The organism is Asticcacaulis sp. EMRT-3 (assembly GCF_030027245.1).
Taxonomy (GTDB): Bacteria; Pseudomonadota; Alphaproteobacteria; order Caulobacterales; family Caulobacteraceae; genus Asticcacaulis.
On sequence record NZ_JASERT010000001.1, the window covers coordinates 111,005 to 226,347 of the forward strand.

The 115,343-nt window shown below is 60.6% G+C and carries 99 protein-coding genes and 4 tRNA genes (2 of these 103 running past the window's edge); 42 read left to right on the forward strand and 61 right to left on the reverse strand.

All coding sequences use genetic code 11. The features are described 5' to 3' along the window. On the forward strand, window positions 1–379 hold the end of the coding sequence (locus tag QB905_RS00590; RefSeq protein WP_282972633.1) for a carboxylesterase family protein. 434 nt of this gene lie to the left of the window's left edge; only the last 379 of its 813 coding nucleotides appear in the window; its start codon lies beyond the left edge, outside the window; the stop codon is at window positions 377–379. On the opposite strand, the gene QB905_RS00595 is transcribed toward QB905_RS00590, so the two are convergent. Next, window positions 354–1,007, reverse strand: a complete 654-nt coding sequence (locus QB905_RS00595; RefSeq protein WP_282972634.1) for a DUF3885 domain-containing protein — start codon at window positions 1,005–1,007, stop codon at window positions 354–356. The two genes, QB905_RS00590 and QB905_RS00595, sit on opposite strands and share 26 nt — an antisense overlap. A gap of 5 nt (window positions 1,008–1,012) precedes the next feature. Next, window positions 1,013–2,344, reverse strand: a complete 1,332-nt coding sequence (locus tag QB905_RS00600; RefSeq protein WP_282972635.1) for an MFS transporter — start codon at window positions 2,342–2,344, stop codon at window positions 1,013–1,015. 89 nt (window positions 2,345–2,433) lie between these two features. On the opposite strand from QB905_RS00600, the gene QB905_RS00605 reads away from it, so the two are divergent. Further along, entirely contained in the window at window positions 2,434–3,714 is a 1,281-nt protein-coding gene (locus QB905_RS00605; RefSeq protein ID WP_282972636.1) for a Y-family DNA polymerase, read from the forward strand. A gap of 65 nt (window positions 3,715–3,779) precedes the next feature. Here the strand turns inward: QB905_RS00605 and infC are convergent, their stop codons facing one another. Then, a complete protein-coding gene (gene infC / locus QB905_RS00610) occupies window positions 3,780–4,301 on the reverse strand; it encodes a translation initiation factor IF-3 (RefSeq protein ID WP_282975541.1) in 522 nt (173 codons plus the stop codon). 239 nt (window positions 4,302–4,540) lie between these two features. Then, complete coding sequence (locus QB905_RS00615) at window positions 4,541–5,716, reverse strand: glycosyltransferase family 4 protein (RefSeq protein ID WP_282972637.1); 1,176 nt, start codon at window positions 5,714–5,716, stop codon at window positions 4,541–4,543. A 39-nt stretch (window positions 5,717–5,755) separates the two neighbouring features. Here QB905_RS00615 and QB905_RS00620 point away from each other — a divergent pair, with 39 nt between their 5' ends. Next, on the forward strand, window positions 5,756–6,505 hold the full coding sequence (locus tag QB905_RS00620) for an alpha/beta hydrolase (protein ID WP_282972638.1): 750 nt from the start codon (window positions 5,756–5,758) through the stop codon (window positions 6,503–6,505). A gap of 18 nt (window positions 6,506–6,523) precedes the next feature. On the opposite strand, the gene QB905_RS00625 is transcribed toward QB905_RS00620, so the two are convergent. From QB905_RS00625 to QB905_RS00645, 5 genes are all read right to left on the reverse strand, one after another. Next, on the reverse strand, window positions 6,524–8,116 hold the full coding sequence (locus QB905_RS00625) for a GMC family oxidoreductase (RefSeq protein WP_282972639.1): 1,593 nt from the start codon (window positions 8,114–8,116) through the stop codon (window positions 6,524–6,526). A 4-nt stretch (window positions 8,117–8,120) separates the two neighbouring features. Continuing rightward, window positions 8,121–8,924, reverse strand: coding sequence for an SDR family NAD(P)-dependent oxidoreductase (locus tag QB905_RS00630; protein WP_282972640.1), 804 nt, complete (start codon window positions 8,922–8,924; stop codon window positions 8,121–8,123). Window positions 8,925–9,018: 94 nt separating this feature from the next. Next, on the reverse strand, window positions 9,019–9,843 hold the full coding sequence (locus QB905_RS00635) for a flagellin (RefSeq protein ID WP_282972641.1): 825 nt from the start codon (window positions 9,841–9,843) through the stop codon (window positions 9,019–9,021). Window positions 9,844–9,927: 84 nt separating this feature from the next. Continuing rightward, window positions 9,928–10,749, reverse strand: coding sequence for a Rossmann-fold NAD(P)-binding domain-containing protein (locus tag QB905_RS00640; RefSeq protein WP_282972642.1), 822 nt, complete (start codon window positions 10,747–10,749; stop codon window positions 9,928–9,930). After that, window positions 10,746–11,012 carry a hypothetical protein gene (locus tag QB905_RS00645; RefSeq protein ID WP_282972643.1) on the reverse strand — a complete coding sequence of 89 codons (267 nt, stop codon included), beginning with the start codon at window positions 11,010–11,012 and terminating at the stop codon, window positions 10,746–10,748. The genes QB905_RS00640 and QB905_RS00645 overlap by 4 nt, the downstream gene beginning before the upstream one ends. Before the next feature lie 185 nt (window positions 11,013–11,197). Here QB905_RS00645 and clpB point away from each other — a divergent pair, with 185 nt between their 5' ends. Both clpB and QB905_RS00655 read left to right on the forward strand, forming a co-directional pair. Further along, window positions 11,198–13,777: an ATP-dependent chaperone ClpB gene (clpB, locus tag QB905_RS00650; protein ID WP_282972644.1), complete on the forward strand. Its 2,580-nt coding sequence runs from the start codon at window positions 11,198–11,200 to the stop codon at window positions 13,775–13,777. Window positions 13,778–14,015: 238 nt separating this feature from the next. Then, window positions 14,016–14,381 (forward strand): endonuclease domain-containing protein, encoded by a 366-nt coding sequence (locus tag QB905_RS00655; protein ID WP_282972645.1) that lies wholly within the window; start codon window positions 14,016–14,018, stop codon window positions 14,379–14,381. A gap of 55 nt (window positions 14,382–14,436) precedes the next feature. On the opposite strand, the gene QB905_RS00660 is transcribed toward QB905_RS00655, so the two are convergent. From QB905_RS00660 to rpmH, 12 genes are all read right to left on the reverse strand, one after another. Further along, window positions 14,437–15,387: an IS481 family transposase gene (locus tag QB905_RS00660; protein ID WP_282972646.1), complete on the reverse strand. Its 951-nt coding sequence runs from the start codon at window positions 15,385–15,387 to the stop codon at window positions 14,437–14,439. Window positions 15,388–15,444: 57 nt separating this feature from the next. Further along, window positions 15,445–16,425, reverse strand: coding sequence for a mechanosensitive ion channel family protein (locus QB905_RS00665; protein ID WP_282972647.1), 981 nt, complete (start codon window positions 16,423–16,425; stop codon window positions 15,445–15,447). A gap of 80 nt (window positions 16,426–16,505) precedes the next feature. Continuing rightward, window positions 16,506–16,580: transfer RNA gene (locus tag QB905_RS00670), tRNA-Glu, on the reverse strand. An 81-nt stretch (window positions 16,581–16,661) separates the two neighbouring features. Then, window positions 16,662–17,510: a 2,3,4,5-tetrahydropyridine-2,6-dicarboxylate N-succinyltransferase gene (gene dapD / locus QB905_RS00675; protein ID WP_282972648.1), complete on the reverse strand. Its 849-nt coding sequence runs from the start codon at window positions 17,508–17,510 to the stop codon at window positions 16,662–16,664. A gap of 68 nt (window positions 17,511–17,578) precedes the next feature. After that, window positions 17,579–18,421: a DUF2145 domain-containing protein gene (locus QB905_RS00680; RefSeq protein WP_282972649.1), complete on the reverse strand. Its 843-nt coding sequence runs from the start codon at window positions 18,419–18,421 to the stop codon at window positions 17,579–17,581. Continuing rightward, on the reverse strand, window positions 18,418–18,780 hold the full coding sequence (locus QB905_RS00685; protein ID WP_282972650.1) for a hypothetical protein: 363 nt from the start codon (window positions 18,778–18,780) through the stop codon (window positions 18,418–18,420). The genes QB905_RS00680 and QB905_RS00685 overlap by 4 nt, the downstream gene beginning before the upstream one ends. A gap of 77 nt (window positions 18,781–18,857) precedes the next feature. Beyond that, entirely contained in the window at window positions 18,858–19,517 is a 660-nt protein-coding gene (locus QB905_RS00690) for a pyrimidine 5'-nucleotidase (protein WP_282972651.1), read from the reverse strand. Between the two features lie 322 nt (window positions 19,518–19,839). Continuing rightward, window positions 19,840–20,775, reverse strand: a complete 936-nt coding sequence (argB, locus tag QB905_RS00695; RefSeq protein WP_282972652.1) for an acetylglutamate kinase — start codon at window positions 20,773–20,775, stop codon at window positions 19,840–19,842. 108 nt (window positions 20,776–20,883) lie between these two features. Then, the gene (gene yihA, locus QB905_RS00700; protein ID WP_282972653.1) at window positions 20,884–21,531 is read right to left on the reverse strand and encodes a ribosome biogenesis GTP-binding protein YihA/YsxC; all 648 of its coding nucleotides are present in this window, start codon (window positions 21,529–21,531) and stop codon (window positions 20,884–20,886) included. Next, window positions 21,528–23,381 (reverse strand): membrane protein insertase YidC, encoded by a 1,854-nt coding sequence (gene yidC, locus QB905_RS00705; RefSeq protein ID WP_282972654.1) that lies wholly within the window; start codon window positions 23,379–23,381, stop codon window positions 21,528–21,530. The genes yihA and yidC overlap by 4 nt, the downstream gene beginning before the upstream one ends. Further along, complete coding sequence (gene rnpA, locus QB905_RS00710) at window positions 23,378–23,809, reverse strand: ribonuclease P protein component (protein WP_461781791.1); 432 nt, start codon at window positions 23,807–23,809, stop codon at window positions 23,378–23,380. Before rnpA ends, yidC begins: the two co-directional genes overlap by 4 nt. Window positions 23,810–23,875: 66 nt before the next feature. Further along, entirely contained in the window at window positions 23,876–24,016 is a 141-nt protein-coding gene (gene rpmH / locus QB905_RS00715; RefSeq protein WP_018080783.1) for a 50S ribosomal protein L34, read from the reverse strand. 237 nt (window positions 24,017–24,253) lie between these two features. On the opposite strand from rpmH, the gene QB905_RS00720 reads away from it, so the two are divergent. Together QB905_RS00720 and QB905_RS00725 are read left to right on the forward strand one after the other, a co-directional pair. Further along, the gene (locus QB905_RS00720; RefSeq protein ID WP_282972656.1) at window positions 24,254–25,843 is read left to right on the forward strand and encodes a sensor histidine kinase; all 1,590 of its coding nucleotides are present in this window, start codon (window positions 24,254–24,256) and stop codon (window positions 25,841–25,843) included. Between the two features lie 7 nt (window positions 25,844–25,850). After that, window positions 25,851–26,384: a hypothetical protein gene (locus tag QB905_RS00725; RefSeq protein ID WP_282972657.1), complete on the forward strand. Its 534-nt coding sequence runs from the start codon at window positions 25,851–25,853 to the stop codon at window positions 26,382–26,384. 279 nt (window positions 26,385–26,663) lie between these two features. On the opposite strand, the gene QB905_RS00730 is transcribed toward QB905_RS00725, so the two are convergent. After that, complete coding sequence (locus tag QB905_RS00730) at window positions 26,664–28,442, reverse strand: gamma-glutamyltransferase family protein (RefSeq protein WP_282972658.1); 1,779 nt, start codon at window positions 28,440–28,442, stop codon at window positions 26,664–26,666. A 204-nt stretch (window positions 28,443–28,646) separates the two neighbouring features. Between QB905_RS00730 and QB905_RS00735 the strand changes: the two genes are divergently transcribed. Next, a tRNA-Arg gene (locus QB905_RS00735) sits at window positions 28,647–28,723 on the forward strand. Between the two features lie 456 nt (window positions 28,724–29,179). On the opposite strand, the gene QB905_RS00740 is transcribed toward QB905_RS00735, so the two are convergent. After that, window positions 29,180–29,255, reverse strand: a tRNA-Lys gene (locus QB905_RS00740). Window positions 29,256–29,398: 143 nt separating this feature from the next. On the opposite strand from QB905_RS00740, the gene QB905_RS00745 reads away from it, so the two are divergent. The 5 genes from QB905_RS00745 to QB905_RS00765 all read left to right on the forward strand — a co-directional run bounded on the left by QB905_RS00745 (window position 29,399) and on the right by QB905_RS00765 (window position 32,645). Then, window positions 29,399–29,752: an Hpt domain-containing protein gene (locus tag QB905_RS00745; RefSeq protein ID WP_282972659.1), complete on the forward strand. Its 354-nt coding sequence runs from the start codon at window positions 29,399–29,401 to the stop codon at window positions 29,750–29,752. Between the two features lie 93 nt (window positions 29,753–29,845). After that, on the forward strand, window positions 29,846–30,175 hold the full coding sequence (locus tag QB905_RS00750; protein WP_282972660.1) for a 2Fe-2S iron-sulfur cluster-binding protein: 330 nt from the start codon (window positions 29,846–29,848) through the stop codon (window positions 30,173–30,175). A gap of 118 nt (window positions 30,176–30,293) precedes the next feature. Next, the gene (locus tag QB905_RS00755) at window positions 30,294–31,292 is read left to right on the forward strand and encodes a phospholipase C/P1 nuclease family protein (RefSeq protein ID WP_282972661.1); all 999 of its coding nucleotides are present in this window, start codon (window positions 30,294–30,296) and stop codon (window positions 31,290–31,292) included. A 4-nt stretch (window positions 31,293–31,296) separates the two neighbouring features. After that, window positions 31,297–31,773 (forward strand): NUDIX domain-containing protein, encoded by a 477-nt coding sequence (locus QB905_RS00760; protein ID WP_282972662.1) that lies wholly within the window; start codon window positions 31,297–31,299, stop codon window positions 31,771–31,773. Further along, window positions 31,770–32,645: a LysR family transcriptional regulator gene (locus QB905_RS00765; protein ID WP_282972663.1), complete on the forward strand. Its 876-nt coding sequence runs from the start codon at window positions 31,770–31,772 to the stop codon at window positions 32,643–32,645. Before QB905_RS00760 ends, QB905_RS00765 begins: the two co-directional genes overlap by 4 nt. On the opposite strand, the gene QB905_RS00770 is transcribed toward QB905_RS00765, so the two are convergent. After that, window positions 32,617–33,141: a GNAT family N-acetyltransferase gene (locus tag QB905_RS00770; RefSeq protein WP_282972664.1), complete on the reverse strand. Its 525-nt coding sequence runs from the start codon at window positions 33,139–33,141 to the stop codon at window positions 32,617–32,619. The two genes, QB905_RS00765 and QB905_RS00770, sit on opposite strands and share 29 nt — an antisense overlap. A gap of 186 nt (window positions 33,142–33,327) precedes the next feature. Further along, window positions 33,328–34,182 carry an SDR family oxidoreductase gene (locus QB905_RS00775; protein ID WP_282972665.1) on the reverse strand — a complete coding sequence of 285 codons (855 nt, stop codon included), beginning with the start codon at window positions 34,180–34,182 and terminating at the stop codon, window positions 33,328–33,330. A gap of 100 nt (window positions 34,183–34,282) precedes the next feature. On the opposite strand from QB905_RS00775, the gene QB905_RS00780 reads away from it, so the two are divergent. After that, entirely contained in the window at window positions 34,283–34,708 is a 426-nt protein-coding gene (locus tag QB905_RS00780) for a winged helix-turn-helix transcriptional regulator (protein ID WP_282972666.1), read from the forward strand. Between the two features lie 99 nt (window positions 34,709–34,807). On the opposite strand, the gene QB905_RS00785 is transcribed toward QB905_RS00780, so the two are convergent. The 4 genes from QB905_RS00785 to dgoD all read right to left on the reverse strand — a co-directional run bounded on the left by QB905_RS00785 (window position 34,808) and on the right by dgoD (window position 38,630). Beyond that, window positions 34,808–35,464 carry a 2-dehydro-3-deoxy-6-phosphogalactonate aldolase gene (locus tag QB905_RS00785; RefSeq protein WP_282972667.1) on the reverse strand — a complete coding sequence of 219 codons (657 nt, stop codon included), beginning with the start codon at window positions 35,462–35,464 and terminating at the stop codon, window positions 34,808–34,810. Next, on the reverse strand, window positions 35,461–36,375 hold the full coding sequence (locus QB905_RS00790; RefSeq protein WP_282972668.1) for a 2-dehydro-3-deoxygalactonokinase: 915 nt from the start codon (window positions 36,373–36,375) through the stop codon (window positions 35,461–35,463). Before QB905_RS00790 ends, QB905_RS00785 begins: the two co-directional genes overlap by 4 nt. A 36-nt stretch (window positions 36,376–36,411) precedes the next feature. Then, window positions 36,412–37,311: an SMP-30/gluconolactonase/LRE family protein gene (locus QB905_RS00795; RefSeq protein WP_282972669.1), complete on the reverse strand. Its 900-nt coding sequence runs from the start codon at window positions 37,309–37,311 to the stop codon at window positions 36,412–36,414. A gap of 137 nt (window positions 37,312–37,448) precedes the next feature. Further along, the gene (gene dgoD / locus QB905_RS00800) at window positions 37,449–38,630 is read right to left on the reverse strand and encodes a galactonate dehydratase (protein ID WP_282972670.1); all 1,182 of its coding nucleotides are present in this window, start codon (window positions 38,628–38,630) and stop codon (window positions 37,449–37,451) included. Between the two features lie 211 nt (window positions 38,631–38,841). On the opposite strand from dgoD, the gene QB905_RS00805 reads away from it, so the two are divergent. The 4 genes from QB905_RS00805 (at window position 38,842) to surE (ending at window position 44,549) form a co-directional block, all read left to right on the forward strand. Beyond that, window positions 38,842–40,059, forward strand: a complete 1,218-nt coding sequence (locus tag QB905_RS00805; RefSeq protein WP_282972671.1) for an acetyl-CoA C-acetyltransferase — start codon at window positions 38,842–38,844, stop codon at window positions 40,057–40,059. 88 nt (window positions 40,060–40,147) lie between these two features. Beyond that, window positions 40,148–42,367, forward strand: a complete 2,220-nt coding sequence (locus QB905_RS00810; protein WP_282972672.1) for a 3-hydroxyacyl-CoA dehydrogenase NAD-binding domain-containing protein — start codon at window positions 40,148–40,150, stop codon at window positions 42,365–42,367. Between the two features lie 119 nt (window positions 42,368–42,486). Further along, window positions 42,487–43,665 (forward strand): cystathionine beta-lyase, encoded by a 1,179-nt coding sequence (gene metC / locus QB905_RS00815; RefSeq protein ID WP_282972673.1) that lies wholly within the window; start codon window positions 42,487–42,489, stop codon window positions 43,663–43,665. A gap of 95 nt (window positions 43,666–43,760) precedes the next feature. Beyond that, a complete protein-coding gene (gene surE, locus QB905_RS00820) occupies window positions 43,761–44,549 on the forward strand; it encodes a 5'/3'-nucleotidase SurE (RefSeq protein ID WP_282972674.1) in 789 nt (262 codons plus the stop codon). Between the two features lie 75 nt (window positions 44,550–44,624). On the opposite strand, the gene QB905_RS00825 is transcribed toward surE, so the two are convergent. The 3 genes from QB905_RS00825 to QB905_RS00835 all read right to left on the reverse strand — a co-directional run bounded on the left by QB905_RS00825 (window position 44,625) and on the right by QB905_RS00835 (window position 49,107). Next, entirely contained in the window at window positions 44,625–46,916 is a 2,292-nt protein-coding gene (locus QB905_RS00825) for a TonB-dependent receptor (RefSeq protein WP_282972675.1), read from the reverse strand. 288 nt (window positions 46,917–47,204) lie between these two features. After that, on the reverse strand, window positions 47,205–48,575 hold the full coding sequence (gene atzF, locus QB905_RS00830; protein WP_282972676.1) for an allophanate hydrolase: 1,371 nt from the start codon (window positions 48,573–48,575) through the stop codon (window positions 47,205–47,207). 46 nt (window positions 48,576–48,621) lie between these two features. Further along, the gene (locus QB905_RS00835) at window positions 48,622–49,107 is read right to left on the reverse strand and encodes a VOC family protein (protein WP_282972677.1); all 486 of its coding nucleotides are present in this window, start codon (window positions 49,105–49,107) and stop codon (window positions 48,622–48,624) included. 517 nt (window positions 49,108–49,624) lie between these two features. On the opposite strand from QB905_RS00835, the gene QB905_RS00840 reads away from it, so the two are divergent. Next, entirely contained in the window at window positions 49,625–50,893 is a 1,269-nt protein-coding gene (locus QB905_RS00840; RefSeq protein WP_282972678.1) for an MFS transporter, read from the forward strand. Next, window positions 50,893–52,290, forward strand: a complete 1,398-nt coding sequence (locus tag QB905_RS00845; protein WP_282972679.1) for an amidohydrolase family protein — start codon at window positions 50,893–50,895, stop codon at window positions 52,288–52,290. The genes QB905_RS00840 and QB905_RS00845 overlap by 1 nt, the downstream gene beginning before the upstream one ends. A gap of 84 nt (window positions 52,291–52,374) precedes the next feature. Here QB905_RS00845 and QB905_RS00850 read toward each other — a convergent pair whose 3' ends face one another. From QB905_RS00850 to QB905_RS00890, 9 genes are all read right to left on the reverse strand, one after another. Continuing rightward, complete coding sequence (locus QB905_RS00850) at window positions 52,375–53,418, reverse strand: zinc-binding dehydrogenase (protein WP_282972680.1); 1,044 nt, start codon at window positions 53,416–53,418, stop codon at window positions 52,375–52,377. Between the two features lie 57 nt (window positions 53,419–53,475). Then, complete coding sequence (locus QB905_RS00855; RefSeq protein WP_282972681.1) at window positions 53,476–53,964, reverse strand: VOC family protein; 489 nt, start codon at window positions 53,962–53,964, stop codon at window positions 53,476–53,478. 21 nt (window positions 53,965–53,985) lie between these two features. Then, on the reverse strand, window positions 53,986–54,801 hold the full coding sequence (locus QB905_RS00860; protein ID WP_282972682.1) for a DODA-type extradiol aromatic ring-opening family dioxygenase: 816 nt from the start codon (window positions 54,799–54,801) through the stop codon (window positions 53,986–53,988). A 92-nt stretch (window positions 54,802–54,893) separates the two neighbouring features. Next, window positions 54,894–55,880, reverse strand: coding sequence for a helix-turn-helix domain-containing protein (locus QB905_RS00865; RefSeq protein WP_282972683.1), 987 nt, complete (start codon window positions 55,878–55,880; stop codon window positions 54,894–54,896). An 8-nt stretch (window positions 55,881–55,888) separates the two neighbouring features. Then, entirely contained in the window at window positions 55,889–56,989 is a 1,101-nt protein-coding gene (locus QB905_RS00870) for an acetamidase/formamidase family protein (protein ID WP_282972684.1), read from the reverse strand. A 107-nt stretch (window positions 56,990–57,096) separates the two neighbouring features. Then, complete coding sequence (locus tag QB905_RS00875; protein WP_282972685.1) at window positions 57,097–58,281, reverse strand: aromatic ring-hydroxylating oxygenase subunit alpha; 1,185 nt, start codon at window positions 58,279–58,281, stop codon at window positions 57,097–57,099. A 175-nt stretch (window positions 58,282–58,456) separates the two neighbouring features. Further along, window positions 58,457–59,293, reverse strand: a complete 837-nt coding sequence (locus QB905_RS00880; protein ID WP_282972686.1) for an oxidoreductase — start codon at window positions 59,291–59,293, stop codon at window positions 58,457–58,459. A 108-nt stretch (window positions 59,294–59,401) separates the two neighbouring features. Then, window positions 59,402–60,328, reverse strand: coding sequence for a ribokinase (locus QB905_RS00885; RefSeq protein ID WP_282972687.1), 927 nt, complete (start codon window positions 60,326–60,328; stop codon window positions 59,402–59,404). 103 nt (window positions 60,329–60,431) lie between these two features. Then, window positions 60,432–62,780, reverse strand: a complete 2,349-nt coding sequence (locus QB905_RS00890; protein WP_282972688.1) for an acetamidase/formamidase family protein — start codon at window positions 62,778–62,780, stop codon at window positions 60,432–60,434. 482 nt (window positions 62,781–63,262) lie between these two features. Here QB905_RS00890 and QB905_RS00895 point away from each other — a divergent pair, with 482 nt between their 5' ends. The 3 genes from QB905_RS00895 to QB905_RS00905 all read left to right on the forward strand — a co-directional run bounded on the left by QB905_RS00895 (window position 63,263) and on the right by QB905_RS00905 (window position 66,520). After that, entirely contained in the window at window positions 63,263–64,228 is a 966-nt protein-coding gene (locus tag QB905_RS00895) for a PDR/VanB family oxidoreductase (RefSeq protein WP_282972689.1), read from the forward strand. A gap of 7 nt (window positions 64,229–64,235) precedes the next feature. Then, window positions 64,236–65,258 carry a bile acid:sodium symporter family protein gene (locus QB905_RS00900; RefSeq protein ID WP_282972690.1) on the forward strand — a complete coding sequence of 341 codons (1,023 nt, stop codon included), beginning with the start codon at window positions 64,236–64,238 and terminating at the stop codon, window positions 65,256–65,258. Window positions 65,259–65,383: 125 nt separating this feature from the next. After that, the gene (locus QB905_RS00905; RefSeq protein ID WP_282972691.1) at window positions 65,384–66,520 is read left to right on the forward strand and encodes a TauD/TfdA family dioxygenase; all 1,137 of its coding nucleotides are present in this window, start codon (window positions 65,384–65,386) and stop codon (window positions 66,518–66,520) included. A gap of 130 nt (window positions 66,521–66,650) precedes the next feature. Here the strand turns inward: QB905_RS00905 and QB905_RS00910 are convergent, their stop codons facing one another. The 3 genes from QB905_RS00910 to QB905_RS00920 all read right to left on the reverse strand — a co-directional run bounded on the left by QB905_RS00910 (window position 66,651) and on the right by QB905_RS00920 (window position 72,611). Then, entirely contained in the window at window positions 66,651–68,279 is a 1,629-nt protein-coding gene (locus tag QB905_RS00910) for a Na+/H+ antiporter (RefSeq protein WP_282972692.1), read from the reverse strand. A gap of 417 nt (window positions 68,280–68,696) precedes the next feature. Then, window positions 68,697–69,080, reverse strand: a complete 384-nt coding sequence (locus QB905_RS00915; RefSeq protein ID WP_282972693.1) for a hypothetical protein — start codon at window positions 69,078–69,080, stop codon at window positions 68,697–68,699. 204 nt (window positions 69,081–69,284) lie between these two features. After that, window positions 69,285–72,611 carry an EAL domain-containing protein gene (locus tag QB905_RS00920; RefSeq protein WP_282972694.1) on the reverse strand — a complete coding sequence of 1,109 codons (3,327 nt, stop codon included), beginning with the start codon at window positions 72,609–72,611 and terminating at the stop codon, window positions 69,285–69,287. A 234-nt stretch (window positions 72,612–72,845) separates the two neighbouring features. On the opposite strand from QB905_RS00920, the gene QB905_RS00925 reads away from it, so the two are divergent. From QB905_RS00925 to QB905_RS00935, 3 genes are read left to right on the forward strand one after another with little or no spacing between them, the layout of a single operon-like run. Beyond that, window positions 72,846–74,069, forward strand: coding sequence for a TadE/TadG family type IV pilus assembly protein (locus tag QB905_RS00925; RefSeq protein ID WP_282972695.1), 1,224 nt, complete (start codon window positions 72,846–72,848; stop codon window positions 74,067–74,069). Further along, entirely contained in the window at window positions 74,066–74,710 is a 645-nt protein-coding gene (locus QB905_RS00930; RefSeq protein ID WP_282972696.1) for a response regulator, read from the forward strand. The genes QB905_RS00925 and QB905_RS00930 overlap by 4 nt, the downstream gene beginning before the upstream one ends. A 3-nt stretch (window positions 74,711–74,713) precedes the next feature. Then, window positions 74,714–75,058 carry an ATP-dependent Clp protease proteolytic subunit gene (locus QB905_RS00935; protein ID WP_282972697.1) on the forward strand — a complete coding sequence of 115 codons (345 nt, stop codon included), beginning with the start codon at window positions 74,714–74,716 and terminating at the stop codon, window positions 75,056–75,058. Between the two features lie 232 nt (window positions 75,059–75,290). On the opposite strand, the gene QB905_RS00940 is transcribed toward QB905_RS00935, so the two are convergent. Beyond that, a tRNA-Arg gene (locus QB905_RS00940) sits at window positions 75,291–75,367 on the reverse strand. Between the two features lie 271 nt (window positions 75,368–75,638). On the opposite strand from QB905_RS00940, the gene QB905_RS00945 reads away from it, so the two are divergent. Beyond that, a complete protein-coding gene (locus tag QB905_RS00945; RefSeq protein ID WP_282972698.1) occupies window positions 75,639–78,599 on the forward strand; it encodes a helicase-related protein in 2,961 nt (986 codons plus the stop codon). Between the two features lie 17 nt (window positions 78,600–78,616). Here QB905_RS00945 and QB905_RS00950 read toward each other — a convergent pair whose 3' ends face one another. Both QB905_RS00950 and QB905_RS00955 read right to left on the reverse strand, forming a co-directional pair. Next, the gene (locus tag QB905_RS00950) at window positions 78,617–80,347 is read right to left on the reverse strand and encodes an SLC13 family permease (RefSeq protein ID WP_282972699.1); all 1,731 of its coding nucleotides are present in this window, start codon (window positions 80,345–80,347) and stop codon (window positions 78,617–78,619) included. A 201-nt stretch (window positions 80,348–80,548) separates the two neighbouring features. After that, the gene (locus QB905_RS00955) at window positions 80,549–81,034 is read right to left on the reverse strand and encodes a hypothetical protein (protein ID WP_282972700.1); all 486 of its coding nucleotides are present in this window, start codon (window positions 81,032–81,034) and stop codon (window positions 80,549–80,551) included. Window positions 81,035–81,674: 640 nt separating this feature from the next. On the opposite strand from QB905_RS00955, the gene cyoA reads away from it, so the two are divergent. From cyoA to cyoD, 4 genes are read left to right on the forward strand one after another with little or no spacing between them, the layout of a single operon-like run. After that, window positions 81,675–82,604 (forward strand): ubiquinol oxidase subunit II, encoded by a 930-nt coding sequence (gene cyoA, locus QB905_RS00960; RefSeq protein ID WP_461781756.1) that lies wholly within the window; start codon window positions 81,675–81,677, stop codon window positions 82,602–82,604. 8 nt (window positions 82,605–82,612) lie between these two features. Continuing rightward, window positions 82,613–84,613 carry a cytochrome o ubiquinol oxidase subunit I gene (gene cyoB, locus QB905_RS00965; RefSeq protein ID WP_282975543.1) on the forward strand — a complete coding sequence of 667 codons (2,001 nt, stop codon included), beginning with the start codon at window positions 82,613–82,615 and terminating at the stop codon, window positions 84,611–84,613. 2 nt (window positions 84,614–84,615) lie between these two features. Continuing rightward, the gene (gene cyoC, locus QB905_RS00970; protein ID WP_282972701.1) at window positions 84,616–85,236 is read left to right on the forward strand and encodes a cytochrome o ubiquinol oxidase subunit III; all 621 of its coding nucleotides are present in this window, start codon (window positions 84,616–84,618) and stop codon (window positions 85,234–85,236) included. Further along, the gene (gene cyoD, locus QB905_RS00975; RefSeq protein WP_282972702.1) at window positions 85,236–85,634 is read left to right on the forward strand and encodes a cytochrome o ubiquinol oxidase subunit IV; all 399 of its coding nucleotides are present in this window, start codon (window positions 85,236–85,238) and stop codon (window positions 85,632–85,634) included. The genes cyoC and cyoD overlap by 1 nt, the downstream gene beginning before the upstream one ends. Window positions 85,635–85,856: 222 nt before the next feature. On the opposite strand, the gene QB905_RS00980 is transcribed toward cyoD, so the two are convergent. Together QB905_RS00980 and kduD are read right to left on the reverse strand one after the other, a co-directional pair. Then, window positions 85,857–87,002 carry a class I SAM-dependent methyltransferase gene (locus tag QB905_RS00980; protein ID WP_282972703.1) on the reverse strand — a complete coding sequence of 382 codons (1,146 nt, stop codon included), beginning with the start codon at window positions 87,000–87,002 and terminating at the stop codon, window positions 85,857–85,859. Window positions 87,003–87,253: 251 nt separating this feature from the next. After that, entirely contained in the window at window positions 87,254–88,009 is a 756-nt protein-coding gene (gene kduD, locus QB905_RS00985) for a 2-dehydro-3-deoxy-D-gluconate 5-dehydrogenase KduD (RefSeq protein ID WP_282972704.1), read from the reverse strand. 481 nt (window positions 88,010–88,490) lie between these two features. Here kduD and QB905_RS00990 point away from each other — a divergent pair, with 481 nt between their 5' ends. The 8 genes from QB905_RS00990 (at window position 88,491) to QB905_RS01025 (ending at window position 99,806) form a co-directional block, all read left to right on the forward strand. Continuing rightward, window positions 88,491–91,604: a TonB-dependent receptor gene (locus QB905_RS00990; protein WP_282972705.1), complete on the forward strand. Its 3,114-nt coding sequence runs from the start codon at window positions 88,491–88,493 to the stop codon at window positions 91,602–91,604. 107 nt (window positions 91,605–91,711) lie between these two features. Continuing rightward, complete coding sequence (locus QB905_RS00995; protein WP_282972706.1) at window positions 91,712–92,980, forward strand: alginate lyase family protein; 1,269 nt, start codon at window positions 91,712–91,714, stop codon at window positions 92,978–92,980. Between the two features lie 2 nt (window positions 92,981–92,982). Next, window positions 92,983–94,899, forward strand: a complete 1,917-nt coding sequence (locus tag QB905_RS01000; protein WP_282972707.1) for a hypothetical protein — start codon at window positions 92,983–92,985, stop codon at window positions 94,897–94,899. A gap of 1 nt (window position 94,900) precedes the next feature. Next, window positions 94,901–96,088: a DUF4861 family protein gene (locus tag QB905_RS01005; RefSeq protein ID WP_282972708.1), complete on the forward strand. Its 1,188-nt coding sequence runs from the start codon at window positions 94,901–94,903 to the stop codon at window positions 96,086–96,088. A 152-nt stretch (window positions 96,089–96,240) separates the two neighbouring features. Further along, window positions 96,241–97,056, forward strand: coding sequence for an IclR family transcriptional regulator (locus tag QB905_RS01010; protein WP_282972709.1), 816 nt, complete (start codon window positions 96,241–96,243; stop codon window positions 97,054–97,056). Window positions 97,057–97,232: 176 nt separating this feature from the next. After that, complete coding sequence (locus QB905_RS01015; RefSeq protein WP_282972710.1) at window positions 97,233–97,733, forward strand: heme-binding protein; 501 nt, start codon at window positions 97,233–97,235, stop codon at window positions 97,731–97,733. A gap of 3 nt (window positions 97,734–97,736) precedes the next feature. Further along, window positions 97,737–98,570: a 5-dehydro-4-deoxy-D-glucuronate isomerase gene (kduI, locus tag QB905_RS01020; RefSeq protein ID WP_282972711.1), complete on the forward strand. Its 834-nt coding sequence runs from the start codon at window positions 97,737–97,739 to the stop codon at window positions 98,568–98,570. A gap of 108 nt (window positions 98,571–98,678) precedes the next feature. Then, complete coding sequence (locus tag QB905_RS01025) at window positions 98,679–99,806, forward strand: glycoside hydrolase family 88/105 protein (protein WP_282972712.1); 1,128 nt, start codon at window positions 98,679–98,681, stop codon at window positions 99,804–99,806. A 12-nt stretch (window positions 99,807–99,818) separates the two neighbouring features. Here the strand turns inward: QB905_RS01025 and QB905_RS01030 are convergent, their stop codons facing one another. Then, entirely contained in the window at window positions 99,819–100,829 is a 1,011-nt protein-coding gene (locus tag QB905_RS01030; protein WP_282972713.1) for a LacI family DNA-binding transcriptional regulator, read from the reverse strand. Window positions 100,830–101,048: 219 nt separating this feature from the next. Here QB905_RS01030 and QB905_RS01035 point away from each other — a divergent pair, with 219 nt between their 5' ends. Further along, window positions 101,049–101,345: an antibiotic biosynthesis monooxygenase family protein gene (locus QB905_RS01035; protein ID WP_282972714.1), complete on the forward strand. Its 297-nt coding sequence runs from the start codon at window positions 101,049–101,051 to the stop codon at window positions 101,343–101,345. A 1-nt stretch (window position 101,346) separates the two neighbouring features. Here QB905_RS01035 and paaC read toward each other — a convergent pair whose 3' ends face one another. The 4 genes from paaC to QB905_RS01055 form a co-directional block, all read right to left on the reverse strand. After that, a complete protein-coding gene (paaC, locus tag QB905_RS01040) occupies window positions 101,347–102,099 on the reverse strand; it encodes a 1,2-phenylacetyl-CoA epoxidase subunit PaaC (RefSeq protein ID WP_282972715.1) in 753 nt (250 codons plus the stop codon). A gap of 526 nt (window positions 102,100–102,625) precedes the next feature. Continuing rightward, entirely contained in the window at window positions 102,626–103,018 is a 393-nt protein-coding gene (locus QB905_RS01045) for a Rieske (2Fe-2S) protein (RefSeq protein ID WP_282972716.1), read from the reverse strand. Then, window positions 103,015–103,665 (reverse strand): maleylacetoacetate isomerase, encoded by a 651-nt coding sequence (gene maiA, locus QB905_RS01050; RefSeq protein WP_282972717.1) that lies wholly within the window; start codon window positions 103,663–103,665, stop codon window positions 103,015–103,017. The genes QB905_RS01045 and maiA overlap by 4 nt, the downstream gene beginning before the upstream one ends. A gap of 181 nt (window positions 103,666–103,846) precedes the next feature. After that, window positions 103,847–104,218: a hypothetical protein gene (locus QB905_RS01055; RefSeq protein ID WP_282972718.1), complete on the reverse strand. Its 372-nt coding sequence runs from the start codon at window positions 104,216–104,218 to the stop codon at window positions 103,847–103,849. 171 nt (window positions 104,219–104,389) lie between these two features. Here QB905_RS01055 and QB905_RS01060 point away from each other — a divergent pair, with 171 nt between their 5' ends. Beyond that, window positions 104,390–105,316, forward strand: a complete 927-nt coding sequence (locus QB905_RS01060) for a polysaccharide deacetylase family protein (protein ID WP_282972719.1) — start codon at window positions 104,390–104,392, stop codon at window positions 105,314–105,316. On the opposite strand, the gene QB905_RS01065 is transcribed toward QB905_RS01060, so the two are convergent. From QB905_RS01065 to QB905_RS01085, 5 genes are all read right to left on the reverse strand, one after another. After that, window positions 105,313–106,515, reverse strand: coding sequence for a DUF1501 domain-containing protein (locus tag QB905_RS01065; protein WP_282972720.1), 1,203 nt, complete (start codon window positions 106,513–106,515; stop codon window positions 105,313–105,315). The genes QB905_RS01060 and QB905_RS01065 overlap by 4 nt on opposite strands. Window position 106,516: 1 nt before the next feature. Beyond that, on the reverse strand, window positions 106,517–107,959 hold the full coding sequence (locus tag QB905_RS01070; RefSeq protein WP_282972721.1) for a DUF1800 domain-containing protein: 1,443 nt from the start codon (window positions 107,957–107,959) through the stop codon (window positions 106,517–106,519). A gap of 140 nt (window positions 107,960–108,099) precedes the next feature. Then, the gene (locus QB905_RS01075; protein WP_282972722.1) at window positions 108,100–109,674 is read right to left on the reverse strand and encodes a DHA2 family efflux MFS transporter permease subunit; all 1,575 of its coding nucleotides are present in this window, start codon (window positions 109,672–109,674) and stop codon (window positions 108,100–108,102) included. A 249-nt stretch (window positions 109,675–109,923) separates the two neighbouring features. Continuing rightward, on the reverse strand, window positions 109,924–111,117 hold the full coding sequence (locus QB905_RS01080; protein ID WP_282972723.1) for an HlyD family secretion protein: 1,194 nt from the start codon (window positions 111,115–111,117) through the stop codon (window positions 109,924–109,926). 52 nt (window positions 111,118–111,169) lie between these two features. Next, on the reverse strand, window positions 111,170–112,600 hold the full coding sequence (locus QB905_RS01085; RefSeq protein WP_282972724.1) for an efflux transporter outer membrane subunit: 1,431 nt from the start codon (window positions 112,598–112,600) through the stop codon (window positions 111,170–111,172). Window positions 112,601–112,790: 190 nt separating this feature from the next. Here QB905_RS01085 and QB905_RS01090 point away from each other — a divergent pair, with 190 nt between their 5' ends. Then, window positions 112,791–113,426 (forward strand): TetR/AcrR family transcriptional regulator, encoded by a 636-nt coding sequence (locus QB905_RS01090; protein ID WP_282972725.1) that lies wholly within the window; start codon window positions 112,791–112,793, stop codon window positions 113,424–113,426. On the opposite strand, the gene QB905_RS01095 is transcribed toward QB905_RS01090, so the two are convergent. Both QB905_RS01095 and cydD read right to left on the reverse strand, forming a co-directional pair. Next, on the reverse strand, window positions 113,414–115,003 hold the full coding sequence (locus QB905_RS01095) for an ATP-binding cassette domain-containing protein (protein WP_282972726.1): 1,590 nt from the start codon (window positions 115,001–115,003) through the stop codon (window positions 113,414–113,416). The genes QB905_RS01090 and QB905_RS01095 overlap by 13 nt on opposite strands. Then, window positions 115,000–115,343: the final stretch of a thiol reductant ABC exporter subunit CydD gene (cydD, locus tag QB905_RS01100; protein WP_282972727.1), read on the reverse strand. 1,297 nt of this gene lie beyond the right edge of the window; only the last 344 of its 1,641 coding nucleotides appear in the window; its start codon lies off the right edge, out of view; it ends in the stop codon at window positions 115,000–115,002. The genes QB905_RS01095 and cydD overlap by 4 nt, the downstream gene beginning before the upstream one ends.

Consider the following 115,343-nt stretch of genomic DNA (forward strand, 5'->3'; position numbering starts at 1 on the left):
GCAGGGGACGTGGGATTTCGCCATGCGCTATCCGCAGCACTTTGCCGCTATCGCGCCGGTTTCAGGCTATAGCGATGTCAACCAGCCCTGCCGCCTGAAGGGCGTGGCGGTCTGGGCTTTTCATGGGGCCGATGACGGTATCGTGCCGATCGGCAAGGAAAAAGCGGTGGTGGCAGCGGCGAAAGCCTGCGGCGTCGATATTCATTACACCATCTATCCCGGTGTCGGCCATTTCATCTGGGAACGCACCTATAATGACCCCGATCTCTATAGCTGGTTTCTTGAGCATCGCCGCCCGCTGTTTCGTCTGCCGGGCTTGACCCATCTGTCGGGTTTTGCGCGCCTGCACGAACTCAGGCGCGCCCCGTCAGGCGGTTGATGGCCTCCGCGCACGGTTTCGACACCTGGAATTTGACGCCCGCCATCTGTTTCGGGTTGAATTTGAGATAGCCGCGGTCGCTTTGCGCCAGCCAGCCGTAATAGCGCGACACCAGATCGATCAGGGCCTGCGGCGTCGGTTGCGACACATCGACCCCGCATTCATAGGCATGAAAAACGGCCCCGTCTGATTTGCGCACCCAGATGACATCCCAGATGTCCTGATGGTAGATGTGCAGCAACAGGCGGTTGAAGCTGTTGGCCCGCCAGCGCACATCGCCCGACCAGACCGTATAGTTGAGATGATCAGTGGTGGAATAGAATTCCCAGCCCGCCTGCATGGCATAGCGCTGCTTGATGCGGTTCATGCGCGTCCAGTGGGCCTTGTTCTGATTGGGCGATTGCGCCACCACCAGCCAGCACGGTTCGTCTTCGCCTAAGCTCGCCGTGCCCATCGTGTTGTAGCGCTCGATCAGCAGGCGCAGTTCGTCGCGTGAATGGGCAGCGGCACGGTCATCGGGCAACAGGTGAAAGCGCGTGGCGTTCCAGTGGGTGGCGTCACGCAGCAGATGGCCCAGCGGGAACAGGCCGGGGTGGAAACGATGCCAGGCGATCTGAAAAGCGTCCATATTTTTTACCGTTTTACCTTGCCGACCTGCAAGGCCAGCAACGCCGCCGGAATCGTCATGGCGGCATCGAGCCACAAGGGCGCTTCGGGGCCGAATTGCGAGAACAGGAACCCGGCCACCACGGGGCCGATAATGCGCGCCACGGCGCCGGTGGACATATTAAGGCCCAGCATGGCGCCCTGCCGGTCGGGCGAGGTGGCCAGCGAAATAATGGCGCAGATCGACGAAAAGATGACCGCCTGCCCTACCGTGCCCAGCATCAGCAGCGGCACGATCAGCCACGAGATATGGTTGAGGCTTTGCAGGATGAAGCTGAGGCCGAACACGAACAGTCCGCCGGCCAGCACCTTTGATTCGCCGTAACGTCGCACCAGCGGGCGCATGAAGACCATCTGCATCAGGGCGGCGGTGATGCCGATGAACAGGAAAACCGCGCCAATCTGGGTGGCGTGCCAGTTATAGCGCACCTCCACCCACAGGCCGAAGGTCGATTCCAGCCCGGCAAAGGCCATCATATAGCAAAGTGTGGCCAGGATGACGCGCACAATGGCGCGGCTTTTCAGCGCCTCCTGCGCCGTTTTGAGCATATTTTCCGGCGGTGCCGCCTGGGCTGTGCGCTGGCGGCTTTCCTTGACGTAGAGCATCACGCCCAGCGTGGCCACGGCCGACATGACGGCGGCGGCGAACAGGGGCAGGCGGAAGGCATTGTGGCCGAAATGCTCATGCGTCAGCAAGCCGCCGATCACCGGGCCGACGATAAAGCCCAGCGAAAAGGCCGCGCCGATCATGCTCATGCGTGAGGCGCGCTGTTCGGGCTTGGAAAAGTCCGACACATAGCCCTGAATCGTCGAGATATTGCCCGAAGCCAGCCCGCACAAAAAGCGCACGAAGATCGCCACCCAGATATTGGGTGAAAAGGCGAGGCCGCAATAGAACAGCACCGACAGGGCCGTCGTCACCAGCAGGATCGGCTTGCGGCCGATGCGGTCGGACAGCCTGCCGCAAAACGGCTCGGCGAAAAATTGCCCCAGGCTGTAGGCGGTGAACATCAAGGTCACCTGCCAGGCCTGCGCGTGCAGGCTCTGGGCGAAGAAGGGGATCAGCGGCACCACAATGCCGAAACCGACCAGATTGACGAAAACCACAGCGAACATCGCCGCCAGCGAGCCGTTTTCGTTCAGAAACTGACGCACCTGATGCAGCAGGCGGCCACGAAAAAAGGTGCGCTCGTTGCGGGTATCAAAGGGCGGGGCGGGAGGCTCTTCCGTTCGTGATGCTGTTTCCTTTGTGGAATCAGCATCTTGCGAAGACGCGGATGAGGGTTTCAACTTCGACATGCGCCGGTTTATAGCTGATTTGTGACGCGATGCGAACGTTTCTTTGCCGCAACTGCGCGCATGGCTTGACGGTGATAAATGTTCGCTTTATGTTCTCATTTATGACCCATGAAGCCGAGAATGGCGGCGGCCTGAAGTGGCTGTATCTCGATATGAACAGCTATTTCGCCAGTTGCGAACAGCAGGACGAGCCGCGTCTGCGGGGCCGTCCGGTCATTGTCGTGCCGGTGATGAGCGATCACACCTGCGCCATCGCCGCCAGCGCTGAGGCCAAGGCGCTGGGCGTCAAGACCGGCACCAGGGTGGGCGAGGCGAAAGAGCGCATACCCGGTCTGCTGATTCGTGAGGCGCGGCCTGACCGCTATGTGCAGTTTCATGACCGCATCCTGGCCGAGGTCGATCATGTGATTCCGGTCGAGAAGGTCTGCTCGATCGATGAGGTGGCCTGCCGTCTGATGGGGCCGCAGCGCCACGAAGCGGTGGCGCGCGCGCTGGGCCATCGCATCCAGCGCCGGATTCTCGAAAATGTCGGCCAGTGCCTGACCGCCTCGATTGGCATCGCGCCGTCGCGCCTGCTGGCCAAGACCGCCGCCGATATGAAAAAACCACTGGGTCTGACCGTTTTGCGCGCCGATACCCTGCCCGGAGCGCTGCTCGATCTGGAGATCGACGAATTCGCCGGTATTGGCGCGGCGATGAAGGGGCGGCTCAATCGGGCAGGCGTGTTCGATGTGCGCCAGCTCTGGGCCCTGTCGCCGTCGCGGATGCGCCATATCTGGGGCGGCATTATGGGCGAAAACTTCTGCTATGCCCTGCATGGCACCGATCCGCCGGACATCGAGACGCAGCGCTCATCGATCAGCCACAGCCACGTCCTGCCCGCCGAACTGCGCCCCGCGCCGCTGGCCCGCGCCGTGGCGCGCCGCCTGACCGCCAAGTGCGGCTCGCGCCTGCGCCGCATGGGCTATAAATGCACGGGCCTGCACCTCAGTGTGCGCGGGGCGGGCAGCGGGCGAGCGGCGGCGGAGGCGCGTTTTGAGCTGACCGCCGATAGTTTCGTCATGCTGCACGCCCTCGAAGGCCTTTGGATGCAGTGCGTGGGGACGCTGGGGGCGCAACCGCGTCTGCGCAAGATTTCTGTCACCTGCCTGGGGATGCGCCGCCTCGATGCGCCGCCTGATCTGTTCGGCTGGACCCCAGATGCGCATGAGGATGGCAGACGCATGAAACTGCTCAGCGCGCTCGACGGCCTCAATCAGCGCTTCGGCAAGGACGCCATCACCATCGGCCCGCGCACGAAGCTGCACGGTTTTGTCGGGGCCAAGATCGCCTTTAACCGCATCCCCGAACAGCCGGAATTCTGGGAGTAGGGCGCAGATATGCAAAAACCCTCCGAATTCGGAGGGTTCAGCAAATTTAACCAAATAGCAGGCGTTTATTTCGGTGCCAGGATCATGATCATCTGCTTGCCTTCCATGCGCGGCTCATATTCGACGCGGGTGGACGGCTCGAAATCGGTCTTGACCTTTTGCAGCAGCTTCATGCCCAGTTCGGGGTGGGCCATTTCGCGGCCCCGGAAGCGCAGCGTCACCTTGACCTTGTCGCCTTCTTCGAAGAAGCGCGTCATGGCCTTGGCCTTCACCTCATAATCGTGGATGTCGATATTGGGGCGAAGCTTGATTTCCTTGATCTCGACGACCTTCTGCTTCTTGCGTGCCTCGGCCTTTTTTTTCTGCTCCTGAAAGCGGAACTTGCCATAGTCGAGGATCTTGCACACAGGCGGATCAGCGGTGGGCGACACCTCCACCAGGTCCAGGCCAGCTTCCTCGGCGGCTTCGAGGGCGGAGGAAGTCGGCATAATGCCTTGCTTCTCACCGTTTTGATCGATCAAGAGGACGCGCGGAACCTTGATCTCATGGTTTGTACGGGGGCCGTCTTTGGGAGGCGGGGCTTGAATCGGGCGACGAATAGGTCGTTCTCCTGAGTGCTGTTATCGGGCTGTGCGAATGCGCCGGGATTATGACGATCCTTGGGCGCAGGATCAATCCCTTATCGGGCGAATAGGTTAAAATTTAAGGAAATGACGCTGCGGTGTGGTATTTCCGCGTATCCTTAGCAGAATGGGCTCGTCGCATCCGCGACGACGGGCGGTCGCCTTTGCCCGTAGCGATGGGTTTAAGTCATCGCTACGGGAGGTTACATAAGCAGGGATCGGTAAACATCAAGGGTGCGCGCGCACATGGTTTCCAGACTGAACAGCGCCTTGACGCGGGCACGTCCGGCTAAACCCATTTCAAAGCGCTGTTCAGGCGTCAGTGACATGGCCTCCCGCATGGCCTCGGCCCAGGCTTGCGCATCGCCGGGCCTGACCAGCCAGCCCGTTTCGCCGGGCACCACGGTTTCGACCGTCGCGCCGTGCGCAGCGGCCAGAGGCGGGCGCTGCATGGCCTGCGGTTCCACCGCCGTGCGCCCGAAGGCTTCCGGCTCCAGCGAGGGGGCGAGGGCGAAATGGCAGACCTGCCAGGCCGAGGGCATGTCGGCGCAATGGCCGACCAGCCGCACATGGGCCTCAAGGCCGTGGGCGGCGATGGCCGCGCGCAATTCCGCCGTATAGTCGCTGCGGCCCTGATCATCGCCGGCGATAAAAATGATGAAATCGTCACGTCCGAGCGTTCGCAATCGCGCCGCTGCCTCTATAATCAGGCCTTGCCCTTTCCAGCGCGTCAGGCGGGCGGCCAGCAGAAAGCGCGTACGCGTATCGGGCGTGGCGGCGTCGGCGGGCGGCAGGCCCCAGGCCTCTTCCAGCTTGAGGATGTTGCGCAGCACGAAGGCTTCGGGATCGAAGCGATGCAGATCGACGCCGCGCGGAATGCTGACCACGCGCTCTGGCGGCAAATTCGGGTAGGTTTTGAGGATATGGGCGCGCGTATAGTCCGAATTGGCGATGGTGATGTCGGCGCGCGTCATCTGGCTGTTGTACCAGCGTTTGAGGCTTGAATTGGCGTTATAAATGCCGTGATAGGTGGCGACCGACGCGATCTTTTCGGCGCGCGCCGCCGCAATCGCCGAGAGGGCTGGCGCGCGCGAACGAACGTGGACAAGGCTGACGTTTTCGCGGCGGATCAGGCGGCGCAAGGTACGGTAAATCCGCCATTGCACCCACAGATTCTTGCTGTGAACCGGCAGGTTGAAAACCTGTGTGCCGCCTTTTTCCAGCCGTTCCTGCAAGCGCCCGCCCCTGGTGGCCACCAGCGAGCGCCCGCCCGCCGCCAGAACCGCCTCGGCCACATCGACCACGGTCTGCTCGACGCCGCCCGTATCGAGTTCGGGGACGACCTGCAAAACGCAGCCGGTGAAAGAGGACGAAGGCATGGACTTGCGCAGACTCCAAAGCAATGGCAAGCAATGACCATGACCGATCTGTTAAATCAAGAGCCGCAATGGCTTGATGCGCCCAATGGCGACCGCATCGCCTATCGCCGCCTTAAGGGTGATGGCCCGCTTCTGCTCTGGCTTGGCGGTTTTCTGTCCGATATGCGGGGCTCGAAAATCGCGTATTTGAGTGAACAATGTCGCCGCGAAGGCCGCGCCTTTCTGTGCTTTGATTATTATGCCCACGGTGAGACGGGCGGCGATTTCGCAGCGGCCTCAGTGGGGCGCTGGCGCGATAATATGCTGGCCGTCGTCGATGCCCTGACCGAAGGGCCGGTGACGGCGATCGGTTCCAGCATGGGTGCGCACATGCTGTGTCTGCTGATGCAGGCGCGACCCGGCAAGGTGAAGGCGGCGGGTTTCGTGGCGCCTGCGCCCGATTTCGCCACCAAACTGATGCTGGCCGGGCTTAACCCCGAAGACCGCCGCCAATATGAGGTGTCGGGCGCGCACAGCCTGCCCGGCTATGACCGGCCCGTGGCGCTATCGCAGGCGTTTTTCGCCGATGCTGCGCAGCATGAGGTGCTGAATGCCTCCATCGCCTTTGATGGGCCGGTGCGTATCCTGCATGGCATGAAGGACGATGTGGTGCCGTGGCAGCATGGCGTGCGCCTGCTGGATAGCCTGACCACGCCCGATGTGCGTCTGGAGCTGATCAAGGACGGCGACCATCGCCTGTCGCGCACCAATGATCTGGAGCTATTGGGTCGGATGGCGCGCGAATTTTAGATCGCTTGACTTTATCCGCTAACCCATCCGTTCGATCAGGTGTTCGCCCACCCTCAGGGCATTGGCCACGGTCGTCAGGGTGGGGTTGACCGCCGAGGCCGACACGAAGAACGAGGTGTCGGTGACGTACAGATTATCCAGCTCATGCGCCTTGCAATTGACATCCAGCACGCTGGTGGAGGGATCGCGGCCAAAGCGGATCGTGCCGCACTGGTGCGCCGTGCCGTACAGCGGCAGCAGGGAATCGATCTGGAAATGCGGCTCGAAAATCGTGTGCTGGCGCAAGGAAAAGCCTTTCAGCCCCGCTTCCAGCCGCTTGGTCAGGCGCAGGTGCGATTCGAGATTATTGGCCGTGTAACTGAGCTTGATCTGGCCATCCTCGGTCAGGGTGATGCGGTTTTCCAGCTTGGGCAGGTCTTCGCTCATGGTGAGGAAGGCCACCATATGGCGCGCCAGGTCGTCGGCCAGGAAATCGGGCACCAGGGCGGGCGGGATCATGTCGGCGATCTGGCCTTCCAGAGTCGGGCCGTTCATATATTCGAGAAGCTGAATCTGACCCATCGGGTATGGATAGCTGCCGTCCGGCTCACCGAAATAGAAGTCGTTGACGGCGAACGTCTTGGGGAAGGTCGAATCGAACTTTTCGGCCAGAATCGAAATCACCGCCGAGGTGGTGTGGAACATATAGTTGCGCCCCACCAGACCCGAACCATTGGCCAGTCCGTTCGGATGGTGGTGGCTGACCGAGCGCAGCAGCACGGCGGCCGAATTGGCCGCCCCCGCCGCCAGCGCAAAGATGTCGCCCTTGAAGCTGGACAGCAGACCATCGGCGCCCTTGGTGACCACCGAAGTCACCGTCTTGCCGTCGCCTGAGGTTTCAAAATGCTGCACCAGATGACCGGTCAGGATGGTGACATTGGGCAGGTCGCGGATCGGATCCAGCACAATGGTGCGCGCGTCCGATTTGGCCTTGAGCAGGCAGGGAAAGCCGCCGCAGGTGGTGCAGCGGATACATTTCGAGCTTTGCGGATGGGCCTCGTCGCGGTTGATGCCCAGCGGCAGGGGCGAGGGATGCCAGCCCAGCCCCTCGAAATGCTTTTTCAGCTTGACCACGCCGGGATCATCGCTGATCGGCGGATAGGGATAGGGCGGATCGGAGGGCAGGTCATTCGGATCGATGTGGCGTTCGCCATGCACCAGCCACAGCTTTTCGGCCTTGGTGTACCAGGGTTCATAGTCGCTGTAGGACAAGGGCCATGCCGGTGACAGGCCATCGGCATGTTCCACCGCCTCGAAATCGCGCACCTTCATGCGCATCAGGGCCGCGCCATAAAAGGTGGTATTGCCGCCCTCCCAGTAATTGGTGTTGGGGGTGAAGGGCTTGTCCTTCTTGTCGAGCCACTGTTCCTTGGTGCGGTAGCGCTGGTCGATGAACACCGCCTTGGCGTCCCAGTTCTGCGGTTCGACCGGCAAGACCGGCCCGCGCTCAAGGATCAGGATTTTCTTGCCGGTGTGGGCCAGCGCATAGGCCAGCGTGCCGCCACCGGCACCGGAGCCGACGATGATAATGTCATAATGGGTGGTTTCGGCTTGCAGGGCGGCTTCAGGCAATCGTTTACTCCGGCATCTGGTATTTACGGGCGCCCCAGCGGATCAGGGGCGTGATAAGGAAATCGGGCAACAGCGTCATGGCGGCCACGGCGATCTGGTTGAGCAGACCGGTGATCACCACTTCGCGGCCTGCTTCATTGGCGTGGATGGCGGCCCTGACCACGGGCGTGACGTGCATCGACAGACGCGCAGGCTTTTTGCCCAGCACCTTCGTCATGCCATTGGCCTGCTGGAATTCCGAATCGGTGGTGCCGGGGCAAAGGGCGGTGACGTTTACACCGCGCGCCGCCACCTCGGCGGCTAATGAGCGCGAAAATTTCAGCATATAGGATTTGGCCGCCGGATAGAGGGTATGGCCCGCCGCCCCCGGTGAAAACGCCACCATCGACGACACATTGATGATGCGGCCCCAGCCCTGTTGCAGCATGTGCGGCAAAAGTTCGTGGGCCAGAAGCGTCGGCGCGGTGACGCACACTTCGAGAAAATCGACCTGGGCCTGCGCGGATGTGTGGCGAAACGTATGGGCCAGCGAATAACCGGCATTATTGACCAGACCGTTGATCGCCAGATGCCGGGCGCTGAGTTCGTGCAAAATCTGCTGCACCTGATCGCGCTGCGCAAGATCGGCGGCGAGACACGTCACCTGAACCTTGTGGCGGTCGATCAGATCGTGGGCCAGGTCTTCCAGCCGGTTGAGGCGGCGCGCCACCAGCACCAGATTGTGGCCCTGCTGCGCATACTGACGGGCGAACTCTTCGCCAAGCCCTGACGATGCGCCCGTGATCAGGAATGTGCGGGAAGCCAGCATGAAAACGCCTTGAGCGGTCAGGCCAAATCAGCCGACCCAAAACCAGCTTGCAGCCTAACCCTTTTTACCGTCACGGCAAGCCGCCAAATGGTGTTTACTGGAACAGTTTCAGCAGCCAGGCGCTCGACTGGTTGGTGATCGACAACACCTGAATCGCCAGTTGCTGTTTGACCTGCAGCGCTTGCAGATTGGCGCTTTCCCGGGCCATGTCGGCATCGACCAGATTGCCGATCGCACCGTTCAGCGTATCCTGCATCTGGCTGGTCAGGTTCTGCTGGGTGTCGAGCATTTTCGATCCCGTGCCAAGGTTCGACAGGGCCGACGATACATGCTGGATCGAGGCGTCGAGTGTGCCGAGCAGATTGGCCGCCGCGGTCGCCGAGGTCAGGGCCGCCGCCGCCGACAGGGTGATGATCGATCCGCCCAGCGACATATCTTGCGCATCTATGGTCAGGCGGCTGGTGCCATTGGCGCCTGCCAGGGCCGAAACCGAAGCGCGTGATCCATCGAGCAGGTTGATGCCGTTGAAATCGGCCGTGCGGATAGTCAGCTTGATCTGGTTGCGCAGGGCGATGAAGTCGGCATTCAGCGCCGTGCGGCTGGTGGTGTCTATCGAGGTGTCGCTGGCTTCCAGCGCCTTGGCGCGCAACTGGCTGAGCAGATCCGAAAGGGTGGAGCCCGCCGTCATGGCGACATCAATCGCCGATGAGGTGCGTGACAGCGAATCCTTGACGGCGTCGAGCGACGACACCTGACCGCGCTCATATTGCGCAATGGCCCAGGCTGACGGATCGTCCTTGGCACTGGCCACCTTCAGTCCGGTCGAGATACGGTTCTGCGTCACCGCCAACTGGGCGTTGATGGCGTTCAGATTTTGCAGCGCCACCATCGCGCTGAGATTGGTATTGATGGAATTCATTCCCGGATTACCAATGCCGTCTGTCGGCCTTCTGCCGCAGGTTGCAGAATAATACAGCGAAGCTAATGAAAGCTGAACAAAGTCTTAAATAAGGGAGATGAGGCCTTCACGGTAGGTCGGGTATTGGAGCCGCCAGCCCAGGACCGCCTTGGCGCGGGCATTGGCCACGCGCTTATTGTCGCGGTAAAAACGTTGCATCGGCCCGGACAGGGCGGGGTCGTCCCATATGATCTGTGGCGGCAGGGGCAGGCCGGTCAGGGCGGCGGCATAGTCCAGCACCACATCGCCAGGGGCCGGTTCGTCGTCGCACAAATTATAGATGCCGCCGGGTTCGGGGCGCTGCAAGCTGGCCAGCAGGGCCGTGGCGCAGTCGTCGTGATGCAGGCGTGAAAACACATGGCCGGGCTTGTGGATGCGCCGCGCCGTGCCCGCCCGCAGGCGCTCAATGACATTGCGTCCTGAGCCGTAAAGCCCCGGCAGGCGGAAGATGTGCGCGTCCTTCGATAGCCACTGGTCTTCAGCCAGCACCCGCCTTGCCCCTTCTTTTGAGGTCGGCAAACGGGCGAAATCTTCAAAGACCCAGCCGCCGTCACGGTCACCATAGACGCCGGTGGTGGACAGATAGCCGATCCACTGGCTGCCTGCGGCATGACCGATAGATGCAAAGGCCGGGCAGCCGTCATCATTCGGGGCGGGGGTGATCAGGATGGCGTCGGCCTTTATCGCTTCGGTGCGTAAGGCGGTTTCGTCAGCGGGATCGATGGCGCTGATCCCTGCGGCTTGCAGGGCGGCGCGCTTGTCGGATGTGCGCGCCGTGGCGCTGATGGCAAACCCTGCGGCGCGGGCCTGTTCAGCAAAGGCGGCCCCGATGAAGCCATAACCAAAAATGAGCGCCGAACGGCTCACTGAAGCTTGGCGTCCTCGGCGGAGGCCGAAGCGGCGGCGGCGCTGGCGGCGGCATCGGCCTTGGCGTCCTGCGCCTTCTGGATGGCTTCCTGGCGCTGACGGGCGTCGCGTTCGCGCACCATGCGGTAATAGTCGGGCATTTCAATCGCGTGGCCGAACGGGGCGGGTGAGCGCGCGCCGATCCCCTGCGGCCAGACGAGGCTGAACGCAATCAGAAGGAGCGCAATAAGGCCGGCGGCGGGGAAAAAGATTTTGGAATCCATACCGGCCCTTATAAGCATTTCAGATGCGCCGCGCCAGTCCCGATCCGCAACCGGGATGCGGATAGTTATTTTGTCGCGCGGCACTTGTGTTGTGGAAATGTCACATCATATCCCAGAGGTCGTCATCGTCGCTTATCCAAGGACGCTGACCTTGCCACATCCGCCTTCAAGGGGAACAGACCAAGATGAATATCGAAAAATATTCCGAAAAAACCCAAAAGCTTATCCAAAGCGCGCAGAGCTTCGCGCAAGGCGCAAACCACGCCTATGTCATGCCCGTCCATGTGCTGAAAGCGCTGGTCGATGATAAGGATTCGATCGCCACGCGGCTGATCAATCTGGCCGGTGGCCGCGCCGATGCCTTCGCGGCCTCGGTCAATCTGGCGCTTGGCAAGCTGCCGACCGTCACCGGCGGCGCGCAGATCTATATGCACAATGACACCGCTAAACTGTTCAATACCGCCGAGGCCGAGGCGCAAAGTGCAGGTGATGCCTTCGTCACCGCTGACCGACTGCTGCTGGCCGCGCTCGATTCGTCTGATGGCGCGGCGGCGCTGAAGGCGGCGGGCGTCACGCTCAAGCAGGTGCAGGCAGCGCAAGCCGAATTCCGCAAGGGCAAGCCCGCCGACTCCGCCACCGCCGAAAACGGCTTTGATGCGCTCAAAAAATACGCCCGCGACCTGACCGAGGCCGCCGCCGAAGGCAAGATCGATCCGGTCATTGGCCGCGACGAAGAAATCCGCCGCACGATTCAGGTGCTGGCGCGTCGCACCAAGAATAATCCCGTCCTGATCGGCGAACCGGGCGTCGGCAAGACCGCCATCGTCGAGGGTCTGGCCCAGCGCATCGTCAATGGCGACGTGCCCGAAAGCCTGAAGGACAAGAAGCTGTTTTCGCTCGATATGGGCAGCCTGATCGCCGGGGCCAAATACCGCGGCGAGTTCGAGGAGCGCCTGAAGGCTGTGCTCAACGAGGTGACGACCGCCGAGGGCCAGATCGTGCTGTTTATCGACGAAATGCACACCCTGGTCGGGGCAGGCAAGTCGGACGGCGCGATGGACGCTTCCAACCTGTTAAAGCCGGCTCTGGCGCGCGGCGAACTGCATTGCGTGGGTGCCACCACGCTCGATGAATACCGAAAGCACGTCGAAAAGGACGCGGCCCTGGCGCGGCGTTTCCAGCCGGTTTTCGTCAGCGAGCCGACGGTCGAGGACACGATCTCGATCCTGCGCGGCCTCAAGGAAAAGTACGAGGTTCACCACGGGGTGCGCATTTCCGATGGCGCTATAGTCTCGGCCGCCACCCTGTCCAACCGCTATATTCAGGATCGTTTCCTGCCCGACAAGGCCATTGACCTGATCGACGAGGCCGCGTCGCGCGTGCGCATGGCGGTCGATTCCAAGCCAGAAGAGCTGGATGAACTGGATCGCCGCATCGTCCAGCTTAAGATCGAGCGCGAAGCCCTGATGAAGGAAAGCGACGCCGGTTCGCGCACGCGGCTGGAACGCCTGACCGACGAACTGGAAGAGATTGAGAGCAAGTCGTTTGAACTGACGCAGCGCTGGAAGGCCGAGAAGGACAAGGTTGGTTCCGCCGCCCGCGCCCGCGAAGCGCTCGACCGCGCCCGTATCGAACTGGCCAATGTGCAGCGCGCCGGCGATCTGCAAAAGGCGTCGGAGATTCTGTACGGCATCATTCCCGGTCTGGAACGCCAGTTAGCGGCGGCGGAAACCGCCTCCACGGAGGCCGCTGCCCTGACGCCGGAAGTGGTCGATTCGGCGCAAATCGCCCAGGTCGTGTCGCGCTGGACCGGTATTCCGGTCGATAAGATGCTGGAAGGCGAGCGCGATAAGCTGCTGCGCATGGAGGACGAATTGCGCAAGCGCGTGGTCGGTCAGGACGAGGCGCTCGAAGCCGTGTCCGACGCCGTGCGCCGCGCCCGCGCCGGTCTGAAAGACCCAAACCGCCCGATTGGCTCGTTTCTGTTCTTAGGCCCCACGGGCGTCGGCAAGACCGAGCTGAACAAGGCTTTGGCCGAGTTCCTGTTCGACGACGAGACGGCGATCACCCGGCTCGATATGTCGGAATATATGGAAAAACACTCCGTTTCGCGCATGATCGGTGCGCCTCCGGGCTATGTCGGTTACGACGAGGGTGGGGCGCTGACCGAGGCCGTGCGACGCAGGCCCTATCAGGTGGTGCTGTTCGATGAGGTTGAAAAGGCGCACCCCGATGTCTTCAACATCCTGTTGCAGGTGCTGGATGATGGCCGTCTGACCGACGGGCAGGGCCGCGTGGTCGATTTTCGCAATACGCTGATCGTCATGACCTCCAATCTCGGTTCGGACATATTGGTCAATATGGAGCCGGGCACGGATGTTGAGGCGGTCAGGCCGCTGGTTCTGGCCGTGGTGCGCAAGCATTTCCGGCCGGAATTTCTCAACCGGATCGACGAGATCATCCTGTTCCAGCGGCTTGATCAGGCCCACATGCACGACATTGTGCGGATTCAGCTCAAAGGGCTGGAAAAGCTGCTGGCCGACCGTGAAATGACGTTGAGCATCGATGATGCGGCTTTGAACTTCCTGGCCGAAAAGGGCTATGACCCGGCCTATGGCGCGCGGCCTTTGAAGCGCGTGATCCAGAAGCTGCTGATCGACGGCATTGCCCGCGAAATCCTAGCGGGGCGCTTCGTCGATGGTGAGGTGATCCATGTCGGCTTCGACGGCGAAGGCTTAACCATCGGCAAGCCGACAGTGAACTAGAGCGGTCTGCATTCTGATTGAATCGGTCAAAGGCATGCAAACCGCTCTAGATTTTACGTTTTTCCGCATCTCGCATTCAATTTGTAAGTCAAATTAAACGCTCGTTGCTCTAGGGGCAAGCCCCAGCGCCTCTCCGGCAACGGAGGGGCGCTTTTACTATCCTCCCCTGATTTCAGGGGAGGGGAACCGCGAAGCGGTGGTGGGGTTAAAATCCGCTGAAATCGTGTTAAGCTCCGGAATGGTTCAGCAGCCGCAACTGTCTTTCGCGCGCAAATTACGTCGTGAAATGACCTATCCGGAAAGACTCATATGGGGACGCATCAAGGTGCGCCATCCAAATGGTCCCGTGTTCCGGCGGCAATACCCCTTTGATCGTTATGTTTTCGATTTTTATTGCGCGAAAATCAAACTCGTCATCGAAATCGATGGGTGGTGCCACAATATGGGAAATGCCCCACATCGTGACGAAGAAAGAGATCGGTTTCTCCGGCAGCATGGTTTTGAAATTATGCGTATTCCTGCGGCAGATGTGATCGCCGAACCAGAGGATGTAGCAGATGGAATTTTTCGATTGGCCATGGAAAGATTGCAGGCGCTGAAATAACCCCACCACCGCTACGCGGTCCCCCTCCCCTGAAATCAGGGGAGGATAGAAAGGTCTAGATGTTTAGTCCCGGCATTTGATGGGTTGGATTTAGTTTGAATTTATCCGGCTCGATTGTCCATTGTTTGACGACAAATTCGTAGGGTGTGAGGCCCTTGAGGGTTTTGAGTCGCTTGGCGAAATTATAGGCATTGATGAAGTCCGTCAGGTGCTGCCTGAACTGGTCGTGGCCGTCATAATGGTAGCGTTTGACGGTCGCTTCCTTGATGGTTCGGTTCATCCGCTCAACCTGGCCATTGGTCCACGGGTGTTTGATTTTTGTCAGCCTGTGGTCGATGTCGTGCTCGCGGCAGACACGGTCGAAGATATGCTCAAAGGCATGGATATGGCGTTCGTGATTGGTGAACTGGATGCCGTTGTCGGTGAGCACGGTATGTATGGCATACGGAAGGCTTGCGATCAGGTTACGCAGGAACTGTGCGGCAGCCATCTTGCCCGCCTTTTCATGCAGTTCGACGTAGGCGAACTTTGAGGTTCGGTCGATGGCCACAAAGAGATAGAGCTTGCCTTCGGCGGTTTGCACCTCGGCAATGTCGATATGGAAATAGCCTATCGGATAAGACTTGAACTTCTTCTTCGTCGGCTTGTCGCCTTCGATATCAGGTAGGCGGGATATACCGTGGCGATGCAGGCAGCGATGCAGGCTTGAGCGCGTCAGGTTGGGGATCGTGGCCTGCAAGGCATAAAGGCAATCATCCAGCGGCAAAAGCGTGTGCCGCCGGAAAGCGACGATGATCGCCTCCTCCTCTATCGTCAGAACGGTCGATTTAGGCGCTTTCGGACCGGTCGGCAGATCAGCAACAGCGGTCCGTTTCTTCCACTTGGCCACTGTCTTCGGGTTAATCCCATGCCGCTTGGCCAGAACCCTCACACTCTCTTGACTATCTTGTATTGCTCGACGGATTGCCTCTGTCGTTGTGGCGCTCCCGTGTAAAATCTGTCCCATAGCGAATCCCTCATCGATGGTGATAAAATCGTACCATCAAATGCCGGGACTAACCATCTAGACCTTCTTGAGTTCCGTTTCTTCTGGCGGCAGTTCGGTGTGCAGATCGCGGGCGGCGTCGTTGGTGGAGGGCAGGATGGCTTCCGGCTTTTTGGTCTGGCTGGATTTCAGGCCGAGGCTTTTCAGCGCATCCTCTTCGGTCAGGCCAAACAGGCTGCGCACATGCAGATCGCGTTGCGGGAACGGAATTTCGATCCCCTCGGCGCGCAGGGCGTCTTCGATAGCCCAGTTATAGGCCGCCATCAATGAGGCTGGACGGCGCACCGATTCCGGCGTTGGCCACACCACCAGTTCGAAATTGAGCGAATTATCGCCAAAGCCGGTCAGCCAGACCTGGGTGCGGCGCTGATCGGTGTCGGGCAGGGTGAAGGAGACGCCACGCGCCGCTTGCAGCACGCATTCGCGTACCTTAGCCTTATCGACGCCGTAAGCCACCCCGAATGGCACATGGATACGCCGTGTCGCGCCCTTAAACGTCCAGTTGATGACCTGATTTTCGATCAGGGCCGAATTGGGGATGACGATGCTCATGCCGTCATTGGTACGCAGCCGCGTGGCGCGCGGGCCGATCTCCATGATCTCGCCGCGTCGTGCTTCATCGATCTGGATGAAGTCGCCGATGTCGAGATGCGGGTCGAAGATGATCACCAGCCCCGACACGAACTCCTTGACGATGCCCTGCAAGCCCAGACCGACGCCGACGCCCAAGGCACCGGCAAAGACGGCCAGCGAGGTGATATTGATGCCGCTGACCGATAGGGCCAGCATGAAGCCGAGCAGGATCAGCCCGTAGGAAACCAGTTTTTCAAAGACATAGATGGAGGCCGAAACGGTTCTGGCCCGCGCCCTGGCGCGCTGGAACAGGTGCGAGGCCACACGCGCCCCCACAAAGGCCAGGGCAATGACGATCAGCCCCATCACGGCGCGTTCCGCCAGATGCGGCCAGTTGTAATCGTTCAGCATGGCAAGCAGGTTCATACCGCAAACCTAGCCCTCGAGGCAGGCAGGATGCAACCGCATGGCGGTTCACATTAATGGCAAGAGGGGAGGTATGGGGCTGGCAGTCCCTAGCGGAATCGAACCGCTCTTTTCAGAATGAAAATCTGACGTCCTAACCGATAGACGAAGGGACCATATGCAGCCTAAGGGCCGTTCCCGGCCCGGAGCGCGCTTTTGACCGAATGTGCGCTCCGGGTCAAGAGGTTGGCTGAAAATTAATCGCGTAAAAGGTCGTTAATGCCGGTTTTGGCGCGGGTCTGGGCATCCACCGTCTTGACGATGACGGCGCAATAGAGCGACGGCCCGCCCTTCGGATCGGGCAGGGAGCCCGGCACGACCACGCTGTAGGCGGGCACGCGGCCACGGAAGATTTCGCCCGTGGCGCGGTTGATGATCTTGGTCGAGGCCGACAGATAAACCCCCATCGACAGCACCGAACCCTGCTCGACGATCACGCCCTCGGCCACTTCCGAACGCGCGCCGATAAAGCAGTCGTCCTCGATAATGGTCGGGCTGGCCTGTAGCGGTTCCAGCACGCCGCCAATGCCGACGCCGCCCGACAGATGCACATTCTTGCCGATCTGGGCGCAGGAGCCGACGGTGGACCAGCCATCGACCATTGTGCCTTCATCGACATAGGCGCCGATATTGACGAAGGATGGCATCAGCACGACGTTTTTGGCGATATAGGCCCCGGCGCGCACAATGGCGCCCGGTACGGCGCGGAAACCGGCCTCGGTGAAGTCCTTGTCGTTCCAGCGGGCGAACTTGTTGGGCACCTTGTCCCAATAGGGTCCCAGCGGCGCCTGTTCAAACAGGCCGCGACCCGTGTGCATCAGGCTGTTGGGAGCCAGACGGAAGGACAGCAGGACGGCCTTTTTCAGCCAGTCATGCGTCACCCAAGTGCCATTCTTCTTTTCAGCCACGCGGAAGCGGCCATTATCGAGCAGGCCCAGCACCTTTTCGATAGCTTCGCGGTAGGGGCCGGTATAGGCGGGCGACAACGTATCGCGGGCCTCCCAGGCGGCGTCTATATCTTCCTTGAAGGCGGCGAGATCGGACATGGCGGACACTCTTTGCTGGCGTGGGGGTTCGCCGTTGCCATAGAAGCGCTGACGCCGCCGATCAAGTTTTAATTATCCTTCAGCACATAGGTCGTGGCGATCAGGTGGTTTTGCTGCATGAAGGCGGCGATGCTTTCATAGGTGGCCGTCTCGACCGGGCCGGGCTGATCGTCCATTTTGAGGCCGGGTTGGAACATAGGGCCGAAGGCGCGCACCAGCGGATTGGCGTGGATCACGGTCGGTTTGAACCAGGCGCGCAGATCGGCGCGAATCTGCGCCGGGTCATGCGTGTCCCAGGCGGCGGCGCTGACCACATCCAGCACAAATTCGGTGCAGTTCTGATAGCGCGCGTCGAACGGATTGGACACCAGCGAATAGGCGGGTACATGCAGGCGTTCATAGGCGGGCGAACCGATCAGGGCCAACAGGCGCGCCTGCATTTCCGACGAGGGGATGATCACCGCTACGTCATCGACCTGATTGGCCATCATGAAGTCGAGCGGATAATCCTGCGCCAGATACGACTGGTCAGCAGGCAGGGATGCGCCATCGCCTTCATAGAGATTATAGACCGCATACCCCTTATAGGCCTGGCCATCCGCACCCTTGATGTCGCTATAAACCCAGAAGGCGGCATGGGTATAGGCGATGCCTGCCGGTAGTTTGCTGCGCGCCCGACCGCTGCGGAAAACAATGGCGACGCGGGCGTCTTTGGCTGCCAGATCACGCTCCACCTGCTTGGCGAAGACGGCGGCTTCGGGGGCAGTAAAATGCACCTTGGGCGCTGCGCCACCCAAGGTCGATTCACCGCCGGAATCGGCGACCGGATGCGGCGTGCGAGCCACCGGTTCGGCGATGGCGGGCGTGGCCAGCAGCAGGGCCACCAGCACCATAGCCATTACGCGGATCACCGCTGTCCGTCCATGTCGCGGTGTGCGCGCTGCGCATCGCTCCGGTCATAGGGCACTTGCGGCGCGGGTTGGGCCGTCACCGTTTCCGACGAAATCTCCAGCGGACTATTGGCGGCGCGCCACACATCATCACCGGCACGGCGTATTGTGCGACCTGCGCTTTCGCTCACCGTGCCCACCGCCACGAAGGGCAGGGCCACGGCACCCGCCACTACCTTGACGCCTGCCTCGGACAGTTCGGCAGTGGAGACGGCCGAATCGCCGATAGCTTTGGAAACATTGCCGACACTATCCTGCGCGTGAGCGATAGTGGTCAGGCTGGCCGTGCAGATGACGGCGATCAGAAGTGATTTTAACATGACAGGAACCTCCATGAACCTCGTTCAATGAACATGGTTCATGTTATTGATTTCGTCAAGACTTATTTGAACTAAGTTCAAATATTTTTGGTATCCGCCAGAAAGGTCTTCAGGTCGGGGCTGCGGAAATCGACGAAAGCGTCTTCATTGCCGATGGCTTTCGGCCCGACCAGAATCGTCTTCATGCCCAGTTCAAAAGCGGGTTTGAGGTTTTTCGGGCTGTCCTCAAAGAAGGCGGCCTGGGTGGCCGTCACATCATGCGCCGCCATCATGCGCTCAAAGGTGACGAGGTTGGGTTTGGGGATGAACCGGGCGTGTTCGAGATGGAAAACCCCGTCAAACAGGCCGTCCATCTCCAGCTTGTCGAGAATGCGCGTGGCGTGGCGTTCGTCGCCATTGGTGAACACGACCTTGCGGCCCGGCAGATCGCCGATCAGGGCGTTCAGGGCCGGATCGGGGTGCAGTTTGTCGAGCGACACATCATGCACCTCGTTGAGAAAGGCGTAAGGATCGATGTTGTGATGAGCCATCAGTCCGGCCAAAGTCGTGCCGTGTTCGCTCAAATAACGCTTTTGCAGGGCGTGGGCTTCGGCGGGCGGCAGGCCGGTTTCGCGCGCTACAAAGGTGGTCATCTGGCCCTCGATCAGCGCCATCACCTCGGCCTCGGCGGGATAAAGCGTCTGGTCGAGATCGAAAATCCAGGTGCTGACGTGGGCGAGAGCTTCAGGCACTATCATGGCTTGTTTGTAGGGGCTCCTGCCGACGTAGAGAGAGAAAAGCTGATCCACAGATGCACACAGATATTCAAACCAACGGCACGCTACCGCTATCTGGGCTGAAAGAGCCTGCCTTAAAAGCGCTTCGCGCCAGTAAGCTATGGCTTGCTCAAACGATAGCGGTCGCGTGAAGCCGACAAAGATTATCTGTGTGCATCTGTGGATAAAATCTAGAGCAACGAGCGTTTAATTTGACTTACAAATTGAATGCGAGATGCGGAAAAACGTAAAATGTAGAGCGGGTTGCATGCCTTTGACCGATTCCATCAGAATGCAAACCGCTCTAGTCTGCCGTGATCAAGGTGCCCGCGCCGTGGGCGGTGAACAGTTCGACCAGCATGGCGTGCGGGCGGCGGCCATCGAGAATGACCACGGCCTCGACCCCCGCTTCGATAGCCATGATGGCGGTCTCCAGCTTGGGGATCATGCCGCCATTGGCCACGCCGGACTCGATCAGGCTGCGTGCCTCGGATATGCTCATCTGGCGGATCAGATTCTTGTTTTCATCGAGCACACCGGCAATATCGGTCAGCAGCAACATGCGCTTGGCATTGAGCTTGCCGGCCACGGCGCCCGCCACCGTATCGGCATTGATATTGTAGGTGTGGCCGTCTTCCGACACGCCAATGGGCGCGATCACCGGCACATAATCGTGGTTCGGATCGTCGATCAGGGTGCGGATCAGCTTGTCATCGACATGTTTGGGTTCGCCGACGAAACCGAGATCGACCACCTGCTCGATCATCGAATCAGGGTCTTTTTTGACGCGCGTCGCCTTTTCGACCGTGATCAGACCGGCGTCCTTGCCCGACAGACCAACGCCGCGCACATCGGCTTCACGTCCGGCCTGGGTGATCCAGTTGGCGATCTCCTTATTGACCGCGCCCGACAACACCATTTCGGCGATTTCCATGGTCGCGTCGTCGGTGACGCGCAGGCCGTCGATAAAAGTCGATTTCACCCCGGCGCGGCTGAGCATGGCCGAAATCTGCGGCCCGCCGCCATGCACCACCACCGGCGAAATGCCGAGCAGCTTCAGCAAAACGATGTCGGACGCGAACACCCTGGCCGTTTCGGCCTCGCCCATCGCATGGCCGCCATATTTGATCGTCACGATCTCGCGGTCATAGATCTGGATATAGGGCAGGGCCTCGGCCAGTTGTTTGGCGGTGGCCCAGCCCCGTTCTTCTGAGGAGTCGATTTCAGTCTGGATGATCATATGCGGCGTTCCGGAAACTATCGCCGCGCCTTACAGGATCAGGGGCGGCCTGTCATGTGTTTTTGCGTGAAGAGCAAGCGAAGCGCGTCGAGACGGAAGGTAGCTGCCTTACAATTCCACCGCGCAGGCCGTCATGATTTCGGCGCGCAGTTCGGGGATGCCAAGGCCCGTTTCCGCCGAGGTGGCCAGCACGACTGGGTGGGCCGCCGGACGCTTTTTAATCGCGCCTTGTGTGGCCTCGATCACCTGAGCCAGCTCGGCCGGCTTGATCTTGTCGGCCTTGGTCAGCACGATCTGATAGCTGACGGCGGCCTTGTCGAGCGCGTCCATCGGTTCGGTATCGACCGTTTTCAGCCCGTGGCGCGCATCGATCAGCAGATAGGCGCGCTTCAGTCCCGAACGGCCGCGCAAATAGTCGCGGCCCAGATTCTGGAACTTCTTGACCGTCACCTTGGATGCCTTGGCCCAGCCATAGCCGGGCAGATCGACCATGTGCAGGGCGTCATTGAGCAGGAAGAAGTTGAGTTCGCGCGTCCGCCCCGGTTCGTTGGAGGCGCGCGCCAGATGCTTCTGGTTGACCAAGGCGTTGATCAGCGACGACTTGCCGACATTCGAGCGTCCGGCAAAGGCCACTTCGGGCAGGTCGTCGGGCGGCAGTTGCGCCACCGCCGCCGCGCCCATGACGAAGGACACCGGGCGGGCGAACAAAACCCGCGCGGTCTCAAGCGTCTCTTCGCTGTACAGGGGGGCGGTCACGCCGCTTTTTTCTTCGTCAGCTTCGCCAGGGTGTCGTCGATGATATTCTCGACGCCTAAGCGACGCATGATCGTATATTGCTGCAACATGGTCAGGATGTTCGACCAGATCCAGTAGATGATCAGGCCCACCGCGACCTGCGCCATGAAGAAGGTCAGCATGAGCGGCATGAAGGCCATCATCTTCTTCTGCATCGGATCGACCCCGGCCATCGGCGTCATCTGCTGGCTCAGCCACATCGAGGCGCCATAGATGATGGCGATGATGCCGACATGCAGGGGGCCGGCCAGGAAGGTGCCGATCAGCGGCACATGGGCCGGATCGAAGGGCAGGAGGCCGAACAGATTGACGATGGAGGTGGTGTCGGGTGCGGACAGATCGTGAATCCAGCCAAAGAAAGGCGCGTGGCGCATGTCGATGGCCAGTTGCAGCACCTTATACAGCGACCAGAAGACCGGCAGTTGCAGCAGCATCGGCAGGCAGCCCGTCAGGCCAGCCATCGGATTGACCTTCTCTTCCTGATAGAGCTGCATGGTGGCTTCCTGCTGCTTCTGGGCGTCGTCAGGGAAGCGCTGCTTGATGGCGTCGAGCTTGGGTTTCAGATGCTGCTGGACGTGCTTCATCTTCATCATCGACACGTAGGAACGGTGCGCCAGCGGATAGAAGACGAGCTTGACCACCACGGTCAGCAGCAGGATGGCGATGCCGAAATTGCCGGTGAGCAGGTAGAATTTTTCGAGCAGCCAATAGACGGGATAGGTGATGATGAACAGGGTGCCCCAGTCGATGGCGAAATCGAAGCGCGGGATATGCAGGTTCTTCTGATAGGCCAGCAGTTCCTTGTTCAGCTTGGCCCCGGCAAAGACCTGCGAGGTCGTGGTCCAGCTCTTGCCGGGCGCAATCGTCACCGGCGCATCGACATAGCCCGCCGTATAGACCGGCTTGCCATCAATGATGTCGGCCTTGGTGGTGAAGGAGACGGCCTGATTTTGCGCCGGGATCACCGCCGCCATCCAGTATTTGTCGGTGATGGCGAACCAGCCGCCCACCGAAGGCTCCTTGGCCAGAAACTTGTCATTATTAGGCTTGGCCAGGGCCTTATATTTGAACGAGCGTGTGACGTAGCTGGTTTTGGTGCCATTCGTCTTCGAATAGGTGGCGATCGTGCCTTCATGCACATAGGGCGAATGGCCGGGGCCATTGAACTCCACATCATGACGCATCACCAGCGCATAGGCCGCCAGCGTGGCCGGGGTGGCAGCGCGGTTGGTCACCTGATCCTGTTCGGTGATCATATAGTTGGCGTCAATGCTGAGCGTGCGCGTGAATGTCAGGCCCGCGCCATTATCATAGGTCAGCACGACGGGATGGCCGACCGACAGGACCTGGCCCGAAGCCACGGTCCACAGCGTATTGGCGTCGGGCATACCGCTTAAGTTTTGCCCGTTGAAGCCCGACTGCACATAATAGGCGTGCGGTGCGCCCGCCGGGCTCAGCAGTTCCACCATCGGTGATTTCGGATCGACCGTATCATGATATTTGGCGAGGTAGAGATCATCGATCAAAGCGCCCTTCAGCGCGATCGAGCCTTTCAGCGAAGGCGTGTCGATCTGAACGCGCGGCGACTGGGCCAGCGCCTGTGCGCGCGTCAGGGCCGTGGCCTGCCCGGCCACCGGCAGACCGGCGGCGATAGCGCTGGCCGACAGCGACGAGGATGCCGCGGCGGCCTGTTCAGCGGCCATGTGCTTCTTCTGCTGTGGCCCCAGAATGAAGAACTGGTAAACCGCCAGCAGGATCATGCTGGCGATCAGGAAATAGATCATGTTCTTGTTGTCGTCGGTGTTGTTCATCGAACGGCTTTATCCTGGAGGCGGTCGGGAAGGGACGGGGACGCTGGGCCCGCCGGGTTTTTGGAACGGGCCGCGCCTTTGGCGTCGAGCCTTATCAGGGCGGCTTTAACATCGTCAAGTAAAGCCTGCCAGTCGCAATGACCGGTGGCAGCGCGCGCCACGAAAACATAGTCGTGACCGGGCTTGCCCATCTGCGGCAAAATCAGGCGGGCAGCCTCGCGCAGGCGGCGTTTGGCGCGGTTGCGCGCCACGGCATTGCCGATTTTTTTTGTGGCGGTGAAACCGGCTCGCATCTCTGTTGCGCTTTCGCGTAAGCGCGCCTGCACCACCACGCCGGGACGCGCCTGCCATAAGGCCTTGCTGGCAGCCACGAAATCGGCGCGAACCCGGATATGTGCAATTGTCGCCAAAGATGATCGCCCCAACAGCAAAAAGAGCCCCTATGCGAGATAGGGACTCTTTTTTGAATCACAAATGAGCCAAAGGCCCGGCCCTTAAGCGGTCAGGCGCTTGCGGCCCTTGGCGCGGCGGCGCGCAACGATCTTCTGGCCGTTCTTGGTGGCCATGCGCGTGCGATAACCGTGGCGGCGCTTGCGCACGAGACGGCTCGGCTGATAGGTGCGTTTCGTTCCCATGACAGGGGCTCCGATAGTGGCGGGCCGCGCGAAAACTGTCCGGCGACCGGGAATTGCGTAAACTTGAAGGCGGGTGATTAGTTCACACATCCGGCCTTGTCAATCACAAATGGCGATTTCCTGACCGGGCTTGCAAAGCTTTTGCGGCTTTCGGCCGTTTTCCGCGCCCTTTTCACAGGAAAACCTGCTATAGTACAGGCGCATAACCTCCATCACCGGCATACAGAGACTCTATAAGTGTTCGATCCGGGCAAGACATATCCAGACAAGACAACGGGGCCGGGCGGCCCCGCGCCGCGCCGTGGGCGACTCTATGAAGGCTTTTACGCCCGCCGCCTCAGGCGCACCCTCGGGCTTCTGGCCGGGGCCTCGATGGAATGGGGCGTCTCGGCCCTGACATTCGCGCGCAACTTCCTGTTCAGCCTGTCGGGCCAGTTGCTGATCCTCACCCTTGTTTTCGTGATGATCGTCGAGGTGATGATCATCATTCCGCGCCTCGCCGCCGATCAGGAAGACTGGCTGACCGACCGGGTGCGGTCGGCGGAAATCGCCTCACAGGCCGTTGATACGGCCCGCGCCAACAGCGTGTCGCGCGCCACCTCGTTCCAGCTTTTGCGCAGCGCAGGCGTGCTCTATCTGCGCCTGCAAAGCAATGACCGCTACTATATGCTCAATCCTCTGCCCAATCTCGACATTCCCGATCAGGTGCTGGACTTGCGCGATTCGCACAAAAACATGCGCCATGACCTCGCCTATATGTGGGCGCCCTGGCAAACCCTGATGGGCAAGCCCGACCGCCTGATCCATCTGGCGGCCCGCCCGCGCCTGCGTTCCGGTCAGGAAATCGAGATCGTGGTGCGCGCCGAGCCGCTCAAAACCTATCTGAAGTCGAGCCTGCTCGGTATGTTGCGCATGTCGATCAGTATTTCGCTGGCCGCCGGTATTCTGGTTTTCGCGGCGCTGTCGGCCTTTATCGTGCGGCCGATCCGCCGCCTGACCAAGAATATACAGGCCTTCAAAACCAATCCCGAAGATGCCTCGGCCGCGCCGCACCGTTCCAGCCGCCGCGATGAGATCGGCCAGATCGAACAGGAAATGGCCTCGATGCAGGAGCAGGTGCGTCAGGCCCTGCGCTCACGCGCCCGTCTGGCCGCCCTCGGTCAGGCCGTGTCCAAAATCAACCACGACCTGCGCAATATGCTGACCGCCGCCCAGATGGCGTCTGACCGGCTGGCTACGTCGGGCGACCCGACCGTGGCCAAGGCCCTGCCGCGTCTGGAGCGCGCGCTCGACCGCGCCCTGTCTCTGGCGCAGAACGTCCTGACCTACGGCAAGTCGGATGAACGGGCCCCGCATATCCAGATCGTGCGCCTGCGCGAACTGGCCGACGCTGCCGCCGAGGATGCGGGCTTAGGGCTTAGCGCGCAGGCGGGCGAAAGCGTGCGCTTTTCGACGCGCGTGCCGAAAGGCTTTTTCCTTGAGGCCGATCCCGAACAACTGCACCGGCTTCTGGTCAATCTGATGCGCAATGCCCGTCAGGCCATCGAATTGCAGCCCAATCGACGGTTGCGCGGTCGGGTCACGCTCACCGCCATCAAGACGGCGCAGGATGTGGTGCTGATCGTTGCCGATAATGGCCCCGGCATCCCCGAAAAGCTGCGTGAAAAGCTGTTCCAGCCCTTTACCTCGTCGAGTACGCCCGGCGGATCAGGCCTTGGCCTTGCCATTTCGCGCGAACTGGCCCAGTTGCATGATGGCGATGTCCGTCTTGTCCAGACCGGGCCTGAGGGCACCACCTTTGAAATACGCCTGCCGCTGAAAGGATAAGCCAGCCTTGGAATTTGGTGAACTGCTCCTGCTCGTCCGCGATAGCTATATCTCCCAGTTTGCCGCGTTTATCGACCAGCAAAACGCCAGCCATATCGGCGGCGCGCCAGAGGTGAAGTTCGAACTGTCGGAAGACAGCGAAATCTTCGGCCATATCTATTGCGCCGACTATGCCTCCGAAGAAGATGGCGGCCATGTCGTCGAGCTGGCGCCCGATGAGGAGATCAGCTTCGATCCGCTGGAGGTGTCGTTCGGCGCGATGGAGATCGCCGTTACGCGCCTGGCCTGGCACGACATGACCATATCCATCGGCCAGGGCGGCCATGTGGCCCCCGAAGCCCTGGCCCCGTGGTTCGAGACGTGGTTCGATCCCGACGAACAGCGCTTTGATCCCGATACGCGCTTTTCCGGCAATATCCACGCGCTGACGCTCGACCGCGACGGCCTCAATGTCGATTTCGGCACCGCCCCGATGGATGCCTTCGTCGAACTGATCGACCTGCTCGAAGAGCAGGGCTGCAAGGCCGTGGCGATTTCGTAGGCTTCAGTCACCTGAAAAGACGAAGTTTTTAACCACGAAAAGCACGAAAGACACAAAATCAGAGCAAGATGACCTGACCTGGAATTGCTTTCTTTCCCTCTCCCTGCGTAGCGGGGAGAGGACGGGCGCCAAGCGCAGCGAAGGCGACCGGGTGAGGGGCCTTCTTCAGAGCGCATCCCGAAAATATGACGCACTTTTGGCTGACGCCGGATCGCGTTCCGGCCTCCTTTTCGTGCCTTTCGTGCTTTTCGTGGCCTAAACTAACCTTGCTGTCCGACCTTACTTTCCCTTCAGCACCACGCCTTCGCGGTGCGGATCGGTGCCGCCGTCATAGCTGCCGTCCTTGCGAATGAAAAAGCCGTTGAGGCCCGATTCCTCGCCGGAAACCGCCGTCAGATGATAGCCCATCCTGGTCAGCCCATCCCAAACTGCCGGTTCCATGCGCGCCTTTTCGACGCGGATCATGTCGCCCTTGGCGATCACATTGGGCAGGTCGATGGCCTGCTGCATGGACAGGCCCCAATCGAGCACGCCGATCAGGGTCTTGAGATCGTAAGCGATGATGGAAAGCCCCCCCGGCGATCCGACCGCCGCCACCACATGGCCCTTCTGGTCGAACACGATGACAGGCGCCATCGACGAACGCGGATGCTTGCCCCCGGCCACCGCATTGGCGACCGGCTGGCCGTCCGGCAGTCTGGGGGTGAAGGAAAAGTCAGTGAGTTGGTTGTTGAGGAAGAAGCCGTCCACCATGCGCCCCGAACCGAACAGGCTTTCCACCGTCGTCGTCATGCTGACCACATTACCCCATGTGTCGCGGATCACATAATGGGTGGTGCCGCCCGGTTCGATGGTCGCGTCAGGCCCCGGCCTGGGCGCGAAAAACGGCAACTGGCCGGGCTGCGGTGTGGGTGAGGGCGTGCCGACCCTGACCGTGGCGGCGCGCGACATGGTGTAGTTGGAGTTGAGATAACCGTTGATCTGTTTGGCAAAGAGCGGCGTATCGCCTTCATAGCGGTCGCGGTCGGCATACATCAGGCGTTCGACCTCGATCAGGGCCGCCCAGCCGCGCGGATCATGCGCGCCATATTTAGCCAGCGGCAGGTTTTCGGCGATGCGCAGGCCCTGCAACAGGGCGGGCCCGCCCGAAGGTGTGTTATTGGCGCAGACAATATACTGATGATAGGGCACGCACAGGGGCTTGCCATGATAATCATCGGTTTGCACGTAAGGCCTGGCCGTGGTGGCGATCACCTTATAGTTGGCAATGTCGTCCGTGGTCATCGAACCGGGGATCGGTGCCTGATGCGTCTTGTTGACGATGTCCTGGGCGATCCGGCCATATCGCAGCGCGTCGGAACGCTGGGCGGCGATGGCCTTCAGGCTGTCGGCATAGTCGGGGTTTTTCTTGATGTCGCCGGTTTTCAACAGCCCGCCCTTGCCGTCGCTGAAATAGGCCAGCACATCGGGCGCATCGCGTTCGGGATAGGCCCCGTCTTCGGTATGCAGATCCCTGTCGATGCGCGGCGTGATGACGAAGCCGTTTTCAGCCTGCGCCTCCGCTGCGCCGAACAGCGTGTTCCAGGCCAGCTTGCCGTGATCCTTCTGCGCCTGATCGAGCATGAAGATCGCGCCCGGCACGCCCGTCGAACGCCCCGAAAGCACCGCCTCCTTGAAGGTCATCGGTGTCGTCGCGTCCTTCATGAACATATCAGGCTGCGCCGCTGCGGGGGCTACTTCGCGGCCATTATAATCGGTCAGCTCGCCGGTCTTGGCGTCATAATAGAGCATGAAGGCCCCGCCCGACAGGCTGGAACTTTGCGGCTCGATCAGGGCCAGCATGGCCTGCACCGCTACGGCGGCATCGGCAGCCGTGCCGCCGCGTTTCAGCACATCCATGCCCGCCTGCGCCGCCAGCGGTTCGGCCGCCACAATCAGGGGCCTGACCGGCCCCAGCATCACCCTGGCCTGAGCGCCCGCGCTGATCAGGGTCAGGGCAGCTATGGATACCGCTGCCAATTTTTTGAAGGGAGCACGAGTCAGGGGAAGACGGATCATGGGCGGCACTCCTGTAAAAAGGCACAAGTTGATGGGGAGATAGTTTTAGATGTGACTATTGAACCCGCCCTGACGCGATGATCAACAAAAAAGCCGTAAAAGCCGTGAAAAAGTGCAAATGCGGCCTTGCCTTTGCCAGACAGGTCAACTAAACGTCCCTGCCTCGCCGCCGGGTCTTCGGGTCTGTGGCGTTGAAACGGAAATGCACTCGTAGCTCAGCTGGATAGAGCATCAGACTACGAATCTGAGGGTCGGGCGTTCGAATCGCTCCGAGTGCACCATTTCAAAAGACTAAACAGCCTCCCTTCGGGGAGGTTTTTTATTGCCGCTTTCCTTGTAAGCACTTCAAGCAAAAGCGAAATTTCTGGAGTTTTGACGGAAAAGCAAAGAAGCCATCAACCGGGGCATCCGCACAGATGGAACTTCCCCTGAAGTAGGTGACGACTTGATCCGTCTGACCACGAAATCACCGCGTCTCTATTATGTGAACTGGTGGATTACTGGATAGATGGCAGGGATTTTATGATCCGCCTGTCTGATGAAGGGCGAGATTGGCTGGCAACGCACTGAGGTAAGCATTGAATATGCGATTCCCGCATATTCTGGTATTATGTTGCCGAAAATTTGGGGCATATAAACTGCTATTTTGGGGCAAATATTCTGAGATTTGGGGCAAAGCGTCAAAACGCTTGAAAAATCTCTCAATTAAATCAGCGCATTGCTGATTTAAGAGGAAATGGTGGGTGGGCACGGACTCGAACCGTGGACCCGCTGATTAAGAGTCAGCTGCTCTACCAACTGAGCTACACACCCAAACCATTTCGTGACCGGACGGGGTTGGTATGACCCGGCGGTGAGCGGCGGAACATAGCCATTTTCTTCTGGGTTTCAAGCGCAAAATCGGTTTAAGAGGTTTTTTTTGCCGCAGCGCATTTTCATCCATCAGGAGGCTCGTCTTGGCGCTCAGAGATTTGTCCGGTGCGGTCGATTTCGGCCACCTCGAAGCCTATACGCTCCATGATGCCGTGGTGATGGAGGAGGTGCTGCACCTGTTCCAGCATCAGTGCGAGCTGTGGTCGCCGATGCTCGATGTCAGCCACGAAGGCTGGCGCGACGCCGCCCACACGATCAAGGGCGCTTCGGCAGGCATTGGCGCGGGCGTGCTGGCCGCCGCCGCCGAGGCCGCCGAGCGCGGCGATGAGGCCGGGGCGCAGGGTCGCCTGGAGCGGGTGCGCGACGCTATGAACGCCGCGCTTATGGATGTCAGTGCCTATCTGCACGCCCTGCACTTGCGCGGTCTGAAGGGCTGAACGGCTCTTTTTTCTTGGCACAGACAGGCAGGCGCTTTAAACGCGGGCGCAGACTGCCTATTTCTCGTTCTGCCGAAACCTGTAGAAAGCCTCATGAGCGACACCGAACTGCATATCGTCTGCACCGACCGCGAAGGCGTGGTGCATAAGCTGCCCGCCCTCGAAGGCTGGCGCGTCATGGAAATCATCCGTGACAACGGCCTGCAGATCAAGGCCGAGTGTGGTGGTGCGCTGGAATGCGCCACCTGCCATGTCTATGTGGATCCCGCGTGGACCGATAAGCTGGTGCCAAAATCTGACGAGGAAGATGAGAAGCTCGACGAGGCGTTTCTGGTGAAGCGCACGTCGCGTCTGTCGTGCCAGATCCTGATGCGCGATGATCTCGACGGGCTGGAAGTGACCCTGGCACCTGAAACGGACTGAGTAAGGAAAGACTGCGTGCGTTAGGCTTATACCCAAGTTGGTTGCGTTAAAGTAAGAACCCCCACCACAGGGGGGGAGGTATGAGTGGGGTAATAAGCTGTCACGAATAGGAGTGCCTATGCGCAAAATGATGTTTCTGGGTATGATACTGGGCGGCATGGCGGTCAGCGGTGCAGCCTTGGCCTGGGGGGCTACCGGCCACCGCATGATCGGCGAGGAGGCTGTCCGTCTTCTGCCCTCCTATATGCCGGCTTTTCTGCGCACGGCGGGGGATGATGTTGGCGAATATGCCAATGAACCCGATCGCTGGCGCGGCGCGGGCGGTGTGCATTCTGAGCGCGATGCCCTGCACTTTATCAATATCGATGATGACGGCCTGACAGCGGCGGGGGTTACGATCGATCACCTGCCCGCCACACGCGAAGCCTATGCCGCCGCTGTGGTGGCGAAGGGCGGTGATCCCGATCAGGCCGGTTATCTGCCCTATGCCGAGGTGGACGCCTATCAGCAGGTGGTCAAGGATTTCGCCTATTGGCGCGTCCTGAGCCTGATGGAAACGCGCGAGCATGATGCGGTGAAAAAGGCCTGGTATCATGCCGATCGGCTGCGCCGTGAAGCGGTGATCGCCTATGATACGGGCCTGCTCGGCCACTATGTCGGCGACGCCACCCAGCCCATGCACCTGTCGATCCATTATAATGGCTGGGGGCCTTATCCCAACCCTCAAGGCTTTACCAAAGCCCATATTCATGTGCCGCTGGAAGCCGCCTATGTGGCGGCCAATATCGAAGCCTCCGATCTGAAAGCTTTCGAGCCCGATTATGTGCCCTGCACGGCACCGGTCATGACCTGTTTCACCACGCGCATGAAGGCCAGTTTTGCCGAGGTGGTGCCGCTCTATCAGCTTGAAAAGGATGGCGGCTTTGCGGACGGCGATCCGCGCGGCAAGGCCTTTATCGCCAAACAACTGGCTTTGGGGGCCACAAATCTGCGCGATGCGCTGATCGATGCCTGGCGCGACTCCAAAAATATGGGCGTCGGCTATCCGGCGGCCCCCTATGATGATTTCATCGCCGGCAAGGTAGATGATCCCTGGGTGGTGCTGCATGGAGTCTGATCGGATGAACCCAACTCTGCGGCAATTTGGCCAGAAACTGGCGGGCCATGATTATCAGCCGCGCAGCGCCGCCTACGGCCTTTTGACGCGCGGCGCTGGCGAGAATTTGCAGATCGCCTGCGTGCGCATCGGCTATCAGGATTTCAGCTATGACCTGCCGGGCGGGGCGGTTGATCCGGGCGAAACCCCGGAACAGGCAGTGGTGCGCGAATTCGGCGAGGAAACGGGTTTGCGGGTGAGCACGGGCCGTCAGGTGGGCGAACTGCTGAACTATTTTATCCATGAGAATGGCACGCCCTTCAATAATCACTGTCATTTCTATGAGATGAGCCTGCTGGGCGAAGCGCCTGAACTTCAGTGCGAGCCCGATCACGAACGGCTCTGGCTCTATCCATTGCAGCTTCTGGTCAGCCTCAAGCACGAGGCCTATGCCTGGGTGGGGACGCGCTGGCTGCGCGATCGGGCCATTTCAGTGACATGACCCTGGAACAGCTTCGCATCTTTGTCGCCGTGGCCGAACGCGAACATCTGACGCGCGCGTCTGAAGCGCTGAACCTCACCCAGTCGGCGGTCAGTTCGGCGGTGGCGCAGCTCGAAGCCGGTTTTGGCGTCCGGCTGTTTGACCGGATCGGGCGCGGCATCGTGCTGACCGAGGCGGGGCGTTTGTTTTTGCCGGAGGCGCGGGCGGTGCTGGCGCGGGCGCATGAGGCCGAGGCCGTGGTGCGCGATGTGGCCGGGGCCTTGCGCGGCAGTTTGCGTATCGCCGCCAGCCAGACGGTCGGCAATTTCTGGCTGCCCGAAAAACTGGCGCGCTTTTCGATCGCCTATCCGGGTTTGAGCCTGCATGTCGAGAACAGCAATACCGAACGCGCCGCCGCCGCCGTCCTGAGCCATGCCGCCGACATTGCGGTGGTGGAGGGGGCGGTCGATGAGCCACGCCTGTCGGTCACCGAATTGCCGGGCGACACCCTGCTGCTCGTCCTGCCCAATGGCTGGCCGCCGCCTGTTTCGGTGGATGACTGGGCCGCCTTGCGCTTTGTGGTGCGCGAGGCCGGTTCGGGCACGCGCCACAGGCTGGCCGATCATCTGGCCGGCATGGGGCTGCGGCTGGAGGCAGGAGGCCATATCGCCTTTGAGCTGCCCTCGAATGAGGCGGTGCGCGGCGCGGTTGAGGCCGGGGCGGGGGCGGCTTTGATTTCGGGGTTGGTGGCGCAGCGCGCCGTGCGCAGCGGTGAGGTGCAGGGCATCGACATCGGCTTGCCGCCACGCCCCTTCTATGCCCTGCGCCTGAAGGAACGCTCGGTCACCCGCGCCGACGCCGCCTTTATGGCTGTGCTGACCGGCGCAGGATGAACTCGTCATCCAGCGTCTTGCCGACGGAAAACTGGTAGTCGCCGACCTTTTCAAAGCCCACGGAGCGATACAGCGCCTGCGCCTTGTGGTTTTCGCTCCACACGCCGATCCACTGGGCGGCGCGGCCATAGCGCTGCGTTATCAGGTCGAGCGCCACGCCGAGCAGGCGGCGGCCCAGGCCACGTCCCTGAAAATCGGAATGGATATAGAGGCGTTTCAGCTCACCCTCGCGCGCCGGATCGGCTTCGGGGTGGGGCAGATTGACCGGCCCGCATTGCAGATAGGCGGCGGCGCGTCCGTCATCGTCGAACCCCATGCGCCAGTCCTGCGCCGGATCGGCGATGGCGGCGGCCAGTACGGGTTCGGCATAGGCCTGTTCGAGATAAAAGGCGAGATCGTCCGGCGGATACAGATAGCCGAACGTCTCGATGAACGAGTCCCTGCCCAGAGCGGCGAGCGCGGGAATATGCCGGGGTTCGACGGTGATGATGCGCATGGTTCTTGCGTTAGCGGATTGGTCTGGAGGGGGCAAGATTTGACCACGGAAAACACAGAAAGCACGGAAATGAGGTTCGGCGTAGCCAAAGAGCGACCGTTTGCGCGCAGCGCCTTGATCGTAAGGTTAAACGCAAAACGAGGCGCGAATTTCTATGTTTTCCGTGTTTTCCGTGGTTCAAATCCTTTACAGCGTTGCCTTGAGAAATTCACCCAGCGGACGCGGTTTTTTGCCGGTCAGGGTTTCGACATCGCCGGTTAGCACATCGAAGCCGCCCTCGCGCTGGGCGGTGTCGAACGAGACAAGCATCGGGATGATCGCGTCGGGCAGACCCGCGCCTTTCAGGCCCCCGGCCAGTTGCGCGTCCGTCACGTCGATGACGGAGAGCGGTTTGCCCGATGCGGCGCTGGCCAGGGCGGCGATTTCGTGCGTGGTGAAAAGCTCCGGCCCGGTCAGGGTGTAGGTCTTGTTGTCGGGGGCTTGCAGCAGGGCTGCGGCGGCGGCCTCAGCGCAATCAGCATGGGCAACATGGCTGATGCGGCCAGTACCTGAGGCGCTGTACCACTGGCCAGATTCGAGAGCGTGCGGCAGGCTCATCAGCAGGTTTTCCTGATACCAGGCATTGCGCAGGATGGTGTAGGGCAGGCCGCTGGCCTTGATCGCCTGTTCGGTGCCGAGGTGATCACCTGCAAAGATGACCGCCGAGGTTTCGGGATTGGGCATGGAGGTATAGATGAGGCCCTTCACGCCCGCGTCTTTGGCGGCCTGCACGGCGTTTTGATGCTGGCGGAGGCGCTGGCCCGAACCCAGCGAGTCGGTGGAGATGATCAGCACGCGGTCCACGCCCTTGAAAGCCTCGGCGAGGCTGGCCGGGTCGTCGAAATCTGCGCGGCGCGTCTGCGCGCCTTTCGCGGCCAGATCGGCCAGCTTGGCGGTGTCGCGTGAGGCGGCGATGACGGTATGGCCGCCCGCTTGCAGCAGCCGATCCGTAATCTGACGGCCCAGCTTGCCATTGGCACCGGTGATGAGCAATGTGGACATATTAGTCTCCTGTTGGTATATAGTCTCAAAATGAGATCGATGCTAAGATAGTCACATTTGGCCGTCTGTAAAGGCGGCAGATTTTTGGGAGATAGTTACTTTGAAGGAACCGATCACCTTCGCCATGAGCGAGGCGTTCAAGGACATGCTGGCGCAGGTGACCTGCGGTGAGCTGGATGCGTCAAACTGTCCGGTGCGCGATGTCATGGATCATATCAGCGGCAAGTGGACGAGTCTGCTATTGTTTGCCCTGGCGGCGCGCCCGCATCGTTTTGGCGAGCTGAAACGCGCCGTGCCCGATATTTCGCAGCGTATGCTGACCCAGTCCTTGCGTGATCTGCAACAGGACGGTCTGATCAGTCGGCATGTTTTTGCCACCGTTCCGCCCAGCGTCGAATACCGGCTCACCCCGTTAGGCGAAAGCCTGATGCCCGCTTTACTTGGACTGGTGACATGGGCCAATGCCCACCATGATCAGGTTCGTGCGGCGCGCGCGGCGTTCGGGCAGGTTGTGGAAGAGGTTTGAAGATTATCACCACGGAAAGCACAGACTTCATAATCGAGGCTAACTGTGGGCCAAGCCGGAGGATGTCCGTGCTTTCTGTGTTTTCCGTGGTTAAAAATATCACAGCGCCGGGTGCATGGCCTGCCAGGCCGCCACGAAAGCCTGCGCCTTTTTGTAAACCGCATCGGGCGTGTCGCCCGGTTTGAAAACGCCAGAACCGATGCCGAAACCGGCGGCTCCGGCCTCGACGAAGTCGCGCATATTGCCGGGCTCGACGCCGCCGACCGGAAACACCGGGATGGCGCGCGGCAGAACCGCCTTCATTGCCTTCAGACCCTTGGTGCCCGCCAGTTCAGCCGGGAAGAGCTTGATCGCGTCGGCGCCCGCATCAATGGCGCTGAACGCCTCGGTGGGGGTGAAGAAGGCCGGGAACGAGATCATGCCCAGACGCTTGGCGGCGCGGATGACATCGGGATTGGCATTGGGCGAGATGCAGATCTGCCCGCCCACCTTGGCCAGTCGCTCAACATCGGCGACCGTCAGCACCGTGCCCGCCCCGACAATGGCGCGGCTGCCCAGCGCATCGACCAATAATTTGATGCTGTCGAACGGATCGGGCGAATTGAGCGGCACCTCGATGATGCGGAAACCGGCGCGCACCAGCATTTCGCCGACGGCCAGAGCTTCGGACGGGCGCAGGCCGCGCAGAATGGCGATGAGGGGCAGGGTGGCAAGCGCCGATTGCCAGGCTTCCTGAGGCCAGCGTTGTTGGATCATAAAACGAGTTCCGCCTGTTGCGCGATGGTCCACAGGCCGCTGGCCGAGGCTTCGTCGCCGTCATGGATGACGACATCGCTGAAGCCGGTGTGATTGAGGGCGCGTTTGTAAAGTTTGGAGAGGGTGCCGTCGCCGATAATGCCGACCGGGCGGACGCCGTGGCGCAGGATTTCAACGCGCACTTCCGAGCCGATCAGCAGGCCCGACAGATAGGATGACAGGCTTTCCGGCTTGATATTGCCAAACAAACCTTCGGTGCGCACCGAAAAGATCAGTGACAGGAAGGACTTGTCGTTCATGGCGCGATCAACGCCCAGCTTGAAGGCGGCTTCGTCGTCGATGTCATCGGCCATCAGGTCGCCGAGGATCGAGTTGGATTTGAGCAGCGAGAACATTTCGCCGGTCATGTAGGAATTAAAGCCCTCGATGACGCCATTCTCCACCTTGGCCCATTTGGAATGGGTGCCGGGCAGGATGAAGACGCCTTCGCCCTTGGCACCAGCCAGGCCGAAAATCTGGGTTTCCTCGCCACGCATCACATTATGGATGTGGGTTTCGGGGTCTTCCGCCGACAGGCCGGGCACGATGCTGACCTTGAGCTTGTCAGACGGCGCCTTGACGATGCCGTCTGCGATGGCGGCAAGGCTGGCCGGGCAGGGCACATAGGGCGCCTGTTCCCAGCCCTGACGCGAGCCGACCATGCCCGACAGCAGGATCGGCAGGTCGGGGCGGGCGAAATCGCCCTTCATCACCGAATGCAGCGCTTCCTCGAAGCTGAGGACGCCGAGGTTTTTCAGGCCGATATTGGCGGCGTGGCGCTCGATGATCTCGCCATCGGTGCCGAAGAGAAACATGCGGAAATTGGTAGTGCCCCAGTCACAGGCGATCAGGGCGGGCGCGGCGTAGGTCATGGAATATGTCTGCTCGAATGTGAGGTCGCGCCGTAACTAGCCCTTAAACTTCATCGGTTCAAGGCCGGTATGTCCTTGAAGCCTATCAGAAGGTATTTCAAACAGTGTCCCGCCTTCACGGTCTTCGGGCAGATTTTCCGCCGCCGAGGTGACGAAGAGGCGATCAAGGTCGTTGCCGGCAAAGCAAAGTGAGGTGATTTGCCGGGCGGGCAGGTCGATATGGAAGTCTTCGGTAGCGTCTTCATGGAAGCGGGTGATGCGGCCGGGGGCCCCGTCTCCGCTCATCCAGTGCGCCACCCAGATGCCACCTTGCGCATCGGTGGTCATGCCGTCGGGGCCGCCCCAGTCTTCCGGGAAGGTCAGCCACAGGCGCTTATTAGCCAGTTCGCCGTCGATCACGTCAAACACGTAGATTTCCGACCTGCCTGTATCGGTGTGCCAGACCTTCTTGTGGTCGGCGGCAAAGGTCGGGCCATTGGCGATCTTGTACGGGCCATCGACCTCGCGGAACGACATATCGGTATCGAGGCGGTAAAATGCGCCGGAAACCTGCGTGATCGGCTTGTGCATCGAACCGGCCCAGATGCGGCCCAGATCGTCGGCCTTGGCGTCGTTCAGGCGGTTTTCCGGCTCGTGCGGATAGGGATTGGCGATGTGCCTGATCGAAAACGGCTCAAGCGTCACCTCGGCGAAACCGCTCATCAGACCGGCGATGAAGCCACCCCCAGGAAAGGCAGACATGTCGCGCTCGATCACCCAGGTGATGTGTTCGGGGAAATGCCAGGTCTTCGCGCGGCCATCGAGATAATAGGCGTGCAGATGGTTAGACAGAATATCGACCCAATAGACGCACTGGTCGCGCTTTGACCACAAGGGGCCTTCGCCGAGAATGGCGCCCGGCGGCGAACGGCGGAGAATGGCGTCGGTATTGGACATGGTTCGGATTTCCTCTGTTATTTTTTTCATCCTTCCCCGTTTACGGGGAAGGTGGCATTTGCGGCAGCAAATGACGGAAGGGGGATTCCGTCAAGCTTTACCGATGTGAGGCAATTAAAAACGGGAAGGATAGTCATTTACCATTCGCGGACATAGCCGTCAGGCCCGCGCCACGCCGGATTGCGCCAGGGCGGGCAGTCCTTCGCCATGTCGCGCACCTTGTCCTCGTCGATCTCGACACCAAGGCCGGGGCCTTCCAGCGCTGCCACATAGCCGTCCTTCACATCGAACACTTCCGGGTTCTTCATATAGGTCAGCAGGTCGTGGCCATTGGTGTTGTAATGGATGCCGAGCGACATTTCCTGAATGACGTGGTTAGGCGTTGAAATGCCGATCTGGAAGCAGGCCGCCATAGCCAGCGGCCCCAGCGGACAGTGCGGGGCAATGGCCACATCATAGGCTTCGGCCATAGCCGCGATGCGTCTGACCTCGGAAATGCCACCGGCGTGGCTGAGATCGGGCTGAACAATATCAACACAGGCGCGCTCGAAAAACGGCTTGAAATCCCAGCGCGAATAGAGGCGCTCACCCAGCGCCACCGGCGTGGTGGTGGCGGCGGCGAACTGGGCGATGGCCTCGATATGCTCGGACAGAAGCGGTTCTTCGATGAACAGGGGGCGTAAGGGTTCGAGCGCATGGGCGATCTGGCGGGCCATCGGCTTATGGATGCGGCCATGAAAATCGAGCCCGGCATCAAGGCCTAGATCGCGCACCGAGGTGAAGCGTTCGACCACGCCGTCGATCACCTTGGGCGAATCGAGCCAGCCCATATCTTCGGAGGCGTTCATCTTGACGGCCTTGAAGCCTTGTGCGAGGCGCGCTCTTCCGGCATCGACCACATCCGACGGGCGGTCGCCGCCGATCCAGGCATAGACCTGCACCCGGTCGCGTACCTTGCCGCCCAGAAGCTGCCACACGGGCACGCCGAGGCGGCGCGCCTTCAGATCCCACAGGGCCTGATCGAAGCCCGACAGGGCCGACATCAGCACCGGCCCGCCGCGATAAAAGCCGAGGCGGTAAAAGACCTGCCACATATCCTCGATACGGTCGGCGTCGTGGCCTATAAAGCGCTCGCGGATTTCGGCGAAGGCGGCCTGCGAGGCTTCGGTATGGCCTTCCAGCGAGGCCTCGCCCCAGCCAATTGCGCCGTCTTCCGTCTCGACGCGCACAAACAGCCAGCGCGGCGGCACGGCAAAGGTTTCGATGCGCGCGATCTTTGTGACGGCCAGCGTGCGGGTAGCGGTGGAAAGCGTGTCCATGATAAGGTTCCGTGAGGTTTCGAGTCGGCGTAATCGCTTCTCAGCCGAGGGTCAAGAATATTGTATGATAATTATAACGAATGAGATGAAAAATTCCGCCATACAGCGAGAATCTTTCCCGGTTATCTTGACGTTCGCGTAAACAAAGCGCATCTATGAGCCTTGCCAAGCCGACCAAGAAACGCACCCATCCCCAGGAGGATCGACCCTGATGCCCAGCCCTGAAAATTCCGCCTATATCTATGATCATGTCCGCTCTCCGCGCGGCAAGGGCAAGAAGGATGGCAGTCTGCATCCGATCACCTCGCTTGATCTGTCGCAGCAGGTTTTGCGCGCCTTGAAGGATCGCAACCAACTCGATACGTCTTTGGTCGATGATGTGATGTGGGGCTGCGTCACGCCGGTGGGCGAGCAGGGCGGCGACATCGCGCGCGCGGCGGTTCTGGCGGCGGGTTATGCCGAAACGACCGGCGGGGTGCAGCTCAATCGTTTTTGCGCATCGGGCCTCGAAGCCGTCAATATCGCCGCCGCCAAGGTGGTGTGCGGCGAGGCGACGATGGCGATTGGCGGCGGGGTGGAATGTATGAGCCGCGTGCCGATGGGTTCGGATGGCGGGGCCTGGGCCATTGATGTGGCGGCAGCCTTCCCGACCCATTTCGTGCCGCAGGGCGTATCGGCTGATATGATCGCCACCAAATGGGGTTTTTCGCGCGCCGATGTCGATGCCTATTCGGTGGAAAGCCACAAACGCGCCGCGCAATCCTGGGCCGAAGGGCGTTTCAACAAGGCCATTGTGCCGGTGAAGGATCAGATGGGCGTCATCGCCCTCGATCACGATGAAACCATCCGGCCCAACACCGATATGCAGACCCTGGGCGGCCTCAATCCGTCCTTTGCGGGGCTTGGCGACATGGCCTTCGATTCGGTCATCCAGCAACGCTATCCTGAGGTCGAGCGCGTCAACCACGTCCATACGCCGGGTAATTCGTCGTCGATTGTCGATGGTTCGGGCGCGGTGCTGGTGGGGTCGAAAGAGGCGGGTGTCATCACCGGTTTGAAGGCCAAGGCGCGCATCCTCGGCACGGCCTCGATTGGCTCTGAGCCGTCGATCATGCTGACCGGGCCGTCTTACGTCACCGAAAAGCTGCTGAAAAAGCTCGGCATGAGCGTGGCGGACATCGATATTTACGAACTGAACGAAGCCTTCGCCGCCGTGGTTTTGCGCTACATGCAGGTGCTCGATATTCCGCACGACAAGATCAATGTGTGCGGCGGGGCGATTGCGATGGGCCACCCGCTGGGAGCCACGGGCGCGATGATCCTCGGCACGCTGGTCGATGAACTGGAACGGTCGGGCAAATCGACCGGTCTTGCGGTCTTGTGCGTCGGCGGTGGCATGGCCACGGCCACGGTTATCGAACGCGTTTAAAGAGGGAGCAGAGCGGCATTTTAGCGAAAAGTGTGCCTCAGTGATCGTGCACTTTTCGCGCTAAAAATGCGCTCAAAGGAAAAAAGTCATGGATAATTTCAAAACCGAACTCGACGCCGATGGCATTCTGGTCTGCGCCTTCGATGTGCCCGGCAAGACGATGAACACCTTCACCAAGGGGGCGCTGGCTGATCTGGAAGCCATTGCCGAACGGGCGAAGACCGATGCCGCCGTCAAGGGCGTGATCCTGACCTCCGGCAAGAGCAACGGCTTTTGCGCCGGGGCCGATCTGGAAGAAATGATCGGTGGCGCATGGGAAGCTGAAACCGGCGGTGATGAACAGGCGCACCTGAAATCCGCTTTTGACGCCGCTTTCGAGATGAACCGCGTTTATCGCCTGCTGGAAACCTGCGGCAAGCCGGTGGTGGCGGCGCTCAATGGTCTGGCGCTGGGCGGCGGGCTGGAAGTGTCGCTGGCCTGTCATTATCGCGTCCTGTCCAATGGCCCCAAGGTGCAGGTCGGCCTGCCGGAAATCAAGATCGGCTTGTTCCCCGGCGGCGGCGGTTCGCAGCGCCTGACGCGACTGATCGGCGCGCAGGCCGCCCTGATGGCGATGAGCGAGGGCAAGTCGTTCAAGCCCGCCGAAGCCCTGGCTATGGGTATTGTCGATGCGGTGACCGACGACGACAAGGTGGTCGAAGCCGCCAAAACCTGGATCAAGACGAAAGCCGATCCGGTGGCGCGCTGGGATAAGAAGGATTACAAGATTCCCGGCGGCGGGCCTTATCATCCGGCGGGCGCGCAGGTCTTCATCATGGGCAATGCCCTGCTGCGTAAGCAATCTTACGGCAATTATCCGGCTGTGCTCAATCTGATGCACGCGGTTTATGAAGGGCTGCAACTGCCCTTCGATCAGGCGATCCGCGTCGAGAGCCGTTATTTCTGCAATACGCTGCAAACGCCGCAGGCCAAGGCCATGCTGCGCACCTTCTTCTTCTCGATGCAGGCCATCGGCAAGGGATCGGGCCGCCCCGCCGGCGTGGCGAAATCCGAGTTCAGCAAGGTGGCCGTGCTGGGCGCCGGCATGATGGGGGCGGGCATCGCCTATGTCAGCGCTATGGCGGGCATCCAGACCATCCTGATCGACCGCGATCAGGCCGCCGCCGACAAGGGCCGCGCCCATTGCGAAGACCTGCTCAAGAAAGCCGTGTCGCGCGGCAAGATGAGCCAGGACAAGGCCACGGGTATCCTCAGCCTGATCTCCGCCACGCCCGACTATACGGCCATCGAAGGCGCTGATCTGGTGGTCGAGGCCGTGTTTGAAAATACCGACCTCAAGGAACAGGTGACCAAGGCCGCCGAAGCGCCGCTCTATACGGGCGCAAAAGCCGAAACCGCCATTTTCGGCACCAATACCTCGACCATCCCGATTTCTCTGCTGGCCACGGCGTCATCCAAACCCGAAAACTATATCGGCATCCACTTCTTCTCGCCGGTCGATAAGATGATGCTGGTCGAGATTATTCGCGGCGAAAAGACCTCTGACGCCACCGTGGCCAAGGCCATCGATTTCGCACTGAAGATCAGAAAGACGCCGGTGGTGGTCAATGATTCGCGCTTCTTCTTCGCCAATCGCTGCTTCATCCCGTTCACCGCCGAAGGCATGATCATGTGGTCGGAGGGCGTGGCCCCGGCCCTGATCGACAATGCCGGGCGCATGACCGGTATGCCGCGCGGCCCGCTGGAAATGATGGACGATGTGGCGCTCGACCTGCTGACCAAGATCACCTCCGAAACCGCCAGGGCGATGGGCGATGCCTACCAGCCGATCCCCGGCGAAAAGGAGGTCGCCAAGATGGTGGCCGATGGACGCCTGGGTCGCAAGAACGGCAAGGGTTTCTATGATTATCCCGCCGACCGCAACACGCCCAAGCGCCTGTGGCAGGGTACGCTCGACGCCTTCCCGGTCAGCACGGCCGAGGCCGATCCGGCGCAGGTGGACGAACTGAAAAAGCGGCTGCTTTACGTACAGGCCGTGACGGCGGCGCGCTGCTTCGAAGAAGGCGTGATCACCGATCCGCGCGAAGCCGATGTCGGCTCGATCCTCGGCTGGGGCTTCGCGCCGTGGTCGGGCGGGATTATCTCGCTGATCGATTCGATTGGCGTGGCGAAGTTCGTTGCGGAACTTGACCGCATGACGGCGCTTTATGGCGAGCGCTTTGCCCCGCCGCAATTGCTGCGCGATATGGCAAAGGCGGGCGAAACCTTCTATGGCCGCTTCGACAAGGCGGACAAGAAGGCGGCGTAAGGCCGGGCCTTGGCTGGAAATCGTCCCCGCAGTTTGCGCTGCGGGGATTTTCCTTGCGCTGACAGGCGTTTCACGGTTGAACAGAAGCCTGATGCCGCCGCCTTTTTCGAGTGCCTGCCATGCCGAACCGCCCCAAAGACACCACCCGCCTGACCTCGGCCACCTATGGTCGCGCCAACAGCCGCCGCTCGGTCAATACGCCGGTTGAGCGCGGCTCGACCGTGCTGTTCGAGAGCGCGGACATGCTCTACAATGACGACATCAAGCCGACCTACGGCACGGACGGCCTATCGACCCAGACCGAACTGTGCCGGATGATCGCCGAACTGGAAGGGGCGCAGGAAAGCTTCCTCCTGCCGAGCGGGCTGGCGGCGCTCACCCTGCCGATCTTTGCCTTTTTGCAGGCGGGCGATGAGATTCTGGCGGTCAATAGCTGCTATGCCCCCGTGCGTCGCTTTCTGGATACGCAACTGAAACGCTATGGCGTCACGGCGCGCTATTATGATGCGGGTTTAAGCGCTGATGAGGTGCTGGCTCTGGCCACGCCCGCCACGAAAATGATCTATGTTGAAAGCCCCGGCTCGCTGACCTTCGATATTCAGGATATTCCGGCCATTGCTAGGGCGGCGAAGGCGCGTGGTATCCTGACCCTGTGCGACAACACCTATGGCGGCGGGCTGTTGTTCAAACCGCTGGCGCATGGCGTCGATCTGTCGATGCAGGCCCTGACCAAATATGTCGGCGGCCACTCCGATGTGCTGATCGGTTCGGTCAGCGTCAGCGATGCGAAGCTGGCCAAAACGCTTTATGCCGCCATCAAGGCCTGGGGCTTCTTCACCTCGGCGGACGAAAGCTATCTGGCCCTGCGGGGCTTACGCACCATGCCCCTGCGCATGAAGCAGAGCGGCGACAGCGCGTTGAAAGTGGCCAAATGGCTCGATGCCCGCCCCGAAGTGCTGCGCGTGGTCCATCCGGGGCTGGCCAGTCATCCGGGCCATGCCATTTTCACGCGCGATTTCAGCGCTGCCAACGGCCTGTTCATGGTGCTGTTCAAAGGTGATGGCGAGCGCCAGTCGCAGGCCTTTCTCGATAAGCTAAACCTGTTCGGGCTCGGCTTTTCGTGGGGTGGCTATGAATCGCTGGCCGTCTATTGCGAGCCGCAGATTAAGGGCCGCGCCCGGCTTTCCGATGCGCCCGATCCCTATCTCAGCGGCTCGGCCATCCGCTTTTATACCGGCCTCGAAGACGCTGATGACTTAATCAACGACATCGCGCAGGCCCTGACGGTCTTTGGCTGAACGCCTGCCTTGCCACGGCCATGCGCTTTTCCCAAAAGTGCGTTACACTGACGGGCATGAGCGTCTGAATCGCACAATCATTCAAAAAGGTCGTGATGCGTATCCTGCTTACCAATGACGATGGCTTTGATGCGCAGGGTCTGGCCTTACTGCACGACATAGCCCTGAGCCTTTCGGATGATGTCTGGATTTGCGCCCCGACCTATGAACAGTCGGGTGCAGGCCGGGGTGTCAGCCTGCATGATCCTGTCCGGGTCAAACAGGTTGCCGAAAAGCGCTTTTCCGTGTTCGGCACGCCCACAGACTGCGTGCAGATTGCAATCAATGCCTTGCTGCCGGCACCGCCCGATCTGGTGTTGTCGGGCGTCAACCGGGGCTTCAATCTGGCTCAGGATCTGACCCTGTCGGGCACGGTAGCGGGCGCCTTGCAGGGCATGACCCTTGGCGTGCCGTCGATTGCCCTGTCGCAATGCCTCGACTTTGAATCTGATGACGAGGCACAGTGGGACTGTGCCAGGGTGCATGGCGCGCCTGTCCTGTCGGCGCTTCTCGGCCTGGGCTGGCCTTCCGATGTGATTCTCAATATCAATTTTCCAGGCTGCCGGAGCGACGCCGTGACGGGTATTGAAATCACGAAGCAGGGGTTTCGTGACAATCACGCCATGCACGCCGTTAAATGTACCGATCCGCGTGGCAATGCCTTTTACTGGATGGGCTTTGACAAGCACAGCCAGACACTGGTCGATCATACCGATCTCAAAGCGATTGCTGAGGGCCGGATTTCCGTGACCCCGCTGCATCTCGACCTTACCCATCTTGAAACCATGCACGCCCTCAGGCAAAAACTGGGAGGGACGGTGCCTGTAAAGGTGAGGCCCGCCTGACTGACAAATGGCCAAAAAAAAGGGGCCACGCACCGCATGGCCCCGAAGTTTTTGCGAAAGCGAGACGCCTTATCATCAGTAATCGACGCTGACCGTGAAGATGACCTGTCTCGGCGGCGCATATTGCAGGCTCGTCAGGCCGGATTCGTAAGGTGAGGTAAACTTCGAGTTGACGGCCGCCTTGTTGAAAAGGTTGGTGGCCGTGATCGCAAACTTGTACGGCTTACCCGCGGGGGCGTAGGACAGGTCGAAATTCACCAGTTCATAGCCCTTGATCTTGTCGAGTGCAGGTTCGTTGAAGATACGCGCCCACTGGGGCCCCACACTGACAACGCCCAGGGTAGGCGTGATGCGGCCATAGGCGGTTTCAAAGTCGTAGGAGGCATTGAGCGCGCCGCTGGTCTTGGGCATGGCCGGGGGCGTTGCGCCTTCGATATTGACGGATTTGGCGATGATGTCGCTCCAGCAGGCCGGGCTGTAATAATAGGCGTAATAGGCGCAACTGGCGACGGTGGCATAGGCATTGTTGACGACGGTAGGGTACAGAACATAGGTCTGGCCGATCACCTTCCCGCTTTCGAAAGCGAGGTTGCCACCGATATGCAGATGCCTGTCGAGGCCCGTATAGCCGAACTCAAGCTCGACGCCGGTGATGTGGATCTTGGGGATATTGTTCATGCCCTGATCGAACGGAATCGGATCCGTCTCGATATATTGCATATTCTTGTAGATATAGGTGAAGGCAGAGAGGTTGAGGCTCAACGCCTTGTCGAAGAAGTAGTTTTTCGAACCCACCTCGTAGGAGGTGTTGGTTTCGGCCTTGAAATTGACCGGAACCAGAGCCGCCGCCGCATTGCCATTGACGCCGCCCGCCTTATAGCCGGTGGAGAGGCTGGCATAGAGCATATGCTCCGGCGTCAGGTTGTAATCGGCTTCGAGGCGACCGGTGGTGAGCTTGGTCGTGTCCTCGGCATGGAAGACCGGGTTATTGCCAAAGCTGGAGAAATTATGACTGGCATTGGTCTTGTGCTCGTAATTGTAGCGCAGGCCGCCGGTGATTTTGAGCTTATCCGTGATCGGGTAGGTGATCTGGAAGAAGGGGGCTGCGACGGTGCGCACCGATTTGGTCTGGTTGCCATAGGCCAGGTTGCCCGGTAATTCGGCGGTGGGCAGATCGGGATCGACATAGCTGGGCATGGCCTGGGTGATGTCTGTGCCCTGAAACTCCAGAACATAGTCATTGCTCGTCCGGCGCATGAGGAAGAGGCCCGCCGTCCACTGAATCTTTGAGCCGGGCACGGAGAAGAGGTCGAACTCCTGCGAATAGGCCTGTTCGTCATGATCCCACGACGGGACATATTCATAGGGCGAATATTGGTCGATGGTCGTGAAGGTGACGTTTTCGGCGACATGGCTCTTATAGGCGCGGTAGGCCGTGACCGAGGTGAAGTCGAAAAGCGGCGTTTCCCATTTGAGGTTCAGATGGTAAAATTCCATACCGAGATTGTTTTTCGGCCGGAAATCCTGGGTCAGGACATGCGCATCGGGATTGGTGTCTTCTGACCATTTCTGCGCCGCGCCATGATCGCGCTGGCGGGCATTTTCAGCGGTCAGGCTGGCGGAGAAATCATCGCTGGGCTTCCAGAGCAGGGTGGCCTTCAGATTCTGCGTGTGGGCATCGTCCAGCTTATAGGTCGGATCCTCAGTATTGGTGGTAAAGCCGTCATGATCGGTCTGCTGACCCGCCAGGCGCAGGGCAAAATGATCCGAGATGGGGATGTTGATACCAAGGCGCTCACGCTTATAATTGTAATTGCCGAGGCTGACATCGGCGGAAGCGGAAGACACGCCGATAACGGGTTGCTGCGACACCTCGATAATCGAGCCGCCGATCGAGCTGACGCCATACAGCGTTCCCTGCGGGCCGCGCAAGACTTCGATGTGATTGAGATCGAACAGGCCCTGACCGGCGGTTACGCTGTCGCCGACATAGACGCCATCTGTATAGACGGAGACGCCCGGCCCGGTCGAGCTGGTGTTTTCCGGGGTTGCCGAGCCGATGCCGCGAATGGTGGGCACGGTTTCGCGACCGGCGGTGCTGGTGATTTTCAGTCCGGGCACCATGCCGTTGAGGACGGTAATGTCGCTGCCGTTCGACTTATCTATCGTATCCGCACTGAGATAGGTGATCGCCAGAGGCGTCTTCTGAAGGTTGGTGGATCGGCGCGTGGCCGTGACCGTAACGGTGACGACATCTGCTGAAGACGCAGGCGCAGGCGATGGCGCGTCCGCAGCATAGGCGGCCCCTGCCGCAAAAGCACCCAGAACGGCCATCGATACCGTGCAGGCCATGCTGCGACGCAACACAGATTGACCCGAAAGGTGGCTTGGCCGCGCACATTCAATTTTCCGTATTGTAAGCCTCTTCATCACTAGACCCCATCACTCTCATTGCTATACGGCAAGATTTTCACCGTTGAGGCATGGATTATGCTGAGTATGCCGACAAATACTTGATTACAGGCGCTTGAAAACTAGATTTTAGAAGCTGTTCTATGGGATCGGCAATTTATGTTGCGTTGCGGCAACGGACGCAGACCGAAACGGCGGGGATCGTCTCTGGCTGAGATGGCTCACCGTCATGCCAAGCCGGCATTATGGCCGCAGATCTAAAGCTGGGGCCGGGAGATGAGGGCCTGCGGCCATATAGGCCTGCGCCGCCAGAAGCAGGGCGCGGTCGGTTCCGGCGGGGCCGATAAATGTCAGGCCGAAACCGGTGTGATCATCGCGCAGGCCAGCCGGTACGGCCAGGGCGGCCATGTCGAGCAAATTGACAAAATTGGTGTAGAGGCCAAGCTTGGAATTGAGGGCGACAGGATCAGCCCGCATGTCATCGATCCGGTAGATGGTCGGCGTGGTCGGCAGAACCAGCATGTCGATCTTCTCCCACATGGCATCCGTCTGGCGGCGCAGTTCGGCCAGCCTGTACATGGCCTTGAAGGCGTCACATGCCGAAATACCGAAACCCTTGCCGATGATTTCACGCACGACCGGATCGAAGGCGTCGGGATGCTGTGTGAGAAAGTCCACCAGCGCCGCCGTGCGTTCCGCCAGCCACGGGCCGTTATAAAGAAGAGCGGCGGCTTCATTGAGCGCCGTTATGTCGATCTCAACCAGCGTGGCACCGGCGCGGCGCAGGCGCTCCAGACCTTCTGCGTAAAGGCCGGGCGACTGTGCATCGCCGCACCATGATAATTGGTCGGGTTGTGCGACGCCTATACGCCGGAAAGGGCGGGGGCTGTCATCGAGACGGCGCGAATAGGGGTCATGGGCGTCATAGCCAGCGATGACGGCGTCAATATACAGGGCGTCGTCCGTCGTGTGGCTAAACAGGCTGATGCAGTCCAGTGTCCGGCAGGCGGGCACAAGGCCTCGGCTGCTCCAGCGTCCCCGGCTCGGCTTCAGCCCGATCAGATGATTGAAGGCCGCAGGCACCCGGCCGGAGCCCGCCGTATCCGTGCCAAGCGCAAAGGCGACAAGGCCCGCCGCCACCGCTACCGCCGATCCGCTGCTCGATCCGCCTGAGATAAAGGCGCGATTGAAAACGCAGGCGGGCGCGCCATAGGGGCTGCGCGTGCCATTAAGCCCGGTGGCGAACTGATCGAGATTGGTCTTGCCGACGCACAGAGCCCCGGCATCGAGAAGGCGCTGAACCACATAGGCGTTCGCTTGTGGGCGATAGGCGAAGTCGGGGCACGCCGCTGTCGTCTCCAGCCCCGCAACATCAATATTGTCCTTCACCGCGAAGGGCACACCGGCCAGGACCAGCGCTTCGCCCTTCGCCAGCCGTGCGTCAATCTGCTCGGCCTGCGCCATCAGGTCTTCGTCGGAAAAGCGCGAAATCCAGACAGCGGGCTGGACAGCGTCATACGCCTTGACCGCCAGCAGGGTGGAGCGCGCGATTGCCTGCGCCGTCGTCTCGCCGGTACGCACGGCGGCGGCGAGACGACAGGCATCAGGTTTCATGGCGGATGTCCGGTTCACGGGAGGCAGAAAAGGTCTGTCTTTTTAATTAGTCCGGCAGAACGCCCCAGCTACGCTTGGCTTCTTCGAGAACGCCCTGATCATGCGAAAATTCGATCGTATTGCCGTCGGGATCCTTCAGGAAGCAGATATAGCCGATTTCCTTCGGCATCTGGACGGGGCCATAAGCGAGGCAACCGGCTGCCCGGCCCTTTTCCGCCATTGTGTCGATATCTGCCCGGCTGGGCAGTTCGATACCCATGTGCGCAAATGGCCCCAAAGGCATGTGCGGTGACGGCGCAAACGGGTCATGGCCTTCGTAGAACTGACCGGCCACGAGGATAAACGGATTGTGTTTGGCCGTCTTGTCGCCCAGCCAGACATTCTTGCCGTCCACGTCTTCGTGGCGCGCCAGCACGGACAGGTGGGTGAAGGTTTCGTACCAGGCGATGGTGGCTTCGACGTCCTTGACCGCGATGGCCAGATGCGTCCAGGTGGGCCGTGTGGGGCCGACATTGTGAGTGGCATCGCTCATGTGGGTACGTCTCCATAGGATAGGATCAAGGGCTTCCGCCACCGGTAAGGGCGTGGATCTGATCACATCTATAACGCATACGAAGAGCCTGTCCTTGCTTCCATATGCACAAAAACTTGATTTACCCGGCCTCACGCATATTCAGGCCACAGGCAGATGTGAGGTTCATTTAGGGCGCTGAATAAAAAAATAAAATACATTAAAAACGTTCAGTTTTTTCCTGTTTGGCTGCCTTGATCAGGAACCGGATCATCGGTCTTCGCCCGTCGATTTGGTATGAGACGTCATCGAAAAGCGACTCGCCAAAAGCCGCCGCACAGTGTCCTCAAACCGGTGGCCGCGACCGTCTGCCCCCTGCAAGGTTGCCGCCCGGCGCACAATCTTTTGATTCAAAGCCGGTGCGGCCTGAGTTTGGCCGCGCGGTGCTTGACGTCCCACCTTTCAGCGTCTTTCCGTAGGTTGTGCATGTTCAAAGACGGTCGGGTATCGGCTGGTCTGAGATATGAAAGGGACCATCATGGCTGAAATGGAATCGTCGTCGCCGCTGCGCCGCTGGCTGGTGTTTGGAGCCATGAGTCTGGCCTTCTTCATCGTGACAGGCGGCACATTCTCATCGCTCGGCGTCTTGCTGCCGACGATGGTGCAAGAGCTGAAATGGAACTGGGCCGAGGCGGGACTGGGCTATACCCTGCTGGGGGCTTCCTGCGGGCTGGCCAGTCTTTTCCCGGCCTTCGCCATACGCACCCTGGGCGTGCGCGGCACACTGCTGATCGGCACCGTGATATTGGTGGCCGGATTTGCCTGTCTGGCGCTGGATCGCAGCGTCGCGCTGTTCTGGGTGGCGACCACGCTCATCGGCATAGGGTTCGCCTTTTTATCGGTCGTGCCCGGCACGCACATCCTGACCGATCTGTTTGGCAATCGCCCGGCCATTCTGGGCGTCTATTTCACCCTCGGCGCCCTGGGCGGCGTGGCCGGGCCGCAAATCTACCAACTGACCGACAGCCTGTTCCATGACTGGCGCGTGTACTGGTGGGCCTTTGCCGTGATGGGCGCGATTTCGGGCCTGCTGGCCGTCATGGCCGTGCCCGCTCACCAGATCCACCCGGAAGCGCAAAGCAACAATGCGCCGGTGACGCCCGTGGGGATCGTCAAGGGGCTGGGCGAATGGAATGTCAAACAGGCACTGGCGACACCGCAATTCTATCTCATCGTCGGCGGCTATACCTCCTTCCTGCTGGTCAATACCACGACGCACGGTTTTGCCGTGCAGCACCTCATCGAGCGCGGCGTCAGCCAGGTCAATGCCGGTCTTATGCTCAGCCTCGAAGCCTTTATCGGTGCTACGGTCACGCTGATCGGCGGCTTTATCGGCGAGAAGGTTTCGGCCAAAACCCTGATGATCATTTCGCTGGGCGCGGTGACCATCGGCACCTGGGGCCTGGCCGAGGCCACGAGCTGGAATTACATGATCCTGTATATTTTCGGCGTCGGCATTGGCTATGGCCTGTCCCTGTTGTCATCGACTTTGCTGTTGCTCAACTATTTCGGCAAAAAGGCCAATCTGGAGCTATTTTCGATCATGTGCATGTTGAGCACAACGGCGGCGCTGGGCCCGTTTTTCGGCGGCTGGATGCGCGATGTCACGGGCAGCTTTTATGGCCTTCTGGTCATCCATGCCGCCATCACCCTGTTCCTGTTCGTCTGCACCCTGTTTTTGCGCCGCCCCACCTTGATCGGCAGCGGCGGCTTCTCCGACGAAAAAGCTTTGAGTAAGGATGCGTAATGCAAACGCCTAAAATGAAAGCCGACCTGTTGATCAGCGGCGCAACCCTGATCACCATGAACGCCGGGCGTCAGGTGATCACGGATGGCGCACTGGCCATCACGGGCGACACGATTATCGCCGTCGGCAAGGACGCGCAACTGCGCAGCGAAATTGAGGCCACGCGCGTCATGGATGGGCGTCAGTTCGTTGTGACGCCGGGCTTTGTGGATGGTCACATCCATATGACTTGCGATCCGATCACCGGCGGATTCGCCCGTGGGCCGCGTTCGGTGGATCCGCGCGTGCGGATGTCGGACTGGGTTCTTCCCCTGTTCAAGAGCCAGACCCCGGCCGAAGAGGCGATCTCGGCCAGTCTGGCGGCGGTGAATATGCTGAAAGGCGGCACGACCCTGTTTATGGAGGCCGGTACGGTCATCCATTTCGACGAGGTCATGGAGGCGCTGGCCCGCACCGGATTGCGCGGACGGGTGGGGCGCTGGGTCGAAGGCAGGGCCTATAGTGACCAGCAGGATCAGGCGGCCCTGTCGCGCGCCGCGATCAGCCTGCTCGAAGATGAGATCGCCCGCTATCCCGATCAGGGCGCGGATACGCTTCTGGCGGGCTGGCCGGTGCTTGTCGGTCATTCCACCAATTCCGATGATGTCTGGCTGGCCGCCGCCCAGTTGGCCCAGAGCCATAATCTGCGCGTCTCGGCCCATATGAGCCCCAGCCAGGGTGATCCGAACTGGTTCCTCGGCAAATATGGCCGCCGCCCGATCGAGCATCTGTACGATCTGGGCGTGCTGAGCGAACGGATCTGCATCACCCATCTGGTCGAAATTGATGAGAGCGAGCTGGACTGTCTGGTGGAAACCGGCACCAACGGCATTCACTGTCCGTTTTCGTCCTTTCCGGGTGGGGTAGGCCTGTCGCAATCAGGGCTGTTCCCGGAAATGATGGCGCGCGGCATGACGGTCATGCTGGGCACGGACGGCAAGCCAGCCGATATTCTGAACGCGGCGCGCATGATGGCGGGCGTGTTCCGCGATGCCCGCCGCAATCCCTATCTCATTGATGACGGGGCGATCCTTGAACTGGCGACGCTGAACGGCGCCCGCGCGATGGGCATGGAGGGCTATCTGGGCTCTATCGAGGTTGGCAAGAAGGCCGATTTCCTGCTCCACGACACCCATACCGCGGCCTGGGGGCCGGTGTTTGATCCGGTTCTGCAACTGGCCCTGGGTGCATCGCAGGGACGGGTTCACAGTGCGTTTATCGACGGTGTTCAGGTTGTCGAAGATGGCCGCTGCACCCTCATTGATGAGGACAAAATCATCCATGATGCGCGTCAGGCCGGGCTGGAGCTTGTCGGGCGCACAGGATTGCAGATGCACACCGCATGGCCGATGATTTAGAGCGGTTTGCCGCCCTATGCGCACAAACAAAAGCGGCCGGATGGTGTCATCCGGCCGCTTTTCTGATGATGAGCGGGGGCCTGATTACAGGCGCACCACAATCTTGCCGAAGAAGTCGTTCGACTCCAGACGGGCTTCCGCCTTGTCCAGTTCGCCAAAGTCCCAGAGACTGTCCGTGACGATTTTCAACGTGCCGTCGCAATAGGCGGCGATCGCGTCACGCATTTCCTGCCGCGAATAGCCGCCGTGACCGATGATCGAGCGCCCGCCATGAAACAGGCTCGTATTGGTGATGGTGGACTGGTTGCCCGCCGTCGTACCCGACATGACGACGCGGCCATTTAGGCCCGTGGCACTGATGGCGGCTTGCAAAAATGGCCCGCCGACATGATCCCAGACCATATTGGCGCCTGCGCCGCCGGTAAAGGCCATCACGGTTTCAACCCAGTCCACGGCCTGCCGGTCAATGACAAGATCGGCCCCCAGCCTTCGGGCGGCCTCAACCTTGGCTGGCCCCGCCGCCATCGTGATGACCGTGCAGCCCATCGCTTTGGCGATCTGGATACCGGCAATCCCCAGCCCCGACCCCGCACCCGGAATAACCACCGTCTCACCGGGCTGAAGCCGACCCGCGCCGCGCAGGCCATGCCAGGCGGTCGCCGAGGCCGACGGCACGCAGGCCAGTTCTGTCAGCGTAATGTGCTGCGTATCGACAGGAATGCAGTTTTCGGCGGGCAGGGCGACATATTCCGCCATGCCGCCGGGTCGGCTTGCGCCGCAGATACGCGATTTTCGGCAATAGACCGACAGCCCGTTCAGGCAGCGGTCGCAGCGGCCACAGGTGACCAAAGGGTCGGCGACCACCATCTTGCCGATCAGGGCCTCACCCTGCGGGCTGGTCGCTTCGATCACTTCGCCGACAAAATCCATGCCTGCGATGTGCGGAAGCTGAAACCCGTCGAGCAGCGCCATGCCGCGCTGTATCACATCAAGGCGGTTGAGCGCGCAGGCAATCACCCTCAGCACCACCTCACCGGGCTGGGCGACGGGCCGGGGCACCTCCATCAGGCTGCGAACCTCAGGGCCGCCGAAGCGCGTTTGAACCCAGGCTTTCATGGTGGCGGCCATTTAAGGTCATCCTTATTGTGTATTAAAAAAACCGATTGTCCGGCACGGCCCGCGCACCTACTCGCGCGTATATTCGGGCGGCACGGGCTGGTCGCCCGTCTTGACCCAGAGCAGGATTTCATTGCCCCACGGGTCTTCAAACGCATGGTTGAAGCCGTTGAATTCCTTCCAGTAGTGATCGCGCCACAGGATGGTTGCGCCGCGCTCTTCGGCGGCTTTCAGGATACGCTCATGGGAATCGTCATCGCTGACCAGAATCCAGATGCGCGCCTTGCGGCCTGAACTGACCAGTTCGCGCGGCTCCACGCCTTCGGCAAGGGGGTGCGGGCGCGCATTTTTAGCGTCGAAGATACCGAGATGCAGGTTGCCGATCTGGCTTTGGCTGCCGTCCTTGTTCAGGAAGTTTTCCCCCGGCACCAGACGGTGATACATGCCTTCGGGGCGGCCTTCGTTTGTCCAGCCAAAAACCTCGGCATAGAATTTACCTGCGGCGGCGGTATCGTCCGAGGCCAGGTCAACGAAGATCAGGGTATTGGGATAGGTCATGCAAAGCTACTTTCTTAAAAATCAGCCGAACCGGAAGGCGGAGACGGTCGCCTTCATGACGACATCGCTGAAAATGCGCTGGCCCTGATCATCGCCCCCTGCACCCGCCGCCACCATCAGCGGCAGAAGATGTTCTTCGCGGGGGTGGGCATTGCGTGCCGCAGGGCCTTGCGCCCACCGGGTCAGGCGGTGGGCGGTGTCCTCGCCTTCAATCGCATCGGTCAGCCACTGATCGAAGGCGGCGGACGGGGCGATGGCCGCAGGCGTGCGGAAGGCGTGCATATTGTGATAGCTCATGCCCGAACCGATGATCAGCACGCCCTCATCACGAAGGGCTTGCAGGGCCTTGCCCGCCGCCAGATGTTCGGCAGGATCAAGGCCCGTTTTCAGCGACAGCGGCACCACGGGTATATCGGCGTCCGGGAAGGCCAGCAGGAAGGGGATGAAGACGCCATGATCAAAGCCGCGCGCCGTATCGGTGCGGGCAGGCAGGCCCGCCTGGGTGAGCAGTTCGACGATGCGGGCGGCCAGGGTGGCTGAGCCGGGCGCGGGATATTGCAGTTCATAAGTATGCTTCGGAAAGCCGGTATAGTCATAGATCATCGCCGGTTGCTCGACCGAAGCGACGGTAAATTCAGCTTCTTCCCAATGGCCGGAAATCACCACAATGGCCGTGGGGCGCGACGGCAGGGTGGCGGCCAGCCCCTTGAGCCAGGCGGCCATCTTATCCCAGGTATTGGCGGGTTCGCCCATCAGCGACCAGTCCATGAAAAAGCAAGGGCCGCCACCATGCGGAATGAACAGGGTGGGCTGGGGGGTGTCGCTTGCGGTGCTCATCGGGATCGTCCTTTCGGATGGGAAGACGGAAGTGTGGTACGCGGGTGGGGCCGGGGCGTCTTGTCTGTACGCGACGAGAAACTTGCGCAATCTCACCCGTCGGATGGCGGCTGAAAAGCGGACGCGGTGGCGGAGGTGTCGCCGCCCGCCTGCCGGTGTTCGCGCGGCGACAGGCCATATTGATCGCGGAATGACCGGGAAAAATGGGCGGCGTCATTAAAGCCCCAGCGAAATCCGATTTCGGAGATGGAAAGCTGGGCGTAGATCGGGCTGATCAGTTCGGCATGGCAGCGCGAGAGACGACGCAGCTTCAGATAGGCGCTGAAGGTCTGGCCGTTCTGCGTAAACAGCTTTTGCACATAGCGCGCCGATACGCCATGCTCGGCGGCGACCTGGGCCAGGGTCAGGTCTGGATCATGCAGCAGGGTTTCTATTTTTTGGCAGATGCGTTTGAGATGCGAGGCGCGCGCCCCGCTGGCACCACCTCTGGCCGCGATCCCGTCTTCGGCCAGACAGGCGACGAGAAATTCCATCATCGCCTGTTCGATGGGCCGGAACTGATCCTCCGACAGATCGCCCAGCAACCGGGCCGTCTCGACCAGCAGGCCGTGGAAAATGCATTCGATGCCGACACGTCCGCTCATCAGGCCCACACGCTGGCCGATGGGCACAATCAGCCTCTGGGCCGCGACAGGCGGAATCTTGACGATAAGGAGCTTGAAATCGCTGGTGAAGCGCAAGGTAGAGTCCACGCCGGTCGAGCCATAGATGATGGCGTGGGGGGCCACATCCCTGATCTCACCGCCGGTTTCCAGCGAAGCCTGGCCTTCGAGCGCCACCCCCAGCCATAGCGCCGTCGGCTGGGCGGCGGAGCGTCCGGCATAGACCTGCGGGCCGGAGGTAATGACGGCGAATTCGCAGCCCAAGGGAGTGGTGGCCACGGTGACGCGGCCATGCAGGACGGAGGCGGGCGGAATATCCGCCATCGGCATTCTGAGACGGTGCATGACATCCGCCCACGCTTCCCGCCGCGCGCCTTCGGGCAGGCTATCGACGGAAAACGTCCAGGGCGCGGTCATGGGAGGGATCAGCCCTTGTCGGCGGGGTCGGTGACAACCCCTTTTTGCGGAAACAGGTTCCGGTCGATGCGGACGTGAATGCCCTGCGTCGCGTCCACCACCTGGGTGACGCCGAAATCGGCTGCGACGCTCATCAGCGAATAGGCGTCATTGCGTGACAGGCCCTGATGTTCGGTCAGCAAGGTCAGCATATCGAGCGAAGCGTTTTTCATGGCCTGATTGAGATCGGGGTGAAAGCCGTGGACGATCCAGGTATTGGGGGTTTCGAGAAGCGGCGAGGGGAAGCTGAAATCCTTGCGCAGTATAATCTGAAACAGCACATTCAGCGAGGCCTCGATGGCCGTGCCGCTGATTTCGCCGTCACCTTGCGAGACGTGCGGGTCGCCGATCGAGAACAGGCCGCCCTTGACCTGAACCGGGTAATACATGGTGGCACCCGCACCGATGCGCCAGTTGTCGATATTGCCGCCATGCAGGCCGGGTGGAATGGTCGAGACGCGGCCATCAACGGCGGGCGCTACGCCAGCGGTGCCAAGGTGCGGGCGGGCCGGAACGCTGATCCCCGCAAGGGCTGGCATCCGGTCGCAGACGGGGCAGTGGGTGACGGTGCCGGGCACCAGATACTTGCCGGGAAACTCATAGGCATAGTGACCCGAAGCGGTGTTGGAATTGGGGTTTAGCTCATAGATGGTGACGCGCTCTTTCTGATCGAACTCGTCATAAAGATGACCCCAGTTGGCGGCGAGATTGGAGCCGTAATTAAAGCGCGGCGTCATCTGGAAATAGCGCACCTCCAGCATGTCGCCGGGTTCGGCACCCTCGACAAAGATCGGCCCGGTCATGATATGGACGCCGGGATTGCGGTCGGCTTCGGGCACTTCGGTAAAGATGCGCGTAATCTCTTCGTCCATCATCAGTTCGGGTGCGTCACCGGCATGGTGGGTGACGGCCTCGGCCATGATCATGTCGCCGCTTTTCACGGTGAGGGCGGGTTTGATCGACGGATCGAAATAGCCCCAGTGGATGGTTTCCGGCGTGGCGCGCAGCTTGTGAAAGGCTTGCGGTTCAAGGTCGGCGCGGTGTTCACCGTGGGTACAGATAAGGGCCATGCAAGATCTCTGGGAAATGGGCGACTGGGATATTTCGGGCGTAGGGGGGCTGTCATGGCCGGAAGGTTGCGGCCATGTCGGGCAGGGTGAGGCGGTTGAGAGGCGCGTTAGGCGGCGGGTTTTCGGGCAGCGACGCCGGAGGCCTGAGGGCCGCTCAGCGTATTCCAGGTGTCGCGGTAACGTTTGACGAGCCAGCGGTTGAACTGGATTTGCGCACCCTCCTGCCAGGAATAACGCCCGCGCGGCGCGAATTTCGAGCGCAAGCCCTTTTGCACCAGTTCATCGACGTGCATGTCCTGAGCGACGATGTGCATGGCGGCGGCCATATTCATCTCCATTTTGTGCGCGAAGGACGGATGTTTCGAAGCCCCCGGCGCCACCAGTATGCCGGTATCCTGATCAAGGCTTTCCGGGCCGGTGGGGCGCAGGATCAGGTAAATCACCATATCGCTCATCATCACCAGCGACAGCGTCGGCGGCACATTGGCGAAGGTCATCCGTCCGCGGTCGGCCTCATCAAGATCGGGAAAGATCGGCAGCAGGGCCTTCTGGGTGGCGTTGAAGCTGGCGTCGGGGTGGAGCGTGCCGTTGAAACGCAGGAAACCGGCATGGGCAGGGTCGGATTCGGGGAATTCAGCCAGTTCCGACGGCACAAAATCGTGCAGCGGGCCCTGATGCAGTTTCGAGGCGTGATAACCGTCATTATTGTTTTCGAACATCACCTTCCAGTTCCACGGAAAGCTGCCCTGCATCGGCTTGTCGCCCTCGGCCTCGGCCAGATTATAGTGGGCGATGGCGTCGGACACATGGCTCAGGCGCGGGGCCAGAGGTGCGGCTTCGGCGTCGAAATTGATAAAGATGAAACCCTGCCAGATCTCGACCTTGAAGGGCGTCAGGCCATGCTCTTCCTTGTTGAAATTGCAGGTCTTCTCCATAGCGGGCGCGCCGGTCAGCTTGCCATCCAGCGAATAGGCCCAGTGGTGATAAGGACAGACAAAACCGCGCGCCTTGCCTGAGCCCTCGGACACCAGCATGGCGCGGTGGGCGCACACAGACGACATCGCCCTGACCACGCCGTCGCGGTTGCGCGTCACCAGAATGGGTTCGCCGGCGATATGCGTATTGAAAAACTCGCCCGGCTCCCTGATCCACGATTCACGACCGACGCACAGCCATTCATGGTAGAAGAGGGCTTCCTTTTCAAATTCGTAAAAATCGGCGCTGGTATAGCATTCGGGCGGCAGGGTTTCGGCCTCGGCCAGATCGGTTTCCGAGCTGATGAGGGACGTCATGAACGGGGTATCGGGCAGCTTCAACATAGGCGAACAAACCTTGTGTTCAGGGTCTGAAGTGGCAGCGCCCGTCTGAAGGGATGCCATCTGTAGGTCATGTCTAGCGGAACGGATCGCTGGCGGTCTTGTGCCTGCGCGCACAACAAGTTGCTGAGAGCGCATGACGAGCCGCGCTCTATGAGGCGGCTTCGTCGATGGCGGTGGAGAGGATCAGATCCTTCCAGGCGTCCATTTCCGCCCGCTTATCGGCCAGCTCCGCTTCGGCATAGCCAAGGGCGTCGGCCCCCAGTAACAGGCCAAGCGGCGGATTGGGCGCGGAGGCGATGGTGATGATGGCCTGGGCCGCTTTTTTGGGATCGCCGCCTTCGTGACCGGCGTGATCGCGCAGGATGCGTTCGGCGGCATGGCCCGCGCCGTCATAGTCGGCGATCTTGGTGCGGGCGGTGGTCAGGCTGCCCTTGCTGAAATGGGTGCGAAAGCCGCCGGGCGCGACATTGATCACGCGGATGCCCAGTTCGCGAACCTCCTCGGCCAGGGTGCGGCCAAGCCCTTCCATGGCGTATTTGGTAGCGCCGTAAAAGCCGGAACCGGCCCAGGGGCGATAACCGCTGACCGAGGTGATATTGATGATGCAGCCTGCGCGGCGGGCGCGCATCGTGGGCAGAACCGCCTGAATCACATTGACCGCGCCAAACACATTGACCTCGAACACGGCCCTGAACTCTTCCGGCGTCGCCTCTTCGATGGCGCAGATCAGGCCGTAACCGGCATTATTGACCACGACATCGAGCTGGCCGAAAGCGGTCTCCGCCGCCGCTACTGCCGCCTTGACGCTGGCGACATCGGTAACATCGGCCATCAGGCCCATAGCGCGTCCGGGGGCCAGCGCTTCAAAGGCCTTAAGCGCTTCAGCCTGGCGTACCGTGCCCGCCACATGATGGCCCTGGGCGAGAAGCGTTTCTGCCAAAGCCCGGCCCAGACCGCTGCTTACCCCTGTGATCAACCAGTTCATTTTACCTCACCTATATGATGCCGCCGTGATGCGGATAGAGTTTATGTGAATAACGAACTGAAAAATAACGATTTCCATAAGTTCGCCGATGGTGTTGCCTGCTCCCTCTCAGCCGAGGGCGCGCAGGAAATCTGTAACCTCGTCAGTACTGGGCGCGGCATTGGCCGAGCGCCGTGACACGGAGATGGCGGCGGCGGCTGAGGCGCGGCGCATGGCGGCGGGCACCGGGCAGCCCGTCGCCAGTTCCCCCACCAGCGTGCCGTTGAAAATATCACCGGCACCGGTGGCATCGACGGCCTCGACCCTGAAGGTGGGTACGCGGATGAGCGTTCCGTCCATCAGGGTAGCGCTGCCATGAACGCCCAGCGTCACGACGGGTGTGGTTGCGCCCATGTCGTGCAGGCGGGTCAGCGCTGCGCTCAGCGACATATTGTCGGTGCCGGTGATGCCGGTGAGGGCCGCCAGTTCGATTTCGTTGGGCGTGACCACATCGGCGAGCGGCAGGAGGTCGGTGGCCCAGACCTGTGCCGGTGCGGGATTGAGAACGGTCAGGACGCCCGCCGCGCGGGCCGATTGCAGGCCTTTGCGAACCGTGGCCTCAGGCGTCTCCAGTTGCACCACGAAAGCGTCGGCACCGCGGATCAGCGCACCTGCGACATCGATGTCCTCCGGCGTCAGACAGGCATTGGCACCCGGCGAAACGACGATCATATTGTCGCCACTGGCGGCGACGAGGATATTGGCGATACCGGTGCCGGTGCCGGTTTCGCTGCGCACATGGCTGTCATCGACCCCCATGCTTTTCAGAAAGTCCCGCGCCTGACGGCCAAGATCGTCATCGCCGATGACGGCGATCATGTGGGCGGCATGGCCCTGACGGGCAATCGCCACGGCCTGATTCAGCCCCTTGCCGCCAATGACGAGGGCGCTGTCCGTGGCCATGATTGTCTCATTGGCCTGCGGCAGGGCCGCGACGCGCAGGATAAAATCGGCATTGACCGATCCGGCGACAACAATCCTGAGTTTTTTGCGCATACAGCTTCCCCGTGGGTTAGACCCTGATCGTTAGGCCCACCTTGCGGCCCGGTCTTGCCTCAGGGCGCACAGAGAGTTGCAGACACAAACCCTATCTGCACCACTAAGCCGTAAACAGCGCCTTGCGAATAATGGCGTGACAGCCCCAATTGCCGTTGACGACCTGGGTGATGCCAAAATCAACCCCGACCGATAATAAGGAAATCGCCTCATCCTCACTCAGGTCTTTCGAGGTCATCAGGAAGCGGCGCGCTTTGCGGAAGGCGTCGCGCATGGCCAGATCGACCGAGGATTTCTTGTAGATTTCGCTCTGGGCCTTATCGCCCAGTTCGCGCAGATAATTGGGCTGGCTAAAGCCCATGATGACCCACTCGTCCTTGGTTTCGATCAAAGGATAGTCGAGATCGTTCAAGGGATCGCGCAGGTTTTCCTTGGGGTGCAGGATGACCTGTATCATGGCCGTCATCGAACATTCGATGGCCGTGCCGCACAATTCCGAATCGCCCTGCGAGGCGTGAGGATCGCCAATCGATAACAGGCCGCCCGCCACATTGACCGGCAGAAAGATCGACGCGCCCGGCCCCAGCCGCCAGTTGTCCATATTGCCGCCGAAATTACCCGGCGGCACCGAATCGACCATGTCGTCCTGGGCCGGAGCCAGGGCCACCATGCCGAAGTGTGGCCGCACCGGAATCTCGACATTGCGCAGCACGTCGAAATTCTTTTCGATGCTCGTCTGATCAATCGGCACACCCGGATAGTCATAGCGGTGGTGGCAAATGCCGTAAGGGTCAGTCTGCGGCGTATAGCGGAAATTATAGACGGCGTGGGCGCAGGCGCGGCCCTGATTTGTCTCGACCTCATAAATGGTCACGACTTCGCGTGGCTTCGGCTCGGTCAGGAGGTCGTGATAGTGAAAGCCCCAATAGGCGGCCAGATTGCTGCCGAACGTCCGCCCCGCGAACCTGGCATTGCGGCTGGGGCGCGTATTGACCTCGATGAAGCGCACCTCGATGATGTCGCCCGGACGCGCGCCCGCCACCGCGATGGGGCCGGTGCAGATATGCACGCCGAAACCTTCACCGGCACCGCGCCCGACCGCCGAAGCGTCCATCGGGCCCGCGCCGCGCCGCTCGACGGCCTTGCCGCTGGCGTCCCAGCGATAAATGGCCTCCGCGCCGGGATCCCCCTCGATCATGCGTTCATAATCATCGCTGGCATGGTGGGTCAGGGTTTCGACCGTCACATAGTCGAACGACTGCACCTCCAGAACGGGCTTCAGATTCTTGTTGAGGTAGCCCCAGTGGACGGTGGCCGGTGTGGCGGGCAGGAAATGGTGGCGCACGCCGGCTGCTACGGCATAGCCGGCAAAAGCGCGGGTCGGCGCAAAACCGGGGTTTTCCTCTTCCTCAAGGATGGGGTCGTCGCTGGCCGGATGGTCCTCATCCTTGCTGGCCTTTTGCTCACGCACCACGTCGGGGCGGCCGCGATTAAAAATCTCGGCGATTTCGCGGTCGGTCGGCGGCGATTTGCGGTATTCGCGCGGCGATGTGCCATATTGTTCGCGGAAGGCGCGGCTGAAGGAGGCGGAGTCGTTAAAGCCCCACTGAAACAGAATGTCGGAGATCGATTTCTGGGCGTGGAGGGGGCTCAACAGATCCATGCGGCAGCGCTCCAGCCGCCGCAGCTTGACATAGTGGCCGAAGCTTTCGTCCTCGGTTTCAAACAGCTTTTGCAGGTAGCGCATGGAAATACCATGCTCCTTGGCGACCTGTTGCAGGTTGAGGTTCGGATCGCTCAGGCGCATTTCGATGGTTTGAAACACGCGCTGAAGCAACATGGCGCGCGCGCCCGCCGAGCCGCCCAGGGCCTTGACCGGTGCATTTTCCATCAGGGCGGTCAGGATGAATTCCGGCAGGCTCAGTTCGACCGGGCGAATCTGGTCAATCGTCAGGTCGTTAATCGTGTCGGCGACCGAACGCAGCATACCGGACATGACGCGGCCCGAACCGGCATGGCTGGAAATATGGGTGACGCCCGAAGGCAGAGGCGTATGGATGCGCAGCGACAGGATGGATTTCGGCACCTTGACGAACAGGAAGCGATTGTCGCGGCGAAAATCGAGGGCCGCCACAACGCTGCTTTCGCCGAAAATAATATCGCCTTCCTGAACGGCTTCCAGCAGGACGCCGGTGCCCGCCTGCAACTCGCCTTCCAGCAACTGAACCAGCCAGACAAAATCCGGCTGTTCACTCAGATCGATGGTGATTTTTTGCGGCGTGGCGGCGACACTGATGACATCCATCCCCTGTCCGCTCAGGAAGCTGGACAGTTCGCCATAGATGGTTTCCGAACCGACGGTTTCCAGTTTCAGGGATTTACGTTGCAGCGCAAAACGCCAGGCGTCCCAGCGTTGTTCCTTAGGATAGGCATTTGTCGTAAAACGTAACATAGGCACCTGATACGCGGAATTTTAAAAAAGATACTCAAAAAACAGTATGATAATGTGGATGGTGCGTGCGTACTTCAAGCGCTCAACCGCCACACATGCTGTTACCGATGAATCTATCTCTCTAAAATGGAAAATAGCGAATCAAATTTTATTCCGCGTCTGCACAGGCATTGTCACAACTATGCGTTGCGGCGAAAAAACGGCCACGGCAAACGCTGATTCTTGGGATATGCCAGCAGAACTTGCTGAAGAACTACCGTGGCCGACCTGAGGACAGGCATTGTCAGCTTATCCTTTGGCAGGGCGTGCGGTCTTGATTGCCTGCGCCCAACAATTTGGCAGCGGCGGGTGGCGGTTTAAAAAAAGATAAACTTGTCGCGCTGCGCACATAATATGGGTGCGAAATGACAAGTTCTGCTGGCGAGGCTTGGCTATAGTGGGCGAACAAACCTAAGTTCGGTCGTGTTGCGTAAGGATTGCGTATGACAGACAGCCCGTTACAGGTGCGCGTGCATCACCTCATGGACAGGTCGCCGGGAACGGCTGACGCGGTACGCATCCTCGATCTGCGTCCCGTGGCAGATACGGTTCTGCCGTCTTTCGAAGCGGGTGCCCATATCGACATCCATGCCGGGGCGGGGATCGTGCGGCAATATTCGCTGCTCAATGATCCGGCGGAAACGCATCGTTATGTCGTGGCGGTGGCGCTGGATGCGGAGAGCCGTGGCGGTTCCAGATGGATTCATGACTGGGTTGAGCCGGACGATCTTCTGACGATCAGCGCGCCGCGGTGTCATTTCCATCTGGTCGAAGACGCTGCGCATAGTGTTTTGATCGCGGGCGGCATTGGCATCACGCCGATCTGGGCGATGGCGCAGCGCCTGATGGCGCTTGGCCGTTCGTTCGAGCTGCATTATGGCGCGCGCCGGGCGGCCACAGCGCCCCTGCTCGACGATATGGTCTGCGCCTTGCAAGACAGCGGACGCTTTCACACCCGGTTTGAAGAGAGCGACGGGCGGCTGGATTTGAAAGGCATTTTGGCCGCAGCGCCAGCGGGCAGCCATGTCTATGCCTGCGGGCCCGCGGCCATGCTCGACGCCTATCTGGCCGCCAGCCAGGGCCTGCCTTCAGACTGCATCCACTATGAACGCTTCGCCGCCACGATTGAGGCGGCCTCTGAAGGTGGCTTTACAGTCGAACTGGCGCGGCGGCAAATGAAGATTGATGTCCAGTCCGGTCAGACCATTCTGGATGCGCTCAAAACAGCCGGGGTCAATGCGCCGCATTCCTGCGCCGAAGGGATTTGCGGGGCCTGTGAGACGGCCATTCTCAGCGGCGTGGCCGATCACCGCGACAGCGTTTTAAGCGACGCGGAAAAAGCCGCCGGAAAGACTATGATGATTTGCTGTTCGGGCGCAAAGACCCCCAACCTCGTTCTTGATCTGTGAGCCTGACATGTTTGCCAAACTGAATGCCGCCAGCACGACCCTGTTCAGGGTGGTGGACCCGTTTATTCTCCTCATGCTGACGATGGTGCTGGCCGCCAGTCTGCTGCCGGTGCGCGGCGAAGCGGCGACGGTGGCGGGCTGGATCACCAATGCCGCCATCATGCTGTTGTTCTTCCTGCATGGCGCGAAGCTGTCGCGGCAGGCCATTCTCAGAGGCTTTGGCAATCTGCGCCTGCACGGGCTGGTTCTGGCCACGACCTTTGTGGTGTTTCCGCTGATCGGACTGGCCATCAAGGGGCTGGCGAGTGGTTTTCTGGCCCCCACCATATTGAGCGGCATCGTATTTCTCTGTCTTCTGCCCTCGACCGTTCAGTCTTCCATCGCCTTCACAGCCATCGCGCGCGGCAATGTGGCGGCGGCGGTTTGCAGCGCATCTTTGTCAAACATATTGGGGATTTTCCTGACGCCGGTGCTGGTCGGCCTGTTGATGGGGCATACGGCTGGAATTTCCCTTGATTCGATTGGAAAAATCGCCGGACAACTGCTCTTGCCGTTCGTCGTGGGGCATCTGATGCGGCCCTGGCTGGAAGGCTTCATCACCCGGCACAAATCTCTGGTGGGCCGCGTTGATCGCACCTCGATCCTGCTGGTCGTCTATACCGCTTTCAGCGCCTCGGTCGTCGAAGGGCTGTGGCACAAGGTCAGCATGGGCGATCTGGCCATCGTTCTGGGGCTGTGCGGCCTGATTCTGGGCCTGGTGCTGGCCCTGACCTGGTGGGGCGCGAAGGCCCTGGGGTTCGCCTATGCCGAACGGGTGGTGATCCTGTTCTGCGGCTCGAAGAAAAGCCTCGCTTCCGGCGTCCCTATGGCAAGCACCCTGTTTCCTCCGGCGGTGCTGGGGCCGGTCATCCTGCCTCTGATGCTGTTCCATCAGGTGCAACTGATTGCCTGTGCTTTTATCGCGCGCAAGCTCCATGCCGATTATGACAAGCTGGCTATGCCGGCCAGGGCCGATGTGGCCGGGAAGTAAGCAGGGCCGGTGCGTCGGCCTGCCCGGCAGTCAGGCTCAGGGCGTTCGTCGATCAACAGATCATGCACATCCAGACAAGACCGCATGAGCGGCCTTTGTTAGTCTGATCAGGACAGTCAACCGTCATGCGTTTGGGCGCTGATGAAGAGAGAGTAAGTCTGATGAATGTGGTGGCTTCCCCTGTGCCTGCGGGCCTGACGCTCAGCGAAATAACGACGCAGGCGGCGTGGCGTGGCGATCAACTCGTCCAGTCGGATAGCTGGGTCTATCTTTTGTCTGACGCGCAGATTGCCGAACTGGAAGCGCTGGGAACACGTTTCGTGGAAGCCGATCCCGACCTGCGCTTTGTGCAAAAGGAAGACTACCCGCTTGTCGCCTGCGCCGAGGCTGTCAAAGCGTGGGGCCGGGATGTCGATTCCGGACGTGGCTTCGTGCTGGTGCGGGGCCTGCGCACCCACCTCTATTCCGACGCCCTGTCCGCCGCCATCTACTATATTCTTGGCATGCACATTGGCGACCCGATCCGCCAGAACGAGATGGGTGATCTGGTCGATTCGGTCTATGCCACCTCCGACAAGACGATGGATGACCCGACGGCCAAGTCGTCGAAGGTGCGTGACAATCTGGTCTATCACTCAGATTCGTCGGATATCGTGTCGCTGATGTGTCTGCGTCCTGCCAAATCCGGTGGCGCTTCGTGTCTGGTGTCCGGGGCCGAAATCTATAACGAAATCCTGCGTCGCCGCCCCGATCTGGCCCCCCTGCTGTTCGAGCCCTATCATTTTGACTGGAAGCGCCAGGATGCCAACGCACCCGCCAATACCTACACATCGCCGATCATCAATATGACCGACGGCGTGTTCAGCATGTATGCCGGTTCCCTATATATTCTGACCGCGCAGGACTATCCCGAAGTGCCCCGCCTGACTGAAGCGCAGATCGAGGTGCTGAAGCTTTTCGACGATATTGCCTATGAGCCGGGCATGGCGATCGAGATGGATTTCCGCCCCGGTGACATTCAGTGGCTGTCCAACTACGCCGCCCTGCACGCGCGCATCATCTATGAGGATTACCCCGAACCCCAGCGCCGCCGCCATCTGTTGCGCCTGTGGCTGAGCCGTCAGGGTGATCGTCCGGTTATTTCCGGTTTTGGCAAGAATGGCGTCGTTCAGGTGCGTGACAAGCCCCGTCCAGGCCAGACCGAAGACAATCTCGGCAATTTCCGTATATCGGTGGCCGCTGTGCCGCGCCTGATAAGCTGATCGCGGCTTAGGCAAATGCTAGAGCAACGAGCGTTTCATTTGACTTACAAATTGAATGCGAGATGCGGAAAAACGTAAAATATAGAGCGGGTTGCATGCCTTTGACCGATTCAATCAGAATGCAAACCACCTAGTTGAGCGTTTGCAGGCGCGTTTCCAGAAGATCCACGTCTTTTACAAGGCCACGCACCACATCATCGGGCAGATTGCCCGACCAGTCCTGCTGGAGATAGGCATTGCGTTCGGCGTGCAGAGCCGCCTCCCAGACTGCTTTTTCGACAGTCTCCAGATGGATGAGATGCTCACGAGAATGGCTGCTATTATGGGCGTTGAGCCGATCCGTATAGAAGCGGATCGCCCTGTCGCCAGCCTGGGCATAGATCTCAGCCTCATTGGCGCTTACGCCGCTACTGAGGGCTTCGATGGCCTGGATCGCGGCGCTGGCGGCCGTACGTTTCGCGTCCTCTATGCGTGCCTTCAGGCTCTCATCCTCGGGCTGAGGCAGGCCAGACAGAAGCCAGGGCAAAAGGATGGTCGCGGTCAACAGGGAGGTGATGATTACACCAGCCGCCAGAAAGATGACGAGATTGCGCACCGGAAAGGGATTGCCGTCATTCAGATACAGCGGAATGGTCAGGACACCGGCGAGCGTAAGCGCGCCGCGCACACCAGCGACCGAGGTGATGGCGATCAGACGCCAGTTACTGCGTAAGGCATGGGTTTCGGAACGGCCACGACGTGAAAAATTTATCTGGAACGACAGCCAGACCCAAAAGAAGCGCAGCGCCGCCAAAACAACATTGATCGCCAGGATGTAAAACAGCATCCAGATCGGATCATGATGACCGGTGACAACGACCACGTGTTCGGCACGCGCCGCGATGGATGGAAACTGTTCACCCAGCAGAACGAAAATGATGCCGTTGGTGGCAAAGGCGATCATATCCCAGACAGCGGCCCGCTGAATGCGGGTTTCAGGCAGGGCGGCGCCCTTCTGTTCGGCATAGCTCATGGTGATACCGGCGGCGACGGCCGCCAGAATACCCGAGCAATGCAGGTATTCGGCCAGCATATAGGCGCCAAATGGGATGAGCAGGCTCACCAGTATCTGCGAGCCGGGCTCATCCCCCAGATACCGGGTGAGCAGGTTCTTGATCTTGTTCGCCAGCCAGGCCACGGCGACACCGCACGCGATACCGGCCAGGGCCAGCCAAAGAAAGAGCAGGCCGGCATGGACGAGACTGAAGGTGCCGGTCAGGGCGACAGCGACGGCCAGACGCAGGCACACAAGACCGGACGCATCGTTCAGCAGGGATTCGCCCTCCAATATGTGCCTCAGCCGTTCAGGCATGGGTATGCGCGTGGTGATCGACGACAAGGCCACGGGATCTGTGGGTGACAGCACCGCCGCCAGCGCAAAAGCGATGGTCAGCGGCATTTCCGGGATCAGGAGATGGATAATCAGGCCGCCGCCCAGCACGGTGAAGACCACCAGTCCGACCGAGAGCTGTAAAATGGGCCGCCAGTCCCTGAACAGGCCGGTCTTGGGTATGCGCCAGCCCTCGAGAAACAGGAGCGGCGGCAAAAACAACAGAAAAAAGATGTCGGGCTCCAGATCAACCGTATGGCCCGTCACCCACACGATCAGGGCGCCAAGGCCGATCTGCACCAGGGGAATCGGTAATCGCGTTGCCCGCGCCAGCCAGGTGCTGATCACGATGGCCAGCAAGAAAGCCAGAGATAGAAGGATATTGTCCATCGCTGTGCGAGACTTTCAAAAAGGAAATCAGTTGATTGCGGCGCGTATCCACAAGGTTTTGCAGGAGCGGTTAGAGCGGTTTGCATTCTGATTGAATCGGTCAAAGGAATGCAAACCGCTCTACATTTTACATTTTTCCGCATCTCGCATTCAATTTGTAAGTCAAATTAAACGCTCGTTGCTCTAGAGCGGTTTGCATTCTGATTGAATCGGTCAAAGGCATGCAACCCGCTCTACATTTTACGTTTTTCCGCATCTCGCATTCAATTTGTAAGTCAAATTAAACGCTCGTTGCTCTAGAGCCTCTCTTCGCCGAAATTATGACAGGGCCCATCCTATGGGCGCAGGGCACGGTAGATTCAGAGATCAATCTGCTCCTTCATTGCCCACGCATCATCTCTTGAGACACAGAGAAGATCAACCCGCCTTGATCCGCCGTTGCGCGACCTCCGCCGTATCTTCAGGGCGGGTGTTGAAGGCAATGGCGGCAGTCGGCGCACCCTGATGTACAGCATTCACAACGGATTCGAACAGTAACAAACTCTTCGGTGGCAACCTCAGGCCTCCGCCTATGATCACGCAGTCATAGGTCGTCGTGGCGAGTTGTGCGGTCAACATCGCCATTCCGGCATCGTCGGGTGAGATCATGCAAATGTCACCTTGCCAGCCCTTTTCCGCGATTCTCGTGGCCGCAAGGTCGATCCCGGCCTGAATTTTTTCGGCATTGAAGCCCGGCGGAAGCGCGGGATCGGAAAAATCGACAGTTTCAGGCTTTTGGCCGACAAACAGTACCTTGGTCATCGTGAGTGTCCTTTATTGGGGTATCGAAGCCGCGGCAAACGCCCAAACCATAAGTGTAGCTTGAGACCCGCCTAGTTTAAGCATCTTGCTCCTACTTTGCCCCATCCTTTGATCAGCTTGGTAGGAGACAATCGAAATCTCAACGACCGCTTTCGGGCGCGGTAGCTGTACGATTCGACAATGACCGCATTGGGCGCAACGCCGTCATTCAGCAGGGAGCCGGTCTAACAATGATCCGCTTATTAAATCAGTAAAAGCGCTTGCGGGCATGGGCCTGCCAAACAGGTAGCCCTGCAGCGCGTGCACGCCGCAGGCTTTCAGGTAGCGGTGCTGGCTTTCCGTCTCTATGCCCTCGGCCACGACCGTCATTCCGAAGGCCCGGCCGATGCCGGTGACGGCTTGAATGATCGCCAGAGCTTCCAGCGCCGAATGGCGTTCGCCGTCCAGTGCCGCCACGAATTCGCGGTCAATCTTGATCTTATCGAAGGCGAAGCGATGCAGCGAGGTAAGCGACGAATAGCCCACACCGAAATCATCAAGCGCCAGCTTCAGACCCAGCCCATGCAAATCCTTGAAGAGTTCGCGGATGCGCTCGGGTTCACCCATGAAAGCGGTCTCCGTGACTTCCAACACCAGTCTGGCCGGATCAAAGCCCGTTTCCGTCAGGGTCTTGCGCACCTGTTCTGTGAAGTCGACCTGACCAAGCTCCTTAGCGGACACATTGACTGCCACCGGAATATCCGACCATTGGCGGGCGTCCTGCATGACCCGGCGACGGGCGAAGGTGCCGATTCGGTAGACGAGATCGGTCTTTTCGGCCAGCGTAATGAAAATATCCGGTCCGACAGGAGGCAGCGCCCCACGGTTCCAGCGCATCAGGGCTTCCGCGGAGACGATTTTCGTGCCAGTGCGGTCAAAGATCGGCTGATACCACATTTCGAGCTTACCCGCATCGAGGTCTGCTTCCAGCGCCGCCAGCATCTCTTTTTCGGGGTCACTGGCAAGGGTTGCCGAGGGCGTTTCCAGCGCCTGTCCCAGAAGTTCGTCAAGCTCCGCAAGCGTGCGCTGCAACCGCGCCTCCAGAAGCGTGATTTCGTCGATGCCGACCCACCTGGCGTCGCTGCGGATCGCCCTTTCAATATCATCGGCTAGAGCGGCCACCGCCTTTGCGCCCAGATTGAGGCTCATCGATTTCAGCGCGTGGGCGGCCATGGCGGTCCGTTCGCCATCACCTTCGCGGTGAGCGTTGCGCAACTGATCGAGGGCAACAGGCCCGTGTTGCTTATAAAGCCCGATGACGCGCTGGACGAAGGCGCCGCGATCCTTGTTCAGCCCGTCGATCATGGGACGGATCAGCGTCATGTCGAACAGTTCGTCGATATCGCCGATGACCGGCATAACAGAGGAATCATCGGCCTCCAGCCTGTTGGCCTCACGCAGGCTTGCGGGCAGATGGGCGTGCAGAATACGTTCGAGATCGGCCAGCCGAAAGGGCTTGTGCAGCACATCATCCATACCGGCCTCGCGCCAGGCCTCGGCGGCAGGGCCGACGACATGGGCGGTCAGCGCAACCACTGGCAGACGCGCCTTTGCGTTTGTGCGCTCGTTGTCGCGCAGCTCGCTCGTGGCGGCAAAGCCGTCCAGCACGGGCATGGAGCCGTCCATCAGCACGAGATCGAAGACCGAGGCCTCGATCAGATCGAGCGCTTCGCGGCCATCACGAGCGGTTCGCGCGGCAATGCCAAAGCGCGAGAGGGCTTCCAGGGCCACTTCGCGGTTGACCTCTCCATCATCGACCACCAGCACGCGCGCCTGAGGGTAGCTTGTGACCACGCCCGCATGCGAACCGGCAGAAGGCGCTGTTAAAGCGTCTCCGCTGGCGGCGCGTTTCAGCAACTGGTCAAGCTCGCCATGACGGATGGGGCGGATCAGCACGGCGGAGATATCGCCCTGCGCCAGCAGGTGCTCGGGCGTCTGGTCATCAGCCTCGGCGATCAGCACGATCTGGCCGGTCTGGACCTCCTGAGGCATCGTATCGGTGAAGATCAGATCGGCCTCGCCTTCGGTCAGTATCATATCGGCGGCCTGCAAACGTCGTGTCAGGGCTTCGCGCAACAGGGCGCCTGACAGGTGCAGGCGGGCGCGCAAGTGGCAAGGTGGCGGCGCGGCGGCGGCGGTGCCCGGCGTCATGGGCAGACGGACGTGAAAAACCGTGCCCTTGCCCTGCTCGCTGGTCACGGCAATGGCCCCGCCCATGGCGTCCACCAGCCGTTTGGCGATCGACAGACCCAGACCCGTGCCGCCAAAGCGCCGTGTCGTGGTCTGGTCTTCCTGGGTGAAGGCCGAAAAGATCGATGTCAGCTTGTCAGCAGCAATGCCAATGCCCGTATCAGCCACTGTGAGCCGCCAGAAACCCGCCTTGCGATCCGGCGCTGCCTGCACCAGCACATGACCGCTTTCGGTAAATTTCAGCGCATTGGAGACAAGATTGGAGATAATCTGACCGAGGCGAACGGGGTCGGCGGGCACGGTGGCGGGCGCGGCGTTGTCGATAAATGCCACCAGTTCGAGGCCCTTGGCGCGGGCGCGCGCCGCAAACAGGGTGACGACATCATCGATCAGATCGGGCAAGGCGACCGCACAGGTCTCGATCTCCAGCTTACCGGCTTCAATCTTGGAAAAATCGAGAATGTCATTGATCACGGCCAGAAGATTCCGGCCTGAGCGGGCAATCGTGTCGGCAAAGCGCCGCGCCCGCGCGGGCAGGGATTCGGCGGCCAGCAGTTCGGCCATGACCATCACGCCATTCATCGGTGTGCGGATTTCGTGACTCATCGTGGCGAGAAACTCAGACTTGGCGGCGTTGGCGCGCATCGCTTCGTCACGCGCCGCCATAAAATCACGCGTGCGGGCCGCGACCTCGCTTTCCAGCCCCATCATGTGGGCCTCAAGCCGTGCATCGCGCGTCTGGATGGCGTCGAGCATCGCATTAAAGCCTGTAACCAGCCGCCCAACCTCATCGTCGCTATGCCGGATCACGCGTCTTGAATAATTATGATCGGCGGTGATGGCATCCACCGACATCGCCAGCTCGGCCAGAGGCCTGGTCAGGGCGCGCTGCATATTACGGGCGATCATCAGGGCAATGACCAGAGCCGCGGTCGCCATTGCGAACACACCGCCAAGCGCCGTCAACAGATCGCGGATAAAGCCCGTCGATCTGTGTACCACCACGACCTCACCGATGCGATGGTCGGCCGCCAGAACGGGCGCGCGCACCTCAATGCTGCGGGTCATGATCAGCGCCATCAGACCTGGCGGACCATGATCGGCATCGGCGATGACATCGCTTTTCAGCCGCGCCCCCGCCCCGGTTTCTGAGAGCAGGGCGCCAGAAGCGTCCTCGATGCGGGCATAGACAATCCCCGGTGTGCGGCGAACAGCGCGCAGCGCCGTGAAGGCGTCATGTGGATCGTGCGCTGCAACCGCATCGGACGCCGACGAGGCCAACACATCGGCCGCCGTCTTCATAACGGTCCAGCGCGCCTGTGCCTGCCTATCTGCCTCGTGAAAACACAACAACCCTGCCACCGGTAAGGTTGACATAAGTACGCTGCCAAGAACAAGGCGCGTCAGGCGTTGCTGAATTGAGGTTTTGAGCAAAGACAAATGAAAATAATCATTGTGTTAGATTGATACCTCCAAGCCTAATTAGGAAATATTAAAATATTGCAGTCATGGTAGCTCAAAAAGAGTTTGAAGCGCATGACGTATCGGGAGACATTTTTCAGGGCGACGCGAGGTAATGTCACGACCATCGTGGCCTTAGCCGCTATACCTCTGTTGATGGGCGCGATGGCAGCGCTGGAATTTACCGACATGTCCAATGCTCACGCGCGCTTGCAAGCGGCGGTGGACGAAGGCGCCCTGTCGGGGGCGGGGCAACTGGCCGTGGCTACGACGACATCGGGCGACAGCGCGGTTCTCGACAATGCTCAGACCGTGGCGCAACAGACTTTGGCTAGCCAGAATACATCCGATACGGCAAGCTTTACGGCTAGTATTGGCGGGAATCGTTCGAGTGTCACGGTGGATGGATATACGCTTTACAAACCCATTACGGGTATTCTAGGCGTGCAACCCCGCCGGATAGCGGCCACGGCAACGGCTGAAACCATGCAGCGCACGCCGCTTTGTGTTCTGCAAACCGATAGTTCGGGCGGAATTGACATCAAACAGACCGGCCAGATTCGCGCCTCCGGCTGCGCCGTTCATGCCAATGCCGATATCCATGTAGCTGATGGCGGTTTGATCAAGGCCGATCAGGTTCAGGCGGTCGGTAGTATTTCGGGTTCGGTCGATCCGCAAGGGCAGCAGGGCGCATTGCGGATTGATGATCCTTTTGCCAGTTTGGATCTGAGCCTTGCCAAAAAACAATGCCAGCTCGGAGGCGGATTGCTGCCCATTCATCTGGGCTCAGGCACCATGGATCTGCCGCCTGGGCTGCATTGTCTGCCAATTACAGTGCTGGGCAACGGTACCCTGCATCTGGAACCCGGCGATCATTACTTCTTCGCGCCGCTTATCATGTCTGGCAATTCAATCCTGGAAGGTGATGATGTCGATCTGATTTTCGGCGGCGTCAATGTTTTCAATTTTTCCCAGAATGCCACGGTCGAACTCAGTGCGCGGCGTTCCGGGCCGTTTGCCGGATTTCTGATCGCCACCTCACGCGATAATCATGGCGTTTTCACCATTGCTTCGGGTCATGTCAGCAAGCTGCTCGGCACCATCTATATTCCGAATTCGCAGCTTGTGGTCGATACAGGTGGCAATGTGGCTCAGGACTCGTCGTGGAGCGTCATCGTCGCCAAGGATATTGCCCTGAGGCAAAACCCGGTTCTGGTCATTAACAGCAACTATGTGGGCTCAGGCGTGCCGGTACCTGCCGGTGTGGGCCCGTCCAAAATGCCGGTTTTATCACGATGAACGGTTCGCACTTCGTCGATATGGATTCGGCGCGCATTCTTGTCGCGGACGATGATCCGATCCTGCGCGAATTCGCCGCCACTCATCTGGCGACATCAGATGTCGAGGTCGAACTGGCCGAGGACGGCGAGGCGGCCTGGCAAAGGCTAATGCAGGGCGGGATCGACATTGCGCTGGTCGATCTGGAAATGCCGCGCCTGGATGGGTTTGGCCTGATCGAACGGGTGCGCTGGCAAGAGAGCTTGAAACACCTGCCGCTCGTCGTGGTCACGGGCCGCGAGGACATGACCGCCATCGACCGGGCTTTCGCGCTGGGGGCCACATCCTTTGTGGTCAAGCCGCTAAACTGGCGGCTATTGCTGCACGAACTGGCCTATGTGCTGCGGTCCTCGCGTGCCGAGGCTGATGTGCGCGCAGACCTCGAAAAAGCAAGGCGCGCCTGCGATCTGAAGGATCGCGTTCTGCGGCTTTCGCGTCAGAAAATCATGACGCCGCTCACCACGATTATTGATGCTGCTGAAGCTATTGAAAAGGCTACTGACAATCCCGCCATCCGCATGGGCCTGACCACCATAGCCGATGCGACCGTCAGGCTTACGCAGGTGCATAACGATATGGCCGAGGCCGAGAAATTTCTCTAGCTTTTGAGGCCGCGGACAGATTACGGATACGAAAATATTTCATCCGGCATCAATAGCATTGGCTTCCCCGGCGGCATGGTGACGAGCGGCTTCGTGATACATTACACCATGCGATTTGTCCGCGCTCAACTACATACACTATGCATGGGGACTGCGCGCTCGGTGGGATCGTTCCTGTTGATGGCGGGCGTGGCGTCGCTGTCACAATACCAGCATCATCACCCATCAATCGCGGGCGACTTCCAGGCCCAGGACATGCTCATCCCCACACCGAGGTACGAGCTTTTTCCGCTAAGCCATCAAGCCTGTCGCATGTCTGGTTTCGGGCTGGTTTTAATTGAAACGTAACCACAACGACTCCATTTCCGCAATGGGCCTAAGCAGTCGGCAATCGATTAAATGGCTCTCACATCGCCTTCAAAATACGGGTTCAGCGAATCAATATCTTCGCGTTTTGGAGCAGTCAGCATAGCCAAAATGCAAATTATAGATTGTGAAATATTTCCCAATCTACTTCCGATAGCGCAATGTGCGCGTCTTAACGCTAAAATCTGCGTGTCTTAATGCTAACGCACACGGATGGCGACCCCTGAGGGACTCGAACCCCCGACCTCTGCTTTAGGAAAGCCTTGCTCTATCCGGCTGAGCTAAGGGGCCATGCGGCTCGTCTTTACACAAAGCTGCGCGGTGTGAGAAGCACAAGCCGACGCTTTTTTCGTGCATAAGCGCAAATCACGCCGTCTGTATGGTTAATCTGGTCGGGGCCTACAAAATATGGTATAGAATATAATCGGAACGAATCAACATCACTGATTCGTACATGGTTTGTTGCCGTCCCGTTCGGCTGGGCGGTAACGACTCGTTTACACACCGCAAAATCTCCAACTTTCATTTTGCCAAAAGCCCTTCGCACGCTTATGAAGAGCGCGTGACCGATCTTGCCCCCACCGAACCGTCCGCCGCCCTGCCGCTGATCCATGCTGTCAGCGACGCCAGGCTCATGGCTGTGCTTGGCCCCACCAATACCGGCAAAACCCATTACGCTATCGAGCGCATGTGCGGCTATGCGTCTGGCATGATCGGCCTGCCCTTGAGGCTGCTGGCGCGTGAGATTTACGAGCGCGTGGTGGCCATCAAGGGCGTCAATGCCGTGGCCCTGATCACCGGCGAGGAAAAGATCATTCCGCGCCTGCCGTCCTATTTCGTCTGCACGGTCGAGGCCATGCCGCTGGAGCGCAGCGTCGATTTCCTGTGCGTCGATGAAATTCAGCTCTGCGGCGATGCCGAGCGCGGTCATGTGTTCACCGATCGGTTGCTGCATGCGCGCGGCCGTTTTGAAACCCTGTTCCTCGGCGCGGCTACCTTCCGGCCCCTGTTTCATCGCCTGTTTCCGGGCGCTGCCATCATGATGCGCGACCGGCTGTCGCATCTCAGCTATGCCGGTCAGAAGAAGCTGACGCGCCTGCCCAAGCGCACGGCCATCGTCGCCTTTTCGACCGAAAAAGTCTATGCGATCGCCGAACTGATCCGCCGTCAGCGCGGTGGGGCGGCCGTCGTGATGGGCGGCCTTTCACCGAAAACCCGCAATGCCCAGGTCGATCTGTTTCAGCGCGGCGAGGTCGATTTTCTGGTCGCCACCGATGCCATCGGCATGGGGCTGAATATGGATATTCAGCATGTCGCTTTTTCGGGTCTGAACAAGTTTGACGGCAAGTCATCGCGCCACCTGACGGCGCAGGAAATCGGCCAGATCGCCGGACGGGCAGGGCGGCATATGCAGGACGGCACGTTTGGCGTGACCGGCGAATGCCACGAGCTTGACGAAGATCTGGTTCACGCCATCGAAAATCACCAGTTCACCCCGCTCGATGCGGCGCAATGGCGTAACCACAAGCTCGATTTCTCGACGCTTGACGCCCTGCTGAAAAGCCTGACCCTGCCGTCGCATACGCCGGGCCTGCACCTGGCCAAGGAGGCGCTCGACGAAAAGGCCTTGCGCGCCCTGGCGCAGGACGAAGAGATCGCCGCCAAGATCCGCAATCCGGTGTCGCTGCGCGCCCTGTGGGAAGCCTGCCAGTTGCCTGATTTCCGCAAAGTCGGCCTTGATGAATATCTGAAGCTGGTCAGCTTCCTGTTCTGGTCGCGCCTGTCGCCCGACGGCCTGATTCCCGAAGAATGGTTCGAGGCGCAACTGGACGATCTCGATAAGATGGCCAATTCTGACAACTCCACCAGTGACATTGACACGCTGTCGTCGCGCCTGTCGGGCGTGCGCACCCTGTCCTATATCGCCCATCGCGGCGCCTGGCTGAAGCGCATCGAACACTGGCGCGAGCGGACGCGCGATCTGGAGGATCGCCTGTCCGACAAGCTGCACGAGGCCCTGATGCAGCGCTTTATCGACGCGCGCACCTCGGCCCTTTTGAAGGCGCTCGATTCCGATGAAGCGCCGCGCCCGGAGGTGACGCCCGAAGGTCAGGTGATCATCGAGGGCCACAGTGTCGGCGAGCTGAAAGGCTTGAGCTTCCGGCTCAGCACCTCGCAAAGCCTGATCGAGGACAAGGCCCTGCGGCAGGCGGCCTTTCGCGCCGTGAGGCCCGTGCTGATCGATCGCCTGCGCGCCCTTGGCCAGAGCGCCTCGAAGGCGTTTCGCATCCGTAGCCAGCAGGTCTTGTGGAATCATGAGCCGGTGGCCGAGATCGAGCCGGGCGACTATTTCACGCCGCGTCTGCGCCTGATTGACGGGCCCGATCATCCGGCGCTGACCGAACACGCTATCAAGCGCATCGGCGACTATGTGCGCCAGACGGCGCAGCATCAGTTCAAAAGCCTGTGGAAGGTCAAGCAGGCCGCCGATGCCGAGGGTACGGCGGCGAATGTGCGCGCCATCGCCTTTCGCCTGTATGAAAACGGCGGGGTTCTGCATCGTGACGAAACCCTGAAGCTGTCGCCGGAAGACAAGGCGGCGCTGAAGGCGCTGGGCGTGGCCGGGCACCGCTATGCCTGGTTTCTGCCCGACATGCTGTCACCGAAACTGCGCCCGCTGTTGCAGGCGTTTGGCAAGCTGGAGGGCGGCCCGGCGGAAGGCCAGCGGCAGGCCAGCCAGAAGGGCCAGTTGTTGCTGGACAACTATGGCCCGGTCAGCATGAAGACCCTGTCGCAGCTCGACAGGATCATGAATGGCGGACGTTTCCAGAAGGGCGCCATCTATGTGAAGCCCAGCGATTTTGCGGCGCTTGGCCTGTCGGAGACGCAGCGCGACAAGCTGTTGCAGGCTTTGGGGCTGGTCAAGGTCGAGCCGATCACGGTCGGCGAACCGGTGCCGGTGGTGGCCCCGGCCGAGGACGCGCCGGAGGCTATGGCGGGCAAAAGGCGGCGGCGGCGCGGGCGCAAAGCGGCGGCTGTGGCCGAGGCATCGCCTGTGACAGAAGCGGCCAGCGAAACGGCTGGCGATGTCAGCGAAGCCGTGGTGGAGCCGACCATAGGCGAGGCGGCGCCGGACGTGCCGGAAGCCCCTCAGGCCGGGGTGGAAACGGTTGAAGCCGTCGCTGCCGCCGAACCGCCCGCACCCCTTGCGGAGGCACCGGAAATCACCGCGCCTGTTACAGAAACGCGCGAGGTCGAGCTGATCGGCTGGCGGCAAAAAAGTCTGGAGCCGCGTCCTGCCCGACCGGCGCGCCATCGCCGTTCCGCTGAGGACAAGCCGCGTCAGGAGCGTAAAGCCGAGGCTGGGCGCGGGCCGCGCACCGGCGGCAAGGGCGGCAAGCCAGAGGGTAAGGCGAGCGCGAAACCGGGTGAGCCGAAGCGTTCGAACGAGCCCTATATCAATCCGTTTTCGCCCTTCGCCGATCTGCGCGCCCGCCTGGACAGCAAGGTGGGGCAGGATTAGGCCGTTTCAGCCATAGATCAGCCATAGATCAGGCTGAGGACGCAGGCTGACGTGGCCACCACGATCATCGACAACAGCGCCCCGACGCGCGAATAGTCGGCAAACCTGTAGCCGCCCGGCCCCATGACGAGCAGATTATTCTGGTGGCCAATGGGGGTGAGGAAGTCCGATGAGGTGCCGATCAGCACCGCCAGCAACAGGGCGTCGGGCGCGACATGCAGCAGTCCGGCGAGCTGGATGGCCAGCGGCCCCATGATCAGGGCCGTGGCGACATTGTTGAGCATGATCGACAGAAGCAGGGTCATGGTGCAGACGCAGGCCAGGCAGAGGGGCAGGGGAGCCGAGGTCAGCAGCCGCGCGGCGACCTCGGCCACGATATGGGCCGCGCCGCTCGTCTCGAAACTGGCCCCGACCGGAATCATGGCGGCCAGCAGGATGATAATGCTCCAGTCCACGGCCTTGTAGGTTTCGCGCGGCTTGATCAGGCCCAGTCCGGCCATCAGGGCGGCGGCGGCAAGAAAGCTGAGGGCGGGCAGTATGTTAAACACAACTGTTGCGAGGATGGCCGCAACGAAGATGCCAAGAGCCGTCAGGGCGCCGCGCCATTCCATCGGGGCGGGGGCGCTGCGGTCGATTTCGAGCAGGCGTTCGCGGGCGGCGAAATCGGCGATGTCGGATGCAGGCCCGGTGAGAAAGAGCTGGTCGCCGGTCTGGAAGGTCAGGCTGTCGAGGGGCTGGCGCTGGATCGATTTACGCGGGCCCATGCCAGTCAGGCGCACCGTGCCGCCGCTGCGCCGCTCGATGGCGTCATAACGGTCGCCGATCAGGCCGGTTCCGTGGGCCACCACCATGCGCGCCGTGATGTCCTGCGGATCGGGCGCAGGGGCCCGCGTGGCGAAGGGCAGGGCGGCGGCCACCTCTTCGGGCTTCGAGCGAGTCAGCACCAGCAGCTTATCAGTGCGTTTGAGGCGATTATCCGCAGGCCAGGCCAGGGCATGGTTACGGCGCAAAAGCGCCAGCAGGCGGGTGGTGGTTTCGCGCAAAATCCGCCCGATGTCGGCGCGGCTGATCGTGGCGGCTTCGGTCAGTTGCAGTTCGGATACCTGCCAGGGCATGACCGGCACATCGGTGCCCGTCCGACCGGGCAGAAAACGCCAGCCGAGCAGGGCCAGATAGGCCAGTCCGGCTACGCAGACGCTCAAACCCACCGGCGTCATGGTGAAGAAGCCGAAGCCCTGACCCAGTTCGGTATGGCGCACCGATGACAGGATCATATTGGCCGGCGTGCCGATCAGGGTGGTCATGCCGCCCAGTATGGTGGCGAAAGACAAAGGCATCAGCACCGCGCCGGGCGGGCGTTTGTGATTGCGCGCCAGTTCGGTCGCCAGCGGCATACAGATGACAAGCGAGGCGATATTGTTCATGAAGGCCGACAAGGCGGCGGCGATCACCATCAGCAGGGCCAGTTGCAGGCTGAAAGCGCCGCCGCGCGGCAGGGCCAGCCGGGCGAGGCGCGCCGCCACGCCGCTCAGTTCGAGCGTGCGCCCGACCACCAGCACCGAAGCGACAGCGATCACCGCCGGATCACCGAAACCTGCGAAGGCCTGACCGGGCTTAACCAGACCCGTCAGGACAGCGGCGAATAATGCGATCAGGGCGATCAGGTCGTGGCGCAGCCGACCCGACACGAACAGGATGAGCGTGCCGCCGAGGATAAGGGCGCTGAGCAGGGGGGCAGGCACGGGCACGAACTGTTCATCCAAATGGAAGGTGATGAGCCAAGCCTGACCGTTGCCATGCGCAGGCGCGATGAGCAAATCAAGCCGGAATCACAAGTTTGTGGTAAAATCGAACCCGTTGCCTCACAGATATAAAAAAAGCGGACGCCGCTGGGGGCGTCCGCCTGTCCTTGTCGCGGCTGTCAGGATCAGCCGCTCGTGGAGATGGGGTTAGCTTTGTGACGGCAGGCCGTTCATCCAGCGATTCAGGGCTTCGTCGGCACGACCGAGAATCGCGATACGCATCCGCTTAAAGGGCTGGCCATACAGGGTCAGGATGACCGAGAACATGCCATAGCGCGGCGTGGGGCGCAGGGCGCGCTGAATATCGGCCTTGCGGATGGTGCGTTGCACGAGCAGGCCATTATATTCGAGATGATCTTCATAGAGGCACAGTTTGCATTGCCACAGGGCGGGCACCACGAACAGGGCGATCGAAAACGGAATCAGGGCCAGCAAGCAGCCGCCGAATTGTGCAGCCAGTGAGCCGCCATAGAGATAGGCGTCGGCCGTGCCCAGAATACCGAGAACGATAAGGGCGAGCGCGCCAATCACCAGCAGCCCCTTGAAGGCGGCGCTGAACTGATAAACACGCGGGGCGGCTCCGTAGGCGACGGCGGAAGCGGTGGTGTGGCTGTTTGTCTTACGCTTGGACATGACGCTTTTAACCTCACTGTCGAAAATAACTTTGAAAGACCGGTGTTTTTTTTCACACGTGTCAATTTGTCTCAGGGTACCGCTTATTTTGCATTGTGCAAGGGGGCTGAAGCAATTTTTTTCAGGCGGCTGATATGGCCCGGAACGACAGATAGCGTTGTTTTTTGACGTATCTGCGGAAATATAATTTTGCGATGCGACATTCTGCCCACTTGCAATGCCGGGGGATTTGTTTTTTAAGGCAGTTTAGCTGGAAGTGCCTGATCAGCAAATTTGCTCGTATCTGACTCTGTTTTTGTCACGTGAGTCGTTTTTGCAGATGGATGCGCAAGTATTCTCAGGTATTCGTTCGGGTTGTTGCGTCTCTTTCCGGCTGTAACGCCGCGTCATATTTTGTTACTATGGTTGCTTTGGCATCGGACATTTTGTGATTTAAAGACATAATCCAACCAACTTGCCAAAACTTTTGTGTGTTACACGAGGTTATGTAGTGCGTAAGCAAAATATATATTTCCCTGCCGGGGTGAAAAACGACCCGGCCCGCCTGGAAAACGCCCCCTTATCTACGCTGCATCGCAATATAAAGCGTGTCGCGGCTGTGGGCGCGGCGGGCATGGCTGTCATGCTCTCCGGGTGTAAAATGGCTTTGATGGACCCGCAGGGGCCGATCGGTGCGCAGGAAAAGGATATTATCCTGCTGGCCACAGGCTTGATGCTGATCGTGGTCATTCCCGTTATCCTTATGACCATCGGTTTCGCCTGGAAATACCGTGAATCCAACCGCAAGGCTGTCTATGCCCCGGACTGGGAGCATTCGACGCGCATCGAGGCCGTGGTGTGGGCCATTCCGTGCCTGATCATTCTGGCCCTGGCCACGGTGACGTGGATTTCGACTCACCAGCTCGACCCCTATAAGCCCCTGACCACGGCCAACAAGGCCAAGCCGGTCGAGGTTCAGGTCGTGTCGCTCGACTGGAAGTGGCTGTTCATCTATCCGCAATACGGCGTGGCCTCGGTCAATCAACTGGCCCTGCCGGTCGGCACGCCTGTGCATTTCGACCTGACCTCGGCCACGGTGATGAATTCCTTCTTCATTCCGCAACTCGGCTCGCAGATCTATACCATGACCGGGATGCAGACTCAGTTGTCGCTGATCGCCGATCATCCGGGCGCTTATGATGGCATGTCGGCCAATTATTCGGGCATAGGGTTTGCGGGCATGAAGTTCAAGGCCCTGGCGATGCAGCCGGCCGATTTCGACGCCTGGATGGCCAGGGCGAAAACGCATCCGCTGCTCGATTCGGCCAGCTATGCGGCGCTCGCCGCGCCCTCGGAAAAAGTGGCCGTTGCCTATTACGGTTCGGTGGATCCGCACCTCTATCACAATATTCTCAACAAATGCGCCGATGGATCGCCCTGCACGGACGACACCGTCAATATGGCGATGATGAAAACCATCGCGCCCGACGCCGCCCCGTGCAAGAATCCGTCCGACACACATCCGTCCAATGGGGCGGTTACTGAAAAGGTCGCGCAGGCCAAGAGTGATGCGCGCCGGAGTCAATCCTGATGTCCCTCATGTCCATGAACCTGCAACATCTTATTTTCGGCAAGCTGACAATTGATTCGGTGCCGTGGAACGAGCCGATCATCATGGTGGCCGGTGCCGGTATGGTCGGCGCGGCCATCACCGTGCTGGCCCTCGTCACCTGGTTCAAACAGTGGCCCTATCTGTGGAAAGAATGGTTAACCAGCGTCGATCACAAGAAGATCGGCGTGATGTACATCATTCTGGCTATCGTCATGCTGCTGCGCGGTTTCGCTGACGCCCTGATGATGCGCACGCAACAGGCGCTGGCCTCGAATGGCGGGGAGGGCTATCTGCCGCCGCACCATTTCGACCAGATATTCTCGGCGCACGGCGTCATCATGATCTTCTTCATGTCCATGCCTTTCATTATCGGCCTGATGAATATCGTCATGCCGCTGCAAATCGGTGCGCGCGACGTGGCCTTTCCCTACCTGAACTCGCTCAGCTTCTGGCTGACCGTGGCGGGCGCGATTCTGGTCAATATCTCGCTGGTGATCGGTGAGTTTGCTCATACGGGCTGGCTGGCCTATCCGCCGCTGTCGGAACTGGCCTATTCGCCGGGCGTCGGGCAGGACTATTATATCTGGGCCTTGCAGATTTCCGGCCTCGGCACGCTGTTGTCGGGCGTCAACCTGATCACCACCATCTTCAAGATGCGCACGCCCGGCATGGGCCTGATGCAGATGCCGATCTTCACCTGGACCACCCTGTGCGCCAATGCGCTGATCGTGGCGGCCTTCCCGATCCTGACGGTCACCCTGGCCATGCTCGGTGCCGACCGTTATCTGGGGATGCACTTCTTCACCAATGAGGCGGGCGGCAACCCGATGATGTATGTCAACCTCATCTGGGCCTGGGGCCACCCGGAAGTCTATATCCTCATCCTGCCGTGCTTCGGCGTCTTCTCAGAAATCGTCGCGACCTTCTCATCAAAGCCTATCTTTGGTTATACGTCGATGGTCTATGCCACGGTCTGCATCACCCTCCTGTCCTTCATGGTGTGGCTGCACCACTTCTTCACCATGGGTTCGGGCGCGGATGTCAACGCCTTCTTCGGCATCACCACCATGATCATTTCGATCCCGACCGGCGTGAAGATCTTCAACTGGCTGTTCACCCTGTATCGCGGACGTGTGCGTCTCGAAATTCCGGTTCTGTGGACGCTGGCCTTCATCATCACCTTCGCCATCGGTGGCATGACCGGCGTGCTGCTGGCCGTACCGGGCGCCGACTTCGTGCTGCACAATTCGGTGTTTTTGATCGCCCACTTCCATAATGTCATCATCGGCGGCGTGGTATTTGGCTCAATGGCGGGCATGAACTACTGGTTCCCCAAGGCGTTCGGCTTCAAGCTGCATGAAGGTCTGGGCAAGGTGTCGCTGTGGTGCTGGGTTATCGGCTTCTATATCGCCTTTATGCCGCTCTATGCCCTGGGCCTGATGGGTATGACGCGCCGTCTCGACTATATGGATAACCCCGTCTGGCACGTTTACCTGATCGTGGCTGCCGCCGGAGCGGGTCTGATCTTCATCGGCATCCTGGCGCAGATCGCCCAGATCGTCGTGTCGATCATGCAGCGCGACAAGCTGAAAGACCTGACGGGCGATCCGTGGGGCGGGCGCACACTGGAATGGGCCACCTCATCGCCGCCGCCCTTCTATAATTTCGCCGAACTGCCTGTTGTGACCGGCCGCGACGCCTGGTGGGCCATGAAGGTCAAGGGCGTGGCGCACAAGGCGCCGGCTCATTACGAGCCGATCCACATGCCGCGCAACACCCCGACCGGATTCCTGATGGGTATTGTCGCCATCGGCCTCGGCTTTGGCCTGACCTGGCATATCTGGTGGATGGCGATAGGCGCGCTGCTGGTCATGATGGGGCTGGGCATTGTCCATACCTTCAATGAAGACCGCGACTATTATGTGCCCGCCGCCGAAGTGGCCGCCATCGAGGCCGCCCATCTCGAACGCAACAAGTTGGAGGGCTGATCATGAGCCGACCCGCGACACTGGGCGAAAGCCTCGATCCCCACCACGACGATCACGCCCATCACGATGAAGCCCCGAAGGTAACGCTCGGCTTCTGGATCTACCTGATGAGCGACTGCATCCTGTTCGCCTCAGTCTTCGCCGGCTATGCCGTGCTGAAGGACGGGCTGGCGGGCGGCCCTTCCGGCCATGATATTTTTGATCTGCCTTATGTGGCGGTTGAAACGGCTTTGCTGCTGATTTCGTCCCTGACCTACGGTCTGGCCATGATTTCGATGGAAGCCAACAAGCTGAAATGGGTTTTTGGCTGGCTGGCCCTGACCGCCCTGTGTGGCCTCGGCTTCATGGGCATGGAAATCCATGAATTCGCCAAGCTGATCTCGGAAGGCAATGGCCCCAACCGTTCGGCCTTTCTGTCGGCCTTCTTCTTGCTGGTCGGCACGCACGGCCTGCACGTCACCTCCGGCCTGATCTGGATGGGCACCATGTTCGTCCATCTGGGGCGTCGTGGCCTGACTCCCGCCAACCGCATCCGCCTGATGGAACTGAGCCTGTTCTGGCACTTCCTCGACATCATCTGGATCGGCGTTTTCACGATTGTTTACCTGATGGGAGCGGCCTGATGAGCACACCCGCCAAACACGACAGCCATGCCAAGGCGCACGGCCATGACGACGACGATCACGGTGGCGCGGGCCACGGCTCGGTCGGTTCCTACCTGTTCGGCTTTGTGGCCTCGGTGGTGCTGACGGCGATTCCGTTCGCCATGACCATGATGCACGTCCTGCCTGCCCACAGCCTTGTGCCGGTGATCGTCGGCATTGCCGTGGTGCAGATCATCGTGCACCTGATCTATTTCCTGCACATGAACACCTCGTCGAGCCAGGGCTGGAACAATGTCGTCTTCCTGTTCACGCTCGTCATCGTCTGCATCCTGATCGGCGGCAGCCTGTGGGTCATGTATCACATGAACGCCAATATGATGCCGGGCATGATGATGCCCTCCGCCAGTATTGGCTAGAGCAACGAGCGTTTAATTTGACTTACAAATTGAATGCGAGATGCGGAAAAACGTAAAATGTAGAGCGGTTTGCATGCCTTTGACCGATTCATTCAGAATGCAAACCGCTCCAGAGCAACGAGCGTTTAATTTGACTTACAAATTGAATGCGAGATGCGGAAAAACGTAAAATGTAGAGCGGTTTGCATGCCTTTGACCGATTCATTCAGAATGCAAACCGCTCTAATAGACCTGCACGATGCGTTCCGGGGGGACGCCCTGGGCGCGCAGGTCGTTGCCGATGTCGCACGCGAAGCTGTAGGAACCGACAAGAATGCGGTGCGGCGCGGCGATCACCTCGTGCGGCGGCAGGATCGGCAAACCCTCGACGCTCTCGCCAAGCTTACGCAAATCGCGGTCGGTCAGGCCGAGGACATGTGCGTGGCGCATCAGGTCGGTGCGTGACAGGAGCATCGAGCTCTGCACACCCGCGCTCCAGACATGAACCGGTTCGCCTGGGGCCAGCATGGCGTGCAGCCGTGCCTCTACGGCCTGCCACAACGCCCGGTCGCGCGCGGTGTAGGCTTCACAAAAGGCCAGATTTTCCTCATAGGCGCTGACCGTATCCTTTTGCGCCGCATCGGTTCTACGCGCCAGCACGGTGATGACCGGATAGAGTGGATTGTCGCCGCCAACCTCGGCCGAGACAATGGTAAATCCGGCATTGTGCAGCAGTCGCGTCAGGGTGACGCGCTCAAAATAATTGACATGCTCCATCGAAAATATCCCGGGCGCGCAGCGTTCCGGTTCGGCAAGGCATGGTACTTCCAGCAGAAAATGCCCTTCGCGGGCCAGCGCTGCGTGAATGGCCGCAAGCGCCGGAAGGGGCGCATATATATGTTCCAGAACGTGGCTGAGGGTGATCAGGTCGAGATTACGCTGGTCGGCCAGCGCGTCCTCGCAGCCGCCCAGTGTCAGTTCAATCCCGTTCAGTTCGCGGGCCTGACGGATCGCCTCAGGAGACAGGTCCGCGCCGGATACCTGCCAGCCCGCGCGGCGGAAGTGGAACAACATGCCACCGGTGGCCGCGCCGACATCAAAGACGCGGCCGGAAGGCAAGTCATGCGTGGCGACCAGGGCAAGCATACGCCGCGCCGGCCCGGTGAGTGGCGGCTCGCCCTGTGAAAAGTTCGTATAGGGTGCGAAATGCGCGTAATGACGCGCCATTAGTTCCGGCGGCACGACCGGATCCTGCAACACCAGCCCGCAACCGATGCAGCAACGTACGCCATAGGCGACGCGGCCGAGCCCGCAGACGTCCATATCGACCCCGGCGACACGCGGTCCAGCGTCCGAACCGCAGATGAAACAGTTACGTCTGGCTACCATGTCCGCCTCCCGAATCAGAACGCTAACAAAAAAAAGCTCCAGCGGCGACCCGGAGCATCGAATACGTGGCGAAATGCTTTACACCAACTCGCGCAGACCCAAACATATTCAGGTGCAAGTCGGTATTCGCATTTTTTTGCAGCTCAAGCGCCGCCAATCTTCTTTGATTAAAGAATGGGCTCGACGCATCTGCGGTGGCGCACAGATGCGCTTGCCAAGTTGTGATGAGTCACCGTCATCACAACTTGATATTACCGCGCCAGCCAGCCGCCATCGACCGGGATGATGGCACCATTGACGTAATCCGAAGCCGGGGCAGCCAGAAAGACTGCCGTACCGCCGAGATCGGCCGGTTCGCCCCAGCGATTAGCCGGAATGCGGTCGAGAATAGCCTTTTCGCGCACCTCGTCGGCCCGGATCTGGGCCGTGTTGTCAGTAGCCATATAGCCGGGCGCGATGGCGTTGGTGTTGACGCCTTTCGACGCCCACTCATTGGCCAGCAGGCGGGTAATCCCCGCTATGCCCGACTTCGACGCCGTGTAAGAAGGCACGCGGATGCCGCCCTGGAAGCTGAGCATCGAGGCGATATTGATGATCTTGCCGTAACCCTGGCCGATCATGTGCTTGCCAGCGGCCTGGGCCATGAAAAAAGCGCCCTTGATATTGACGTTCATCACGTCGTCCCAGTCTTTTTCCGAGAAATCGACGGCGTCCTGACGGCGGATCAGGCCAGCATTATTGACGAGGATATGCAGGCCGCCGAGGCCCGACAGCGTCTCGGAGACGATGCGATCCACCGGCTCGATGCTCATCAGATTGGCGTCGATATTGATGAATTTACGGCCAAGCGCCGTTACCTTCTGGCCGGTTTCATCAGCCGGCACGATACCGGCGGCGGCGATGTCGGCTCCGGCTTGCGCCAGAGCCAGGGCAATGCCCTGACCTAGGCCGGTATTGGCGCCGGTGACCAGAGCCACCTTGCCGCTGAGATCGAATGGATGAGCCATGTTGGAATGTCCTGTTGTGCTGCCTTCAGATAGCGCAGTCTGTGCCGTGTAATTTTGAGCGGGTCAAGCACGGACGTATCATAAATAAACAGATCGTACCCATTATAGACACTCTACGCGCTGGGGTGGTGTGGGGGAATTTAGGATTGTGGCGATTTTTGTCGATTTTTGTTGGCTCATGACACATATTGGCAAAACCTCTTTGTGCCAAGGCTGCGTTCCGACCTCCATGCAGACTATATTGTTTCACATATAGGGACGCATAAGGGGGTTGAATTTCAAAAATGTTTAATCGTCTCAAATATAGAGACTATAATTCCTAATATTGTGGCGTTGGGGCCACAAAAATTACAAAATCAACATAAAACGCGATTCACAATCGTACCGATATATGAATTGATGTTGCATTTATGGTCATTCCAGCCTTGTATGAAAAAAAGCCCGCATGAGGTGGGCGATAACAGCAGGGACATGGATAATGATGAAATCGGGTTCAATGCGGCGCGCGCGCGTCCTGATGTCGGTAAGCGCTCTGGCGGTGGCTGGAGGTATGGCGCTGGGTGCGGGCGCAGCGCAGGCGCAAGCCGCCGATCCGGCAACCGCGAAACCGGCCGCCGACAATACGGTTGTGGTGGTCACCGGCTTTCGCAAAGCCTATGCCGACGCTATTCGTACCAAGCGCGACAGCATCGAAATCACCGATTCGATCAATTCGGATGGTCTGGGCCGCTTCCCCGACCTGAATGTCGGCGAGGCCATCCAGCGTATCCCCGGCGTTCAGCTCAACCGCGAAGCCGATTCGCGTAACGCCACCATCTCGCTGCGCGGTCTGCCGGGCACGTTTGCCCGTACCACGCTGAATGGCGGGGCCTTCGCCGATCCGATCCTGTCCAGTGCCTCCAACACGGCCTCGACGCCGCTGGGCGCTTTCAATTCGGACATCTTCTCATCGATCACGGTGGTCAAGTCGCCCGACGCCTCCGATATAGCGGGCGGGCTGTCCGGCAATGTCGATCTGCGCATCGCGCCTGCTCTGTCGCGCAAGGACGGCAAGTTCATCAAGGTGTCGGAAGAATATGACACATTGGGCAGCCTGAGCAGCCCCGAAATGACGATTGGCATCAACCATCATTTCAGCCCCGATTTCGCCGTGTTCGGCACGGTGGCCTACAAGCAGGAAAAATTCCGCCGCGACTCGATCTCGGTCAATACCTGGGGCAATGCGCTGGGGCCCATTCAGGTTGGTAATCAGCAAAAAGCCGGATCCAACCCGGTCTATGACGCCCTGATCGCCAGCCTGCCCGCCGGTGTGCCCGCCGCCATCTATTATCCCTCGCAGGTGCGCCAGTTCAGCCGTTATAATGCCGGTCATCTGTTATCAGGTGCTACCGGTTTTGAATGGCGTCCCAATGACAACTGGAAGATCGGCACCACGGCCTTCTATACCGAGCGCAATCTCGATCAGGGCACCAATGACCTGCAATATATCCAGACCGACGCCGGCAAGGGCAGCAATGCCAATTTGAGCGCTACCTCCAAGGTCGATCTGATCACCAATATCGGCACACCCTATATCGTCAACACGCCCAACGGGCCGCGCGCCTATATCAACAGCTTCTCGGCTTCCAATGTCAGCACCTATGATTCTTCACGCTCGGAGCCTGCCAAGCAATCGACCTGGTCGATCACTCCGAACGCCGAATTCAAGAACGACACCTGGCGTTTCACCGGCACGGCCACGATTTCGCGCGCCGAGGTTCTGGCCAACCAGATCGAACTGGATGTGATCGAGAACCCCTATAAGAATTCCACCGGCGGCAATGGCATCACCGCCGACATCTTTACCGGCGGCAATGACCTGTCCAATGCCGTCTATACGCTGAACACGCCCAATGCCAGCCATGTCAGTCCCGGCGGCTATCCGGTGGCCTCGGCAGCCAATCAGGCCACTCAGGCGGCCAATGCGTTGGGCGACAAGTTCGGCTCGACCGGCACCAATGGCCATGCCGATAACTATCTCAATGCGCTTCAGTTTGATGGCGAACGCTTTTTCGCCGGGGATCATTTCCTGTCGGGCCTGCAATTCGGTGCGCGCTATGAACAGGACAAGTATGAATCAACCGGTTCACGCAACACGTCTCTGGGCGCCCTGACCGAGAACATCACGTCGGACATGGTCAGCCCGGAGCCCGCCGCTGCCAATTTCTTTGGCGGCAATGCGTCCGGCATGAATACCAACTGGTATCAGGCCAATGTGGCGCAGATGCTGGCGGCGATCACGCCCATCGACCCCAGCCGTCTGGCACCGCAATTCGCGCTTAATCCCAGTTCCGGCGTCTTCATCACCCCCTATGGGCTGGTCAACAACTATTGGGATCCGAACTACTGGAACAACAACTTCACCAATGAGAACGATGTCACTTCGGTATATCTGATGGCCAAGTTCAAATCGGCGCTGTTCCATATTCCGGTGCGCGGCAATCTCGGCGTGCGCTATGAGGATACGCAGAACACGATTACGGCGCTCGATTGCGAGAACTGCGACAAGAGTCTGGCCACCGCGCCCGCGCCGGTCAATCACACCATGACGACGCGCACCTACAAAAACCACTATGATTACGCCCTGCCGTCCTTCATCGTGGCCGCCGACCTGACCGACGACCTGATCCTGCGCTTCGCGGCCTATTCGACCTATGTGCGCCCGCAGCCGCGCGATACCGTGCCGATCAGCGGCGTGCTGTCGCCGGAACCGACGACCGATCCGGTGCTCGGCACCTATTATGCCAGCCCGACCTATACGGTTTCGCTGGGGGCCACCAATCTGAAGCCCTACACCTCGGATTCGCTCGATCTGTCGCTGGAATGGTATAATCGCCCCGGCGGACTGGTGGCGCTCGATGTCTTCCAGAAGAAGCTGAAAGGCTATATCGGGCCGATCACCGACACGGCCACGCTTTGTCCGGCCGATGGCCTGGTCAATGGCGTCGATTACGGCCTGGGTACGCTCGATATTTCGACCGACGCTTCAAGCCCCAATTTCGGCAAGTGCGAAAGCTCGAACACCTTCGTCAACAGCACGGGTAATACGGTTCATGGTCTCGTCAAAATCAGCGGCCAGACCAATCTGTCGCCGATCACGGTGCAGGGCGTCGAGTTCAACATCCAGCAAAACCTCGACTTCCTGCCCGGCTTCTGGAAAAATTTCGGCGGCGCGATGAACTATGCCTATACGACGATTTCGGGCACGGACAGCGCGGGCAAGCCGATCACCCTGCCCAGCGTTTCCAAGGATAATGTCAATCTGATCGGCTATTACGAAACCAAGACGTTTGGCATTCGACTGGTTTATAATTACCGTGGTAAATATGCGCTGGCCGCCGGTAATTCCTTCGTCGGCGACGCCCGCACCGTCAAGGCGCGCAGCCAGCTCGACGCCTCGGCCTCGTACAATATCAACAAGCAATTCGCCATCTCGTTCGACGCCTTCAACCTGACCGATGCCACGCGCGCCGAATATGAGAACGATCCGTCCCTGCCGCGCCGTATCGATTATGACGGCAAAACCTATGAATTGACGCTGCGCGCCAATTTCTGACGAACTTCTCCTGCCTGCGGGGCCGTCTTCGCGGACGGCCCCGATTTTTTCCAGTAAACTTTTGTCGTGCCGCGGCGGCGGTTCGGTCTTCGTTCAGGAGTCGCTCCATGCGCCTGCCGTTGTCTGCTTTTGGTTTTTTAGCCGCCTCTGTCTTCGCTGCCAGCCTGCCCGCTGTGAGCGCCCCGGTCTGCGATGGCAGTCATGGCTATGCCGCCGCCTTTGATGGCCGCACCACCTTCCTGTGGCGATCCGATGCGCTGATGTCGGAAAAGGCCGCCATCGCCGCCGATCCGGGCGCCAGTCCGGCCTATAAGGCCTTGATCCGGCAGGCCAATGCCGATCTGAGCAAGGGGCCGTGGAGCGTCACCGACAAGACGCATCAGACGCCGAGCGGCGATCCGCACGACTATATGAGCATCGCACCCTACTGGTGGCCCGATCCCGCCAAGCCGGACGGTCTGCCCTATATCAACCGCGATGGCCGGATCAATCCTGAGCGCGCCACCGCAGCCTTTGACCGGACGCGCATGGGCGAGATGAGTGACGCCGTCGAGACTCTGGCCCTGGCTTACTTTTACAGCGGCGAACAAAAATATGCCGAGCGCGCGGCGCTTATCCTGCGCACATGGTTTCTTGATCCGAAAACGCGGATGAATCCCAATTTCAACTTTGCCCAGGGCGTGCCCGGCAGGGTGGCGGGGCGTTCCTATGGCATTATCGATGGGGCGGGCTTTATGTCGGTCACCGAGGCCGTGGGCCTGCTTCAGCCGTCGGGCGCGTTGAGTCAGGCCGATATGGACGGGCTGCACGACTGGTTCGGCCAGTTCACCGACTGGATGACGACCAGCGATAATGGCGTGACCGAGCGCAAGGCTGCGAATAATCACGGCATCTGGTACGATCTGCAACTGACCGACTATGCGCTTTTCGCCGGGAAAACAGACCTGGCTCATCAGGTGGCCGCCGATTTCACCAAGCGTCGGCTGGAGCCGCAAATGGCGACTGATGGCAGTTTGCCGCGTGAACTGGCGCGCACGCGCTCGTTTCATTACAGCACCTGGACCATGCAGGCGGTGTACGATATGGCGGCACTGGGCCGCTGCACCGGGGTCGATATTTGGGATTTCGATGACGGGCAGGGGCGTTCGCTGCGCCACGCCACGGACTTCATCGCCGGCTATGCCGGTCATGAATCCGACTGGCACTGGCAGGAGATCGCCATGAATACCGGCGATCTTTATGAAGCGCTGCTGCGCGCCGCCTGGGGCTATGATGATCCGGCGCTTGATGCAAAGGCTGACATCTATCGCAAAACCTATGCGGCCTCGCGCATCAATCTGATCTATCCGCCCCTGCCGCGTAAAAAGGGCCAGTGATCATGCGCAAGGCCTTTATCTGTGCTGCCACCCTGACGGCAGCCTGTTTCGCCGCGCCGGTGATGGCGCAAACCGTGGCGCCCCCATCTGTGCCCACCCCATCTGTGGCGCCCCCATCTGTGGCGCCTATGGACGCCACGATTCAATCGCGCCTGATGCCGCAGACCGAAGCCCTGCTCGAACAGTTGATGCGCAAAGGCCGTGCCCTGCGCATGGATGGTCAGGATGTGTTTGGGAGTGGTGACAAATTCCTCGGCGGCAAGATCGCCGTCGGCATGGCCTTCGTTATCGTCCATATGCCCGCCGATGATCCGCGTTTGCCGCGCTATGAGGCCGGTTTTCGCAAGCTGTCGCGCCTGACGCTCGATGACAAGCTGACGACCTGGGGTATCTATTATTACATGCAGGCCCTGTCCAAGCTGAAGGATGCCGGACGGCTGGAGGCCTGCGTCGATCCCGACACCCTGGCCACCCTGCGTCATAAGCTCGACTGGCGCACCTTCGTCGATCAGGATCTGAAGCTGATCGACCTGCCCAACAACTATTACGGCGTGGCCTTCAGCATCGCGCAACTGCGCCACAAGCTGGGCTGGGAAGACGCCAGCGGCATGACGGCCCTGCTGGCCAGGACGCTTGATCATTACCGCACCTATTCGCAATACGGCTTTGCCGACGAAACGGACGGCGAGGGGCGTTTCGATCGCTATAGTATTCTTTTAATTGGCGAATTATCGCAGCGCTATATCGAGGCGGGCCTGACCCCACCCGATGATGTCAAGGCGTGGCTGCGTACATCGGCTGAGGTGCTGCTGCTGCGCCTCAATGCGCAGGGCGATGGCTTTGAATATGGCCGCAGCATCGGCACCTATGGCGAGACGGCCTTTCTGGAAGTGCTGAGCGCCGCCGCCACGTTCGACCTGCTGACGCCCGCCGAGCGCGACGCCGCCTATAGCTATAGTTCGGTGGTGGCGCAGCGCTATATGGATTTCTGGGTCGATGCGAAAACCGGTTCGGTCAATATGTGGGACAAGGGCCGCCGCACCGATGCCTATCGCGGCAAGAACCGAATCCTCGGCGAAAATCTCAGTCTGGCGCGGCAATATATCTATACCGATGCCGAATGGAATGCGCTCGGCTACCGCGATGTGGCCCCCATGACCGATCTGGCCGTCTGGCGCGCGGCTCAACCACCGCTCACCCTGACCTGGTTTGCCCATGATGCGTCAAAGGCGGGGGGCTATGATCGCGCGCTGGTCACCGTGATTGACGGACAGAGGCTGTTCGGCCTGCCGCTGATCAATGGCGGGGCGGGCCAGCACATGAATACGCCCTATTTTCCGATCCCGTTCTCGCCCGATCTGGTCGGGGCGGTGGCCGACGGGGCCTTTCCGCAACTGATCGCCCGCTTTACGCTCAGCGATGGCAGCCAGCTCGAACCGCTCAGCTATTTTCGTCATGTCGCGGCCCATGCCTTGCCGGGCGGCGGAGCGGTGGTCAGCTATGATCAGGCGCAGATGGATCGCCTCGGTGAGAACACGCCCCGGCCCGATGCGCGTATGCGCGTGGCCACCACCTATCGCTTCACGGCGGGGCAGGTGGTGCGCGAGGATGTGTTCACGCCCGCCGCGCCCTTGCCGGTGCAGGCGGTCGATCTGGATTTCGCCACCTATAGCCATGATGCCCGCCTCAGCCACGAAGCGGACGGCTGGCACGTCAGCTATGGCGATGGTGCGGCCAGGGGCTTTACGATCAGCGGTTTTGCGAACTGCACTTTGTCACCGGTCGATGAGCGCGCCTACCAGACGCCGACCGGTGCCTTTCATGCGCTCTTGCGCTGCCATTCCGGCAGTGCCAACCTGACCGGCCCGCTGCGTGTCAGATGGCGGCTCGATTATGATAACAGCGGAAGGACACCTTGAGATGATGAAACCGGCCCTGTTCGCCTGCGCCGCCATGTTCCTGCCACTGGCTGCTCATGCTCAGACGGTGACGGTCAGCAATCCGCTGCCCGCCGCGCAGGATGACGCTGTGGTCAATGTGCCGCTGAAAGGCGCGCATGGCGACTGGTCGGTGCGGGTGGGCAATCAGATCCTGCCCGCTCAGGCCATCAGCGATGGCGACGGGCAGGGCGAGGTGCGTTTCGTCATGCCGCTGGCGGCCCGTCAGAGCATCCGCGTCAGCTTGCAGCCCAAGGCCGCGCCGCCCGCCCCGCCGCGCGTCATGGCGACGCTCAAAGTTCAGGTCGGCGGCACGTTGCAGGGTGACGCCATCAAGGGCGGTCATTTCGAGGATCGCACCCGCTTTACCTCGCCGCCCGACCATTTCATCCATGACGGACTGATTGCTTTCGAGGGCATTGGCTGGGAATCGGACCGCGCCGGTTACAGGCTTTATCTCGACCAGCGCAATGTCACCGATCTGTTCGGCAAGTTCGGCCCCGATCCGGTCTTTCCCTATATCGGACGCGGTTTCGATGATTATCAGTATCCGCGCGGCTGGGGCGGCGACATCTATAAGGTCGGTGATGCGCTGGGCGTCGGCGGGGTCGGCCTGCTGCGCAAGGGCAGGGCGACACAGACCGGGCCGTCCGTCATCACCGGCAGGATATTGGCCAATGGGCCGGTAACGGCGAAGGTCGAGGTCGATGCCGACAAGCTGGGCGGGGGTACGGGTCGCCTGCACGCCACCTATGCCATCACGGCGGGCCGTACGCTGACCGAGGTTCGGGCCGTCAAGCAGGATGTGGCCGAGCCGCTCGTCACCGGCCTGACCGTCCATCCCGGCGACGATACGATTCTGTCCGGCGCGGATGACGGCTGGGCCTATATCGGCGTCTGGGGCGCGCAGGAACACGGGCCGGACAAGATCGGCACGGCGGTTTTTTATCGCCGCGATGCCGTGACGGGCGCAGCCGTCAATGACGGCCAGACCCTCTATCTGCAATTTATCGCGCCTCAGGCTCACTATTATTTCGGCGGGCGCTGGGTGCAGGAAAACAAGGATATTGCGGGCTACACAGGCGCGGTTCACGATGAAGGCGACTTCAGGGCATGGCTGGAAGCGACGCGGCAACAGCTCGATCATCCGGTGGTGGCGCAGGTGCCATAGGACGGCAGAGGCCCGCCTTGCATATTGTCAGCTATTTCATTTATAGTCATAGCCAGATTTATATCCGGTACGTTGGCACGGGTCTGGCTTTGCGGCCACAGGGCCTTTTCACGGACGAATGATCGCGCGGCTGCCGCCAAGGGTTTCAGTATATGAAAAACGCTATGATAAATGATGACGAGGTTTTGACACAGGATGTTGAGGCCGAGGCGACGCGCGGGGCGGGCGGGGCGCTGACCCTGATGCGCGGCCTCGATGTGCTCGACCGCGTGGCCAGGGGCGACAATACACTCGGCAAGATGGCCAGGTCGCTGGGCCTCAACAAGAGCACTGTGCATCGGCTGGCCACCACACTGGTGGAGCTGAAATATCTGATCCTGTCGCCGCGCGATGGCTATAGTCTGGGGGCCAAGCTGCTTGAACTGGGCTGGGCCGCCTCGCAGCAGATCACCGTGACGCGCATCGCCCATCCGCACCTGCTCAAGCTGTCGGCCGATACCGGCGATACGGTCAATCTCGGCATACTCGATCATCATCAGGTGCATTATATCGACAAGATTCCCGGTACGCGCCGCATCGAGGTGCGCTGCGTGATCGGCGAGCGCCAGCCCCTGCGCCCCACCGGCCTCGGCAAGGCGCTTCTGATGGACGCCGACGAGGAGACTTTGCGCGAAGTCTATCTGCGCGAGGCGCGCGACCAGCCGCATTACCGCTATGATCTGCTGTCGTGGCTCGAACTGATGAGGGGCTATGCCGCCGAAGGTTTCGCGCTTGATCTCGACGAAAACGAAGACCGTATCCGCTGCGTGGCTGCGCCGATCCGCGACATGACCGGCAAGATCACCGCCGCCATCAGCGTGTCGAGCGCCCAGCAATATATGGACGATGCCCGGATGCTGGCCATGCGCGGCTATGTCAAGGACACCGCTCTGGCGATCAGCCGTGAATTTGGCTATACGGGCAATTAAATCCCTATAATCGGTACGCTGTAATGCGCCAAGGCCTTGGGTGTCTGGGCATAAAGAGTTTGCCGCCAATCGTACCTTTATATTGTATGCCGTATCTTTATATGCTACCTCAGACTCGGTCATAAGAACCGGGGCGAAGGGCTGTACAGGGCGCGCCCCCGAACAGGGAGCGAGAAATGGCGGGACTGAGATTGAGCCTTGGCGCGGCGCTGCTGCTGGCGGCCTTACCCTTGCCGGGGCAGGCGCAAACCCCCTATACGGTGCAGCCGCAACCCAGCTTAACGCAATCTCTGGCCCTGGCTCAGGCCGCGCTTGAGGTCTGTCAGTCGCGCGGCTATGCGGCCAGCGTGGCCGTCGTCGATAGCGCGGGCCGCGTCAAGCTGGTGCTGCGCGCCGATGACGCGCCCAAGCCGCCGGTGGCCGCGCCGCGCAAGGCCGCTGCCGCCGCCCATTATGATCTGCCCGGTTCGGTGATGATGCCGCGCAGCGAGACGGACGCCGCCTTCGCCGCCGAACTGGCCGCCCATAAGGACATCTATAATCCCCACCCCGGCTCCTTGCCGCTGCATGAAAACGGCAGGCTGATCGGTGGTCTGGCCGTGGCCGACGTGCCGCATGAAGTGGCCGATGCCTGCGCCCGCACCGCCCTCAAGACAGCCGGTCAGGGGCTGAACTGATCGATGTTCAGATCGACCTATTATGCCGGCCATCCCGCCACGCTTGACAGCACCAGCACGGCGGCCCTGCGCGATCAGTATCTGATCCGCGACCTGTTCGCGCCGGGGGCTGTGGTGCTGACCTATGTGCATCAGGAGCGCATGATCATCGGCTCGGCCTCGCCGCTGGACGGGGCTCTCGATCTGCCGCACCAGAATACCGGTCAGCCCCTGCTGGCACGCCGCGAACTGGGCGTGATCAATATTGGCGAGGGGGCGGGGATTGTGCGCGTTGACGGCGTGGCCTATCGGCTGGCACCGCTCGATGCCGTCTATGTGGGGCGGGGCGCGCAGGCGGTTCGCTTCGAGAGCGTGTCAGTTGAAACCCCGGCACGTTTTTATCTGGCCAGCACGCCCGCCCATGCCGCCCATCCAGGCCGTCATATTGCGCGCAGCGAAGCCGTGCCACTCAAACGCGGGGAGCAGGAAACCTCGAACGACCGGCTGATCTATCAGTTCATCGTGCCCGACACCTGCGCCTCGGCCCAGTTGATGATGGGCCTGACCCTGCTGCGGTCAGGCAATGTGTGGAACACCATGCCGCCCCATACGCATGAGCGGCGTTCGGAAGTCTATTTCTATTTCAACATGGCCGCCGATGCGCCTTTGTTTCACTTTATGGGCCGCCCTGATGAGACGCGCCATATCGTGGTGCGTAATGAGCAGGCGGTGATCTGCCCGCCGTGGTCGCTGCATATGGGGGTGGGGGTTACCAGCTATGCCTTCATATGGGCGATGGGCGGTGAAAATCTCGACTATGACGATATGGAAGGCCTCGATCTGGCGGGCCTGCTCTGACGTGCACATCATCCGGCGACAGGTTGCCGCCGGGCGGATCGGCCTGTAGTCTTCTGACCTTCGGCAGTTTTCGCGCCTGCCGCCATAAACTCTAAAAGGAAACGCGCCATGACCGGTTTCAAGCCCATTCTCGTTGCCGTGGCGGCCATGCTGATGCCGATGCGTGCGCTGGCAGAGGCGCCGACAGTGCCGTGGCAGCCGCAGGCGGTGATCGCGCTGGCCGAACGGGTCGGTGATTATCAGCTCGCTACGCTGGCGGGCGGCAAGAATCCCGATCCGAAGGGCTGGGTGCAGGGGGCGCTGTTCGTGGGTCTGACGGCGCTGGCCGATCACAGCGACCGGCCGGAATTCAAACAGGCCATTCTGGCGCGCGGCGTGGCCAATGACTGGCAGCCGGGCGACCGCAAATACGACGCCGACGATTTCGTCATCGCCCAGAGCTATATCTGGGCGGCCTCGCACGGCGCAGGCCCTGAGGCCCTTGTGCCGATCCGCCAGCATCTGGACGCCATACTGGCCGATCCGCCCCGCAATGACCTGACCTTTGTCGGCGATGGCAAGACCTGCCGCGACCGCTGGTGCTGGTGCGATTCTCTGTTCATGGCCCCGCCGGTCTGGCTGGCCATGACGAAGATCACCGGCGATCCGCGTTATGCCGACTACGCCAAATCCGAATTCAACGCTACGGCGGCCAGGCTCTATGATCCGAAACTGCATCTGTGGTATCGGGACAGCCGCTTCTTCGACCGTAGTGACAGCAATGGCAACAAGCTGTTCTGGAGCCGTGGCAATGGCTGGGTGTTTGCGGGGCTGGCCCATATGATCCCGCTTCTGCCCGAAGGCGATCCTGAACGCGCGAAGATGGTCACCATCTTCAAAGACATGGCCATCGAGCTGAAATCGATCCAGAAGCCCGACGGCTACTGGTCGCCCTCGCTGCTCGGCGACCCGGCCACCAGCCTGCCGGAATCGAGCGGCACCGGCTTCTATACCTATGGCTTCGCCTGGGGCGTCAAGGCCGGGATTCTCAACGCCGCCGATTACGAGCCGGTGGTGCGCAAGGGCTGGGCGGCGCTGGTGCGCTCGGTGCATCCCGATGGCAAGCTCGGCTATGTCCAGCCGGTCAGCGACCGCCCCGATGCGGTCAGCTATGACGATACGGCGCTCTATGGCGTGGGGGCGTTTCTGCTGGCCGCCACGGCGGTGGCCGATCTCGATCTGCGCTCTCAGGACTAAAACCTGTCGCCTTTACAGCGCATCATCTGGCGGCGCGGCCGAACTGTCGCGCACCACCAGTTGGTGCGCGAGCGTCACATAGGTGCGTTCGCGGATGTCGCCGCGCAATATGCCCAGCAGCAGGCCGACGCAGCGCCGTCCGATGTCGTGCATCGGCTGGCGCACCGTCGTCAGGGGCGGTTCGGCGAAGCGCGCGCTGTGAATATCGTCAAACCCGACCACGCTGACATCCTGCGGGCAACGCAGACCGGCGCGGCGAATGGCATAGAGCGCCCCCATAGCCATATCGTCGCTGAAGCAGAAGATGGCCGTGGGCCGCTTGTCCTGCGCCAGTACCTGTTCGGCCAGAAGGGCGCCGCTTTCAATGCTGAAATCACCGATCTTGCCGGTGAGATGCGCCATCAGGCGACGGCTCTGGGCGGCGGCCACCACGCCGTCGAAGCGGTCGCGGCTGATCGGGCTGTCCATCGGGCCGGTCAAAGCGGCGATGCGCGTATGGCCAAGGTTGTACAGATATTCCATCACCTCACGCGCCGCGCCGGTATTGTCGATGTGAACGCTCGAAACCGTGATGGCTTCGCTGAATTCGCAACCATTGACGATCGGCGCATCGGGCAGGGCGGCCATGACGGCCAGTGAAACGGGCAGGGTGTGGCCAAGAAAAATCAGGCCATCGGCCTCCTTGCGACGCAGCAGGCCGGCATAGGAATCGCCACTGTCGCCTTCCGTGCCGACATCGCCGAGCAGGACGGCGTAACCGGCGGCGTGAGCGGATTCTTCGGCACCACGGATAATATTGGAATAGAAGATATTGGTGATGTCGGGCACGGTAACGATCAGGCGCGATGTTCTGGCGGTACGCAGATTGCGCGCCATGCCATTGGGCTCATAGCCGAGCCGGGTCACGGCGGTCATGACGCGCGCCTTCATATCCTGAGTGACGTGGGCATAGCCGGAAAGTACGCGCGACACGGTGGCCGTCGATACGCCCGCCAGTTTTGCTACATCCTGTATGCTCGCCACGAATCGCAATCCCTGTTTTTTATAAAGCGTGTTTTACGACGATCCGGCCGCGTGGCCTATAGACGAACATGACGCCAGATGGTCTTTGACAGGCAGCATGGCTGTCCCTTTTGCCGTTTCCATCCGCTTTCATTCTGAAATCATGTGTGTAATCGATTACAGGCATGGCGTCCATGCGCCTCTTTCCGCTATGTGTGGCGCATAAAGATGGAGATGATGATGATTTTTGAGATTGCCCGCCTGAGTATCGATCCCGCCCGCAGCAACGATTTCGAGGCGGCTGTCGCCAGAGCCGCGCCCTTGTTCAAATCGGCCGAGGGTTGTCATGGCATGGCGCTGGAACGGGTCATCGAAACGCCCGGCCATTATATTCTGCGCGTCACCTGGGCCACGGTGGATCACCATATGGTCACCTTCCGCAACAGCGATAATTTTCAGCAGTGGCGGGCGCTGGCCGGGCCGTTTTTCCTCGAAGCGCCGCAGGTTATCCACAGCGCCATGACGACCTATTTCTGATCTACCAGGGCGTTTCACGGCCATCGTGCGGCGGGATATTCATATCGTGCAGCATGAAGGCGACGTGTTCGCAATCATGGCCCTTACGTCCCAGGATCACCGGGCGCATACCCTCCGGCACGGCAATGCCAATGTCGTGCAGCACATGGGCAATGCGCGCGTCATAGGGATGGCGCAGGGCGGCCTTGTCCACGGAAATGCCTTGCTGGAGCAAGGCATTATCCACTTCGTCCATCATGAACAGTTCGTCGATGAAGTGCCACATATAGCCGAGGCTCTTGACGAGGCGCTTGTGGCTCAGACAGTCGCCGTCACCAAGCCGCATCATCCAGTCGGTGGCGAATTCGACATGATAGGTGATGTCGGGCGTGCATTTATCCGCAGTTTCGGCCAGCGTCTTGTCAGTCGAGCCCGACAGGGCCTCCATCAGCAGGGCCTGATAGTTGGAATAGAGAAACTGGCGCGCCAGGGTCTGGGCGAAATCGCCGTTCGGCTGCTCCACCAGCAGGCAGTTGTGGAAATCCTGCGGGCCGCGATGAAAGGCCAGGGTATCGGCTTTGCGGCCCTGCGAATCGTGCTGCGCGGCCAGTTCCAGCCAGAAGGTGGCCTGACCGACCAGATCGAGCGCCAGATTGGACAGGCCGAGATCGATCTCAAGGCTGGGAGCATGACCAGCCCAGGCGCTCAGGCGCTGACCGAGGATCAGGGCGTCATCGCCCAGACGAAGCGTGTAATCGAAATATGGGGTGGGCATGAGGTTTCCTGCTGCGCTTTTCGCGCTGTTTTTGTGTGACGAAGCCTAGAGCAACGAGCGTTTCATTTGACTTACAAATTGAATGCGAGATGCGAAAAAACGTAAAATGTAGAGTGGTTTGCATTCCTTTGACCGATTCAATCAGAATGCAAACCGCTCTAAAAGAGGATAGGGTTACGGACAAAAATGCTGCGCCCGTTCAGGGCGCAGCATTTTTATCGTGACGATGACGTGGCTGTGTGTTGCAACATGAAACAAAGGCCGGGCGAGGTCTGGCGCGGGGCTGACAATTCTGAACGGCAGATGATGCAACAGATTGCATTTTAGACGTTTTCTGGAAATTTATCTTCTAGTTGAAGTTAGGATAATGGAAAAGCTCAACAGGGTCAAATCCAAAACTGACGTTTATGTCAGTTTTATATTCCAGTTGCACATCCCTGCGAACTTTTGATCACTCCGACATAAAATGCTGCATTCTTGTGCAGGCTATGGCCCCGATGGTATTGCTTCGCAGCAAGGCCCAGCTTTATTTTATGACGTCGGCCGTCACCAGATCATCGTTCTCAACCCTGACCGGCCAGGGTATCAGCGCGCGTCCGGCGCAGGGGCCGGCAATGCACTGGCCGCTGGTGATGCGAAACAGTGCGCCGTGGCGGGCGCAGGTGATCAGGTCGGCCTGCGGCGTCAGATAATCGTCTGCCGGTGATTCGGTCAGCGACAGCATGGTATGCGGGCATAGATCAACAAAGCCGTAAAAGCCGCCCTCCTTATGAACCACAAAGCCTTGAAACAGACCGTCTTCGACCGCCAGCGAAAAGTGCCGCGCCGTGTCGGGCGCGACTTCATCCGGGCTTGCCAGTTTCAGACCCGCAGGCGTGGCTAGGGCGCGCCGTGGCGGGCTTTCACCTCTGTCGCTCAAGCGTTCACCGTATCGGCGTCAGGCTGGTGACGCGGATGGGCGCGCACAAAGGCCGGGTGTTCGTCGCAGGCGGTATTGACGGCGCGGATCGCCGGATAGGGACGCAAATCGACGCCGAAGGCTTGCGCCGAAAAGACCTGCGGCACCAGAAAGGCGTCGGCCAGACCAGGTGTGTCGCCGAAGCAGAAGCCGCGGCCATGCTTTTCCACCAGGGTTTCGAGCGCCGTGAAGCCCTCGGCGATCCAGCCGACAGCCCATTGGTTGCGGCGCGTTTCATCGGCGGAAAATTCATGCTTCAGTTCGCGCAGCACGCGCAGACTGTTGAGCGGATGGATGTCACAGGCGATCAGGGCGCTCATGGCGCGGACCACGGCGCGGGCTTCCGGCTGAGAGGGAAGAAGTGGCGGCAGAGGGTGGGTTTCCTCCAGCCATTCGAGAATGGCCGGGCTCTGCGTCAGGATCGCGCCGTCACCGGCCTCAAGCGCGGGCACCATCATTTGCGGATTGAGGGCGCGATAGGCCTCATCGTGGTGGGCATTGGCGCGCAGATTGTGCGCCACCTGCCTGTAATCAAGTCCCTTGAGATTGAGGGCGATGCGGACGCGATAGGCGGCGGTCGAGCGCCAGTAGCTGTGTAGAATCAACATGAATCCTGACCTTTCGGTTGCGCCGCTCTATATTTTACGTTTTTCCGCATCTCGCATTCAATTTGTAAGTCAAATTCAACGCTCGTTGCTCTAGCCCTAGATAGGCGCTCATCTCGCAGCCGGAAAGGTGCGCGGCCCGCCCGAGGGTAGGCTCACGCCGTTTTTACCGAAAAAGCCCGGCTCAGGCGGCTTTTGCTGTGCCTTTGAACACCAGAAAAACAAATAGCAGCATCGAAATCAGGATCAGGATCGAGCCGATGCCGACGACCGGGCCGAACCAGGCTGCGCGCGTGATCGAACCATAGATGCCGAGCGGCAGCAGAATCGCGCCCGCCAGATTGATGACATAATGGGTGGTGACGAGACGCGGCGACAGGCCGGGACGGCTGTTGTAAAACAGGCCCGCCAGCAGCATCAGCACGCCACCGACCAGATTGATGTGGGCGTGGACGGGCATGTAGGTGAAATCCTCACGCATTCCCATCATAATACCGAGTATCATGCCCAATGTCAGAAACAGAACGCCGGTACGCAGAAAAAGATTGCCAGTCATGTGAACCCCCGATGTAAAACCCGCTCTCCTGTGGCGCGGTTGCATCTGTTTAAGGCGAAAATTTTTTTTGCGCAACATAACGGCAAATTGGCGCTTGCCAGATTCGCCTTCGCGGCGCATGTTAGCGGTAACGGCCCAGCAGAGGCCGTGTCAGGTCGAGATAACAGACGGATGAAGATACCCTTAGTGAAGCTGGCGGTTTCGGCCGCCACCCTCCTGTCCTTACTGGCCCTGCCTGCCTATGCGGCGGCGCCGGGTTTTGATATTGCCATAACGGTGGATGACCTGCCCGCCCACGGCAGTCTGCCTCAGGGCACGACGCGCGTTGCCATCGCCCGTGAGATTATCGCGGCTTTGAAAGCGCACGGCGTGCCTCAGGCCTATGGTTTCGTCAACGCCATCCATATCGAGCAGGAGCCGGATTCAGCACCTGTCCTCGATCTGTGGCGGCAGGCGGGTTTCCCGCTTGGCAACCATACCTACAGCCACCCCAATATCCGCCAGATCGGCGTTGACGCCTTTCTCAAGGATCTGGCCAGGGGCGAGCCGGTCGTGGCAGCCCATATGCAGGGTCAAGACTGGAAATGGCTGCGTTTTCCGTATCTGAGCGCAGGCGAGGGTGCCGATCATCAGGTGCTGATGAACTATCTGCACGCCCATGATTACCATATCGCCGATGTGTCGATGAGTTTCTCCGACTGGGCCTATACCGAAAGCTATAACCGCTGTCTGGCCAAGGGCGACACCGCCGCCATCAAGGGGCTGGAAGCGCGCTATATGGAGGGTGTGCGCACCGAACTGACGCGGATGCCGGTTCTGTCGCAAACCGTCTATGGCCGCCAGATTCCAATCGTGCTGCTCACCCATATCGGTGGTTTCAGCGCCGTCATGCTGCCGCAGGTGCTCGACGAACTCGACAAGGCGGGCGCGCATTATGTCACCCTGCAACAGGCCGAGAGCGATCCGGCCTATGCCGAGGATGACCCCCATGCCGGTGACGGTTCGCTGATGGAGCGCACCGCCATGGAAAAGGGCATCGATCTGTCGCATGTGCCCGCCGGTGCTTCGCTGGACGGCATCGACAAGGTTTGCAATTAAGCGATCAGATCGCGCATCGGCTTCGCTCCGGCGGAATCGGGAAAGACCGATTGCGACATGGCGCTGTCGGGCATGTCGTAAAGCCCGGCCAGCAGCCCCTTGGCCACCGAACGCAGATCGGTGGTCGGGGCCAGATCGCGGTTTTGATACAGTTGCGCCGGTTTCAGGCCTGGCCAGTCGCTGATCACCCGACCGCCCTTGAGTGCGCCGCCGGTCAAAAGCGCCACAGTGGCCGTGCCGTGATCGGTGCCATTGGTGCCGTTGACGGCGGCGGTGCGACCAAATTCGGTAACGACCAGCACGGCTGTATCGTTCCAGACCGGGCCGAGCGTGCTCTCAAAGGCGGCGAGCGAATCATCAAGCCCTTGCAACTGGCGCGCCAGACGTTGCGGTTCGGCGGCATGGGTGTCCCAGCCCTCGAAGGCCAGACCGGCGAGGCGCGGGCCATCGGGCTGGGCCAGCAGCTTGGCGGCCCCTTGCGCCATCGCGGCCATCGTCTTGGGGTCGCCGGGGCCGCCATAGGCCCCCGCTACATTGTTGCCGCCGATGATCTTGCCGGTGTCGATGGCCTCCTTCAGGGTTTGCGCCAGTTGCGGATCGCTTTCGTCGTAAAGCGCCATCAGGCGCGGCGGCAGGTCGGCATCGGCGGCTTTCAGACTGGACGGTGCCCAGCCGAGGGCGGGGGCCGGGCCGCGCATGATCAGCGGGGTGGAGCCGCCGACGCCCAGGCCGCGTGCCAGACTGCCTGATTGCGCTGTCTGGCCATTGGGCAGAGCCGAGAGCGCGCGGTTGAGCCAGCCCGATTCGGTATGGCCGGGCGATGTCATGCCCGATTCGAGCACGTCCTGACCGTCGAAATGCGAACGGTCGCGGTAGGGCGAGGCCACGGCGTGGATAACCAGCCCCTGACCGGCCTGAAATTGCCGGCTGAAATTGACCAGAGACGGATGCAGGGAAAAGGTCGAATCGAGCTTGATCAGACCGTCCTGCGGAAAGCCACCGCGCAGGGCCGCGAAATCGGGATCGCCAACCGGCGGCACGGCGTCGAGCCCATCCATCGCGCCGCGCAGCACGATCACCACAAGGCGCGGATCACGCGCACCGGCGGCGCGGGCGAGACGCGGGATGAAACCGCCGAAAGCGGCGGTCACGCCCAGCGAGGCCAGCAGATGACGGCGGTTCAGATGAACGTTCAGCATATCAGCACCTCATAAATTCGGGGGACAGGAAGACAATCGCCAGCCCCTGTGTGTGGGTTTCGGCACGCGCTACGGCCTGCATGGTGGCGGGCGACAGCCGGTCGCCAAACAGGGTGTGGGCGAACTGGCGCGGATCGGCGCGCGGCAGATGGGCGGCGAAGACGGAGGCCACATCCATGCGCGTGGCCAGACCTTCCGGCGAGGCCCATGCGGCCACCGTGTCGGGGAAGCCATTGGGCCCCGCCGGTTGCCACAATGGCTGGCCCATCGCGTTGAAAGCCGCCAGTATCGCCTGGGGCTTGGGCGTAAAGCCGGTGGCGCGGATCAGGGCGCACATATAGCCCAGCGGCGCGCGCATCTTGACGAGTTGCGGCGACCAGCTTTCCGGTGCGCTGATCAGGGCGCGCGACACCTCGGCCAGATCGCCGTCACTGGCCAGATAGGTGTCGCGCAGGCGGGCGACCAGGGCGGGTGGCGGATCATCGGCCACAAAATGGCTGGCCAGTTTCAGGGCGATATGGTGGGCCGTGGCCGGATGGTGGGCCAGATCGAGCAGGGCGGCGCGGCCTTGCGCTACGCCGTTTTGCGCATAGGTCTTGCCCATCAGGGTTTGCGCGCCCGGCTCATGCGCCGCCGCGCGAAAAACGAAGGTGCCGGGCGTCGCGTCGCGCTCATGATCGCGCGCCACGCTCCAGCCGGTCAGGATCTTGGCGAAGGTGGTGACATCGGTCTGGGTATAGCCCGAACCGACGCCGAGCGTATGCAGTTCCATGATTTCGCGGCCGAGATTTTCGTTGAGGCCTCGCTTGCCGCCCTTTGCCTTGCCCGCCTTGGGGCGGTAATTGGCAGCGCGCGAATTGGGGCCGACCGATTGGCTATTGTCGAGATAGAGCAGCATGGTCGGGTGCGTCTCCACCGCCAGCAGCATGTCGGAAAACCTGCCAAAGACGTGCGGCCGGATGGCTTCGCGCTCGAAAGCGCCGGTGGTGATGGCGACGAGCTGATTCTTTTTGGTCGAGACAGCGAAATGATTGGCCCAGAACTGCACCATGCGTTCGTTGAAACCGATGGCCGGGCTTTTGACCGTGCCGCCAAAACGCGCGTCGATCTCGGCGATCAGGTTGGCGCGGATGGGATTGTCGTCCTTGCCGGGGCGCTGCGGCAGGGGGGACGGCGCCATGATGTTCGTGTCCGCCATGCCGGTTTTGGCGGCCTCGGCGGCCTGATTGGCGGCTTTACGCGCCGTCTGTTTTTCCATCTGGTAGGTGTGAGCCTGGGCCAGCAGTTCCGGCGTGGCGGGCAGGCCGGTGATGACGGGCGCGCCGTCGCTGATTTCGCTCAGCAGAAGGGCATGGGCATCGCCGAGCGCCGCTGCGCCATCGGGGCCGCTGCCCAGTCCGAAGCGTGACAGAGCCAGAGCAGGCTCAAAACTCGTCAGGCTCATCTTGCAGTCTCCACGCTTTATAGTTCCGGCCCCGGCTTCGTGACTTCAACGCAGGCATGATGGCTTTTCCGTCGCGTACAAAAAAGCGCCGTGCGGAGGGAGGCCCGCACGGCGCTTTTTGCTGTTTGCGCAAGTTGGTATCAGTCGGCGGCGGCGTGAACCGGGCCGGACGCGCGGGTTTCACCGCACATCCAGATCAGCGGGATCAGCAGCAGGACGATGATCCCCGACACGCGGAAGAAATCAAGCGCCGCGCCGAGATAGGCCTGGCCCACCACCTGATGGACGATCATACCCGCGCCCTGTGCCTGGCTGAGGCCCAGCCCGCTGGCCTGATGCATGGCCTCGGCCACCGGCTGCGACGTGCCGCCCGCCCCGCCCATGATCTCGGCCAGACGGGTCTGGTGGTTCGATTCAAAGCGATCCCAGATCGTGGTGGCCAGCGAGGCGGCGAACGAACCGGCCACGATGCGCGCGAAGTTGGACAGGCCGGACGCCGCAGGCATCTGCTGTCCCGGTACACCATTGAGGACGATGGCGATCATGGAAATAAAGAAGGTACTCATCGCCACACCCATGACAGCCATCGGAATGGCATAGGTGACGAAGCTGGCGTCAGGCGTATAGAGCGAACGCATGTAGAAGGACAGGGAGAAGAAGATCATCGAAACCGTCGCCATAATGCGCGCATCGTACTTGTTGAGCATCCGTGCGGCGAACGGCGTCAGGAAAACGGCCACCATGCCCGAAGGTGCCGCCACCATGCCGGCCCAGAAGGCCTGATAGCCGACCTGGGTTTGCAGCCACAGGGGCATCAGCAGGTTGTTGCCGAAGAAGATGGCGTAACCGATGCACAGGACCACGCAGCCGAGCGCGAAATTGCGCGTTTTGAACAGTGAAAGATCGACGATCGGCTGCTTGTCGTTCAGTTCCCAGATCACCCAGGCCAGAAAACCGACCACGGCGACAAGGGTTTCAACCACGATGACCGGCGAATTGAACCAGTCGGCGTCCTTGCCGGTATCAAGCATGATTTGCAGCGCCCCCACCCAGACGATCAGCAGCATGAAGCCGGTACGATCAATCTGGCGGCGGAAGGTTGGGGTTTCGCGCCCCTGCAAACCCTGCCAGCATAAGAAGGTGCAGATGGCCCCCACAGGCAGGTTGATGAAGAATATCCACGGCCATGAGATATTGTCGGAGATGTAGCCGCCCAGAATCGGCCCGCAGATCGGCGCCACCAGGGTGGTCATCGACCAGATGGCCAGGGCTGTGCCGCGTTTATTGGGCGGAAAGATCATCAGCAGCAAGGCTTGCGAGCCGGGGATCATCGGGCCGGACACGGCACCCTGCAAGATGCGGAACATGATCAGCGAATCGATATTCCACGCAACACCGCACAGAAAAGAGGCGATGGTGAACATGACGACGCTGGCCAAAAACACCTTGACCACGCCATAGCGGCCCATCAGCCAGCCGGTCAGCGGCACGGAAATGCCGTTGGCCACGGCAAACGAGGTGATGACCCAGGTGCCCTGCGAGGTTGAGACGCCGAGATTGCCGGCTATGGTGGGGATGGACACATTGGCGATGGTCGAATCGAGCACCTGCATGAAGGTGCCGAGCGCAAGCGCGATGGCGGTGACGCCAAGCGCTGTGCCGGTGAGGGGGGCGGGCCCGGCGGAAGGGGCAGCAGTAGCTGTGGCGGAGGACATGACGGGCCTCAAAAGGTAAATACGGCTTGGAAGCGTGAAGAAGCTGCCCCCACCACCGCATCTCAGCCGCTTTGCAGCTTCGTGCGGTCCCCCTCCCCGGCGAGCCGGGGAGGTATAAGAAAAAGAATTCTTTCTCTTATACCTCCCCAGTTTTACTGGGGAGGGGGACCATCCTCCAAAGCGTCAGCGAAGGAGGATGGTGGTGGGGGTTCTGACTTCAAATCGAATGTCTCGTAGCGCAATCGGAAATTACTTGCGCGTGTCGATCCTGGCGGTCATCGACAGCCCGACACGCAAGGGGTGCGCCTTCAGTTCTTTCGGGTCGAGGTCGATGCGCACCGGCAGGCGTTGCACCACCTTGATCCAGTTGCCCGAGGCGTTCTGGGCGGGGATCAGCGAGAAGGCCGAGCCCGTACCGCCGGACAGGCCGCGCACCGTGCCGTGATAGACGACGCTCTTGCCGTACAGGTCGGAATAGAGGGTCACCTTCTGGCCGGGCTTGACCTTGTCGAGTTGCACTTCCTTGAAATTCGCATCGACATAGGCGGTTGAGGTTGGCACCACGGTCATCAAAGGCGTGCCGACGGCGACCTGCTGGCCCACCTCGACCGACTTCTTCGACACGATACCGGCCACGGGGGCGCGCACAATCGTGCGGTCGAGCGCCAGTTGCGCGGCGTCGAGCTTGGCCTGGGCGGCCAGAACCTCAGGGTTTTGCGCGCTCGAAACGCCTGAAATATTGGCCGAATTGACGCTGCGCTGGCCGGTGGCCGACTGAACGGCAGCAGCAGCGGCGTCACGGTCGGCCTGGGCCGTGCTGTAGGCGGCTTCGGCCTTGTCATAGGCATTCTGCGCTGAGGTCAGTTCTTCCTGCGACACAGCGCCTGACTTGGCCAGATTCTGGCGGCGGGTCAGTTCGAGCTTGGCATTATCAAGATCGGATTTCGCCGCCGCGATCATGGCCGTGGCGCGCGCCACATCGGCCTGACGGGCGCCGAGCTGACCCGCCAGAGCTTCATCGGACGCATAATAACCAGCCACGTGGCGCTGGGCCAGGGCCAGGTCGGCCCTGGCCTGTTCGACGGCGATCTTGGCATCGGAATCATCGATGGTCAGCAGCACATCACCGGCCTTGACGGCCTGGGTTTCCGACACCACGACCGTGGCCACCGGCCCGGCCACGAGAGCATTGACCTGCGCTATGTCGGTGCCGACATAGGCATTGTCGGTCGAGACATAGTGCGAGGCATAGAGCAGGTAATAGGCCCCATAGACCACGACGCCGATGACGACGACGGCGGCCAGCCAGGTGAGCAGGCGTCGGCGTCGGTTATTGGCGGGCGGCGGGGTTTTGGCACTCGGGGCAGAGGAGGCCGGGCGGTTATAGGCTTCGGCATTTTCCTCGACCTGTTCGAGGGCGGAAGGCTTGGTGTTGTCGGGCATGACGGTTTCTCGTTTTTCGTGCGATATAGGCGTGCGTTTGGGTGTGAAATTATTAGGCCGGGTTGGCGTACTGGCCGCCCAGGGATTTGATCAGGGCCACGTCGAGGCTGAGGGCGCGGCTCTTCAGATCGGCCACCACGCGGCGCTGATTGATCAGCCCCTGTTCGGCCACCAGAAGCGTGGTGTAATCCGAAAGCCCGCCATCATAGCGCAGCTTGGACAGGCGATAGGCTTCCTCGTCGGCATCGAGCGCCTTCTGGGCATTGTCGAGGCGGTCGGCGAGGGCGCGCTGGCTGGTCAGGGTGTCGGCTACCTGATGCATGGCGGTCAGCACATCCTCATTATAGCTGGCAATGGCTTCGGCGTGTCCGGCCTCGGCCGATTTCAGATTGGCCTTCAGCGCGCCGCCATCAAACAGCGGCAGGCTGAGGGCAGGGCCGACCTGACCAATATCCGAGCCGTTTTGTAACAGCTTATCGACATGCAGGGCCTGTACGCCGATAAAGGCGGCGATATTGATGTCGGGATAGAAGGCGGCGTGGGCCTGCTGAATGCGTGCCGAAGCGGCTTCGGCCCGCCAGCGCGCGGCGATAATGTCGGGTCGGCGACCGATCAGGTCGAGATTCACCCGGCTGGGTACGCCCGTAAAGCTGGCCTGAGCGGGATGGAGCTGCGGGCGCTGAATTTGCGCCGCTGCATCGGGCGAGGCCCCGATCAGGGTGGCGATCAGATGCTTGTTCAGCTCAATCTGTTCGTCGAGCGCCGCCAGATCGGATTTGCTGGCGTACAGATTGGCCTGGGCCAGATCGAACTCACCGCGATTGGTGACGCCATTGTCGAGCTTGTGCTGCACGAGGCCCGCACTGTCCTGACGGATTTCGACGGCGCGCTGGGCCAGATCGCGTTCCTGATACAGACGGTCGAGATCGATATAGGCGCTGGTGACGGCAGCCGACAGCATGAGGCGTGCCTGAGCCGCATCGGCGGCAGCGGCCTGAGCGGTGGTGGTGGCAGCCGAGATGGCGGCGCGGTTCTTGCCCCAGAAATCGAGGTCCCAGCCGAAATTCAGCGTGGCTTGCGCATAATCCTGATAGCCTTCGGGCAAGGGGCTCAAGGCCCCCGGATGGCCGAACAGGTAATTATAGCTCTGCTTGCCCTCAAAGGTGGTGGCATTCAGGCCGATATTGGGCCCGGCTGAGGCATGATATTGCGATACGACAGCCTCGCTTTGGTTGAGGCGCGCTTCGGCTATGGCCAGGGTCGGTGAATTGTTGAGGGCCTGATTCATCAGGCTGTTGAGCTGCGCATCGCCGAAGCCCTTCCACCAGCTCTGTACGCTGACGGCCGCGATCGGATTGTCCTTCTTGGCCTGGCTGGGCTCACGGGCGAACGGCGCGCTTTGCGGCAGGGTGGTGCAGGCGGAAAGCGCGGTGGCGGCCAGAAGCACGGCGATAAGGGGAAGGCGAGGGCGGGCTTGCGTCATGGGGACACTCTGAGAAGAGACGGGTCGGAAAAGCGATAGAACAGGTCGGGCGCGAAAAAAGGCCTGCGGGACGCGCGGCCTTGAATAAACCGTACTGTATGGTCATTTATGCTGGACATATAGACGGCTGTGCGGTATTTGTCAACATGACCATACAGTACGGTTGCGATTTTTTTTGCGATGCACACAAATGACCGAACCTCATGTAAAAAGCGATACGAAGGGCCGCATGGACCGCGAGGACCGGCGTGAAGCGATCCTTGACGTGGCCACCGAAATCTTCTTGCAGGAGGGCTATGCCAGCGCCTCCATGTCGTCGATCGCCGCCCGCCTTGGCGGCTCGAAGGGTACGCTGTATAATTATTTCAAAAGCAAGGAAGAGCTGTTCGAAGCCTATGTTGAGCGCTCCTGCATCTTCCATCGCGGTGAAATCACCGATCTCCTGCTCGAAGATGGCGATGCCCGCGACGTGCTGACCCGTTTTGCCAAGGGCTATGTGCGCGCCTTTACCGCTGAACCGGCCTTGCAGAACTGGCGTGTCATCTCGGCCGAAAGCAACAAGTCGCCGGAAATCGGCCGTTTGTTTTATGAAGCAGGGCCGCTGGCCGGGGCGCGTATTTTAAGTGCCTATATCGAAAAAGCACAGGCGCGCGGCGATCTCAAAGTGGCCGATGTCACCGTGGCGGCGCACCATTTCACCTCGCTGATCCACGGCCGGATGATCAAGGCGCGCCTGCTCAACTATATGCCGGAACCCTCCGAAGCCGAGATCGATGCCGAGGTTGAGGCGGCGATGTTCGTCTTTTTTGCCGCCTACGGTGCCTGAACCGCAAGACACTGTCCGGTCAAGGCGCGCGGTGCCAGCCGGTGGCTGATCAGGATCAGGCCCTGTTTCCGGTCACGTAAACGGGCTTCCAGCCGCGCCACCACCTTGGCTTCTGTGGCCAGATCGAGCCCTTCGGTCGGCTCATCGAGCAGCAGGATCGGTGCCTCGCGCAACAGAGCGCGCGCCAGGGCCAGTCGCTTGCGCTCGCCGCCCGACAAGGTTACCCCGCCATCACCCACCCAGCTATCGAGCCCCTTGGGCAGGCTGCGCACGCGCTCGGCCAGAGCCGCATCATCGAGCGCCGCCCAGAGTTGCGTCTCGATCTCGGCGCGGCTGAAGCGTTTGAAGGCAGCCTCATTCAGCGCCATCAGCAGATTATCGCGTAGCGAACCGGTCAGAAGCGCCGCGTCCTGCGGGCACAGGGCGAACAGGCTGCCGTCATAAACGCCTTCGGGGCCACCCTCGCGCAAACCGATCAGCGCTTCGATCAGTCGCGTCTTGCCGCTGCCGGAAGGGCCGTCGATGCGCAGGCGCAAGGCTGTATCGAGATGATAAAACAGGCCATTGGCTTTCAGATAAGGCGCTTCGGGCAGGGGGGCGGTCTGGCGGCTTTGGGCGCTGTCATAGAGACTGGCGACGCGGCTGCGCGCTTCTTTAAACACGCTGCGCTGGCCGATGGCCTTGGCCAGAACACCGAGGCTCTCAAAGCCCATGCTGGCGGCCAGCAGGCTCAGGGCGAGGTCGGCGAGATGAACATGAATATCTGACACGATCAGGGTGATCAGGCACAAACCGCTCAGGATCAGGCTGACCGCGCCGCTCAAGGCTTCGCGTCCGATCGTGTCGGTCTTGGCGGCATATAGCCGGGCTTCCAGTTGGCGCAGTTCGTCCAGCAGGGGCTGGCGCAGGTCATAGGCGCGAATATCGGGCAGCAGGGCCATCAGTTCGTAAAAGCGGGCCTTCAGCGCGCCGATGGCCGCCTGTTCGCCACCCGCCTCCGCCTGATTCGCCGGGACAAGGCGGTGGATATACAAGGTGGCCGCCAGAATCGCCGCCATGAAGACCAGCAGGATCAGCGCCCCCCACGGATTGGCCCAAGCGCACATCAGGGCTGCCATGCCGATGCCGCCCAGCGCCGAGGCAGGCGCGCTTTGCATGACCAGCGCGGTTTCGAGACTGCCGACATCCTGCACGAAGCGGCTGGAGCTTTCGCCGCGACTTAAGGCCAGCACATGCGTCCTGTCCTGGTCCAGCAGACGCTTAAACAGGGCGGGGCGCAGATCGGCCATGGCGCGCAGGGCCGCGCTGTGGCCGAGATAGCGTTCGCCATAGCGCAGAACCGTGCGGCTGATGGCGAAGAAGCGGATAAAGGCGCTGGGCAGCAGATAGTTGAAGGTCTGGGCCAGCACCGGCCCCGCCGCACCGGCCACGGCGGCGGCGGTCAGGAACCAGCCCGACAGGCCAAGCAGGGCGACGGCCGATACGCTGACGCCCGCCGCGAACAGGGCGGTCAGCCACAGGCGCGGGCCGAAGGGCTTGATAAGGGCCTGATAGCGGCTGTTGAAATCGTCGTTCATGCCACCTCCACAATCTGATCGGCCAGGGCGCACAGGACGGGCGAGTGGCTGGAAAAAATGACGGTGCGCCCGGCGAAAAGCGCGGGCAGACAGGCCATCAGCGCGGCTTCGGCGGCGGCATCGAGATCGGCGGTCGGTTCATCGAGCAGCCACAGGGGGCTCCCCTTCAGCACGGCGCGCGCCAGTCCGATGCGCCGCCTTTCGCCGCCCGACAGGCCCGAACCACGTTCGTTCAGCGCTGTTTCCAGACCCTCTGCCCGGCTGGCCACCAGCCCGCCCAGACCGGTGATGTCGAGGGCATGGCGCAACTGCGCGTCATCGGCGGCCTGACCGAGGCGCA

Coding starts and splice junctions, on each gene's coding strand:
- QB905_RS00595 (WP_282972634.1), bottom strand. CDS start 1,007: ATGGACGCTTTTCAGATCGCCTGGCATCGTTTCCACCCCGGCCTGTTC.
- QB905_RS00600 (WP_282972635.1), bottom strand. CDS start 2,344: ATGTCGAAGTTGAAACCCTCATCCGCGTCTTCGCAAGATGCTGATTCC.
- QB905_RS00605 (WP_282972636.1), top strand. CDS start 2,434: ATGTTCTCATTTATGACCCATGAAGCCGAGAATGGCGGCGGCCTGAAG.
- QB905_RS00615 (WP_282972637.1), bottom strand. CDS start 5,716: ATGCCTTCGTCCTCTTTCACCGGCTGCGTTTTGCAGGTCGTCCCCGAA.
- QB905_RS00620 (WP_282972638.1), top strand. CDS start 5,756: ATGACCGATCTGTTAAATCAAGAGCCGCAATGGCTTGATGCGCCCAAT.
- QB905_RS00630 (WP_282972640.1), bottom strand. CDS start 8,924: ATGCTGGCTTCCCGCACATTCCTGATCACGGGCGCATCGTCAGGGCTT.
- QB905_RS00635 (WP_282972641.1), bottom strand. CDS start 9,843: ATGAATTCCATCAATACCAATCTCAGCGCGATGGTGGCGCTGCAAAAT.
- QB905_RS00645 (WP_282972643.1), bottom strand. CDS start 11,012: ATGGATTCCAAAATCTTTTTCCCCGCCGCCGGCCTTATTGCGCTCCTT.
- clpB (WP_282972644.1), top strand. CDS start 11,198: ATGAATATCGAAAAATATTCCGAAAAAACCCAAAAGCTTATCCAAAGC.
- QB905_RS00655 (WP_282972645.1), top strand. CDS start 14,016: ATGGTTCAGCAGCCGCAACTGTCTTTCGCGCGCAAATTACGTCGTGAA.
- QB905_RS00660 (WP_282972646.1), bottom strand. CDS start 15,387: ATGGGACAGATTTTACACGGGAGCGCCACAACGACAGAGGCAATCCGT.
- QB905_RS00665 (WP_282972647.1), bottom strand. CDS start 16,425: ATGAACCTGCTTGCCATGCTGAACGATTACAACTGGCCGCATCTGGCG.
- dapD (WP_282972648.1), bottom strand. CDS start 17,510: ATGTCCGATCTCGCCGCCTTCAAGGAAGATATAGACGCCGCCTGGGAG.
- QB905_RS00685 (WP_282972650.1), bottom strand. CDS start 18,780: ATGTTAAAATCACTTCTGATCGCCGTCATCTGCACGGCCAGCCTGACC.
- QB905_RS00690 (WP_282972651.1), bottom strand. CDS start 19,517: ATGATAGTGCCTGAAGCTCTCGCCCACGTCAGCACCTGGATTTTCGAT.
- argB (WP_282972652.1), bottom strand. CDS start 20,775: ATGATCATCCAGACTGAAATCGACTCCTCAGAAGAACGGGGCTGGGCC.
- yidC (WP_282972654.1), bottom strand. CDS start 23,381: ATGAACAACACCGACGACAACAAGAACATGATCTATTTCCTGATCGCC.
- rpmH (WP_018080783.1), bottom strand. CDS start 24,016: ATGGGAACGAAACGCACCTATCAGCCGAGCCGTCTCGTGCGCAAGCGC.
- QB905_RS00730 (WP_282972658.1), bottom strand. CDS start 28,442: ATGATCCGTCTTCCCCTGACTCGTGCTCCCTTCAAAAAATTGGCAGCG.
- QB905_RS00750 (WP_282972660.1), top strand. CDS start 29,846: ATGAGCGACACCGAACTGCATATCGTCTGCACCGACCGCGAAGGCGTG.
- QB905_RS00755 (WP_282972661.1), top strand. CDS start 30,294: ATGCGCAAAATGATGTTTCTGGGTATGATACTGGGCGGCATGGCGGTC.
- QB905_RS00760 (WP_282972662.1), top strand. CDS start 31,297: ATGAACCCAACTCTGCGGCAATTTGGCCAGAAACTGGCGGGCCATGAT.
- QB905_RS00765 (WP_282972663.1), top strand. CDS start 31,770: ATGACCCTGGAACAGCTTCGCATCTTTGTCGCCGTGGCCGAACGCGAA.
- QB905_RS00770 (WP_282972664.1), bottom strand. CDS start 33,141: ATGCGCATCATCACCGTCGAACCCCGGCATATTCCCGCGCTCGCCGCT.
- QB905_RS00775 (WP_282972665.1), bottom strand. CDS start 34,182: ATGTCCACATTGCTCATCACCGGTGCCAATGGCAAGCTGGGCCGTCAG.
- QB905_RS00785 (WP_282972667.1), bottom strand. CDS start 35,464: ATGATCCAACAACGCTGGCCTCAGGAAGCCTGGCAATCGGCGCTTGCC.
- QB905_RS00790 (WP_282972668.1), bottom strand. CDS start 36,375: ATGACCTACGCCGCGCCCGCCCTGATCGCCTGTGACTGGGGCACTACC.
- QB905_RS00795 (WP_282972669.1), bottom strand. CDS start 37,311: ATGTCCAATACCGACGCCATTCTCCGCCGTTCGCCGCCGGGCGCCATT.
- dgoD (WP_282972670.1), bottom strand. CDS start 38,630: ATGGACACGCTTTCCACCGCTACCCGCACGCTGGCCGTCACAAAGATC.
- QB905_RS00805 (WP_282972671.1), top strand. CDS start 38,842: ATGCCCAGCCCTGAAAATTCCGCCTATATCTATGATCATGTCCGCTCT.
- QB905_RS00810 (WP_282972672.1), top strand. CDS start 40,148: ATGGATAATTTCAAAACCGAACTCGACGCCGATGGCATTCTGGTCTGC.
- metC (WP_282972673.1), top strand. CDS start 42,487: ATGCCGAACCGCCCCAAAGACACCACCCGCCTGACCTCGGCCACCTAT.
- surE (WP_282972674.1), top strand. CDS start 43,761: ATGCGTATCCTGCTTACCAATGACGATGGCTTTGATGCGCAGGGTCTG.
- atzF (WP_282972676.1), bottom strand. CDS start 48,575: ATGAAACCTGATGCCTGTCGTCTCGCCGCCGCCGTGCGTACCGGCGAG.
- QB905_RS00835 (WP_282972677.1), bottom strand. CDS start 49,107: ATGAGCGATGCCACTCACAATGTCGGCCCCACACGGCCCACCTGGACG.
- QB905_RS00840 (WP_282972678.1), top strand. CDS start 49,625: ATGGCTGAAATGGAATCGTCGTCGCCGCTGCGCCGCTGGCTGGTGTTT.
- QB905_RS00845 (WP_282972679.1), top strand. CDS start 50,893: ATGCAAACGCCTAAAATGAAAGCCGACCTGTTGATCAGCGGCGCAACC.
- QB905_RS00850 (WP_282972680.1), bottom strand. CDS start 53,418: ATGGCCGCCACCATGAAAGCCTGGGTTCAAACGCGCTTCGGCGGCCCT.
- QB905_RS00855 (WP_282972681.1), bottom strand. CDS start 53,964: ATGACCTATCCCAATACCCTGATCTTCGTTGACCTGGCCTCGGACGAT.
- QB905_RS00860 (WP_282972682.1), bottom strand. CDS start 54,801: ATGAGCACCGCAAGCGACACCCCCCAGCCCACCCTGTTCATTCCGCAT.
- QB905_RS00865 (WP_282972683.1), bottom strand. CDS start 55,880: ATGACCGCGCCCTGGACGTTTTCCGTCGATAGCCTGCCCGAAGGCGCG.
- QB905_RS00870 (WP_282972684.1), bottom strand. CDS start 56,989: ATGGCCCTTATCTGTACCCACGGTGAACACCGCGCCGACCTTGAACCG.
- QB905_RS00875 (WP_282972685.1), bottom strand. CDS start 58,281: ATGACGTCCCTCATCAGCTCGGAAACCGATCTGGCCGAGGCCGAAACC.
- QB905_RS00880 (WP_282972686.1), bottom strand. CDS start 59,293: ATGAACTGGTTGATCACAGGGGTAAGCAGCGGTCTGGGCCGGGCTTTG.
- QB905_RS00885 (WP_282972687.1), bottom strand. CDS start 60,328: ATGCGCAAAAAACTCAGGATTGTTGTCGCCGGATCGGTCAATGCCGAT.
- QB905_RS00890 (WP_282972688.1), bottom strand. CDS start 62,780: ATGTTACGTTTTACGACAAATGCCTATCCTAAGGAACAACGCTGGGAC.
- QB905_RS00895 (WP_282972689.1), top strand. CDS start 63,263: ATGACAGACAGCCCGTTACAGGTGCGCGTGCATCACCTCATGGACAGG.
- QB905_RS00900 (WP_282972690.1), top strand. CDS start 64,236: ATGTTTGCCAAACTGAATGCCGCCAGCACGACCCTGTTCAGGGTGGTG.
- QB905_RS00905 (WP_282972691.1), top strand. CDS start 65,384: ATGCGTTTGGGCGCTGATGAAGAGAGAGTAAGTCTGATGAATGTGGTG.
- QB905_RS00910 (WP_282972692.1), bottom strand. CDS start 68,279: ATGGACAATATCCTTCTATCTCTGGCTTTCTTGCTGGCCATCGTGATC.
- QB905_RS00915 (WP_282972693.1), bottom strand. CDS start 69,080: ATGACCAAGGTACTGTTTGTCGGCCAAAAGCCTGAAACTGTCGATTTT.
- QB905_RS00920 (WP_282972694.1), bottom strand. CDS start 72,611: ATGAAGACGGCGGCCGATGTGTTGGCCTCGTCGGCGTCCGATGCGGTT.
- QB905_RS00925 (WP_282972695.1), top strand. CDS start 72,846: ATGACGTATCGGGAGACATTTTTCAGGGCGACGCGAGGTAATGTCACG.
- QB905_RS00930 (WP_282972696.1), top strand. CDS start 74,066: ATGAACGGTTCGCACTTCGTCGATATGGATTCGGCGCGCATTCTTGTC.
- QB905_RS00955 (WP_282972700.1), bottom strand. CDS start 81,034: ATGTCCAAGCGTAAGACAAACAGCCACACCACCGCTTCCGCCGTCGCC.
- cyoA (WP_461781756.1), top strand. CDS start 81,675: ATGGCTTTGATGGACCCGCAGGGGCCGATCGGTGCGCAGGAAAAGGAT.
- cyoB (WP_282975543.1), top strand. CDS start 82,613: ATGTCCATGAACCTGCAACATCTTATTTTCGGCAAGCTGACAATTGAT.
- cyoC (WP_282972701.1), top strand. CDS start 84,616: ATGAGCCGACCCGCGACACTGGGCGAAAGCCTCGATCCCCACCACGAC.
- cyoD (WP_282972702.1), top strand. CDS start 85,236: ATGAGCACACCCGCCAAACACGACAGCCATGCCAAGGCGCACGGCCAT.
- QB905_RS00980 (WP_282972703.1), bottom strand. CDS start 87,002: ATGGTAGCCAGACGTAACTGTTTCATCTGCGGTTCGGACGCTGGACCG.
- kduD (WP_282972704.1), bottom strand. CDS start 88,009: ATGGCTCATCCATTCGATCTCAGCGGCAAGGTGGCTCTGGTCACCGGC.
- QB905_RS00990 (WP_282972705.1), top strand. CDS start 88,491: ATGAAATCGGGTTCAATGCGGCGCGCGCGCGTCCTGATGTCGGTAAGC.
- QB905_RS00995 (WP_282972706.1), top strand. CDS start 91,712: ATGCGCCTGCCGTTGTCTGCTTTTGGTTTTTTAGCCGCCTCTGTCTTC.
- QB905_RS01000 (WP_282972707.1), top strand. CDS start 92,983: ATGCGCAAGGCCTTTATCTGTGCTGCCACCCTGACGGCAGCCTGTTTC.
- QB905_RS01005 (WP_282972708.1), top strand. CDS start 94,901: ATGATGAAACCGGCCCTGTTCGCCTGCGCCGCCATGTTCCTGCCACTG.
- QB905_RS01010 (WP_282972709.1), top strand. CDS start 96,241: ATGAAAAACGCTATGATAAATGATGACGAGGTTTTGACACAGGATGTT.
- QB905_RS01015 (WP_282972710.1), top strand. CDS start 97,233: ATGGCGGGACTGAGATTGAGCCTTGGCGCGGCGCTGCTGCTGGCGGCC.
- kduI (WP_282972711.1), top strand. CDS start 97,737: ATGTTCAGATCGACCTATTATGCCGGCCATCCCGCCACGCTTGACAGC.
- QB905_RS01025 (WP_282972712.1), top strand. CDS start 98,679: ATGACCGGTTTCAAGCCCATTCTCGTTGCCGTGGCGGCCATGCTGATG.
- QB905_RS01035 (WP_282972714.1), top strand. CDS start 101,049: ATGATTTTTGAGATTGCCCGCCTGAGTATCGATCCCGCCCGCAGCAAC.
- paaC (WP_282972715.1), bottom strand. CDS start 102,099: ATGCCCACCCCATATTTCGATTACACGCTTCGTCTGGGCGATGACGCC.
- maiA (WP_282972717.1), bottom strand. CDS start 103,665: ATGTTGATTCTACACAGCTACTGGCGCTCGACCGCCGCCTATCGCGTC.
- QB905_RS01055 (WP_282972718.1), bottom strand. CDS start 104,218: ATGACTGGCAATCTTTTTCTGCGTACCGGCGTTCTGTTTCTGACATTG.
- QB905_RS01060 (WP_282972719.1), top strand. CDS start 104,390: ATGAAGATACCCTTAGTGAAGCTGGCGGTTTCGGCCGCCACCCTCCTG.
- QB905_RS01065 (WP_282972720.1), bottom strand. CDS start 106,515: ATGCTGAACGTTCATCTGAACCGCCGTCATCTGCTGGCCTCGCTGGGC.
- QB905_RS01070 (WP_282972721.1), bottom strand. CDS start 107,959: ATGAGCCTGACGAGTTTTGAGCCTGCTCTGGCTCTGTCACGCTTCGGA.
- QB905_RS01075 (WP_282972722.1), bottom strand. CDS start 109,674: ATGTCCTCCGCCACAGCTACTGCTGCCCCTTCCGCCGGGCCCGCCCCC.
- QB905_RS01080 (WP_282972723.1), bottom strand. CDS start 111,117: ATGCCCGACAACACCAAGCCTTCCGCCCTCGAACAGGTCGAGGAAAAT.
- QB905_RS01085 (WP_282972724.1), bottom strand. CDS start 112,600: ATGACGCAAGCCCGCCCTCGCCTTCCCCTTATCGCCGTGCTTCTGGCC.
- QB905_RS01090 (WP_282972725.1), top strand. CDS start 112,791: ATGACCGAACCTCATGTAAAAAGCGATACGAAGGGCCGCATGGACCGC.
- QB905_RS01095 (WP_282972726.1), bottom strand. CDS start 115,003: ATGAACGACGATTTCAACAGCCGCTATCAGGCCCTTATCAAGCCCTTC.